Raw genomic sequence first — 102,968 nt, 5'->3', positions numbered from 1 at the left:
ATCGCGACTACACGGGCCAAAATCTCGTCGTCGGTTTTATTTGGGCTGTTGTGAGGTCGCCGGGACAGTTCGGATAAAGACCTCAAATCGCCGTCGTGCCGGGCAATCCACTTATCGACGGTAGGTCGGCTAACGTCAAAGCGGCGTGCCAACTGGCTTTTAGTGAAGTTGCCAGAAAGCCAATCAGCTACCAGCTTGATTCTTTGATTCATGGGGGACTCTTGGTTCCAGGGCATGATCAGTTACCTCCTGATCATGCGTATTAGCCTGTAAACCATGTCCCCGGTTAGAAATGTAAACGATGTCCCCGGTTTGTACCGGGGCAAGCCCCCTCCCACATTCAGTTAGCCGATGGTCATCAGGCTGGCATTACCGCCTGCCGCTGCGGTGTTAACGCTCAACGCACGCTCGATCACCAGCCGCTCCAAGGCAATTGTGGTCTCGCCTTGGGACAAACCATGCACCCCGACAATCGCCCCGCCACGCTGCGCCACTTGCTGGCACACCCCACGCAGTTGGTCGGAATCGCCGTGGTGCAGGACGGCGTCAAACACCACCTCGTCCTTGGTCCAGTCGGCCACGCGCTTGATTTTCGCCTGAATCTCCTTCGGCAGGCGTGGGAACACGGCCTTGGTCAGGTCGGTTTCCGGCCATACCGCCGAACCGCCGACGGCCAATACCGCCGCCAGTTGAGTCAACAGATCGCCTTCCACGTCCGCCAGGCACAGTACGTGCTCGCGGGGCAGGATGGCGTAGCTGTTGCGCTCGCCGGTCGGGCCGGCCAACTGACGGGTGATACCGCTTTGGGATTGCGCGGCGAACTGGCTGCACAGCGCACTCAGTTCGCTGAACTTATTGCTGTTGGCCCAGGTTTTCAGGGCGGTCAGCGGTTGGCTCATGGCGTCGCGCAGGCGTACATCCGGTGCCGCCAGCTTGTCGCCACGTACGAAGGATTGCTCGATCGCATCGGTAGGACGGGTCGACAGCAAGCGGTACAGGTACAGCGGGCCACCGGCTTTCGGGCCTGTGCCCGACAGGCCTTCGCCGCCGAACGGCTGCACGCCGACCACGGCACCGACAATGTTGCGGTTGACGTAGACGTTACCGGCATTGACGTTGTCGATCACCTTGGCGATGGTCTCGTCGATACGGGTGTGTACGCCCAGGGTCAGGCCATAGCCGGAAGCGTTGATCTGGCCGATAAGCTGGTCGATCTCCTTGCGCTTGTAGCGCACCACGTGCAGCACCGGGCCGAAGATCTCCCGTTGCAGTTCGTCGAAGCTTTCCAGCTCGATCAGGGTGGGCATCACGAAGGTGCCGCGCTTGATTTCTTCACCGTCGGCAATCGCCACCTGGTACACATTGCGGCCTTTGTCGCGCATGGCCTGGATGTGTTTCTCGATGCCGGCCTTGGCTTCGGCGTCGATTACCGGGCCGATGTCCACCGACAGGCGCTCCGGGTTGCCCAGGCGGCATTCAGCCATGGCGCCCTTGAGCATTTCGATCACGCGGTCTGCCGAATCTTCCTGCAGGCACAACACGCGCAGGGCCGAGCAACGTTGACCGGCGCTGTCGAAGGCCGAGGACACCACGTCGATGACCACCTGTTCGGTGAGTGCCGAGGAGTCGACGATCATTGCGTTCTGGCCGCCGGTTTCGGCGATCAGCGGGATCGGACGGCCCTGGGCATCCAGGCGTCCGGCGACATTGCGTTGCAGCAGGCGCGCGACTTCTGTGGAGCCGGTGAACATCACGCCCTTGACGCGATCATCACCCACCAGGCGCGCACCGACGCTTTCACCCTGGCCCGGCAGCAATTGCAGCACGCCTTGGGGAATACCGGCTTCGAGCAGGATGCGCACGGCTTGTGCAGCCACCAGCGGGGTTTGTTCGGCTGGCTTGGCCAGTACCGGGTTACCGGCGGCCAGTGCGGCAGCCACTTGCCCACTGAAAATCGCCAGCGGGAAGTTCCACGGGCTGATGCACACCACCGGGCCCAGTGGGCGGTGGGCGTCATTGGTGAAGTCGTTGCGTGCCTGCACCGCGTAGTAGCGCAGGAAGTCCACGGCCTCACGCACTTCGGCGATGGCGTTGGCGAAGGTCTTGCCGGCTTCGCGGGCCAGCAGGCCCATCAGCGGCTGGATCTCGCCTTCCATCAGGTCGGCGGCACGTTCCAGGATCGCGGCGCGTTCGGCGGGCGGGGTGGCCTGCCAGATCGGGCCGGCGCTGATGGCGCACTGGATCGCGTTGTCGACGTCTTCGACAGTGGCTTCTTGCACGTGACCGACCACGTCACGCAGGTCGGACGGGTTCAATACCGGTGCCGCCGCTTGATCGCTGGCGGCGCAACCGAGCATCGGCGCGGCCTTCCAGTTGTTGTGCGCGGTGGCGAGCAGGGCGCAGGACAGCGATGCCAGGCGGTGTTCGTTGGCCAGGTCGATACCGGCCGAGTTGGCACGGTCGCCGCCGTACAGGTCACGGGGCAGCGGGATACGCGGGTGCGGCAGGCCGAAGCCGCCTTCCAGCGTCGCCATCTGCTCGATGCTGGCCACTGGATCGGCCACCAGCTCCTGGATCGAGATGGACTGGTCGGCGATGCGGTTGACGAACGAGGTGTTGGCGCCGTTTTCCAGCAGGCGACGCACCAGGTAGGCCAGCAGTGTTTCGTGAGTGCCGACCGGTGCGTACACGCGGCACGGACGGTTCAGCTTGCCTTCGGAAACCTTGCCTACTACCTGCTCGTACAGCGGTTCACCCATGCCGTGCAGGCATTGGAACTCGTACTGGCCGGGGTAATAGTTCTGACCGGCGATATGGTAAATCGCCGACAAGGTATGGGCGTTGTGCGTAGCGAACTGCGGGTAGATGACTTCCGGTACCGACAGCAGCTTGCGTGCACAGGCAATGTAGGAAACGTCGGTGTACACCTTGCGGGTATACACCGGGTAGCCTTCCAGGCCTTCGACCTGGGCGCGCTTGATCTCGCTGTCCCAGTACGCGCCTTTTACCAGGCGGATCATCAGGCGATGGCGGCTGCGGCGTGCCAGGTCGATGACGTAGTCGATCACATACGGGCAACGCTTCTGGTAGGCCTGGATCACGAAGCCAATGCCGTTCCAGCCGGTCAACTGCGGTTCGAAGCACAGGCGCTCGAGCAGATCCAGCGACAGCTCCAGGCGGTCGGCTTCTTCGGCGTCGATGTTCAGGCCGATGTCGTATTGCTTGGCCAGCAGGGTCAGGGACAGCAGGCGCGGGTACAGCTCATCCATCACGCGCTCGTACTGTGCACGGCTGTAACGCGGGTGCAGGGCCGACAGCTTGATGGAGATGCCCGGGCCTTCATAAATCCCACGGCCGTGGGAGGCTTTGCCGATGGAGTGAATGGCTTGCTCGTACGAGGCCAGGTATTTCTGCGCGTCGTGTTCGGTGAGGGCGGCTTCACCGAGCATGTCGTAGGAGTAGCGGAAACCCTTGGCTTCGAATTTGCTCGCGTTGGCCAGGGCTTCGGCGATGGTTTCGCCGGTCACGAACTGCTCGCCCATCAGGCGCATGGCCATGTCGACGCCCTTGCGGATCATCGGCTCGCCGCTTTTGCCGATGATGCGGCTCAGGGATGAGGTGAGGCCGGCTTCGTTATGGGTAGCGACCAGTTTGCCGGTCAGCAGCAGGCCCCAGGTGGCGGCGTTGACGAACAGAGACGGGCTGTTGCCCAGGTGCGGATGCCAGTTGCCGGTGCTGATCTTGTCGCGGATCAGCGCATCGCGGGTGCCTTTGTCCGGGATCCGCAGCAGCGCTTCGGCCAGGCACATCAGGGCTACGCCTTCCTGGGACGACAGCGAGAATTCCTGCAGCAGGCCCTGAACAATCCCGGCACGGCCGCCGGCACTCTTCTGATTGCGCAGTTTTTCCGCAATCGACGCGGCGAGCTTGTTGGTGGCTTCGGCCATTTGCACCGGCAGGCGGGCCTGTTCGATCAGCATCGGCACCACTTCCGGCTCGGGGCGACGGTAAGCGGCGGTGATCGAAGCGCGCAGTACGGATTGCGGCAGGATGCTCTCGGCGAACTCAAGGAAGCACTGGTGGGCGTGGTCGCTCTGGACTTCGCCTGCGTCGTCAGCGTCCTTGCTGCTCAAGCCGTTGAGCTCGGTCAGGGTTGCACCACCCTCGAGTTTCTCCAGGTAATTGAAAATCGCCTGCTTGATCAGCCAGTGCGGCGTGCGATCAATGGAGGTCGCGGCCGCCTTGAGGCGTTCGCGGGTCGGGTCGTCGAGTTTGACCCCAAGGGTGGTCGTAGCCATTTTCTTATCCTCATGGGTGCCACTACCGAGTGGCATCAGCTGGCGGCAAGATTAGCTTTGCTCAGGGAGAGGTGCAACCGGGTGCAACCCATTTTGTCGATGAATTTTTCGTCGCTTGATCGGAAAAAAATTGGCCGGCGACGGAATCCGCTTCGGCTTGGTGCATTTGCTTCTGAGATCGGCTGTTCTTGCTCCGAAAAGGAGCAAAAAAGGGGCGTTTTGCGGGTTTTACACTTGGGTGCAACTTATTCCCAAGAAACTGGTTGCACCTTATTTGCTTTGTTGAATAGCATTCGCGCCCAAGGTGCAACCGGCTTTAGGGTTTGGTTCATCGGCTGGCGGCTTTCCTGGGGAAACGTCAGTCATAAATGCGCGGCACGCAGTTACGTTTACCTACTTCCAGTAGGTGGCCGTCTGACAGACCGCCGCTACATAAAAACAAAGCCAGGGCGTCACTCCTATGAGCGTTAGTAATCCAACCCTGATCACGTTCGTGATCTACATCGCAGCAATGGTGCTGATCGGCTTCATGGCCTATCGCTCCACCAACAACCTTTCCGATTACATCCTCGGCGGTCGCAGCCTTGGGAGCGTGGTGACTGCCTTGTCAGCCGGTGCTTCCGACATGAGCGGCTGGTTGTTGATGGGACTGCCGGGCGCGATCTACATGTCCGGCCTGTCGGAAAGCTGGATCGCCATCGGCCTGATCGTCGGCGCCTACCTCAACTGGCTGTTCGTGGCCGGTCGCCTGCGGGTACAGACCGAGCACAACGGCGACGCCCTGACCCTGCCGGACTACTTCTCCAGCCGTTTCGAAGATAAAAGCGGCCTGCTGCGGATCATCTCTGCGGTCGTGATCCTGGTGTTCTTCACTATCTACTGCGCGTCCGGCATCGTGGCCGGTGCCCGCCTGTTCGAAAGCACCTTCGGCATGTCCTACGAGACCGCGCTGTGGGCCGGCGCTGCGGCGACGATTGCCTACACCTTCGTGGGTGGTTTCCTGGCCGTCAGCTGGACCGACACCGTACAAGCCACGCTGATGATTTTCGCGCTGATCCTTACGCCGATCATCGTGCTGCTGGCCACCGGTGGCGTCGACACCACGTTCCTGGCCATCGAAGCCAAGAACCCCGACAACTTCAACATGCTGAAAAACACCACCTTCATCGGCATCATCTCGCTGATGGGTTGGGGCCTGGGTTACTTCGGCCAACCACACATCCTCGCGCGCTTCATGGCGGCGGATTCGGTGAAGTCGATCGCCAACGCGCGTCGCATCTCCATGACCTGGATGATCCTGTGCCTGGGCGGCACCGTGGCCGTGGGCTTCTTCGGCATCGCCTACTTCTCGGCGCACCCGGAAGTGGCGGGCCCGGTCAACGAGAACCACGAGCGCGTGTTCATCGAGCTGGCCAAGTTGCTGTTCAACCCATGGATCGCGGGCGTATTGCTGTCGGCCATCCTGGCTGCGGTCATGAGCACCCTGAGCTGCCAGTTGCTGGTGTGCTCCAGCGCCCTGACCGAAGACTTCTACAAGACCTTCCTGCGCAAAAGCGCTTCCCAGCTTGAACTGGTGTGGGTCGGCCGCCTGATGGTACTGCTGGTGGCCTTGATCGCTATCGCCATGGCCGCCAACCCGAACAACCGCGTCCTGGGCCTGGTGAGCTACGCCTGGGCCGGTTTCGGTGCTGCGTTCGGCCCTGTGGTGCTGATCTCGGTGATCTGGAAGAACATGACCCGCAACGGCGCACTGGCCGGGATCCTGGTCGGCGCGATCACCGTGATCGTGTGGAAGCACTTCGAACTGCTGGGTCTGTACGAAATCATCCCAGGCTTCATCTTCGCCAGCCTGGCGATCTACGTCGTGAGCAAGCTGGGCGCACCGACAGCCGGTATGGTCGAGCGCTTTGATGCGGCGGAAAAAGACTACAACCTCAACAAGTGATTTGCCGGGCGCTGAGCGCTCGATGAATTAAAAGAAGGCCCGCGTCCTACGGATGGCGGGTCTTTTTTTGCGTGCGATTCGAGCTGGACTGAGTAGGACTCCTACGTACACATGTAGGGTTTTACTGATTTATTTGGGCTGTGCCCGGCAGGGTGAGGCAGTGGTGCAGAATCTCCCGCCTACCCCTCGCAGAGAAACACCGGATGTTCGCTCCTGCCAATCAAAGTGCCTTTACCCTGACCCTCGACGGTGTGTCGAGTGAACTCAAGGTGTTTGAGTTCCGGGGTAGCGAAGCCATCAGCCAGCCGTATCGTTTTGATCTTGAACTGGTCAGCGAACAGCCCGACCTGGACCTGGAAAGCCTGCTGCATCGCCCGGCATACCTGGGCTTCGACGCTCACGGCCGTGGTGTCTACGGCCTGGTTTATCGGGTCGCGCAGGGCGATTCCGGGCGGCGGCTGACGCGTTACCAGATCAGCCTTGTGCCGCAGTTGGCCTATCTCGCGCACAGCAGTCGCCAGCGGATCTTCCAGCACAAGACGGTGCCGCAGATCATTGCGCAGGTGCTGGCGGAGCAGCAGCTCCATGCCGACCAATTCGAATTTCACCTCAGTGGCGCCTATCCCGAGCGCGAGTATTGCGTACAGTTTGGCGAGAGCGACCTGGCCTTCATTCAGCGCCTGTGTGCCGAACAGGGGATTCACTATCACTTCCAGCATTCGCCCGAAGGACACCTGCTGGTGTTTGGCGATGACCAGACCGTTTTCGCCCCGCCCGATCAGCCTACGTCCTACATGCCGGGCTCCGGGATGGTGGCGGATACGCCGGCCATCAAGCGCTTTGCGCTGCGGTTGGAAACCCGCACCACCGCGGTCAACCTGCGTGACTACGACTTTCTCAAGCCGAGCCTGGTGCTGGAGAGTGGCGTGGTCGGCGAACAGCTTCCACGGTTTGAGGCGCAGGCCTACCCCGGTCATTTTTCCGATCGCCCCCACGGCAAATACCTCGCGCAACGTGGCCTGGAGCGGCACCGTAGCGACTATCGAATAGCCCGTGCCAGCGGCGATGACCCTGCATTGAGCAGCGGCCGGTTCTTCAAGTTGACCGGGCATCCGCGGGACGAATGGAATGACGTGTGGCTGGTGACGCAAGTGACCCACGAAGGCAGGCAGCCCCAGGTTCTGGAGGAGGCTGTCACCGAGGTTGGCGGTGGAGATTTTCTTCAGGGGTATCGCAATGAATGTGTGGCGACTCCGTGGGACGTGATCTTCCGCCCGCCCTTGCCGGAGCAGGCGCGGCCGGCGTTGTCGGGTTATCAAAGCGCGGTGGTCACCGGCCCCGTCGACAGTGAAATCCACTGCGACGAATACGGCCGGGTCAAGGTGCAGTTGGCCTGGGATCGCGCTGGGGCGCATGACGATCATTCCAGCTGCTGGCTGCGGGTGGCCAGCGGTTGGGCCCATGACCGCTATGGCTCGGTACTTATCCCGCGAGTGGGCATGGAAGTACTGGTGGGGTTCGCCAATGGGGATATGGACATGCCGCTGGTGATGGCCTGCCTGCCGAACGCGGCGACCCCGGTCCCCCTCGACCTGCCGGCAGACAAGACCCGCAGTATCTTCCGTAGCCAGAGCAGCCCCGGTGGCGGTGGCTACAACGAACTGCGCATCGAAGACCGCAAGGGCGCCGAGGAGATCTACCTGCGCGCCCAGCGGGATTGGACCCAGCATGTGCTGCATGACCAGCAGGTGCAGATCGACCATCAGCGCCGCATCAGGGTGGGCGGTGAGTCGCACCATGAAGTACAAGGCGAAGAGCAGCGCATCACCCATGGCAACCGTTTGACGGAACTCAAGCAGGACGACCATCTGGTGGTCGGCGGTTCGCAGCAGATGCGGGCCGGGCGGGCCATCCGGATGGGTGCCGGGCAGAGTGTTGTCATTGATGCGGGCGCGAGCGTGACAATCCAGGCCGGTGGGCAGTCGATCACGCTGTCGGCAGAGGGGATTTTCAGCAGCACGCCCATTCAACTGGGAGGCGCGCCTGCTCCGGCGGCGTCGCCATTGATGCCTGGGGTGAAAGCGGCGTTGCTGGCGGTTATACCTGCACCGCTGAGCCGGATACAGGTCGCCAGCCTGAAACGGAGCGCGCCGTTTTGTGAAGAGTGCCAACGCTGCAGTGACGGGCAGTGCGCTCTCCCATTCCATTCAACCTTAAAAGGAATTTACCCTGATGTCCCAACCCTTGAGCCCCGATGACTGGCTGGCACAATGCCCTCTACTCCCCAATGAGCGGCTTTACGTGGTACTGAGCAGTGCCAGCGACGCGAAGCCGCTGGCTGCGTGGCAAGTCTCGGCCGGCGGGATGTTGCCTCAAGCGCTCTGGGCAGGTACGGCCTATGCCGGGTGGGATGAGGTGATGCCCTACGCAGCGGTTGTCGAGCCCGACAGTGCCTTCCTCGATTGGATCGCAACCACTGAAGCCTCGGACTGGGGTTGGCTGGCGGTATCGTCCAGTCCGCTGGAAGTCGTCGTTGCTCACCTGCAAGGCCTGACCAAGATAGTGCTTCCCGATGAGCGGAGCGTGTTCCTGCGCTTCTGGGATGGCGCCCAGTTTCTGCCGATTGTGCAGAAACTGGACGATGAAATCGGCGCAGTACTGCCCGTGTTCCAGCGCTATCTGATCAATGGCCAGCCGTTGAGCGTGGCGACGCCATCGGTCACTGCGGCCAAGGCCAGCCCTTGGTGGCGAGTGCCTGACGCGTTATTGGCGCACTTGGCCGCGCAGTCGCCGCAGACCCTGATCGACAACCTGCTGCAGTGGCTGGAAGAGCAGCGCCCCGACCTGTATGCCGCTTTTACGCCGGCGACCTTGCGGCACAAGGTCGCCTACTTCGCGCGCAGTACGGACATCAGCGCTGAAGCGCTGGCGGGCTACCTGGACTCAGAGTTGAGTTGAGGCCAGCGCCTGTTGCAGGTCGTCGATCAGGTCTTCGACCGCTTCGATACCCACCGACAGGCGAATCATTTCCGGCTTTACGCCGGCCTTGGCCTGTTCCTGCTCGTTCATCTGTCGGTGAGTGGTGGAAGCCGGGTGGCAGGCCAGGGACTTGGCGTCGCCGATGTTGACCAGGCGCTTGAAGATTTGCAGGGCGTCGTAGAAGCGCACACCGGCATCAAAGCCGCCTTTCAAACCGAAGGACAGGATCGCCGACGGTTTGCCCTGCATGTATTTCTGCGCCAATGCGTGGTGCGGGTGGTCCGGCAGGCCGGCGTAGCTGACCCACTCCACCTCGGCATGGCCTTGCAGGAATTGCGCGATTTTCAGGGCGTTTTCGGTGTGGCGCTCCATGCGCAATGCCAGTGTTTCCAGGCCTTGCAGCAACAGGAAGGCATTCATCGGCGCCAACGCTGCACCGGTGTTGCGCAGTGGCACGGTGCGGGCACGGGCGATGAAGGCGGCGGGGCCGAATTTTTCGGTATAGACCACGCCGTGATAGGCCGGCTCGGGCTGGTTGAGGCCGGGGAATTTATCCGCGTATTTCGTCCACGGGAACGTGCCACTGTCGACAATTACACCGCCCAGGGAGTTGCCATGGCCGCCGACGTACTTGGTCACCGAGTGCACCACGATGTCGGCGCCGAACTGGATCGGCTTGCACAGGATCGGCGTGGCCACGGTGTTGTCCACTACCAGCGGCACGCCGCGGGCATGGGCGACGTCGGCCAGGGCTTCGATGTCGATGATATTGCCCGCCGGGTTGCCGATGCTTTCGCAGTACACCAGCTTGGTGTCGTCGTCGATCAGTTCGGCGATGGCGGCGGCGCTGTCGTCCCGGGCGAAACGCACCTCCACGCCAAAGCTCGGCAGCAGGTGGGCGAACAGCGTGTAGGTGCCACCGTAGAGTTGCGGTGTGGTGACGATATTGTCACCCGCACGGGTCAAGGTCTGGATGGCATAGTGGATCGCCGCGCTGCCGGCCGAGACTGCCAGCGCCGCGATACCACCTTCAAGGGCGGCAATGCGCTGTTCCAGCACATCGTTGGTGGGGTTCATGATGCGCGTGTAGATATTGCCGGGTACGTCCAGGTTGAACAGGTCGGCGCCGTGTTGGGCGTTATCGAATTCGAAGGCGACGTTCTGGTAGATCGGCACGGCGACGGCCTTGGTGGTCGGGTCCGACTTGAAACCGTGGTGCAGCGCGATGGTGGCGTCTTTCATGATTGTTATTGACCTCCCTGGAGTAGTGGAAGGCCACAATAAATCCGCCTCGCCGTCGACATTTAGATTTTTTTCAACGGGCTGCCTGCGTTTGCGGCATAAGCGCCGCCCGGCATGCGGCCCTGCACCTTTGCGCCCGTAGAAGGTAAACTTCGCCCCCTGCGCAGGAGCAACCATGAATTATCGTCACGCCTTTCACGCCGGCAACCATGCCGATGTCTTCAAACACCTGACCTTGACCCGTCTCATCGCCCTGATGTCGCGCAAGGAGCAGCCGTTTGCCTATCTCGACACTCACGCTGGGATTGGCCTGTACGACCTGCAAGGTGATCAGGCCAACCGCACGGGTGAGTACCTGGAAGGTATCGCGCGCTTGTGGGGCGCCGCCGACCTGCCCGCGTTGACCGCCGACTACATGCGCGTGCTGCACGAGATGAACCCCGATGGCCAGTTGCGCTACTACCCGGGCTCACCGGAGCTGGCGCGCCGCCTTACGCGCCCCCAGGACCGCGTGCTGCTCAATGAAAAACACCCGGAAGACGGCGTGTTGCTCAAGGACAACATGAAGGGCGATCGTCGGGTCAAGGTTCATTTGGGCGAAGGCTGGCATGTGCCGCGCGCGCTGTTACCGGTGCCGGAAAAGCGTGCGTTGATGCTGATCGATCCGCCGTTTGAAAAACTCGACGAAATGCAGCGCTGTGCTGCGTCCCTCAAGGAAGCCGTCAGCCGTATGCGCCAGACGGTCGCGGCGATCTGGTACCCGGTGAAGGACCAGCGCATGCTGCGTCGCTTCTACCAGGACCTGGCCGGCACCGGTGCGCCGAAGTTGCTGCGCGTGGAATTGCTGGTGCATCCGCTGGACACGCCCAACACCCTGACCGGCTCGGGCCTGGCGATTGCCAACCCGCCGTGGGGCCTGGAAGAGGAGTTGCGCGAGCTGCTGCCGTGGCTGTCCAAGCAGCTTGGCCAGACCCAGGGTGGGTGGCAGATGGATTGGCTCATCGCTGAGTAGTTGTAAGTTGCAAGCTTCAAGCCTCAAGCTGCAAGTGAGAGCAGAAAACACCACTTGCAGCTTGTAGCTTGAAACTTGCAGCTCCGATCTTCAGATCGGGCAAGTCACGCCGGTACCGCCGATCCCACAGTAGCCCTGTGGATTCTTCGCAAGGTACTGCTGGTGATACGCCTCGGCGAAGTACACCGTTGGCGCCTCGTCGATCTCGGTGGTAATCACACCCAGGCCCGCTTTGGTCAGTTCAGCCTGATACGCCTCGGCACTGGCCTGCGCCGCCGCCAGTTGCTCAGGCGTGGTCGCATAGATCACCGAGCGGTACTGGGTGCCGATGTCATTACCCTGGCGCATGCCCTGGGTCGGGTTGTGCAGTTCCCAGAACATCTTCAGCAGGTCTTCGTAGTTCACCTTGGCCTGGTCATACACCACCAGCACCACTTCGCTGTGGCCGGTCAGGCCCGAGCAGACTTCTTCATACGTCGGGTTCGGCGTGAAACCACCGGCATAGCCGACCACGGTGCTGACCACGCCATCGCGCTGCCAGAACTTGCGCTCGGCGCCCCAGAAACAACCCAGGCCGAAGATCGCGAAGCCGACGTCGTCGACGAATGGGCCCAGCAGCGGGTTGCCGTTGACGAAGTGCGTCTGCGGCAGGTTCATCGGGGTTTCACGACCGGGCAACGCTTGTTCTTGAGTAGGCAGCACGTTTTTGTTCACCAGAATTTCCGAGCGCAAGACCATGAGCAGTCCTCTCGTCAGGTTGGGTTAGCGGTAAATTTCAGACAGCCAGTGTGCCCGAGTGTTACAGCGCTGTCAGGCGATTGGCCCGCGCGGGTAGCGTCTAAGCTTCTCGAGCAGCTCTGCACCGGGGATCGGCCGGTCGAACAGGTAGCCCTGGCCAACGTCGCAACGGTGCCGACGCAGGAACGCCAGTTGCTCGGCGGTCTCGATGCCTTCGGCCACCACCTTGAGCTTGAGGTTGTGGGCCATGGCGATCACGGCCGAGGTGATTTCCATGTCGTCCTGGTTGTCCGGGATTTCGTGGATAAAGCTGCGGTCGATCTTGATGATGTCGATGGGGAATTTTTTCAGGTAGCTCAGTGACGAGTAGCCGGTGCCGAAGTCGTCCATGGCCAGGGTCAGGCCGAAGCTCTTGAGCTGGTCCAGTTGCAGGCGCGTGTCTTCGGTCGCTTCCAGCAGCAGGCCTTCGGTCAGCTCCAGTTCCAGCAGGTTGGCCGGCAGCTGTTCTTCCTTGAGGATCGTGGCGATCGAGGCCACCAGGTCCGGGTCGGAGAATTGCTTGGGCGACAGGTTGATCGCCACCTGCAGATTGCCCAGGCCGGCGGCGCTCAGTTGCTTGCTCATGCGGCAGGCCTGGCGCGCGATCCATTTGCCGATCGGGATGATCAGGCCGGTTTCTTCGGCGACGCTGATGAACTGATCGGGGCGGATCATGCCCTTTTCCGGATGGTTCCAGCGCAGCAGCGCTTCCATGCCCAGCAAGCGGCCGCTGCGCAGGCACAGCTTGGGCTGGTAGAACACGTCCAGTTCGTTCTGGGTCAGGGCACGACGCAGGTTGTTCTCCACGAACAGCTTGTAGCTGGCCTCGGCGTTCAAGGCTTCGGTGAACACCTGTACCTGGTGTTTGCCGTTGGCCTTGGCCTTGTGCAGGGCCAGGCCGGCGTTGCGCATCAGGGTCTGCGGGTCGCGGCCGTGCAGCGGCGCGCAGGCCAGGCCCACCGAGCCGGTGACGCTGATCAGTTGGTTGTCGACGAACATCGGTTTGTCGAGGGTCGCCAGCAGTTGGCTGGCCACCTGTTGGCCGCTTTCCAGGTCAGTGTCGTCCAGCAGCACCGCGAATTCGTTACTGGCAAAACGCGCCAGGCTGCCGCCGGCACTCAGGCTGTTGCGCAGGCGGCGGGCCAGGCTGATCAGCAGCTTGTCGCCGGTCTGGTGGCCGAGGCTGTCGTTGATGCGCTTGAAGTTGTCGATGTCCACCAGCAACAGGCTGATCGGGCTGTCGCTGTCGCGGGCAAAGCGCTCATCCAGATTGCGGATAAATGCCGGACGGTTGCCCAGGTTGGTCAGGTTATCGGTGTAGGCCAGGCGTTCGATGCGCTGCTGGGCCAGTTTGTTCTGGGTGATGTCTTCGTAGATGCCGATGTAGTGGGTCAGCTCACGGTTGTCGCCATACACCTTGGAAATCGACAGCTGGCCCCAGTAGGGCTCGAGGTTTTTACGTCGGCTCTTGAACTCGCCCTGCCAGCTGTTGCTCTTGGCCAGGCTCGACGGTGCGTCGAACAGCAGCTCGCTGAGGTTTTCCAGGGCCGGCAGTTGGGCCAGGCGGTGGCCGTGGACTTCTTCGGCGCTGTATTGGGTGATCGCGGTAAAGCTTGGGTTGACGTATTCCACCACGCCGTCGCAGTTGACCAGCAAAAAGGCATTGGCACTTTGCTCCACGGCACGCTGGAACAGGTGCAGGGCGCTGGTGGCGGTACGCCGGTTGTGGTTGTTGATCACTTGCGCGAATTGGTCGGCCAGTTCGCCGGCAAAGGCAATCTCATCGGCCTGCCAGGCACGCGGGCTGCCGCCCTGTTCCAGGCACAGCACACCGACCACCTGGCCATCGACGCGGATGCTCGCATCGAGCATGGCGTGGATATCCTTGGCGCGCAGGTTCTCGGCCATTTCCCGGGTGCGCGGGTCGCGCATCGCGTTGGTCGCGTCGATTGCCCGGCTGGTGTGCAGGGCTTCCAGGTAATCCGGAAAGCAACTGGCGTCGATGGGCTCAGGCAGGTGGTGCTGCTGGTCATCGCGGTGGTAGGCCGAGATCGGTACCAGGCGCTGGCCTTCGAGGTTCCAGATGCTGGCGCAGTCGATCTGGTAGATGTCACAGGCGCTGCGGGTGATCAGCTCTGCGGCTTCCTGCAGCGAATTGTTGGCGGTGTAGCGCTGGCGGGCCAGCAACAGGATCAGCTCCTGCTGGGCGCGCACCCGCTCCAGGTGCTGCAGTTGTTCCTGCTGGGCGCGCTGGTTGAGCTCCAGGGCGATCTGCAGGCGGCTGTTCTGGCTTTCCAGGTCCTCCGTCGGGGCGGGCAGGGAGATTTCGTTGAACAGGCCGTCGACCACCATCAGGTAGCCGCGCAGCAGGTGGCGATTGTGTTGTTTGTAGGCTTCGCCCATTTCCAGCAGGCTCAGGGGGCCATCGTTGGTGTGCAGGGTGTAGCGCACCAGGTAGTGAGGGCTGTCGCTCAGTTGCTGTTGGATGGCGTCGTGCAGTTGATAGCGAGCCTGAGGCTCCATCAGGCTGGCGAAGGGGGTACCGAGCAGTGCACACAGCTCGACCGCCGACAGGCCGAATTGGCGCTCGCAGTTAGGGTCGAGGTACAGAAGGGCCCAGCTTGCCTCATTAAGCCGCTCGAAACGCAGCATACCGAGGCGCGAAGGCACCGGTAACTGCGTCACTACCTCGGCCGCCATACGGGCGACATCGGGTTGGCTTTTCATGGGGGGGAACTCACTTCAAATAACGCGCACGGCGCCGGGCTCACGCCCTCTTTACTGTTGCCTGCGGCAAGGTTGCATCATGCGGCGCGGGCTGACAAGAGAGGATGAAGGCTAAGTGCTATAAGGGGGTTATCGGCCGGGCGGGGGAATTCTTCAGTCAGGATGACAGAAGGTGTACAACCCTGTTCTGTCTGTAGAGAAAAGCAAAAAAAGCCCCGCCAAATTGACGGGGTTGAGGTACGAGCGTGGCGCTCGGAAATCGGTGCAACCAGGCCTCCCCGATGAAAGGGAGGCCGCTGTGGCTTACAGCAGGATGGTGCGGATGTCGTTCAGCAACTGGCTCAGGCGCTGGGTGAAGCGTGCAGCGGCCGCGCCGTTGATCACACGGTGATCGTAGGACAGCGACAGTGGCAGCATCAGCTTGGGCTGGAACGCTTTACCGTCCCAGACTGGCTGGATGGTGGCCTTGGAAACGCCCAGGATCGCCACTTCCGGCGCGTTGACGATTGGCGTGAAGCCCGTACCGCCAATGTGACCGAGGCTGGAGATGGTGAAGCACGCGCCTTGCATGTCGTCTGCGGTGAGCTTCTTGTCACGGGCTTTGGCCGCCAGTGCAGCAGCCTCGGCGGCAAGCTGCAGCAGGCTCTTCTGGTCGACGTTCTTGATGACCGGTACCAGCAGGCCATCCGGCGTGTCGACGGCAAAGCCTACGTGCACGTACTTCTTGCGAATGATCGCCTTGCCGCTTGGCGCCAGCGAACTGTTGAAGTCCGGCAGCTCCTTGAGCAGGTGCGCGCAGGCCTTGAGCAGCAGCGGCAGCACGGTCAGTTTCACGCCGGCCTTCTCGGCCACGGCTTTCTGCGCAACGCGGAAAGCTTCCAGGTCGGTGATGTCGGCCTGGTCGAACTGGGTCACGTGCGGAATGTTCAGCCAGCTGCGGTGCAGGCTCGACGCGCCGATTTGCATCAGGCGGGTCATCGGCACTTCTTCGGTCTCGCCGAAGCGGCTGAAGTCCACCACCGGGATCGGTGGAATCCCCGCGCCGCCAGTAGCAGTGCCGGCAGCCGGAGCTTCCTTGGCTTTCTGCATCATGGCTTTGACGTAGACCTGCACGTCTTCCTTCAGTACGCGACCGTGGGGGCCGGTGGCCGACACAGCGTTCAGCTCGACGCCGAATTCACGCGCCAGTTGGCGAACCGCCGGGCCTGCGTGAACCTTGGCACCGCTTGGCGCCGGTGCGGCAGCCGCAGGGGCCGGAGCGGCCTCGGCTTTTGCAGCAGGCGCAGGGGCGGCAGCGGCCGGAGCGGCTTCAGCCTTGGCCGCCGGAGCAGCAGCCGGTGCTGGAGCAGCGGCAGGCGCAGCGCCTTGTACTTTCAGCTTGAGGATGAAGTCGCCCGTGCCGACTTCGTCTTCCAGCTTGACCGCGATGCTTTCCACAACGCCGGCAGCCGGCGATGGGATTTCCATGGAGGCCTTGTCGGACTCCAGGGTGATCAGCGACTGGTCGGCTTCGACGGTGTCGCCGACCTTGACCAGCAGCTCGATGATCTTGGCCTTGCCCGACGAGCCGATGTCCGGAACATGAATGTCCTGGACAGTCGCTGCGGCTGGAGCAGCAGCCGGGGCTGCAGGAGCCTCGGCAGCAGCGGCAGGTTTTTCCGCGGCAGGCGCCGGTGCAGCAGCGGCAGCAGGAGCCGCCGCAGGGGCCGCATCAGCGGCACCTTCGATTTCCAGTTCCAGCAGTTCGTCGCCTTCTTTCAGGCGGTCGCCCAGCTTCACTTTCAGGCTCTTGACCACGCCGGCCTTGGGAGCAGGGATTTCCATGCTCGCCTTGTCCGATTCCAGGGTCAGGATGCTTTGGTCGGCTTCGACGGTGTCGCCGACCTTCACAAACAGCTCGATTACTTCACCTTCACCGCTGCCGATGTCAGGTACGCGAATGAGTTCGCTCACAAAAAGTCTCCTCAGCAGTCCAGTGGGTTGCGTTTTTCCGGGTTGATCCCGAACTTGACGATAGCGTCAGCTACCACCTTGGGTTCGATCTCACCGCGGTCAGCCAAGGCTTCCAGGGCTGCCAACACCACGAAGTGACGGTCGACTTCGAAGAAGTGACGCAGCTTCTTGCGGCTGTCACTGCGGCCGAAACCGTCGGTGCCCAGGACTTTGAATTCCTTGGACGGGACCCACTGGCGAATTTGTTCAGCAAACAGTTTCATGTAGTCGGTAGAGGCAATGACTGGACCTTTACGGCCGGCCAGGCACTCTTCGACATAGCTCTGCGCCGGCTTCTGGCCCGGGTGCAGGCGGTTGTTGCGCTCTACGGCCAGGCCGTCGCGACGCAGTTCGTTGAAGCTGGTAACGCTCCAGACGTCAGCGCCGACGTTGAACTCTTCACGCAGGATCTTCGCCGCTTCACGGACTTCACGCAGGATGGTGCCGGAGCCCATCAGCTGCACGTGGTGCGCCGCTTCCTTGGTGTCTTCTTCGAGCAGGTACATGCCCTTGATGATGCCTTCTTCCACGCCGGCCGGCATGGCTGGCTGCTGGTAGGACTCGTTCATCACGGTGATGTAGTAGAAAACGTCCTGCTGCTCTTCGGTCATCTTCTTCATGCCGTCCTGGATGATCACCGCCAGCTCATAGCCGTAGGTTGGATCAAAGGTGCGGCAGTTCGGGATGGTGGCAGCCAGGATGTGGCTGTGACCGTCTTCGTGTTGCAGGCCTTCGCCGTTCAGAGTGGTACGGCCGGCGGTACCGCCGATCAGGAAACCACGGGTACGGCTGTCGCCCGCTGCCCAAGCCAGGTCGCCGATACGCTGGAAACCGAACATCGAGTAGAAGATGTAGAACGGCAGCATCGGCTGGTTGTGGCTGGAGTACGAAGTACCGGCAGCGATGAAGGAACTCATGGCGCCCGCTTCGTTGATGCCTTCTTCGAGGATCTGGCCCTTCTTGTCTTCCTTGTAGAACATCACCTGGTCTTTATCGACTGGCTCGTAGAGCTGGCCGACGGAGGAGTAGATGCCCAACTGGCGGAACATGCCTTCCATACCGAAAGTACGGGCTTCGTCCGGGATGATCGGCACGATGCGCGAGCCGATTTCCTTGTCCTTGACCAGCTGCGCGAGGATCCGCACGAAGGCCATGGTGGTGGAGATTTCACGGTCGCCCGAGCCGTCCAGGATCGCCTTGAGGGTATCCAGCGGAGGTGTCGGGATGTTGAAGCTCTTGGCGCGGCGCTGTGGCACGAAACCGCCCAGTGCGGTACGACGCTCGCTCAGGTAGCGGGCTTCGGCGCTGTTCGCCTCAGGCTTGAAGAACGGCAGGTTCTCCAGCTCTTCGTCCTTGACCGGGATGTCGAAGCGGTCGCGGAACAGCTTCAGGCTGTCGACATCGACTTTCTTGGTGTTGTGCGCGGTGTTTTTCGCTTCGCCGGCACCGGTGCCATAACCCTTGATGGTCTTGGCCAGGATGACGGTCGGTTGTTCTTTGTGGTTGACCGCTTCGTGGTACGCCGCATAGACCTTGTACGGGTCGTGGCCGCCACGGTTGAGTTTCCAGATCTCGTCGTCGGACAGGTCGGCAACCATCGCCTTGAGTTCAGGCGTGTTGAAGAAATGTTCACGCACGAACGCGCCGTCTTTGGCCTTGTAGTTCTGGTACTCGCCGTCGATGACTTCGTCCATGCGACGTTGCAGGATACCGTCGACGTCCTTGGCCAGCAGTGGGTCCCAGAAACGGCCCCAGATGACCTTGGTCACGTTCCACTGGGCACCGCGGAACACGCCTTCGAGTTCCTGGATGATCTTGCCGTTGCCGCGAACCGGGCCGTCGAGGCGCTGCAGGTTGCAGTTGATGACGAAGATCAGGTTGTCCAGCTTCTCGCGGCCGGCCAGGGAGATGGCACCCAGGGATTCCGGCTCGTCGCACTCGCCGTCGCCCAGGAAGCACCAGACTTTCTGCTTGCCTTCCGGGATGAAGCCACGGGCTTCCAGGTACTTCATGAAGCGTGCCTGGTAGATCGCCTGGATCGGGCCCAGGCCCATGGATACCGTCGGGAACTGCCAGAAATCAGGCATCAGCCAAGGGTGCGGGTAGGACGACAGGCCCTGGCCGTCGACTTCCTGGCGGAAGTTGTTCATTTGCTCTTCGCTGATGCGACCTTCCATGAACGCACGGGCGTAGACGCCCGGCGAGGTGTGGCCCTGGAAGTAGATCAGGTCGCCGCCGTGTTCTTCGGTCGGGGCCTGGAAGAAGTAGTTGAAGCCGATGTCATACAGGGTTGCGCTGGAAGCGAAGCTGGAGATGTGACCGCCCAGGTCAGAATCTTTCAAGTTCGTGCGCATTACCATCGCCATGGCGTTCCAACGTACCAGCGAGCGAATGCGGCGTTCCATGAACAGGTCGCCAGGCATGCGTGCTTCGTGGGTAACGGGGATGGTGTTGCGGTATGGCGTGGTGATGGCGTAGGGCAGTTGCGAGCCGCTGCGGGTCGCGAGTTCGCCCATACGGGTCATCAGGTAGTGAGCACGGTCTTCGCCTTCTTTGTCGAGAACCGATTCCAGGGCGTCCAGCCATTCCTGGGTTTCGACGGGATCGAGGTCTTGCATGGCTTGCTCCAGGGCGGAAAGGCTACCAGAATCGGTTGCCTGAAGTTTGCGACTGGCCTTGTGGGCAGACGACATAAATTCTTGGATGGCCGAAGGTTGCTTCGGCGTCCTGTAGTTTTACTACAAATCGTCGGCCATTTCAGCCTTTCGAATGTATATACGAGTAGTAAAACTACACAAGACCGAGCGGATTGCTCGGTCTGGCTGGTGAGCATAATCGTTATTGTTGATCTTTTGCGAACAAGAAAAGGTAGAAGTTTAATGTTGCCTGCCAAAAATTACATATTTTCAGCTATTTATCACCTTTGTTCGACAGTCCTTCATCGAGCGCGGCGCCTGCCTTCACAGCAGCAGGCCATTTACACGCCGACCAAGGATAGACCATGAGCCTTCCAACGCTGGCCGAACTGCCGGCCATTCTGTTGCCAAAAGCCCAGCGGGCCGAGCAGTCATTTCGTGACGCCGTGGCCGCGCTGGACGACGATCATGGCCTTTCTGCGTGGACGCCGCAACGGTGGGCCGACTTCGCCCGCGTGTGCGCCGCCAGTGATTTCGTCATTGAACAGAGTGTTCGTGACCCTTTGATGTTGCTCGAGCTGGCCGCCTGGGGCGAGCTGGATCGCGGCTTTGCGCCGGGCGAGCTGTGCGGGCAGATTGCCGGTGCCGTGCAACAGGCCGAAACAGAAGATGAGCTGGGCCGCGTACTGCGTCGCCAGCGTACCCGCCAGCAAGTGCGCATCATCTGGCGCGACCTGACCCGCCAGGCCGACCTGGTGCAAACCTGTCGCGACCTCTCCGACATGGCCGACGCCAGCATCGACCAGGCCTACCAATGGCTGTACCAGCGCCACTGCGTGCAGTTCGGCACGCCGACCGGGCGGCGCAGCGGCGAACCGCAGCACATGGTCATCCTCGGCATGGGCAAGCTCGGTGCGGTGGAGCTTAACCTCTCGTCGGATATCGACCTGATCTTCGCCTACCCCGAGGGCGGCGAAACCGTGGGCGTGAAGCGCTCCCTGGATAACCAGGAGTTCTTTATTCGTCTTGGTCAAAAATTGATCAAGGCCCTCGACCCGATGACCGTCGACGGCTTTGTGTTCCGTGTCGACATGCGCCTGCGCCCCTACGGTTCGGCCGGTGCCCTGGTGCTCAGCTTCAATGCGCTGGAGCAGTACTACCAGGACCAGGGGCGCGACTGGGAACGCTACGCCATGATCAAGGCGCGTGTGGTTGCCGGTGACCAGGTGGCCGGTGCGCAACTGCTCGATATGCTGCGGCCGTTCGTGTACCGCCGTTACCTGGACTTTTCCGCCATCGAGGCGCTGCGCACCATGAAGCAGCTGATCCAGCAGGAAGTCCGGCGCAAAGGCATGGCCGACAATATCAAGCTGGGCTCGGGCGGCATCCGCGAAGTGGAATTTATCGCCCAGGCGTTCCAACTGATCCATGGCGGCCGCGACCTCAGCCTGCAGCAACGGCCGCTGCTCAAGGTGCTCGGCACCCTGGAAGGCCAGGGCTACCTGCCGCCGGCGGTGATCGCCGAGTTGCGCAATGGCTATGAATTCCTGCGTTACACCGAACATGCGATCCAGGCGATTGCCGACCGCCAGACCCAAATGCTGCCGGACAGCCTTGAAGACCAGGCGCGCATTGCCTTTATGCTCGGCTTTGCCGACTGGGCGGCGTTCCACGAGCGCCTGATGTACTGGCGTGGCCGCGTGGACTGGCACTTCCGCCAGGTGATTGCGGATCCTGATGAAGAAGAAGGCGCGGAAAGCGAGTTGGTCGTGGGCGGAGAATGGCTGCCGCTGTGGGAAGAGTCCCAGGATGAAGAGGCCGCTTGCCGTCAATTGGCTGAAGGTGGCTTCACCGACGCCACCAAAGCCCTTAAAGCCTTGGCCAGCCTGCGCAACAGCCCGCAACTGCGGGCCATGCAGCGCCTGGGGCGTGAACGCCTAGATGCCTTTATCCCGCGCTTGCTGGCCCAGGCTGTCGAGCACGCCAACCCGGACCTGGTGTTGGAGCGCGTACTGCCATTGGTGGAAGCTGTCGCCCGGCGTTCCGCCTATCTGGTGCTACTGACGGAAAACCCCGACGCCCTGCGCCGCCTGCTGACCCTGTGCGCCGCCAGTCCATGGATCGCCGAGCAGATCACGCGCTTCCCGCTGCTGCTGGATGAATTGCTCAACGAAGGCCGCCTGTTCAAGCCACCGCTGGCGCCGGAACTCGCCGCCGAGTTGCGCGAACGCCTTACGCGCATCCCCGAGGATGACCTTGAACAGCAGATGGAAGCCCTGCGGCACTTCAAGCTGGCCCACCGCCTGCGCGTGGCCGCGTCGGAAATCGCCGGCAGCCTGCCGTTGATGAAAGTCAGCGACTACCTGACCTGGCTCGCCGAAGCCATCCTCGAACAAGTGCTGGCCCTGGCCTGGCGCCAGACGGTCGCGCGCCACGGCTCGCCGCAGCGCTTGGACGGTACCTTGTGCGATCCTGGGTTCATCATTGTCGGTTATGGGAAAGTCGGCGGCATCGAACTGGGGCATGGTTCGGACCTGGACCTGGTGTTTATCCACGATGGCGACCCGCAGGCCGAGACCGATGGTGCCAAGCCGATCGACGGCGCGCAGTTCTTCACGCGCCTGGGCCAGCGGATCATTCACCTGCTGACCACCCAGACCAACTCCGGCCAATTGTATGAAGTCGACATGCGCCTGCGACCATCCGGCGCATCCGGGTTGCTGGTCAGTTCCCTCGGGGCGTTTGACCGCTATCAACAAAATGAAGCATGGACCTGGGAGCATCAGGCCCTGATCCGCGCGCGGGTGCTGGTGGGCAGCCAGGATGTGGGCCAGGCATTCGAGCAGGTACGGGCTAAGGTGCTGGGGCGTGAGCGCGACTTGGCGAAGTTGCGCCAGGAGGTCAGTGAGATGCGTGCCAAGATGCGTGACAACCTGGGGACCAAGGCCACGGCGGCCGGCACCGGCGCCAATGCCTTCGACGCCACGGTGCTGTTCGACCTCAAGCAGGACGCCGGAGGTATCGTCGATATTGAATTTATGGTGCAATACGCGGCTTTGGCGTGGTCTGCGCAACATCCATCGTTGCTGCGCTACACCGACAATATCCGCATTCTGGAAGGCCTCGAGCAGGTGGGCTTGATGCCCGCCGCCGATGCCCATCTGCTGCGCGAGGTGTATAAGGCCTACCGTTCCGCCGCGCATCGCCAGGCCTTGCAGAACGAGGCCGGTACGGTACCCGGTGATCAGTTCGCTGACGAACGGCGCCAGGTGATGCGAATCTGGCAGGCGCTGGGGTTGGGTTGAAACACTATTAGGGCGGGGAGGCATAAGCCTCCCCGCATCGTTTGTGGAAACTACATGAATATTCTGATCGTTGGGCCCAGTTGGGTCGGTGACATGGTGATGGCGCAGACTCTGTTCCAGAGCCTGCGTATGCGCTACCCGGACTGCCAGATCGACGTGCTCGCCCCCGAGTGGAGCCGGCCGATCCTCGAGCGCATGCCCGAAGTGCGCAAGGCCTTGAGCTTTCCGCTCGGCCACGGCGCCTTGGAACTGGCGACCCGCCGTCGCATCGGCAAATCCTTGGCGGGCCAGTACGACCAGGCGATCCTGCTGCCCAACTCGCTCAAATCGGCGCTGGTGCCGTATTTTGCCGGCATTCCCAAGCGCACCGGCTGGCGCGGCGAGTTTCGCTATGTGCTGCTTAATGATGTACGCACGCTGGACAAGGCGCGCTACCCGCTGATGATCGAACGCTTCATGGCCCTGGCCTATGCGCCGGGCGCCGAGCTGCCCAAGCCGTACCCGCGCCCCAGCCTGCAGATCGACCCGGTGACCCGCGATGCGGCACTGGCCAAGTTCGGCCTGGCCCTGGATCGTCCGGTGTTGGCCCTGTGCCCCGGGGCGGAGTTTGGCGAGTCCAAGCGCTGGCCGTCGGACCACTACGCCAAAGTCGCCGAGATGAAGATTCGCGAAGGCTGGCAGGTGTGGTTGTTCGGTTCGAAAAACGATCACTCGGTGGGTGAAGACATTCGCCAGCGCCTGATCCCGGGCCTGCGCGAAGAGGCCGTCAACCTCAGTGGCGACACGTCCCTGGCCGAGGCCATCGACTTGCTGTCCTGTGCGGACGCCGTGGTCTCCAACGACTCCGGCCTGATGCATGTGGCCGCTGCGCTGAACCGCCCGTTGGTGGCGGTGTACGGCTCCACCTCGCCGGGCTTCACCCCGCCGCTGGCCGACCAGGTCGAAGTGGTGCGCCTGGGGCTGGAGTGCAGCCCGTGCTTTGATCGCACCTGCCGCTTCGGCCATTACAACTGCCTGCGCCAATTGCTGCCGCAGCCGGTAACCGATGCCTTGCAGCGGTTGCAGGGCGACGTGGTCGAGGTTCACTGAGTTGCGGGTACTGGTAATCAAGACCTCATCCCTGGGCGACGTGATCCACGCCTTGCCGGCACTGACTGACGCGGCACGGGCGATCCCCGGCATTCGCTTCGACTGGGTGGTGGAAGAAGGCTTTGCTGAAATCCCCACCTGGCATCCGGCGGTGGACAAGGTGATCCCGGTGGCGATCCGCCGCTGGCGCAAGAACCTCTGGCAAACCTTCAAGAGCGGCGAGTGGCGGCGCTTCAAGCAGCAAGTCCAGTCGACCAAGTACGATCTGGTGATCGATGCCCAAGGCCTGTTCAAAAGCGCCTGGCTGACCCGCTACGTGCGGGCTCCGGTGGCCGGATTCGACAAACACTCGGCCCGTGAGCCGATTGCGGCGCGCTTCTACTCGCGGCGCCTGGCCGTGGCCCGTGGGCAGCATGCGGTGGAGCGTTTGCGCCAACTGTTCGCCGTGGCCCTCGGCTATGACTTGCCCAAAGGCTTGGGCGACTACGGCCTCAGCACCGAAAAACTGCTCGGCCTGCCGCCGAAAAAGCCCTTCGTCCTGCTGCTGCACGGCACCACCTGGGACACCAAGCATTGGCCCGAAGCCTACTGGCGCGAGTTGGCTGAACGTATGGGCCGCCTGGGCGTGGACGTGAAGTTGCCGTGGGGCAACGCCGCCGAAAAGGCCCGGGCTGAGCGCCTGGCCCAAGGCCTGAACAACGCCGAAGTGCTGCCCAAGCTGAACCTGGCCGGCGTGGCCCGGGTATTGGCCGGCGCCCGCGCCTGTGTGGCGGTGGACACCGGACTCGGGCATTTGGCGGCGGCATTGGATGTGCCGACCATTTCCCTGTTCGGCCCCACCAACCCCGGCCTGACCGGCGCCTACGGCAAGGGCCAGATTCACCTGGCCAGCGACTTTGCCTGTGCGCCGTGCCTGCAAAAACAATGTACCTATCAACCGACGGCCGACGACCTGCGTCGGTTCGACATCAAGCGCGAGTCGCCCCTGTGTTTCACGCGCCTGAACCCTGAGCGTGTGGCAACCCGGCTGAGCACGTTGTTACTGGCTGAGGAGCTGCACTGATGCAACTGGCTTTTGTTCTGTACAAATATTTCCCCTTCGGCGGCCTGCAGCGCGATTTCATGCGCATCGCCCTGGAGTGCCAGCAGCGCGGCCATCAGATTCGTGTCTACACGCTGATCTGGGAGGGCGACATCCCGCCCGGCTTCGAAGTGCTGGTGGCGCCGGTCAAGGCGTTCTTCAACCATCGGCGCAACGAGAAGCTCAGCGCCTGGATGGAGGCCGACCTGGCCAAGCGCCCGGTGGACCGCCTGATCGGCTTCAACAAGATGCCCGGCCTGGACGTGTACTACGCGGCCGATGGCTGCTTCGAAGACAAGGCACAAAACCTGCGCCATTCGCTGTACCGCAGTTTTGGCCGCTATCGCCACTTTGCCGAGTACGAGCGCGCGGTGTTTGCCAAGGACGCCAAGACCGAAATCTTGATGATTTCCGAAGTGCAGCAGCCGCTGTTCATCAAGCATTACGACACGCCGCTGGAGCGTTTCCACCTGCTGCCACCGGGCATTGCCCAGGACCGCCGAGCGCCGCCGAATGCGGCCGAGATTCGTGAAGGCTTCCGCAAGGAGTTCAACCTGGGCGATGACGACCTGCTGCTGGTGCAGATCGGTTCCGGCTTCAAGACCAAGGGCGTCGACCGCAGCCTGAAAGCGCTGGCCGCATTGCCGGCTGAGCTGAAAAAACGCACGCGCCTGTTTGTCATCGGCCAGGACGACCCCAAGGTATTCCAACTGCAAAGCGCCACCCTCGGGCTGGGCGATAACGTGCAGTTCCTCAAGGGGCGCAGCGATATTCCGCGTTTCCTGCTGGGCGCCGACCTGTTGATCCACCCGGCGTACAACGAAAACACCGGCACCGTGTTGCTCGAAGCCCTGGTGGCCGGGTTGCCGGTGCTGGTCTCGGCCGTATGTGGTTATGCCCATTACATCGCCGAAGCCGACAGCGGCCTGGTGCTGGACGAGCCGTTTGAACAGGCTCAGTTGAACCAGTACCTGGCGCAGATGTTGACCGATTCTGCACAGCGCGCGGCCTGGGGCCGCAATGGGTTGGCCTTCGCCGAGACGGCCGATCTCTACAGCATGCCGCAGCACGCTGCGGATGTGATTCTGGCGGAGCCAAAACGATGAAGTTGATTCTTGCCGAACCGTTCAAGACGTTATGGGCCGGGCGTGACGCCTTCGCCGAAGTCGAGAAACTGCAAGGCCAGGTATTCCGTGAACTGGCGGCGCGTCGCACGCTGCGCACCGAGGTGGATGGCCGCCCGTATTTCGTCAAAATCCACCGCGGCATCGGCTGGGCGGAAATCTTCAAGAACCTGATCACCGCCAAGCTGCCGGTGCTCGGCGCCGGCCTGGAATGGGATGCCATTCACCGCTTGCAGGCGATCGGCGTGCCGACCATGACCGGCGTGGCCTTCGGCGAAAAAGGCAGCAACCCGGCGGACCAGCACTCGTTCATCATCACCGAAGAGCTGGCGCCGACCATCAGCCTTGAAGACCTGACCATCAACTGGGTCGCCGAACCGCCCACACCTGCACTGCGCCATGCGCTCACGGCCGAACTGGCGCGCATGGTCGGCGACATGCACCGGGGCGGCGTGAATCACCGCGACTGCTACCTGTGCCACTTCCTGCTGGACACGTCCAGGCCGATCGACCCACGCAACATCAAGCTCTCGGTGATCGACCTGCACCGGGCGCAAATGCGCGCCCATCTGCCGCTGCGCTGGCGCGACAAGGACCTCTCCGCGCTGTATTACTCAGCGTTGGACATCGGCCTGACCCGGCGCGATAAATTGCGCTTCCTCAAGGGCTACTTCCGCCAGCCGCTGCGCCAGGTCCTGGCCGAGCAATCGGCGTCCCTGAGCCTGATGCAGCGCAAGGCCGACAAGCTCTACGCGCGCAAGCAACGTTATGGGGATGCGATCTGATGGCGGGTTGGAACCTGGAGCCTGCCTACGCCGCACTGGCGGATGATTTTGGAAGCCTCGAAGCGGTGTTTGCCCTGCAAGGCGAGCGGCTGACCCGCGACCCGCTGTCGGAAGTGATCCGGGTGGAGCGTGGCGGGGTCAACTACTACGTCAAACGCTACACCGGCGCCGGCAAGGGCCTGCGGCGCTACCTGGGCAAGCCGCGGGTCAAGTCCGAATGGCAGAACCTCAAGCGCTTCGCCAAGTGGGGCATTCCCACCGCCGATGTGGTCGCCTGGGGCCTTGAGCGCAGCGGCCTGGCCTATGATCGTGGCGCAATGATCACCCGCGAGTTGCCGAGGACCGAAGACCTCTCGGTCCTGGCCGAACGTAAAGATGCGCGCCTGCGCGACCCCAAGTGGGTCAACGCGGTCAGCCGCCAGCTCGCCGAATACACGCGCACCATGCACGATCATCGCTTTACCCATAACGACTTGAAGTGGCGCAACCTGCTGATCGACGACCAGGCCACCCTGTACCTGATCGATTGCCCCAACGGCGATTTCTGGCGCGGTTTCTGGCTCAAGTATCGCATTACCAAGGACCTGGCCTGCCTGGACAAGGTGGCCAAGTATCACTTGTCGGCCACTCAGCGCCTGCGCTTCTACATGCAGTACCGTGGGTGTCGGCACCTGAGTGAGTCGGACAAACGGCGGATTCGCCACGTAGTGAAGTTTTTCGAGGGACGTGAATGAGTGATTTCCTGGCGGCTGAAGATCGCGCCCTGCTGGAGCGCCACGGCCTCGCGACATTCGACGCCCTGTGGGCCAGGCAACTGGACGCGGTGGACGAGCCGAACACCAGCCGTGGCGGCTGGAGCAGCGTGTTTCGCCTGGAGCTCGACGGCCACGGCTATTACCTCAAGCGCCAAAGCAACTACCTCACGCGCAGCTTGCACCGGCCATTGGGCGAGCCCAGTTTCTCCCGCGAGTTCCGCAACATCAGCCGTTACCGCAAGCTCGGGATCCCGGCGCTGCAGGCGGCGTTCTACGGCGAGCGCAAAGTTGCCGGTGAGCACCGCGCGATGCTGCTGACCCGTGCCCTGGACGGCTGGAATGACCTGGATTCATTGCTGGAGCAATGGGCGCAACTCAGCGATGCCCAGCACCGCGCGATCCTGCTGGCCTGCGGTCAACTGGCGCGCCGGTTGCACAGCGTCGGCCAGGTGCATGGCTGTTTCTACCCCAAGCATATTTTCCTGCAGGCCACCGGGGACGGCTACGCCGCGCAGTTGATCGACCTGGAGAAAACCCGCCCGCTGCTGTTCGGCTGGCGTGACCGGGTCAAGGACCTGGAGCCGTTGTTGCGCCGGGCACCGCAGTGGTCGGACGCACAGGTGCGTCAATTGCTGGCGGCTTACCTCGATCAGCCCGAAGGCAGCGCGCTCGTCACCACCTGGCTGCAACGCCTGACGAAGCGGCGTAGCCACAAGGAGAACCGCTGATGCGCCTGTCCGAGTTGAAAAGCGCCGGCCGCACGCCGAGCCTGCCCCTCACCGTCGACCTCGCGGATGCCGCCGGCCCGGGGCAACTGCAACTGCTGAGCCTGTTGCGGGTGTTGCCGGGCGAGCGTTATGTGGGCGCGGCGATCTGGCGCGGGCGTCCGGTGCTGGCCAAGTTATTGGTGGGCGGCAAGGCCGCGCGGCATTTCCAGCGTGAACTCAGCGGCGTACGCCTGCTGGCCGAGCAAGGCCTGACCACCCCGCTGTTGCTCGCCGATGGCTTGCAGGACGGCGAGGGCGGCTGGCTGCTGTTCGAGTTTATCGAAGGTGCCGAGAGCCTGGCCGATGCCTGGCACGCCGTTGAAGCGCTACCGCCACTGGCCGACGAGCAAACCGCCGTGCTGGCCGAGGCCCTGGGTGCGATCGGCCAGATGCATGCCAAGGGCCTGTGGCAGGAAGACCTGCACCTGGACAACCTGCTGCGCCGGGACGGCAAGCTGTACTTGATCGATGGCGCCGGCGTTCGTGTTGAAGAGGCGGGCAAGCCCCTGTCGCGCGACCGCGTGCTGGAAAACCTCGGGGTGTTTTTCGCCCAGTTGCCGAAAAACCTCGAGCCGTTTACCGAAGAACTGCTGGTGTACTACCTGCTGAGCAACGGCGAGCACGCCTTGCCCCTGCAAGCCCTGGAAAAACAGGTGCGCAAGGTCAGCGCCTGGCGTTTGAAGGACTTGTTGAACAAAGTGGGGCGCGACTGCACGCTGTTCAGCGTGGTGCGTGGCGCCTTTGCCTTGCGCGCGATCCGTCGCGAGGAAGAGCCGGCGATGCTGCCGGTGCTGGAGCAGGCGGATGCGTTGCTCGACCAGGGCCACCTGTACAAGACCGGTGGTGCGGCCAGCGTGGCCAAGGTCGATGTGGCCGGCCGGCCATTGGTGATCAAGCGCTACAACATCAAGGGCTTCGCCCATTGGCTCAAGCGCTTCTGGCGCCCGAGCCGCGCCTGGCATTCCTGGCGCGAAGGCAATCGCCTGGCGTTCCTCGGCATCGCCACGCCCAAGCCATTGGCCGTCCTGGAAAAGCGCTGTTTCTGGCTGCGCAGCCGCGCTTACCTGGTTACCGAATACCTGCCGGGCCCGGACATCATCGAGCGTTTCGCGCCCTATATCGAACAGGGTGACGCGCCGGAAAACGAACTGCTGGCGCTGGACCAGTTGTTCGCCGAGCTGATTCGCGAGCGCATCAGCCATGGCGACTTCAAGGGCCATAACCTGTTCTGGGATAAGGATCGCTGGTCACTGATCGACCTCGACGCGATGTGCCAACACAGCTCTGCCGCCAGCTTCGCCCCGGCGTATGCCAGGGACCGTGCGCGGTTTATGCGGAACTGGCCTGAGAGTAGTGCGTTGTATCAGCTGATTGATCAGCGTTTGCCGAAGCAACCGACCTGATCGTTCCCTCCCAGGGTGAACGATCAAGAGCTGTTGCCTGAGCAACAGTTATCAGGCAGTTGTTGCCCCAGAACGACAGTCCGCCTTCATGCGGAAACGTTACCCCCTTGATTTAATGCAATAAAAATCCTGGCACGGGCTCTGCAATGCCTCCTGGTGAACCCTTTCACCGGTCGCAGCGGAGCCCTGTATGCCTTCCAGCCTTTCCTCGCTTTCCCGTTTGATCTGCCTTGGCGCCGCGCTGTTGCTGGGCCATGTCGTCAGTGTCCAGGCTGCCGAGGGCGATGAGGCCGTGCCGTCCCTGGCCGGCAAGCGCATTGCCGTGAGCATGACCGGCACCAGCCACTATTTCGATATCAAGGCGTTCCAGGCCCAGGTCGATGAGATCAAGCGCCTGGGCGGCACGCCGATCACCCTCGATGCCGGGCGTAACGACAAGAACCTGGTGACCCAGCTGCAAACCGTGGTCACCCAGAAACCCGACGCCGTGATCCAGACCCTCGGCACCCTCAGCGTGATCGATCCCTGGCTCAAGCGCATCAGCAAGGCCGGCATCCCGCTGTTCACCATCGATGCACCGTCCCAGTACAGCCTCAACAACACCACCTCCGACAACGTCGCCACCGGCAAGGCGTTGGCCGATCAGTTGATCAAGGACGCCGGCGGCAAAGGCAAGATCCTGGTGTTCAACGGTTTCTACGGCGTGCCGGTGTGTGCGATCCGTTATGACCAGTTGAAGCTGGCGCTCAAGGATTACCCCCAGCTGGAAATCATCCAGCCGGAACTTCGCGACGTGATCCCCAACACCGTGCAGGATGCTTATTCACAAGTCTCGGCGCTGCTCAACAAATACCCGGCGGGCAGCGTCTCGGCGATCTGGTCGGCGTGGGACATTCCGCAGTTGGGCGCGAGCAAGGCGCTGATCGATGCCGGGCGCACCGAGATCAAGACTTACGGCGTCGACGGTACGCCGGAAGTGCTGGCGCTGCTCGGCCAGGCAAATTCGCCGGTGGGGGCGGTGGTGGCGCAGCAACCGGCGTTGATCGGCAAGACCGCTGTGCAGAACGTGGCGCGCTACCTGGCCGGGCAACGAGACCTGCCCAAGGAAACCCATGTGGCCACGCTGCTGACCACCGCGGCCAACCTGGACCAGGTTCAGCAACTGCGGGGTGACTGATGCCGGCATTGCACCTGCAACACTTGCATAAACGCTTTGGCGCCACCCTGGCGCTGGATGACGCAAGCCTTAAAGTCGAACGCGGCAGCATTCACGGCCTGGTGGGGGAGAACGGTGCGGGCAAGTCGACCTTGATCAAGATCCTGGCCGGCATCCACAAGGCGGACGCGGGGCAGGTGAGTATCGATGGCCAGTCGTACGCCGCCTTGTCACCGCGCCAGGTGGATGCGCTGGGCGTGCAGTTCATCCATCAGGAGCGTCTGTTGCCCGCCAGTTTTACCGTGGGCGAGGCGCTGTTTTTCGGGCATGAATTGCGGCGCGGGCCCTTTGTGGATCGACGCCGGCAGCAACGTGAAGCCGAGCGCTTGCTGGCGGAATATTTTGATCTGCAATTGCCCGCCGGTGCGCTGGTGAGCGAGCTGAACAGCGCCGAACGCCAGGTGCTGCAAATCACCCGGGCGTTGATTCGCCAGCCCAAGATCCTGGTGTTCGACGAGCCCAGCGTGGCCTTGGTCAAGCGTGAAGTCGACCAGTTGCTGCGCATCGTCAAGCGCCTGCGCGACCAGGGTTTATCCATCCTGTACATCTCCCATTACCTACAGGAAATCGACAGCCTCTGCGATGAAGTCACGGTGCTGCGCAATGGTCGGGACGTGGCGGTGGTGCAGCCCCGGCATACGTCCAGCGCCGAGATTGCGCGGCTGATGGTAAATCGCGAGGTGCAGGAGATGTACCCCAAGGCCAAGGTTTCACTGGGAGCGCCGCTGTTGCAGGTACGCGGGTTGAGCCTGGCGCGGCGCTATCGGCAGATCGATCTGGAGGTGCGGCGCGGAGAAATCGTCGGCCTGACCGGGCTGGTCGGCTCGGGAGCCAAGGAGTTGTTCAAGACACTCTTCGGTGTCGAGCGCGCCGACAGCGGCAGTGTGCATCTGGACGGGCGTTTGCTGCGCCTGCGTTCGCCGGTCCAGGCGATTGCCGAGGGCCTTGCGCTGGTGCCGGAAGAGCGGCGCAGCCAGGGGATCTCGCCAGTGCTTTCGGTGCTGGAAAACCTGACGCTGGCGGGGCTCGGACGGTTCAGCCGCTGGGGCTTGTTGAGCCGCCGCAAGGAGCAGGCGGAAAGCCTGCGGCTGATCGACGAATTGGCAATCAAGGCGCCTGGGCCCCAAGCGGCGGTCAGCCAGCTCAGTGGCGGCAACCAGCAGAAGGTCGCCCTGGGGAAGTGGCTGAGCCGCCGCTCCGCCGTGTACCTGTTGGATGAGCCCTGCGTGGGGGTGGATGTGGGGGCCAAGGTGGAAATCTACCGCTTGATCGGACGCTTGGTGGAAGAGGGCGCGGCGGTGCTGGTGTTGTCGTCGGATTTGCCGGAGTTGCTGGGGATCAGTGACCGAATCCTGGTGCTGCATCGGGGTGAGATCGCCGGTGAATTCCGTGCCGGGGAGGCGGACAGCGATCAGTTGCTGGCCTGTGCGACGGGAGCCGTGGCTGCTGCGACTTCAAATGCTCGCGAGGTGGAACATGCTTGAAGCGGCGACGCCTGGGTTATCGCAGCGGTTGTGGGTGCTGGTGCTGCGCCGTGGGTCGGTGGGGGTGTTTGTGGCGATCCTGCTGGGGTTTGCCGTGGCTGCGCCGAATTTTCTGTCGGTGGGCAATCTGGCCAATGTGTTCAGTCAGTCGGCGATCCTCGGCGTGCTGGCCTTCGGGCTCACCTGCGTGATTATCGGCGGCGGCTCGAACGTGGTGGCTGGAGGGCTGGACCTGTCGCTGGCGGCCAACCTGGGCTTGTGCGCGGCGGTGTTCAGCCGCCTCAATAATGCCGGCCTGGATCTCGGGTTGACGTTGCTGCTGACTCTGGGCTGCGGTTTGGCGGTCGGCTTGCTGAATGGGCTGGCCGTGGTGGTGCTGCGTTTGCCGCCGTTGCTGGCGACCCTGGCGAGCATGAATGTATTGGCGGGGCTGGAGTTGGTGTTGACGGAGAACACGGTGGTCTCCACGGACTCGCCGCTGCTGGACCTGCTCAGTGGTGGCACCTGGTTGGGCATACCGGCCCTGGCCTGGGTGCTGCTGGTGACGGCGGGCGTGTTGACGCTGCTTATCCAGCACTCGGCCTATGGGCTGCGCCTGCATGCGGTGGGCGAATACCCCCAGGCGGCCGAAGCGGCGGGCATTGGAGTGCCCGTCTACGTATTGTCGAGCTATCTGCTGTCCGGTCTATGTGCCGCGGTGGCTGCGCTGTGTTCGGCGGCGTTCTTCAGCGGCAGCACCACCGGCTCCGGTGACATGCTGCTGTCGGTGGTGGCGATCGCCTTTCTCGGCGTGGTGTTTTCCCGCCGGCTGGTGGCGAGCATTCCTGGGACGTTGCTGGCGGCGCTGTTGATTGGTTTTCTGATCAATGGCTTTCAACTGCTTAACCTCTCCAGCTTCTGGGTCAATGGTGTGCAGGGCGTGTTGATCCTGCTGGTCGTCGCAGCCTCCAGTGCAGTGAACCGAGGGGCGACGGCATGAACGCACGCGCCGTATTGCCGCTGACATTGCCACTGGTATTCACCCTGATTGTCGTGGTGTTTGCGCTGCAAGCGCCGGGCTTCCTCAGTGCAGGCAACCTGCAAAGCCTGGTGCTGAACAACTTCGTGCTGCTGGCGATTGTCGCTATCGGCATGACCTACGCGGTGGCGGCCGGTGGCATCGACCTGTCGGTGGGCACGGCGCTGGACTTTGCCAGTTTCAGCTTTGTGGTGCTGCTCAATGGCGGCCATGGCTGGGCGGTGGCGGCCACGGGCGCGCTGGCGGCGGCGCTGCTGGTGGGGCTGGTCAACGCCGGCCTGATTGCCGGGCTGCGCATCAGTCCGTTCCTGGCCACCCTGGGCACCCTGTTTATCGGCACCAGCGCCCAGCAACTGCTCTCGGACGGCGGCCAGCCGATCTATATCAGCCAAGGCTTGAAGCCTGAGCTCACTGGGCTGACACCGCTGCTGGTGGTAGTGGGGCTGGCGCTGTTCTACGGCCTGGCCCTGGCGCGCGGACGCCTGGGCCGTGAGTTGCTGGCCCAGGGCACCCAGCCGCTGCTGGCGTATTACTCGGGGTTGTCGGTGCGGCGCATCGTCACCGTCGTGGCCCTGGCTACCGCCCTGGCCTGTGGGGTGGCCGGTGTGTTGCTCAGCTCGACAGTCAGCGCCTATGTGCCGCTGTCCGGGAACGCGTTTTTGCTCAACGCGATTGGCGCGGTGTTTATCGGCGCCACCTTGAGTCGACAGGGACGGGCGAATGTTCCGGGGACCCTGCTCGGAGTGCTGTTTATCAACGTGATCGCCAACGGGCTGCTGCTGATCGGCTGGAATTTCTACTGGCAGCAGGTGGCGACCGGGGTGCTGATCTTTATCGTGCTGAGCTTCAGTTTCGCCAGCCGGCGGATGCTGGAGCGCGTCTAGTGTTGCACCCCGAAAGCTGGACTCCATCCGACGCTTGGGGGCATGAGCAAACTCCCCTTATTGCATAAACAATTTCAGGCGACCGCATTCCTGTGGTGAGGGGGACAAGCCCGCTCGCCACAGGGGTTCCGGTTTGCTGCGCGACAGCGCGGGGCCTCCCACATTGAAGGTGTGGTGCGTTCAGAATTGATACTCGGCACCCGCCCCGGCGTACCAGGAGCGCCCGGGCGCCGCTTCGTAGTAGCGGCCATTGCCGTCGCCGACGATCACCGAACCGACGTACTGGCGGTCCAGCAGGTTATCCAGGCGCAGGGTCTGGTGGAAGGTCCAGTGTTCGACCTTCTGCTCGAACCGTGCGCGCCAGTTGAACACGCTGTAGCCCGGCGCGGCGTGTTGGCTGTTGGTGTCTTCGACGTAGACCTTGCTGCGGTACAGGCCTTCGACAGCGGTACTGACCCAGTCCCGGGGTTTCCAGTTCAGCTCGGCGAACAGCGTGGTTTGCGGCACGCCGGGGAGGTAGTTGCCTTTGTCCACGGCAGTTGTGCCACTGGTGAAGTCGCTGTCGTAGGTGGCTTGCAGGCGCGTGTAGGCGAGGTTGGTGCTCCAGTGTTCGGCGAGTTGGCTTTCGATGCCCAGTTCGAAGCCGCGACGCAGGGTGCGGCCGGCGTTTTGGTAAGTGGTGCGCCCTCCGCTGGATTGCTGCACTACCAGTTCGTCCTCGGTGGTGATCTGAAAGAGGGCCGCATTCACGCGGGTGTCCTGGCCAATGCGAGCTTTCAGGCCGATTTCATACTGTTTGCTGACCGATGGCTTGAGCGCAAAGTTGAAGCCGTTCGCCGTGCTGGAGTACGCGGACTCGGCCTGGGTTGGGGTTTCGAAACCTTTGCCCGCGCTTACATAACCGTGCAAGTCAGGTGTGAAGGCGTACATGACGCTGACCGACGGCGTGTTCTTCTGGTAGGTCTTGCTGCCGCTGTCGTTGCCGTCGCTGAGGAAGTGATCGTCTACGTCCATTTCCATGGTGCTGTGGCGCAGGCCGGCTTGCAGGGTCCAGTCACCCAGCAGCCAGTTGGCTTGCACGAACGGGTCGAGGCTGGTGGCGGTGTCGATTTCATCGCGGCCCAAGGCCCCTTTGACACCATGCACCCCATTGACGGTGTTGGAATAACCTTGGCGATCATCCTGGCTGCGGTCGTAGTCGAGGCCGGTGATCAGGGTCAGGTCGCCGGGTGCGCTGGTGATGGGTTGCAGCCAATGGAGGGAGCCGCCATAGAACTTGCGGTCGAAAGCTACCACACCGCCGCGAGCGTTAGCCGGGTTGGCGGCGCCACTGCCGAACCTGTCCGGGATCGACAGATACTGAATCACACTCCGCCGCCCGGTATACCCGTTCACCTGCAGCGTCGCATCACCGAAATACCGCTCATAATTCATGCCCAATTGCTGATGATCGATACTTTTGCGCGTGTTGTACGTCAGCGCATTGCTGCTCACCGAGCGCGGGTCGGCCTTGTAGGCGTCCCAGGTCTGCCCCAGTGGATCCTGGGTACCGTTCTGCTCCAGGCTGCTGTAGATCAGCGCCAGCTTGCTGTCGTCATCCGGTTGGAAGTTGAGCTTGGCGAAGGTCTGGTCGCGACGGGCGCTGCTGTGGTCGCGGTAGCCGTTGGTATCCATGCGCGAGGCGTCGAGTACAAAGCCTGCGCCGTTCGCCGCGCCTTCAGCGCTCAGGTGGTTCTTGTTCAGGCCGTCGCTGCCCACCAGGGTTTCGGCGCCGATGCGCGGCGGGCCTTCGCCATCGCGGGAAAACATCTGGATCACGCCGCCGGCATTGCTGCCATACAGGGTGGCGGCCGGGCCGCGCAGCACTTCGATACGCTCGGCGGTGTCGAGGTTGAACGTGGCGGCCTGGCCCTGGCCATCCGGGGTGCTGGCGGGGATGCCGTCGGCGATCAGCTTGATGCCGCGCACACCGAACGCCGAGCGGGCGCCGAAGCCACGGGAGGAAATCTGCAGGTCCTGGGCATAGTTCTGGCGGTTCTGCACCACCAGGCCGGGCACGCGGGACAAGGCTTCGGAGGCGTTGATGCCCAATTGGCCGTCGCTGATCTGCTCGCGGCCGATGCCGTCCACGGAGTAGGGCAGGTCGAAGGTCGGGCTGGCGCTGCGCGAGCCGGTGACGACGCTGGGGTCGAGGATCAGCGCGGGGTCGTCAGCCTGGGCGACGCCGCACAGGGCGAGCAGGCCGGGCAGCAACAGGTTGAAGCGAGCGAGAGGGGTCATGAGTCAGCCGGAATCCGTGGCGCTTAGGGTGTAAACGCGCAAAAGGGCGCGAGTTTAGTGACTGGGAAGATTTTTATCATTCAGGAATTCGGCTACGCGCCCCATCAGCGCGCTCGCACTATGCACACGGCGATGCTGCAGGCGACTCTTGCCGCTCGCCGCTAACAGCTTCCCACTGCTTTTGAGCTATAATCCCGCCCTTTAGCTGTTTCCTGCCCAGGCGGGAAGCACACTTTTTTCAGGCGCAACCCGCCTGCATGCAGACTAAAAGAGGCTAGACCCCTGTGGCATTGACGATTCTTGGCCTGTCCGGCGCCCTTAGCCATGATCCTTCCGCAGCCTTGTATATCGACGGCAAGCTGATCGCGGCCGCCGAAGAAGAGCGCTTCGTACGCGACAAACATGCAAAGAACCGCATGCCCTATGAGTCGGCGAAGTTCTGCCTGGAACAGGCCGGCATCAAGCCTTCCGACGTCGATGTGGTGGCGATCCCGTTTGCCCCGATCAGCCTGTTCGGCGAGGCGCGCTGGCACTACGCCAAGCGTTACTGGTACGCCCCGGACCGCGCGCTTGACGCGATCCTGATGGGCAACCGTCGCTACAAGCGCTATCGCAACAAGATCGTCTGGTGCCTGGAGCAACTGGGCTTCGATCCGAAGAAAATCAAGATCGAACCGGTTGAACACCACCTTGCCCACGCGTCCAGCGCCTACCACTGCTCCGGCTTCCAGGAGAAGACCGCGATCCTCGGCATCGACGGCAAGGGTGAGTACGCCACCACGTTCTTCGGCTACGGCGAGAACGGCAAGATCCACAAGATCAAGGAATTCTACGATCCGGACTCCCTCGGCGGCCTGTACGGCGCGATCACCGAGTTCCTCGGTTTCGAGATGCTCGACGGCGAGTTCAAGGTCATGGGCATGGCGCCGTACGGCGATGCCAGCAAGTACGACTTCTCGCGCCTGGCCTCGTTTGAAAACGGCGAGCTGGTGATCAACACCGACTACGCCAACGTCATCGGCCTGCGCCGTTATAAAGAGAAGGGCAAGGGCTTCTACTTCTCGCCGAAACTGATCGAGTGGCTGGGCCCCAAGCGCGAAGGCGACATCGCCGACGAGCCGTACATCCACTACGCCGCCAGCATGCAGGCGCTGTTTGAAAAGCTGGCCTTGCAGATGATCGACCATTACCTGGGCGACATCCTCAAGGACACCGGCAAGCTGGCCTTCGCCGGCGGCTGCGCGCTGAACGTCAAGCTGAACCAGAAGATCATTGCCCGTGACGACGTGAAAGAGCTGTTCGTGCAACCGGCGTCCGGCGATGCCGGCACTGCTGTCGGTGCCGCCGCGTACGTGTCCCACGCCCGTGGTGTACCGGTGGAGAAGATGGAACACGTCTACCTCGGTCCGTCCTACAGCAATGAAGACGTGATCGCCGCCTGCGCCAAGCACGAGAGCAAGCCGAACTGGCGCAGGATCGAGAACATGCCCAAGCGCATCGCCAAGATCATGGTCGACGGCAACCCGGTGGCCTGGTTCCAGGGCCGCATGGAGTTTGGCCCGCGCGCCCTGGGCGGTCGTTCGATCATCGGTTGCCCAAGTGCGACCGGCGTGGCAGACCGCATCAACCACCAGATCAAGTTCCGCGAGCGCTGGAGGCCTTTCTGCCCGTCGATGCTCGACACCGTAGCGCCCCAGATGATCAAGGTCGACCACCCGGCGCCGTTCATGACCTTCACCTTTGAAGTGTCGGAAGAGTGGAAGACCCGCGTGCCGGAAGTGGTGCATGAAGACGGCACCTCCCGCGCCCAGGTGCTCAAGCGCGAATACAACCCGCGCTACTACGACATGATGAAAGAGCTGGAAGTACTGACCGGCAACGGCGTGTCCCTGAACACCTCGCTCAACCGTCGTGGCGAAGCGATGATCTGCTCGCCGACCGACGCGCTGAACATGTTCTTCGGCTCCGACCTGCAGTACCTGATCATGGAAGACATCCTGGTCGTCAAGGACGGCGTGGACCCTTATGACGCGCTCGGCTGAACGCCACGTCCTGCAGTTCTGCCATGGCTATGACGGGCCGTTCCTGGACTGCGCGCGACAGTACGCGAGCCTGTTCGCAGGCTCCGGCTACAAGGTGACCACGGTGTTTCTCACCGGGGTCGCCGACCCGCACGTGGCCGCCGGTTGCGCGTCCGATGAAGTGTTGTTCATGGAATTCAGCTCCAAGGCCATTCGTGGCCTGAAGCTGGGTGCCATCCGTGAATTGCGCAAGATCGCCGCATCGCGCAACTTCAGTTTTTGTATCGCGCACCGTTTCAAGCCGATCTACATCGCCTTGCTCGGCACGCGGCTGCCGGTGATTGGCGTGCATCACGCCTTTGGTGACTACCAGCGTCGCAGTCGCAGGCTGTTTGCCGGGATCTTCCGCAAGCGCCTCAGCCTGCTGGGGGTTTCCGACGCGGTGCGTGACGATATGCGCCACTGCCTGCCGACCTGGCCGGCGGCGCGCATCCAGACGTTGTACAACCGCATCGACGTTGACGCCTTGCAGGCCACCCAGGTGCCTGCACATGAGGCGCGCGACGCGTTGGGGTTGTCGCCGGACGAATGGGTGGTCGGCAATGTCGGTCGCCTGCACCCGGACAAGGACCAGGCCACGCTGCTCAAGGGCTTTGCCCTGGCGCTGGCGCACTTGCCGGCCGACAGCCGCCTGGCCATCCTCGGCAGCGGTCGCCTGGAGCAGGACCTCAAGGCCCTCGCCCGGGAGCTGGGCATTGCGGACAAGGTGCTGTTCCTCGGCCAGGTGCCGGATGCGCGTCGGTACTTCCGGGCATTCGATGTGTTTGCCCTGAGCTCCGACCATGAACCCTTTGGCATGGTGCTGCTGGAAGCCATGGCGGCCGGCGTCCCGTTGCTGGCCACGGCCTGTGGCGGCGCGAAGGAAGTGGTCGAAGGCGTGGGTATCCTGTTTCCCTTCGGCGATGCCGGACACCTTGCCCAGGGGCTGCGGCACCTGGCAGCGATGGACCAACACCAGCAACGGCAGTGCGCCGAGATGATGCTGGTGCGCCTGCGCGAGCGTTTCTCGGATCAGGCGGTACGCGATACCTTCTGGCAATTGCCGCACGTTATTGAACTGACCGCGGGGGCTTGATGCTCAATCGATTCCAAGGCTGGCGCGAGCGTGGCTGGTCCGTCGTCGACGCGCCGGTCTACAGCGATGCCTGGCAACGTTTTGGCGGCAGTGTCGCGACCCACCCGCAAGTGATCGAACGTCTGGCCGGGCTGGCCGACATCCCGGTGCGTTACCTGGCCTGGGAGCAGGGTGGCGAGCTTCAGGCCTGCATCGCGACCTGGGGGCGCGACCTGGCCTTGTCCAAGGATGTGCTCAAGCAGCGCGGCAAAAAAGGCCTGTTCGACCTGGGCAACGCCGAGTTGATCCTGCCCGCCGCGCCTGCAGCCCAGGCGCCCTTGCGGCACCGTGCACGCTATTTGTCGGCCCTGAATGAAGGCCGTTTCAGCGGCCTCAAGCCCCAGGCCGAACAGTTGGCCATGGCCCGCACCCCGGAAGAACTGTCGAAGAAGTTTCGCTACAACCAGCGTCGCGAACTGCGCTTGCTGGAAGAGGCCGGTGGGGTGGTGCGACCGGTGAGCGAGTTTTCCAGTGGGGAGTTGGCCGCGATCTACTGCGATCTGTTCCTGCGCCGCTGGGGCTTTGTGGCCACCGGCGCCGAGCGCATGGCCGAGGTGATCGAGTTGCTGCGCGAATGGCTGATCGGTTCGGTGATCTTCCTCAATGATGCGCCCATCGCTGTCCAGTTGGTGTACCGGGTCGAGTCGCCGGAGTGGATCAGCGTGGAGTACGTCAACGGTGGTGTCGACCCTGAAACCCGTGCGTTCAGCCCGGGCAGTGTCCTGAGCTTCCTCAACACCCAGGGCGCCTGGGAACAGGCCCGTGAAGTGGGCAAGCCGCTGCGTTTCTCCTTTGGGCGTGCCGACCGCGAGTACAAGGACCGTTGGTGCAACCCTGTGCCGGTGCTGACCGTATGAGCCGCAAACAGCAATTGCTCAAGCGCCATCGGCGCAACAAACGGGTCGGTTTGCTGATCGGCTTGCTGCTGCTGGTGGTGATCGGTATCTGGGTGGCGTGGTGGCTGCCGTTGGTGCTCGGTGTGCTGGCCTGGGTCGCCCACGAGGCATGGTTTGCCGACCATCTGTTTTATGCGCCCAACGAAGACTACCGATACCGGTTTTCGACGGATGCCGAGGTGGCTGGGGTTCGCTTCGACGGTGACCGGCTGCGGGTGGATTCGCTGCTGCAAGCCGAGGCGACCCTGGTATTGGCTATCAAGGTCAAGAGTGGTTGGTTGGGACGTTTCCTGGATCCGGCCATTGAGATTCTGGGCGGCGAGAGCACTGACCGACAGGCCTTCGAGCGCGGGGTGAATGGCGTTCGCTACCTGAACCTCAGTGGCTGGGCGCCGGCCCTGATGTCCGGTGAGCTGCGCTTGCGCGGGCGTTTTTGTACTGTGCAGGGCGCTCCTCGGCTGTGGGCCTGGGGCACGCCGGATTATTCGGCGCAGCGGGTCATGGTTATCGCGCCTCATGCCGACGATGCCGAATTGGCTGCCTTCGGTCTTTACAGCCAGGCCGAGAAGCCGTGGATCGTGACCCTTACCGCCGGTGAAATCGAAGCCGAGCACTATCAACGCATGGGCCTGGATCCGGTCGAGGCCGCGCGGACCAAAGGGCGTTTGCGCGCCTGGGACAGCATAGCCGTGCCGCTTTGGGCCGGTGTGCCACAGGCACACTGCGTGCAGCTGGGTTACTTCTGCCTGCAACTGCCGGCGATGCGCGCTGCGCCTGATCAGCCGATCGCTTCGCGCGAGGCCGACCTGTCGGATACCCGCCTGTTCCGCCAATTCAACCCTTTCCCGTTGCCGGCGGATGCCGATGGCCTGCCGACCTGGCAAAACCTGCTCGCCGATCTGCGTCAGTTGCTGCTGACCGCGCGCCCTGAAGTGATCGTCTTGCCCCATCCGGCCCTGGATCCCCATCCGGACCACATCTGCGCGCAGCAAGCGGTGATCGAAGCCTTGCAAGGTCTGGAGTGGCAGCCGACCACCGTGCTCGGCTACGCCAACCATCTGCATGACAACGACCGCTGGCCCATGGGCGACGCGGGCGCCGGAATTGCCCTGCCGCCGCTGTTCGATGACACGCTGGAACTGTGGCCGTGCAGCCTGTCGCTGTCGCCGGCCCGGCAGCGCGACAAGGCCATGGCGCTGGGCATGATGCATGACCTGCAACCCGCCCCTCCGTTCAAGCGTCGTGTGCGGCGCTGGCTGCAACGGGTCTTGGCGGGGCGGGCGCGGTCGCCTTATGGTGAGAACGAGTTTTTCCGCAAGGCCGTACGACGGCATGAGTTGTTCTGGCGTTTGTGACGGCAGTTGTGAAAGGGAAGGTCATGAAAGTTTTGTTTCTGGTACAGAAAGAACAGCGCGCGATTCTGGATCGCCTGTACGAAGGCATTGCCGAGCACTGCGAGTGTGATACCCGCTGGCTGAGCAGTGCTGAGCAGCGCAACCTGCGCGGTTACTTCAAGCGTGAAGTCGACGTGAGCCGTTATGACCGCATCGTGTTCTTCCTGCGGTTCAAGCAGGAGATTCGCCAGGTCGGCTTTATCCGTACGATCCCGAACCTGGTGATCCTCGAACACGATGCCTACCAGAACTACATTCCCTGCAAGTACACGGGCAAGTTCAGTGCCCATTACCGTCGCTTGCCGTGGGTGCGGGTTATCAGTTCGGGGCATATGGTGACCGAGCGCCTGCGCGCCGAAGGCTTCGATGCGGTGTTCGTGCCCAAGGGCTACGATCAGGCGCTGTTGCAGGCCCAGGGATTGGAGCGCGACATTGAGCTGGCATTTGTCGGCAGCACCAACAGCGTGGCCTACAGTGGTCGCAAGGCATTGCTCGATGAGTTGGCCCGCGTTGAACCTTTGGTGGTTACGCGCACCAAATCCGGTGAGGAATATTGCGCAACCCTCAACCGGATTCGTTTTTTCGTCAGTGCCGACGTGGGCATGGGCGAGTATATGATCAAGAACTTCGAAGCCATGGCCTGTGGTTGTGTGCTGCTGGCGTTTGACCAGGGCGCCGCGGAAAACCAGGCCCTTGGCTTCAAGGACATGGTCAATGTGGTGTTCTACAAAGACATTCCCCAGTTGCAGGAAAAACTCGCTGCATTGCGATCCAATCCTCAACTGGCGGCCGAGATTGCGCGCAACGGGCAGGACCTCGCGGTCAGCCAGTTCAGCTTTGCGCGCATCGGCCAGCGCATTGTCGAGGCGCTGAAGCCGCCGCTGCGGCCCCGGGCACCGTTGAGTTTGCTGGAAACGCTGCGCTTGAAACTAGGCGTTTGATATCTGCCAGGTGGCCGCGCTTGGTGGCCTTATGATATTATCGAGGCTTGAATGCAATTCTCCGCTCAAAGCGATATAACGCTCGTCGTGACCAGTTGTGGTCGCTTCGATTTGCTGAAGCGCACGCTCGCGAGCTTCGATCTGTTCAATACAGCGGCCATCCGCGAAGTCTTCATTACCGAAGACTCTGGCGATGACGCGGTACGCCTGGCGATTCCCGAGCATTGGCTCGGCCATTGCACGTTCCTGATCAACCGCCCGAAGCTGGGGCAATTGGCATCCATCGACTTGGCCTACGGGTCGGTCAAGACCCCGTACATATTCCATTGCGAAGATGACTGGGCGTTTTATCGACCCGGGTTTGTCGAGGATTCGAAGACCGTGCTGGAGCAGCGTCCCGATATTCTCCAAGTCTGGTTGCGCAATTACGTTTACGACTTGCAGGTGCACAGCCCCTATATTCATCTGGGGCCGCGCGAGGTGATTGGCGGGGTACCTTGTTATTCCTTGCTGTCCGATAAGCCTGAGTGGCAAGGGTTCTCGCTGAACCCGGGGCTGCGACGTATCAAGGAATACCGGTTATGTGCGCCCTATGCCGGGTTCGAGGGTGAGAAAGGGCTTTCCAGGCGTTACGCGCAGCTGAACCTGGGCGCCGTCACCCTGGAGGGCGATGCGGTCTTGCACACCGGTTTCGGTTTGCATGTGGCGACGGCGGAAGAGCGCTTGACCAAGGCGCGGCGCAAGCGGCGAGAGCGGGTCAAGCTGGTGCTCATGCTGATCCTGGGGGTCGGCATCGGTTGGTTGATCCGCCAGTAAATACGACGAGCCACACCAACGCCGCATAAGGTTTTTTCGATGAGTATTCTCAACATCATGTGGGCTGGTGGCTCTGCATTCGCTTCGGTGCAGAAGGTTCATCAGCAAATACTGGCCCAGGCCGACAGCGATGTACCGGTGCACACCTGGTTGCTTCAGGGCAGCGCCGCCGGCAGCGATGGCCTGGTAGAGCAGGCCGTCGAGTGGAACCTCTCATCCGCCAGGCTCAAGGGGCGGCACCTGTGGAAGTGGCTGATGCCGTGGATGCGTGCGCGCTTCCAGAAGGCCCTGCCTGAGGATGTGCAGGTTGTACTGCTGGATGGCATCGGTGTCGCGCGGGTGCTTTTACCGGTGCTCAAGCACCTGCCGCAGGTGCGGGCCGTGGTGATTTTTCATGGTGTCACGCGCTTGCGCAAAGCTGATCGCAAACTCTTCGAGCAACTCCCGGCGTCGCAACTGACGCTGGCGGCCGTGTCGCAAACCCTCGCCGGTTCCCTTGAGCGTTACCTGCAAAGGCCCGTGGCGGTGCTGCGCAGTGCCTTCGATCCTGCGGTGTTTCGTGCCGCCGCGCTTGCCCGTGAGCCGGCGCGATCCCGCCTGGGGCTGCCGTTGGATGGCTCGCCGGCAGTGGGGGCGGTAGGTCGACTGGTCGACGGCAAGGGGTTCGGCTGTTTGCTGGAGGCCTTTGCCAGTGCGACGGCCGATCGGCCGGATGCGCGCCTGGTGATCATCGGCGAGGGGCCGGCGAGGCCCAGGCTTGAGGCGCGTATCGAGGCGCTTGGCTTGCGCGACAAGGTGTACCTGCCGGGGCATATTCCTGAGGCGGCGACCCTTTATCGGGCGTTTGACTGGGTCGCCATTCCGTCGACGGAAGAGGGCCTGGGGTTGATCCTGCAAGAGGCGGTGATGGCCGGCGTGCCTGTACTGACCAGCGAACTGGCAGTGTTCCGCGAACAACTGGGTGATGCCGGCTGGTACGCGCCCGTAGACAGCGCCACGTCCTGGGGGCAACTCCTGGCACGCGCGTTCGTGAGTTCCGGCGTGCAGGTTGTCGAGGCTCAATCGCGGGCGTTGGCGCCGGAGCAGGCCTGGAACGATTTCACTGAAACCACCCGGCGGCTGTTCTCATGCCGCTAACAGTGCTTGCTCCAGTGCTTGCATTGGAAAGTGTTCGTTCAGCTTCTCGCGCGCAATATAGCGGGCGAAGTGTTGCAGGTTGCGCCTTGCCAGTTCCGGGTTCAGGGGCGCGCGCAGGAAGCGCATGTCGGCCACGTCGATCAGGCCCATTTCATTGTCCGGTGTCACGACAATATTGCCCAGGTGCAACGAACGGAAGTAGATGCCCGCGCCATGCAGGCGGCGAATAAGGGCCACCAGCGGGTCGAGGTTGGTGTGCCAGTCAAAGCCTTCACGGTTGGAAATCTGGCGCAGCGTTTCGCCCGGCAAGGGGCGGTAGAGTACGGCGGTCATGCCGGGCGCCGTCAGTTGAAAGAACGCGAGCACGGTCAGGGTCGGGATGCCCCGTTGTTGCAACTGCGCCACGTTGTCGATGAAACGCTTGGAGTACGGGCGGAACAGCGCGGACGACAGCAGGCGCTTGCGGCGAAACAGCTTGAGGATGTTCCCGTCGGTCAGCAGGTAGACTTTGGGCCCGTAGCTGTCCTGTTCCAGGATTCTGGCACCTTCAATCATCGCGGTTAAATCGGCTTGGGAAAGCCTTGAACATTGCATCGTCGGAAAGCCTTGTGGGAGTCGCGGGCACAGTGATCGGTAATAATGCCGAAAGTTTTGGGTTTTAACCATGCCGGGTTGGCGGGTTGAACGTATTCAGGAGCGGGTGATGCAAGCAAGTCGTTGGGCGCAGGTATGGATGATTTTCGGGTTACTTTGGTTTTTGCTGGCGATTGCTTTTGCCCCGACCAATAAGATTTATCAACAGGGTTTGACGCTGTTCCTGTGGTTGCCGGCGATGGTGTTTGCCTGGTCGGCCCGTGAGCGTCTCATGGAGGTCTGGCGCGAGCAGCGCTGGCTCTGCGTGATGGTCGGGTTGCTGGCAGCTTGGGGGGCGATCAGCCTGACGTGGACCAATGCCGAGGACCCTTCGCGCGAAGCCAAGCGTCTGCTGTACATCGGCGTGTTCCTGCTGTTTTTCCCGGTACTCGCCTGTGGTCGGACCGAGCAGGTGATCCGCGTGATGCAATGGGGTGGTTTCGGCCTGGCCCTGTCGTCGCTCCTGGCGATCATCAAATTCTATGGCTTTGAGCATAACGACTGGTATGCGCGTCTCGAAGGCCTGGGTCAGTTGAGCCATCCCATCCTGGGTGCCTATGTGATCGGCCTGGCCGCCGTGTGGTTGCTGCACTGGCTGCCGCGCGGTCGCTGGATGCAGGTGGCATGGGCAGTGTCCATCGCGTTGCTTGGGTTGTTCGTGGTGCTGAGTCAAAGCCGCGGCGCCGCACTGGCGTTGTTGCTGACTGTCGTGGCAATGCCGGCCTGGTGCCGTGACCGCCGTAGCACGGTGATTGCCATTGGTGCGGTCATCGCGGCGCTGGCGGTGTTCTTCGCCATGCAGTCCCTGGTGCTGGCACGGGGTGTGTCTTACCGCCCGCAGATCTTCATGGCCGCCGTGCAGATGATCAGCGAGCGCCCGTGGACCGGCCTGGGGCTGGGCGGGGACTACAAGGTATTTGCCGACAACCTCTTTTTCGATCACTCCCACAACCTGTTCACCCACGTGAGCATCGAGTTGGGCCTGCCCGGCCTGCTGCTGTGGTGCGGCCTGTGGTTCGGTGTGCTGTGGCAGGCCTGGAAGGCCCGCGACACGCTCTATGGCAAGGGCATCATCGGCATGTGGGTGTTTTCGTTCCTGGCCATGCAATTCGATGCCGCCAGCCTGACCGGCACGCCGCGGGCCGAGTGGTTTATCTCCTGGCTGCCGATTGCCCTGGCCAGTGTTTTGGTCTGGGCTCGGGCCAAACCCGACGCGTGTGATAAAGTTCGCGTCCTACCCAATCAGTGAGCTCGACACATGAGTGACGCACCGCCCAAAGCGGACCAGGAATCCAGCCTGAAAATCTATTTCCGGCTGCTGGGCTATGTGAAACCGTACCTCGGCATGTTCCTGCTGAGTATCGTGGGCTTCGTGATCTTCGCTTCGACCCAGCCAATGCTCGCCGGGATTCTCAAGTACTTCGTCGATGGCTTGAGCAACCCCGATGTGGTGTTCCTGCCCAAGATCCCGTTGTTCAAGGACCTGAAGTTGCTGATGGCCGTGCCGCTGCTGATCATCCTGATCGCCGCGTGGCAGGGGCTGGGGTCGTTCCTGGGCAACTACTACCTGGCCAAGGTTTCCCTGGGGCTGGTGCATGACCTGCGGGTCCAGTTGTTCAACAAGCTGCTGGTGTTGCCGAACCGCTATTTCGATACCCACAACTCCGGGCACCTGATTTCCCGTATCACCTTCAACGTGACCATGGTCACCGGTGCGGCCACCGATGCAATCAAGGTGGTGATCCGCGAAGGCCTGACGGTGGTGTTCCTGTTCGGCTACCTGCTGTGGATGAACTGGAAGCTGACCCTCGTGATGCTGGCGATCCTGCCGCTGATCGCGATCATGGTCGGCAGCACCAGCAAGAAATTCCGCAAGCAGAGCAAGAAGATCCAGGTGGCAATGGGCGATGTGACGCACGTCGCTTCGGAAACCATCCAGGGTTACCGGGTGGTGCGCAGCTTCGGTGGCGAAAGCTACGAGGAGCGTCGCTTTGCCGCCGCCAGCCAGGGCAATACCGACAAGCAACTGCGCATGAACAAGACCGGTGCGGTCTATACGCCGATGCTGCAACTGGTGATCTACACGGCCATGGCCGCGTTGATGTTCCTGGTGCTGCTGTTGCGCGGTGAAGCCACGGCGGGTGACCTGGTGGCCTACATTACTGCGGCGGGCCTGCTGCCCAAGCCTATTCGCCAGCTGTCGGAAGTCAGCTCGACGATCCAGAAAGGCGTGGCCGGTGCCGAGAGCATCTTCGAACAACTGGATGAAGAGCCCGAAGTCGACAGCGGCACTGTGGAGCGTGATCGCGTCAGCGGTCGCCTGGACGTGCGCAACCTGAGCTTCACCTACCCGGGTACGGAGCGTGAGGTGCTCAAGAACATCAGCTTCAGCGCAGCCCCTGGGCAGATGATCGCCCTGGTCGGCCGCTCGGGCAGCGGCAAGTCGACCCTGGCCAGCCTGATCCCGCGTTTCTACCATCACGAAACCGGGGAAATCCTGCTGGACGAGGTCGAGATCGAAGACTACCGCTTGCGTAACCTGCGTCGTCACGTGGCCCAGGTGACCCAGCATGTGACCTTGTTCAACGACACCGTGGCCAACAACATCGCCTATGGCGACCTCGCGGATGCACCTCGTGCCGACATCGAGAAAGCCGCCGCCGACGCCTACGCCATGGACTTCATCTCCGAGCTGCCAAAAGGCCTGGACACCGAAGTCGGTGAAAATGGCGTGCTGCTTTCCGGTGGTCAACGTCAGCGCCTGGCGATCGCCCGGGCCCTGCTGAAAAATGCCCCGCTGCTGATCCTCGATGAGGCCACTTCGGCCCTGGATACCGAGTCCGAGCGGCATATCCAGGCTGCACTGGACAAGGTCATGAAAGGTCGCACCACCCTGGTGATTGCGCACCGGTTGTCCACCATCGAGAAAGCCGACCTGATTCTGGTGATGGACCACGGCGAAATTGTCGAGCGCGGGACACATCTCGAACTGCTGGCCATGGGTGGTTATTACTCGCGCCTGCACGCCATGGGGCTGGACGAGCCGGCGACGGCAAACATCACCTGACCAGCCGGGGCGCGCAATGCGCCCCGGTGTTTGTATCGGGCCCGTTACAGGGCTTGACCAAAGCCAAATAATCCAGCGCTTGTCGTTTGTTATGTTGGCCTTCTCGATTCGAATGACGAACGAGAGGGCTAACCTTCTTGCGTGGGTATTGGAATGCTGCAACGTCTACTGTGGAAGCTGCTTCCCAAGCACCAGAGGGTGTTTCTGCTGGGGCGTTTGTCGGTGGTGGATCGCCAGGCGGTGAACAAATCCCTGTCTGGGGTAGCAACGCTTAACCCGGCTTTCGAACGACACCAGTGCGTGTTTATCCATGTGCCCAAATGCGCCGGTAGCAGCCTGTGCTCGGCACTTCTCGAGGGGCGCTGGCCGGGGCATCTGCCGTATTACTGGTATGAGCAGCAATTTCCCCAGCACTGCGAGCGCAGCTTCAAATTTGCCTTCGTACGCGACCCGCTGGAGCGTGCCTACTCGGCCTACACCTATTTGCGCGGCAACGCCATGGGCCCTCGCGACCTGCAAGCCCAGGCGCTGGTTTCCAGCTACCGTGACTTCGACCATTTCGTTGCCGGCTGGCTGCACCCGGATAACCTGCGACGCCAATTGCACTTCGCTCCCCAGACCGACTTCCTGGTCGACCATATGGGCCAGATGGCCATGGACTTTCTCGGGCGCCAGGAGTCTTTGCAGGAGGACTTCCTGCACCTGTGCGAACGCCTCGGGGTGGACTCATCCCTGCCGCATCTGAATGTTTCACTGGGGCGTCGCCACGAGGCGGTCAGGGACTTTTGCTCCTTGCGTACGCGCCGATTGGTCAGGCGTGCCTATCAACGTGACTACGAGGTGTTGGGTTATGAATAGCCAGTTGCTGACCGGCGGTTGCGCTGCCATCCGTCCCTTTTCCCTATCGCTGTCCGTGGCCGCACGGGCGGCGCTCAAGCATCAGCAGCCCTGCTGCGTATGGCTGACGGGGCTGTCCGGGTCCGGCAAGTCGACCCTGGCCAATGCCCTGGAGGTGCAACTCAACGAGCAGGGACGGCACACCTTCGTGCTCGATGGCGATAACTTGCGCGCGGGGCTGTGCAATGACCTGGGCATGAGCGATGCGGCGCGCAAGGAAAATATCCGGCGTATCGGCGAAGTGGCGCGCCTGATGGTGGACGCCGGCTTGATTGTCATTGTGTCGGCGATCTCGCCGTTCAGCGTCGATCGCGCGAGCGCCAGGGCGCTGTTCGGGCCGGAGCAGTTCTTTGAGATTTATGTCAGCACGCCCTTTGACGTATGTGCCCGGCGCGATCCCAAGGGCTTGTACCGCGCCGCACTGGAGGGGCGCATCAAGGCCTTCACCGGGTTGGACAGCCCCTATGAGGCACCGCTTGCGGCCGACTGCGAAATCAATACCGATGAGGTCGAGCTGGCCGAAGCCGTGGAGCACATCCTGGCGACACTGTTTAAAAAGTGATCAGTTTCAGTGCCTGATGCATCGCGGATAAAGCTCTCGAACTAGGCGGCGCTCACCCTGTGCTAATATCGCGCCCCTGTTCATTTTGTATGTGGGTTGCTCCATGAAGTTGTCCATGCCGCGATTCGATCAAGCCCCTGTCTTGGTGGTCGGCGATGTCATGCTCGACCGTTACTGGCATGGCGGTACCTCACGGATTTCCCCTGAGGCGCCGGTACCGGTAGTCAAGGTCGAGCAAATCGAAGACCGTCCAGGTGGCGCTGCCAACGTTGCCCTCAATATTGCCGCCCTCGGCGCCCCGGCCTCCCTGGTCGGTGTGACCGGCGACGACGAAGCCGCCGACAGCCTGGCCAACAGCCTGCGCGGCGCCGGCGTGCGCGCGCTGTTCCAGCGCATTGCCCATCAGCCGACCATCGTCAAGCTGAGGGTGATGAGCCGTCACCAGCAATTGCTGCGTATCGATTTTGAAGAACCCTTCGCCACCGACGCCCTGGCCCTCAGCGGCCAGGTCGACGCGTTGCTTGAAGGTATCAAGGTGCTGGTGTTGTCCGACTACGGCAAAGGCGCCCTGAAGAACCACCAGGAACTGATCCAGGCCGCCAAGGCGCGGAACATTCCGGTACTGGCCGATCCCAAGGGCAAGGACTTCTCGATTTATCGAGGTGCCAGCCTGATCACACCGAACCTCAGCGAGTTCGAAGCCATCGTCGGCGGTTGCGCCGATGAGCACGACCTGGTGAGCAAAGGCGCGGCACTCATGGCCGACCTTGACCTCGGCGCCTTGCTGGTGACCCGTGGCGAGCACGGCATGACCCTGCTGCGTCCCGGTCACCCGGCGATGCACCTGCCGGCGCGTGCCCGTGAAGTGTTTGACGTCACCGGTGCCGGTGACACCGTGATTTCCACCCTGGCGGCCTCCATTGCGGCCGGCGAAGAGTTGCCCCACGCCGTGGCCCTGGCCAACCTGGCGGCGGGTATTGTGGTCGGCAAGCTGGGGACGGCCGCGATCAGCGCGCCTGAACTGCGCCGGGCGATCCAGCGCTCCGAAGGTTCGGAACGTGGTGTGCTGAGCATCGAGCAATTGCTGCTGGCGATTGACGATGCCCGTGCCCACAACGAAAGCATTGTATTCACCAATGGCTGTTTCGACATCCTCCACGCCGGCCATGTGACCTACCTGGAGCAGGCTCGCGCCCAAGGTGATCGGCTGATCGTCGCGGTCAACGATGACGCGTCGGTCAGCCGCCTGAAAGGCCCTGGCCGTCCGATCAACAGCGTCGACCGACGCATGGCGGTATTGGCCGGGTTGGGCGCGGTGGATTGGGTGATCAGCTTCCCTGAAGCCACCCCGGAAAACCTGCTGGCCCAGGTCAAGCCGGACGTGCTGGTCAAGGGCGGCGACTACTCCGTCGACCAGGTGGTCGGTGCCGACATCGTCAGCGCCTACGGCGGCAAGGTCAAAGTGCTGGGCCTGGTTGAGAACAGCTCGACCACCGCCATTGTCGAGAAGATCCGCAGCAATGAGTAAGGCTGATCCGTTGGTCCTGATCACCGGTGGCGCGGGCTTCATTGGCTCGCACCTGGTCGACGCGCTGCTTGCCAAGAGCTACGCAGTGCGAGTGCTGGATAACCTGTCCACGGGCAAACGCAGCAACCTGCCGCTGGACAACCCGCGCGTCGAGCTGCTCGAGGGGGATGTCGCCGATGCCGGAATGGTGGCGCGTGCCGCTGTCGGTGCGACGGCGGTGGTGCACCTGGCGGCGGTCGCTTCCGTGCAGGCTTCGGTGGATGACCCGGTCAGCACGCACCAGAGCAATTTCGTCGGTACCTTGAATGTCTGCGAAGCCATGCGCAAAGCCGGTGTGAAGCGGGTGGTATTCGCTTCCAGCGCGGCGGTGTATGGCAACAACGGCGAAGGTGCTTCCATTGACGAAGAGACCGCCAAGGCGCCGTTGACGCCCTATGCCTCGGACAAGTTGGCCGGCGAGCATTACTTCGACTTCTACCGGCGCCAGCATGGCCTGGAACCGGTGATTTTCCGCTTCTTCAATATCTTCGGCCCGCGCCAGGATCCTTCATCGCCGTACTCCGGCGTGATCAGCATCTTCAGCGAACGGGCTCAGCAAGGCCTGCCGATTGCTGTGTTCGGCGATGGCGAGCAGACCCGCGACTTCATGTACGTGGAAGACCTGGTGGACGTGCTGGTGCAGGCCATCGAAGCCCCGGACGCGCCGTTGGGGGCGATCAACGTCGGCTGGAACCGCACGACTACCCTCAAGCAGGTGCTGCAGGCGCTGGAAGAGGCCGTTGGTACGTTGCCTGCCGTGACTTACGGCCCGGCACGCTCGGGAGACATTCGGCATTCGCGGGCAAATAACCAGCGTTTGCTGGCCAGCTTCAAGCTGCCTGAGCCGACCCCGTTGACGGTTGGCCTGGCGCGGTTGCTCAGAGGCTGACTGTTCACCTGTAGGAGCGAGCTTGCTCGCGAAGCTCGTCAACGATAACGCGGGTATCCTGATTAAAAGCGGCGCCCTTGCGTTTTTCGCGAGCAAGCTCGCTCCTACAGTTATCGAAGCCAGCCCTCATCGGCTGGTTTTTTTCTTTGGCACGATCTTGCGCAGCATCTGGCGCGCCTTGCCGGTCAGGCGCTTCAATTTCGATTCTTTCTCAGGCTCCGCCAGGCCTTGCTGCCGCAGCCAATCCTTCCAGCGAATGCGTTCGTCGCGCACCAGCCAGCCTTCCTGCTGGGCGAAGCTTTCCGCCAGGTACAGACCGCGGGTGCTGGCGGGGTAGAGCTGGTCTTTCTTGACAGTGTAGAGCTCGGCGAGCGGTTGGCCGTCTTTCAATGGCATCAGGTACAGGTCCGGGCGCTGGCGGTCCAGGCGTGCCACCAGTTGGTCGCCTTCAAGCCGCTCATCCACATGGAACAGGCTCAGGGATTTGGCTTCCTTCGGCACTTCCAGGCGCAAGTCATAAATCAGTTGCAGCGACGCGGTCGGCACATGCACATAGGCCCGCGGGCGCTCGATCAGTTGGGTGGTTGCGCAACGTACCGGGCGTGCGGCCCCTGACAAAGGGCTCAGGCGAAACGGCAAGGCTTCGCGGTAATGCAGCGCGGCGGAGTAGGGGGCCGGCAACCAGGTGTCGTTGAAGCGCCCGCCGAGCCAGCCTTCCGGGGTCTCCAGCAGGCACTCCTCGGCAATCTCCTGGATGGCGGTGTGCAGCGGCAGGTTCAGTTCATGGGCGGGCACGTAGCCGGAGATCAGCTTGAGCACCACATCGCCACGGTCCTGGCGACGCTGGCGCACCAACACCCAGTAATCCTTGTTTTGCCAGTGCAGTGTCAGGCGCACCGATACGCCGAGGTTGGCCAGTTCCAGGGCGAAGCGTTCGGCATCCGGCACCTCTACCGGCTTGCGCCGTTGCAGGGTCTGGGCGAAGTTGAGCGGCATACCCACGCTCTGGTAGCTCAGGCCTTCGGGGGTGGCTTCGACGTGCAGGGGCAGTGTCTTGAAGTTGCTGGGGTTTTTTCTTATGAGCGTTCGCGGCATGTCGGCTCCTTCTTGCGACGGGGTCGGCCGCGTCGGCGGCATCAGAGTTGACGAATGACCTTGGCAGCGGTCGCCACGTTATGGGCCAGGTGCAGCGGATTGATGGTCCCGACAATAGCACTGGCGACGCCCGTTTGCGCAAACAACAGCATGAAACTGGCGTGTATTGGATCCATTCCCGGTTCCAGGCAGACGTGGCCGCTGGCCAGCGCCTTTTTGACCAGGATGCCCTTGCCATGGGCCGCCGCATGCTCAATGACGGCTTTTTCCGCCTGTTCGTTCAGATTGTAGGTGACCATCGCGCAATCACCTTGTTCCAGAGCCCTCACGCCACCTTCGACGGTTTTGCCGGAGAAGCCGAAACCGCGAATCTTGCCCTCTTGTTTCAACTGCGCGAGGGTCGGGTACACCTCACAGTCGTTGAGGATGTGCAGGTCGTTGCCATCGGAGTGCACCAGCACCAGATCGATAAAATCCGTTTCAAGTCGTTTCAAGCTGCGCTCGATCGACATCCGTGTATGGGCAGCGCTGAAATCATGGCGGGACAGGCCTGCTTCGAACTCCTCGCCGACCTTGCTGACAATCACCCAGTCCTGGCGCTGGCCGCGCAGCAGTGGCCCCAGGCGTTCTTCGCTGCGCCCGTAGGCGGGTGCGGTATCGATCAGGTTGATGCCCAGCTGGCGGGCCTGGCGCAGCAACATCCGTGCTTCGTCGTCATCGGGAATGGTGAAACCGCTGGGGTACTTCACACCCTGGTCGCGGCCCAGCTTGACGGTGCCGAGGCCGAGCGGCGACACCAGCAGGCCGGTGCTGCCCAAGGGGCGGTGCAGGTCGTGCAGGGTCGGCAGGCTCATGGCAACAGTTGCTCCCAGGCCGGTACGCCGATGGCGGGTTTTGGCAGGTCGGGCAAAGGCTCCGATGCGGTTGGGCGGATGCCGTCGCGTTCGAGGCTGTTGATCACGCGATCGGCGAAATCCGGCGCCAGCGCCAGCTTGGTCGGCCAGCCCACCAGCAGGCGGCCCTCTTCGGCGACGAAGGCGTTGTCAGGCCGGCTCAGGCCCGATTGCAGGGGTTCTGCGCGGTCGACCCGCAGCGTCGCCCAGCGGGTCTGGCTCATATCGATCCAGGGCAGCAGGTGCGCCAGCTCTTTCCGGGCGGTGGCGATCTGTTCTTCGGGTGTGCGTGCCACGCCGTCGGCCTCGGCAATGTCGCCGCCCAGGTACCACACCCAATTGCCATCGGCAGCCGGGTGCGTGGTGACAGTGATGCGCGGCTTGGTACCGCCGCCCAGGCAGTGGGCGTACAGCGGCTTCAGGCCTGGGCCCTTGGCGATGATCATATGCAACGGGCGTTTCTGCATGGCCGGCTGGCTCAGGCCCAGGGCGGCGAGCAGTTCGGCGGTACCGCCGCCGGCGCTCAGGACGATGCGCTGGGCGCGGATTTCGCGGCCATCGACTTTCAGGCCCACCAGGGTGTCGCCTTCGCGCAGTGGTTCGATGCGCTGCCCGGCGAGCAAGCCGTCACCGGCCAGTTGCGCCAGGCGTTCGATCACGCTGGGTACGTCCACCACCAGTTCGGCCAGGCGATAGACCTTGCCCTTGAAGCCACGGTCTTGCAGGGCCGGCGGCAGGTCGTCGCCCTTGACCTGATCGACACGGCCGCGCACGGCCTTGCTGGCAAAAAAGCTGGTGAGGTTGCCGGCGATCGTGCCAGGGGACCACAGGTAATGGGCTTGCGAGAGCACGCGCACGCCGGACAGGTCCAGCTCGCCGTCACCGGCCAGGGCTTCACGCCAGCGGCGCGGCATATCGGCAATGGCTTCGGAGGCGCCGGTGAGGGCGCCGTGCAGGGCATATTTGGCACCGCCGTGGATAATCCCCTGGGATTTCACGCTTTGCCCGCCACCTAATGTGGCGTTTTCCACCAGCACCGTGGAAAACCCCTGGCGGCGTAGGCGCGCATTCAGCCAGAGGCCGGCAACTCCGGCGCCGACAATCAGGACGTCGGTGGAAATAACGGATGGCATGGGCGACCTCATTTCAAAACAAGGCCGCAAGTATACATCCCGCACCATGCACACCGCAGGCGCTGTCGCGCTTTAGCGAGGCGGCGAGTCCTGGATTCAATGGAGGCTCAAGTGAACACTCAATGCCCGGCGGTTTTCGAAAACAGCTGGATGACCACCACGCCCAGCACAATCAGGCCCATCCCCAGCATCGCCGGCACATCGAGCTTCTGCCCATAGATAAACAGCGCGGCAATGCTGACCATCACGATGCCCATCCCGGCCCATACCGCATAGGCCACGCCGACGGGCACGGTACGCACCACCAGGGTCAGCATCCAGAACGCCACGCCATAGCCGACGATCACCAGCAACAGCGGGATGGGAGTACTCCAGCCCTTGATGGCTTTCATGGAAACGGTAGCGATCACTTCCGAGCAGATGGCAATAGCCAGGTAGCAGTAGGCGGCGTTCATGGGTGAGTCCTCGGTGTAAAGCAATCTGATAAGGCCGGCATTCTAGAGTTTTATCAGATGGGGTAAAGTCATTACCTATCCGAAATTAAGATGGGTTGTGGCATGAGCATGCAATGGAACCTGGAGCAGATGCGTTTGTTTGTCAGCGTCGCCGAGCAGCGTTCGTTTTCAGCGGTGGCGCGCGGGCAGCGCAAGGCGCAATCGGCAGTCAGCAACGCAATTGCGATGCTGGAGACGGACCTTGGCGTGAGCCTGTTCGACCGTAGCAGCGGCCGCCAGCCCAGCCTGACCGAAGCCGGCAGTGTGTTGCTGGAGGAGGCCCGCGAAGTGCTGCGCCAATGTGAGCGCCTCAATGGCCGGGCACTGTCACTGACCCGCGGTGAAGAAGCCTGCCTGCGCCTGGCCCAGGATGAAGCCATGTTGTTCCAGCCGGTACTCGACAGCCTTGAGGCGCTGGCGGGGCAGTACCCGCTGCTGGAAGTACAACTGTCCAGCGCCGCCCAGGGCGATGTGGCGCGCAAGTTGGTGGAGCGCCAGGCCGACCTGGGCCTGCTGTTCTATCACGACCAGATCCCCGAAGCCCTGGAGCGGCGGGTGGTGGGCAGTGTGGAGATGGTCACGGTGTGCGGGGTGAACCACCCGCTGGCCAAGGAGTCGTACGTGACCTGCCAGCACCTGGCCCAGTTTCGCCAGTTGTTGATGTCGACCCAGACCAGTGTCTACCCCGGCAGCGAAGCGGCCAGCCCGCTGGTGTGGCGTGCCGACAGTTTCTACGTATTGGCCGAATGGCTGATGAGCGGCCTGGGCTGGGCGTGGCTGCCACGGCATATCGTGCAGTACCCGACCTATCAGCAGCAGATGGTGGAATTGGACAGCGAATGGACGCCACCGGCCCTGGTGGTGGAGCTGGTCTGGCGGCGCGACGAGCACCTGGGCCCCGCCGCGCGCTTTCTCGCCAAACGTTTTGCCGAGTGCTTGCAGGCGATCGACTGAAAAAGCCGATAAACTCCGCCGCCATGAATAGAACTCTCTACAGCTGTCTGTTTTACCTGGCGCTGCCGTTGGTGGCCTTACGTCTCTGGTTGCGTGCACGCAAGGCGCCGGCCTATGCCCGGCGCGTCGGCGAGCGGTTTTCCTATGGCTTGCCGGTGATGCAACCGGGCGGGATCTGGGTGCATGCGGTGTCGGTGGGCGAGAGCATTGCCGCGGCGCCGATGATCCGCGGTTTGTTGGCGCGTTATCCACAGCTGCCGGTCACCGTCACCTGCATGACGCCCACCGGTTCCGAGCGCATCCAGGCGTTGTTCGCCAACGAGCCGCGCATCCAGCATTGCTACCTGCCTTACGATTTGCCCTGTGCAGCCAAGCGTTTTCTCGATCGTGTACAGCCCAGGCTGGCGGTGATCATGGAGACGGAGTTGTGGCCCAACCATATCCACGCCTGTGCCCGGCGCGGTATTCCGGTGGCTTTGGCCAATGCGCGGCTGTCGGCGCGCTCGGCCAAGGGCTATGCGCGTTTTGCCAGGCTGACGGCGCCGATGTTATCGGAAATGAGCCTGTTCGCGGTACAGACCGAGACCGAGGCCCAGCGCTTCCTGAGCCTGGGCGCACGCGCGGAAACCGTCGAAGTCACCGGTTCGATCAAGTTCGACCTGACCATCGACCCCGAGCTGCCGCTGCGCGCCGCCGCCCTGCGCGAGCAATGGGGCGCCGCCGAGCGCCCGGTGTGGATCGCTGCCAGCACCCACGAAGGCGAAGATGACGTGGTGCTGGCGGCCCACCGGCAACTGCTCGAGAGCTATCCCAACGCGCTGCTGATCCTGGTGCCGCGTCATCAGGAGCGCTTCGGCCCGATGTTCGAGTTGTGTGCGCAACAAGGGTTTGCCACGGTGCGTCGCTCCAGCGGCGAGCCGGTGACCGCGCAAACCTCGGTACTGCTCGGCGATACCATGGGCGAGCTGTTGTTTCTCTATGCCCTGGCCGACAGCGCCTTTGTCGGCGGCAGCCTGGTCGCGACCGGCGGGCACAACCCGCTGGAACCGGCGGCGCTGGCCAAGCCGGTGATCATGGGGCCCCATGTGTTCAACTTCCTCGAAATCAGCGCGATGATGCGCGAAGCGGGGGCGTTGCGAGAGGTGGAGGACGCAGAAGGGCTGGCCGAGGCCGTACGCCAGCTGTTCGAACTGCCGCAGGATGCACGCCGGATGGCACAGGCGGGGCTCAAGGTGATGCAGGCTAACCAGGGGGCGCTTAAGCGCTTGCTGGATGGTTTGGATCGACTGATAGCTCACTGACTTAACACCGTTACCAATATGGGAGGGAACAAGCCCGCTCCCACATTGGTTTCGCGGTGCGCTCAGTAGCCCGGGCGAGCCTTGAGCTGCTCGGCGGCCGCCTTGGCCAGGTCCGGTGGCAGGAAGTCACGATCCGGGTTGTAGTCGGCCTTGAGGTAGCGCGTCAGGTCCTGCAGGTCCCCTGGGTTCAAGGTGCCCGCCGCCTGTTTCAGGCGCAGGTTGTCGAGGATGTAGTCATAGCGGCTGTTGTTGTAGTTGCGCACCGACGCGTAGAGCTGGCGCTGTGAGTCCAGCACATCGACTATATTGCGCGTACCCACCTGGTAACCGATTTCCGTGGCTTCCACGGCGCTCTGGTTGGAGATGATCGACTGGCGGCGCGCCTGGACCTGTTCCACATCGGTGTTCACCGCACGGTGCAGGTTGCGCGTGTTTTCCACCACCTGGCGACGCAGGCCTTCGCGTTGCTGCTCGGTCTGGCCCAGGCGCGAATACGACTCCCGCACCTGCGAGCTGGTCAGGCCGCCGCTGTAGATCGGGATGTTCAGGCGCAGGCCGATGGTGCGCTGCTCCACATCGCCACGGTAGGGCGTGCCAAAGGCATTCGGGTTGCTGAAGCCAAGGGCGTCGTTGTCACCTTTTTCATACTGTGCGACGGCGTCCAGGGTCGGTGCGTGGCCGGCCTTGCGCTGCTTGAGGGTTTCTTCGGCGGCCGTGACGGCGTAGTTGCTGGCCAGCAGGTTCAGGTTCTGGCGACCGGCGGTCTCGACCCAGGCCTTGGCGTCGTTGGGCAGCGGCGGCAACACCGGTAGCGTGTGGACAATGCCCTGGATCGAGTTGTACTGGCGGTTGGTCAGGGTAATCAGCGCTTCAAAGGCATCGTCCACCTGGCGCTGGGCCAGGATCCGGTTGGCCCGTGCAGTGTCATAGCTGGCCTGGGATTGCAGCACATCGGTCTTGTCCGACAGGCCCACGTCGAAGCGCTCGTTGGATTGATCCAGCTGGCGCTTGAAGGCATTTTCCTCGGCCTTGGTCGAGGCCAGGTTGTCCTGGGCGCGCAGCACGGCGAAGTAGCTCTCGGCGCTTTGCAGGATCAGGTTCTGTTCGGTGGCCGAGAGTTGCAGCGCCGCCTGTTCGTTGGTGGCTTCGGCGGCTTGCAGTTGGAACCAGCGATCGGCGCGGAACAGCGGCTGGCTCAGGGTTGCGCGCCAGGAGTGGGCATCGCGGTTGGCGGTGGCGGCGGGTGTGTCGATCTGGGTGCGCACGTTATTGATGTCGGCACCGCCCGACAGGTTCGGCAGCAACCCCGCGCGGGCCTGGGGCACGACTTCTTTCTGCGCGCCGTATTGGGCGCGGGCGGCGGCCAGGTCGGCGTTGTTGTCCACTGCTTCCTGATAGACGCTGACCAGGTCAGTTTTGGCGGACAAGGGCGCTTCAGCTGCCCAGACCATTCCGTTGGTCGCACAAGACACGGCGAGAGCCAGTGAGAGTTTGCGCAGCATGAGGCGATCCCTAGTGTGAATATTACGGCGATAATTTAGCGCCCAAGGCTAAGACGGGCCATTCCTGGCGTCAAGCATAGTGGCGGCAATCGAGTGTAGTGGCGCTGACTCGGCGCAACAATCCCGCAATCACGCCATTCATCACGCTGAATGCACCGCTATTGGCAATTTGCCCACGGCATGGTCTAGACTGGCCAAGTTCTTGTCGGGGTGCCTTGTTGGAAGGCTGAGATCGGTAAATACCGGATCCCGTTGAACCTGATCAGGTTAACGCCTGCGTAGGGAACAAGATTTCTCGTCCCCCGGCGAGTCCTCTTGTGCTTCGTCCGGGATGTTGTTCGACCTTCGAACAACCCTCGTGCACCAAGCACAGCACTGGTTTCAGTGCATCCGTCCGTCACAGGTTCGCTCCGACAAAAAATCCACCGCCTGGATAGTTGGAGAGCCCGTGATGAGCACAGAAATAAAAAGTACAAAACTGAAAAACACCGTGCACTTGAGTGAATCGGCCAAGGTCGACTCCGGCTCTGTGCAGCCGTTTACCCGCTCGCAAAAAATCTACGTGCAGGGCACTCGCCCGGACATTCGCGTACCCATGCGTGAAATCAGCCTGGACGTGACCCCCACCGACTTCGGCGGCGAAATCAATGCGCCCGTGGTGGTCTACGACACCTCCGGCCCGTACACCGACCCGAATGTGATCATCGACGTGCGCAAAGGCCTGGGCGATGTGCGCTCGCCGTGGATCGAAGCGCGTGGCGACACCGAGCGCCTGTCGGGCTTGAGTTCGCACTTTGGCCAACAGCGCCTGAGCGATGCGGAGCTGACTGCGCTGCGTTTCGCCCACGTGAAAAACCCGCGCCGCGCCAAGGCCGGGGCCAACGTCACCCAGATGCACTACGCGCGCAAAGGCATCATCACCGCCGAGATGGAATACGTCGCCATCCGCGAAAACATGAAGCTGGAAGAAGCCCGCGCCAGTGGCCTGCTCGACCAGCAACACGCCGGCCACAGCTTCGGCGCCAGCGTGCCGAAAATCATCACCCCTGAATTCGTGCGTGAAGAAATCGCCCGTGGCCGCGCGATCATCCCGGCCAACATCAACCACACCGAACTGGAACCGATGATCATCGGCCGTAACTTCCTGGTGAAGATCAACGGCAACATCGGCAACAGCGCCTTGGGTTCGTCCATCGAAGAAGAAGTGGCGAAACTCACCTGGGGCATTCGCTGGGGCTCGGACACCGTGATGGACCTGTCCACCGGCAAGCACATCCACGAAACCCGTGAGTGGATCATCCGCAACTCGCCGGTGCCGATCGGTACCGTGCCGATCTACCAGGCCCTGGAAAAAGTCGGCGGCGCGGCCGAAGACCTGACCTGGGAGCTGTTCCGCGACACCCTGATCGAACAGGCCGAGCAGGGCGTCGATTACTTCACCATCCACGCCGGCGTGCTGCTGCGCTACGTGCCGCTGACCGCCAAGCGCGTCACCGGCATCGTGTCCCGTGGCGGTTCGATCATGGCCAAGTGGTGCCTGGCGCACCACAAAGAGAACTTCACCTACACGCATTTCGACGAAATCTGCGAAATCATGAAGGCCTATGATGTCAGCTTCTCCCTCGGCGACGGCCTGCGCCCGGGCTCGATTGCCGACGCCAACGACGCCGCGCAGTTCGGCGAACTGGAAACCCTTGGCGAGCTGACCAAGATCGCCTGGAAGCACGACGTGCAAACCATGATCGAAGGCCCTGGCCACGTGCCGATGCAGTTGATCAAGGAGAACATGGACAAGCAGCTCGAATGCTGCGACGAAGCGCCGTTCTACACCCTTGGCCCACTGACCACCGACATCGCGCCGGGCTATGACCACATTACCTCCGGCATCGGTGCGGCGATGATCGGCTGGTTCGGTTGCGCCATGCTCTGCTACGTCACGCCCAAGGAGCACCTGGGTCTGCCGAACAAGGATGACGTGAAGACCGGGATCATCACCTACAAGATCGCCGCCCATGCGGCGGACTTGGCCAAGGGGCATCCGGGCGCGCAGATCCGCGATAACGCCTTGAGCAAGGCGCGCTTCGAGTTCCGCTGGGAAGACCAGTTCAACCTCGGCCTGGACCCGGACACCGCGCGTTCGTACCACGACGAAACCCTGCCGAAGGACTCGGCCAAGGTCGCGCACTTCTGCTCCATGTGCGGGCCGAAGTTCTGCTCGATGAAAATCACCCAGGAAGTGCGCGAGTACGCGGCCAACCAGCGCATTGACGCGGTGGATGTGGACGTGGCCAAGGGCCTGGCGGAGCAGGCGGAGCGGTTCAAGCAGGAAGGCAGTCAGTTGTACAAGAAGGTCTGACCCAGAGACGGCGGTGCCTGTACCGCCGTTATCGGGGGCAAGCCCCCTCCCACATTTTGAATGGCGAACACATTCAAGTGTGGGGGGGCTTGTCGAGTCGTCGCACCGCCCCGATTGCAATCTTTCAAACAAAAAATGCCCCTCAGAGATAACACCCTTGAGCATTCAACCCAGCACCTACTCCCCCGACATCGCGGTGCCTGCTGACAAACGCGTCTTCGGCGCCCGCGACCTGTTCTCCCTGTGGTTCTCCCTCGGCATCGGCCTGATGGTCCTGCAAACCGGCGCCTTGCTCGCGCCGGGCCTGGGCTTGTCCGGTTCCTTGCTGGCGATTTTCCTCGGCACCCTGGTCGGCGTACTGTTGCTGGCCGCCGTCGGTGTAATCGGCAGCGACACCGGCCTGTCCGCCATGGCCGCGCTCAAGCTCAGCCTCGGGGGCAAAGGCGCGAGCCTGCCGGCGTTGCTGAACCTGCTGCAACTGATCGGCTGGGGCTCGTTCGAGATCATTGTGATGCGCGATGCCGCCAGCCTGTTGGGCGTACGCGCGTTCAGCGACGGAAGCCTGTTGGCCAGTCCGTTGCTGTGGACACTGTTCTTCGGTGGTTTGGCGACCTTGCTGGCGGTCAGCGGGCCATTGACCTTCGTACGGCAGATCCTGCGCAAATGGGGGATCTGGCTGCTGCTGGCGGCCTGCCTGTGGCTGACCTGGAACCTGTTCGCCAAGGCTGACCTCGGCGCACTCCGGGCCCAGGCCGGTGACGGTTCGATGCCCTTTGCGGCGGGCTTTGATATCGCCATCGCCATGCCGCTGTCGTGGTTGCCGCTGATTGCCGATTACTCCCGCTTCGGCAAGCGCGCCAAAAACGTGTTTGGCGGTACGGCGCTGGGCTTCTTTATCGGTAATTTCTGGCTGATGAGCCTGGGCGTGGCCTACACCCTGGCGTTTGCGCCCAGCGGTGAAGTGAATGCGCTGCTGCTGGCGCTGGCCGGGGCCGGCCTGGGGATTCCGCTGCTGCTGATCCTGTTGGACGAGTCGGAAAACGCCTTTGCCGATATTCACTCGGCGGCGGTGTCCAGTGGGATGCTGTTGCGTGTGAAGGTCGAGCACCTTGCCCTGGCCATTGGTGTGATCTGCACCCTGATTGCCTGTTTTGCCCCGTTGGCGCAATACCAGAACTTCCTGTTGCTGATCGGATCTGTGTTTGCGCCGTTGTTCGGCGTGGTGCTGGTGGATCATTTCATCCTGCGCCGTCGTGGTCATCATGGCACGCTCGCCGGCCTGCGTTGGCCGGCTCTGTTGGCCTGGCTGGGTGGCATCGGCACGTATCACCTGTTGGCCAACCTGTACCCGGACATCGGCGCAACCCTGCCGGCGCTGGTGCTGGCAGGGTTGTTGCAGTTCATCCTGGGACGGGCCTTCAGCGGCGCGCGGGCACCAGCTCAGGCTTGAGGATGCCTTCCAGGCGCGAGTAGGGGATCTGCAACTCGACATGGCCCAGGGCGTACGGCGCGATGGTGCTGGTGGGGTACTTGAGGATCACGCCCCCGTAGGTCAGCGCCACGTTCGGGGTTTTCTGGAACGGGTAGGTTTTCACGAACTCCGGTTCCAGGCTCAGGCGGGTGCTGATCAGCCAGCTGTTATGCGCCACCTGGGCGGCTTTCCAGAACGCGTCTTCCTTGCCTGGCAGCAGCATATCGCTCAGCCACAGGGCTTTTTGCTGCTGGCGCGAATAGTTGATGAACGCGCGGCCAGGCTCGCCGTGGGTGGCGCCCTGATCCAGGTAGCTGGACAGCTCGATGATTACCAAACCGTCATGCTGCTCCCGTACCTTGGCCTGCAAGTACATGCTGTTGCGTGGGGCGGCGGTGCCGAGGAATTGCTCGCGATAGGACTCCAGGCTCGACGGCAGCGGGTCGCCCGCGTTGGTGCGGGTCATTTCCAGCAGGCGTTGTTCGATCAGGGCATCCAGCTTGGGTTCCTTGGCAAAGTGCACGGTGTCGATATTCACCAGCGGGCAATCGCTGGCGGCGCAGCCCGGCTTGCTCTGCTCGCTGGCGTCGCGGGTGGCTTCCAGCGGTGTGCGATAGCTGGGTTGGAACAGGCTTTGGCAGGCGCCGAGGGTCAGGGCGATGCAGGCCACGGAGGCGATTTTTAAAAGCGACATGGATGTCCTTCGTCTATCGATAAGAGCGAAATTGTGCAGCTTCGACTACCAGCAAGGCAGTCAGTTCGCCACTAAGCTGATTGAGCGTGAGTTTGACCTCCTCCGTCTGGCCCGGCAACCGCAAAGGGGCTGCACCAAGGGGCACGAGCGCGTTAGGATGGCGCGAATTGCACCGGACATGATGAGGAAGGGTATGACAGACATTGCGAAATCGACGCCGAGCACGATCGAGATTGTTCAGCGCGACAATGCCTACAAGGGCTTCTACCAGCTCGATCGCGTGCAATTGCGCCACGAAAAATTCGCTGGCGGCATGAGCCGAGTGATCAATCGCGAAGTCTTCGTCCGTCACGACGCCGTGTGTGTTCTGCCCTACGATCCGCAGCGTGATGAAGTGGTGCTCAACGAGCAGTTTCGCGTGGGTGCCATGGGCCGTACCGACAATCCATGGTTGATCGAGATGGTCGCCGGCCTGATCGACAGGGATGAGCAGCCGGAGGAGGTTGCACACCGCGAGGCCGAGGAGGAAGCTGGGCTGACGTTCTCCGCACTGTGGCCGATCACCAAGTATTTCCCGTCGCCCGGTGGCAGTACCGAATTTGTCCACTTGTACCTGGGTCGCTGCGACAGCTCGGGGGCCGGTGGTGTCCATGGACTGGAAGAAGAGGCAGAAGACATCCGCGTCACGGTCTGGGCTTTTGAAGACGCCCTGCAAGCCGTGCGCGACGGCAGGATTTCCAACGCAGCCAGCATTATCGCCCTGCAATGGCTTGCGCTTAATCGCGCGGAAGTGAGGGGGTTATGGCAGTAAAGGCACGGGAACGTTATCGAGTCGACCTGATCGGGCTGCAAGCCGCCTGCGAGGCCAACTATGCGCGGCTGATGCGCCTGTTGCCCGACATGCGCCACACCCCGGAGGCGCGCCGCATCGGCGTGACCCATGGCGACCAGATGCTGGGCGTGCTGGCCCTGGAAGTCATCGTCAATTGCCCGTACACCACCACCCTGCGGGTGCGCCAGGAACACAGCCTGCCGTGGCTGCCGGTGCCGCAGCTGGAAGTGCAGGTGTACCACGATGCGCGGATGGCCGAAGTGATCAGCGCCGAACATGCGCGGCGCTTTCGCAGCATCTATCCTTACCCGAATGTGTTCATGCACCAGCCCGATGAGAAAGCACAGCTCAATGTGTTCCTTGGTGAGTGGTTGAGCCATTGCCTGGCCCTGGGCCACGAGTTCGAAGTCGTGCGGTAGATGTGAACTGCGTCTGCTTCCTGGGTTTCCTCTTTGTATCCTGCCCCAGCATAATCGCCCTACCTCCATTTTCCTGTGATTGCCCTGGGAGAGCGCCTTGCCGAGCGTATCCACCGTGAACCCCGATGCGCCGGCGTTGCTGGTGCAATTGTCCGACAGCCACCTGTTTGCCGAAGCCGACGGCACGCTGCTGGGCATGAACACCCGCGAGAGCCTGCAGCGGGTGGTTGAGTTGGTGCGCCGGCAGCAGCCGCACATCGACCTGATGCTGGCCACTGGGGATCTGTCCCAGGACGGCACGCTGGAGTCATACCAGCAGTTTCGCGCTCTGACCGCGGCCATCGGCGCTCCCATGCGCTGGATTCCCGGCAACCACGACGAGCCGCAGATCATGGCCCACGCCGCGGTACACAGCGACTTGCTCGAACCGGTGGTGGATGTCGGCAACTGGCGCGTTACCCTGCTGGACTCCGCCGTTCCCGGTTCCGTGCCCGGCTACCTGCAGGACCAGCAACTGCAACTGTTGGCCCAAGCGCTCAGCGAGGCGCCGAGCCGGCACCATCTGGTGTGCTTCCATCATCACCCTGTGCCCATCGGCTGTGCCTGGATGGAACCGATCGGCCTGCGCAACCCCGAAGCCCTGTTTGCCGTGCTCGACCGTTTTCCCCAGGTCAAGGCCGTGCTCTGGGGCCATGTGCACCAGGAGATCGACCGCGAGCGCAAAGGCGTGCGCCTGCTGGCTTCGCCGTCCACCTGCATTCAGTTCGCGCCGGGCAGCGAGGATTTCAGCGTCAGCGAGCAAGCGCCGGGTTATCGCTGGCTGCGCCTGCATGCCGACGGACGGCTGGAAACCGGGGTGGAACGCCTGGTCGGCTTCGCGTTTACGGTGGATTACGGTAGCAACGGCTACTGAGATTTACCTGTAAACTGCGCCTCTTTGGCTGAAGCACGGAGAGCCCGGCATGTCCGCTTCGATCCTGTATATCCACGGTTTCAACAGCGCGCCCGCGTCCAACAAGGCCTGCCAACTGGTGACCGTGATGGATGCCCTCGGCTTGGCCGACCAACTGCGTGTGCCGGCCCTGCATCACCATCCACGTCAGGCAATTCCTCAATTGGAGGAAGCCATTGCCCAGCTGGGGCGGCCGCTGCTGGTCGGCAGCTCGCTCGGCGGCTACTATGCAACCCATCTTGCCGAGCGCCATGGCCTCAAGGCACTGCTGGTCAACCCGGCGGTCAGCCCCCATCGGATGTTCGACGGTTACCTGGGTACCCAGAAGAACCTCTACACCGATGAAACCTGGGAACTGACCCACGACCATGTCACGGCGCTGGCCGAGCTGGAAGTACCGGCGCCCCAGGACGCCGCGCGTTACCAGGTGTGGTTGCAGACCGGCGATGAAACACTGGATTATCGCCTCGCCCAAGGGTATTACCGTGCCTGTGCCTTGCGCATCCAGGCCGGTGGCGACCATGGTTACCAGGGGTTCGCCCGGCAATTGCCGGCGCTGTTGAGTTTTGCCGGCATTGGCGCAGATCAGTATCAATCCTTCGACTTTGCAGCACTGTAAAGCCGCAGGTCACTTTTTAATCGAACGACTCACGACGAGACCCCATGGCCACTCCCAGCGCTAGCTCTTATAACGCCGACGCCATCGAAGTCCTCTCGGGCCTCGACCCGGTGCGCAAACGCCCCGGCATGTACACCGACACCAGTCGGCCGAACCACCTTGCCCAGGAAGTCATCGACAACAGCGTCGACGAAGCCTTGGCCGGGCACGCCAAGTCGGTGCACGTCATTCTTCACGCCGACCACTCCCTGGAAGTGTCCGACGATGGTCGCGGCATGCCGGTGGACATTCACCCGGAAGAGGGCGTGTCGGGCGTCGAGCTGATCCTCACCAAGCTGCACGCCGGCGGTAAGTTCTCCAACAAGAACTACCAGTTCTCCGGTGGCTTGCACGGTGTGGGTATTTCCGTGGTCAACGCCCTGTCCACGCTGGTGCGGGTCAAGGTCAAGCGCGACGGCAACGAGTACGAGATGACCTTCGCCGATGGCTACAAAGCCACCGACCTGCAGGTCATCGGTACCGTCGGCAAGCGCAATACCGGCACCAGCGTGTACTTCGCGCCGGACCCTAAGTACTTCGACTCGCCGAAATTCTCCATCAGCCGCCTCAAGCACGTGCTCAAGGCCAAGGCCGTATTGTGCCCGGGCCTGCTGGTGACCTTTGAAGACAAAGGCACTGGCGAGAAAGTCGAGTGGCACTACGAAGACGGCCTGCGTTCCTACCTGGAAGACTCCGTCAGTGATTTCGAACGCCTGCCCAACGAGCCGTTCTGCGGCAGCCTGGCCGGCAACAAGGAAGCCGTCGACTGGGCGCTGCTGTGGCTGCCCGAAGGCGGCGACAGCGTGCAGGAAAGCTATGTCAACCTGATCCCCACCGCCCAGGGCGGCACCCACGTCAACGGTTTGCGCCAGGGCCTGCTGGATGCCATGCGCGAATTCTGTGAATACCGCAGCCTGCTGCCCCGTGGTGTGAAGCTGGCGCCGGAAGACGTGTGGGAGCGCATTGCGTTCGTGCTGTCGATGAAAATGCAGGAACCGCAGTTCTCCGGCCAGACCAAGGAGCGCCTGTCGTCCCGCGAAGCGGCGGCGTTTGTCTCCGGTGTGGTCAAGGATGCTTTCAGCCTGTGGCTCAACGAGCACCCGGAACTGGGCCTGGCCCTGGCGGAACTGGCGATCAACAACGCCGGCCGTCGCCTCAAGGCCAGCAAGAAGGTCGAGCGCAAGCGCATTACCCAGGGCCCGGCATTGCCGGGCAAGCTGGCCGATTGCGCCGGGCAGGACCCGATGCGCTCCGAGCTGTTCCTGGTCGAAGGTGACTCCGCCGGTGGTTCCGCCAAGCAAGCGCGGGACAAGGAGTTCCAGGCGATCCTGCCGTTGCGCGGCAAGATCCTCAATACCTGGGAAGTCGATGGCAGCGAAGTCCTTGCCAGCCAGGAAGTGCACAACATCGCCGTGGCCATCGGCGTCGACCCGGGCGCAGCCGACATGAGCCAGCTGCGCTACGGCAAGATCTGCATCCTCGCCGACGCCGACTCCGACGGCCTGCACATCGCGACCCTGCTGTGCGCGTTGTTCGTGCAGCACTTCCGTCCGTTGGTGGATGCCGGTCACGTCTACGTCGCCATGCCGCCGCTGTACCGGATCGACCTGGGCAAGGAGATTTTCTACGCCCTGGACGAAGCCGAGCGCGATGGCATTCTCGACCGCCTGGTGGCCGAGAAGAAGCGTGGCAAGCCGCAGGTCACCCGATTCAAGGGCCTGGGTGAAATGAACCCGCCGCAACTGCGTGAGACCACCATGGACCCCAACACCCGGCGCCTGGTGCAGTTGACCCTGGAAGACTTCGCCGCCACCTCGGAAATGATGGACATGCTGCTGGCGAAGAAACGCGCGCCGGACCGCAAGTCCTGGCTGGAATCCAAAGGCAACCTCGCCGAGGTCCTGGGCTGATGCGCACAGGTTTCGCCCTGGCGATCCTGATGTTGAGCGGGCTGGTGGCCACTTCGGTAGTTGCCGCGCCCGTGGCTGAGCTCAAGCTGGTGTCCGAACACCCGGTGGACGGCATGCGCGGCGGGAACCTGTCGGGCCTGGCGCTGTGTGGCAAGGCGCTGTGGACGGTTTCCGATCGTGATGACGACCAGATCTACCGTCTCGATACCCGTGCGCCGACCTGGCAAGCCGAAGCGGTAAGCATCGATGTGCCGCCGGTGCCGGAATCCGGGTTGCCCTGGGGGCTGCGTTCGCGCACTAAGGCTGCGTCGTTCATTCGCGGTGGCGACCTGGATTTCGAAGGCATCACCTGCGATGCCGCCGGCAATCGCTACATTGTCAGCGAAGCCCATGCGGCGGTGCTGCAGGTGCCGGTGAACGGTGCGCCTGAATGGTTGAAGATCGCCCCGGGCATGGTGCGTGAAGCCCGGGCCAGTGGCATGTTGCTGCACTTCAATGCGTTGTTCGAAGGCCTGGCAATCAACCCCGAGGGCAATCAGCTCTGGCTGGCTGCGGAGCGTGAGCGGCGCGGCCTCATCTCCATCAAGCGCCCGCAAAGCCTTTGGGATTGCGACGGCCCTTGCGTGTTGCTGAGCGAGGCCGGCCAGGAGATGCAGCCGGCCAAGTTCGTCGGTGCCAAGGCGGTGTCCAAGGATTTCGCCGATCTGTCACTGTTCAACGGCAAGCTGTTTACCCTGGAGCGCAATGCGTTCCAGATCTGCCGGCGCGATACGGTCACGGCCAAGGTCGAGCTGTGCTGGTCGTTCGCCGACGAAACCCTGACGCCCGAGCGGCGTTACGCCCAGCCCTATGGCCTGGCCGAAGCCCTGGTGGTGGACGCAGACGGTGCCTGGCTGGGCATCGACAATAATTTCGGCCCCCGCGCCGATGGGGAAAAACGCCCCATGGTCTATCGTTTTGCCGCCCCCGCCGGCGGCTGGAGCGCCCAGCCATGAGCGGCTACTTTTTTGAATCGATCCGGCGCGGCGGCATTTCCGCTGCGCCTTACCAAACAATGATGAGGCCCGCATGAGTGACATCCTCGCAGACAGCTTAGATGGCGTAGAACGCCGGTCGCTGGCTGACTTCACCGAAAATGCCTACCTCAACTACTCCATGTACGTGATCATGGACCGTGCCTTGCCGCATATCGGCGACGGCCTCAAGCCCGTACAGCGGCGCATCATCTACGCCATGAGTGAGTTGGGCCTGGACGCCGACTCCAAGCACAAGAAGTCGGCGCGTACCGTCGGTGACGTGCTCGGTAAGTTCCACCCCCATGGCGATTCGGCGTGCTACGAAGCCATGGTGCTGATGGCCCAGCCGTTCAGCTACCGCTACACCCTCGTCGACGGCCAGGGTAACTGGGGTGCGCCGGATGATCCCAAGTCCTTCGCGGCCATGCGTTACACCGAGGCGCGCCTGTCGCGCTATTCGGAGGTGTTGCTCAGCGAACTGGGCCAGGGTACCGCGAACTGGGGGCCGAACTTTGACGGTACTCTCGACGAGCCCCTGGTGTTGCCCGCACGTTTGCCGAATATCCTGCTCAATGGCACCACCGGTATCGCGGTCGGCATGGCCACCGACGTACCGCCGCACAACCTGCGCGAAGTCGCCACCGCCTGCGTGCGCTTGCTGGATGAGCCAAAGGCCACGGTCGAGCAGCTGTGCGAGCATATCCAGGGCCCGGATTACCCGACCGAAGCGGAAATCATCACGCCGCGCGCCGACCTGCTGAAGATGTACGAAACCGGCAAGGGCTCGGTGCGCATGCGTGCCGTGTATCACATCGAAGACGGCGACATTATCGTCACCGCCCTGCCGCACCAGGTATCCGGGGCCAAGGTGCTGGAGCAGATTGCTGCGCTGATGCAGGCCAAACCGTCGAAACTGCCCCAGGTCGCTGACCTGCGTGACGAGTCCGACCACGAAAACCCCTGCCGCATCGTGATCATCCCGACCAACAGCCGGGTCGACCACGAAGTGCTGATGCAGCATCTGTTTGCCAGCACGGACCTGGAGTCCAGCTACCGGGTCAACGTCAACATCATCGGCCTGGACGGCAAGCCGCAGTTGAAGAACCTGCGCAACCTGCTGGTCGAGTGGCTGGAGTTCCGGATACAAACCGTACGCCGCCGCCTGCAGTTCCGCCTCGACAAGGTCGAACGCCGCCTGCACCTGTTGGACGGCTTGCTGATTGCCTACCTCAACCTGGATGAAGTGATCCACATCATCCGTACCGCCGAGCACCCGAAAGCCGAGCTGATCGCGCGTTTCGAGCTGAGCGAGATCCAGGCTGACTACATCCTCGACACCCGCTTGCGTCAGTTGGCACGCCTGGAAGAGATGAAGCTGCGCGACGAACAGGACGCGCTGCTCAAGGAGCAAGCCAAGCTGCAAGCCCTGCTGGGCAGCGAAGCCAAGCTGAAGAAGCTGGTGCGCAGCGAGTTGATCAAGGACGCCGAAACCTATGGCGACGACCGCCGTTCGCCAATCGTGCAGCGTGCCGAAGCCAAGGCGCTGACAGAGACCGAACTGCTGCCGAACGAGAAAATTACCGTCGTTCTGTCGGAAAAGGGTTGGGTTCGTTCAGCCAAAGGGCATGATATTGACGCCACTGGTCTGTCGTACAAGGCCGGTGATGGCTTCAAGACCGCTGCGGCTGGGCGTTCCAACCAGTTTGCGGTGTTTATTGACTCCACCGGGCGCAGTTATTCGGTGCCGGCCCATACCTTGCCATCGGCGCGGGGGCAGGGCGAGCCGTTGACCGGTCGCCTGACGCCGCCACCTGGGGCGAATTTTGAATGTGTGCTGCTGCCGGATGACGATTCTCTGTATGTGATCGCTTCCGACGCGGGCTACGGGTTCGTGGTCAAGGGTGAAGACCTGCAGGCCAAGAACAAGGCGGGCAAGGCATTGTTGAGCCTGCCGAACAACGCCAAGGTCATCCTGCCGCGTCCGGTGGAAGACCGCGAAGGCAACTGGCTGGCGTCGGTGACCACCGAAGGGCGCTTGCTGGTGTTCAAGATCAGCGATCTGCCGCAGTTGGGCAAAGGCAAGGGCAACAAGATTATTGGTATTCCCGGCGAGCGGGTGGCCAGTCGCGAAGAGTACGTGACCGACATCGCGGTGATCCCGGAAGGTTCCACCCTGGTGCTCCAGGCCGGCAAGCGCACGTTGTCATTGCGCCCCGACGACCTCGAACACTACAAGGGCGAGCGTGGTCGTCGCGGTAATAAACTGCCCCGCGGCTTCCAGCGTGTGGATGCTTTGCTGGTGGAGACGCCGGTTTAAGGCGTATTAGAGCCCTCGATCTACGATTTAAAGCGTAGATCGACGCTTTGGCGCTGGAGTCATGGCGCATATTCACGGATGATATGGCCTTTCCAGCGCCGGCGTGGCCGAGCGTGTTTAGGTTATTTTTAGTATTACATTGTGGTTCGCCTTGTGGCAGCCACCTGGATGGGATGATGACTGCTCCACGCGTTCCTCTATTTTTGATGCTCGCTGGCCTTTTGGGGTTGGCGGGTTGCAGCACACACCAGCCTGTGTCGCTGTACCAGCTGGACAGCGGAAGTCCAGCTCAGCCAGCCCAGACCGCTGGCATGGCCGTTTTGCTCGGGCCGGTGGTCGTCGCCGACTACCTGCAACGCGAAACCCTGCTGCAACGTCAGAACGATGGAAGCCTGCAAGGTTCCACCGATGGTCGTTGGGCAGGCAGTTTATCGTCTGACATCAACCAGTTGATGTTGCGTCAGGTGGCCGGTCAGTTGGACAGCCAGCGTGTGGTCCTGGCGCCCGCGCCAACCGGCTTCAGCCCGGATGTGCAGGTGTTGCTGACCATTACCCGGCTCGACTCCGGTAAATCACAACCGGCGATCCTCGATGCGCAATGGCGCTTGATCGACCGTCGCGGCCAGGTGCGTGATAACCGCATCGTGCACCTGCAGGAAGAGCATGCCGGCACTACCGCGTCCCAGGTTCAGGCCCAGGGCGTGCTGCTGCAGCAATTGGCGCAGCAGTTGTCGGTGGCCCTCAAGCCCCTGGCCAACCAGCCCCCCATCGCCGAGGCGCCCCGTAAGTCGGCCCCGGTACAGGCCAAGCCGGCAGAGCCGCAAAAGCCGAAGATGCCGATGGCTACGCCGATCCGTACGGATATGGAAGTGTTCAGGTTCTGATCTGAATGCCACACAAACAAAAGGCCCGCTGATCCAGCGGGCCTTTTGTTTGTGTGCGATTTACTTGAGGTTTGTGGAGATCCAAATATGGGAGGGGGCAAGCCCTAATGTCTCCTGTAGGAGCGAGCAAGCTCGCTCCTACAGGAGACATTAGTCCGGCGGTGTGCTTCAGGGCTTGGAGCGGGTCTCATGCATCCGTGCCAACTGCCGCTCCAGCATCGATGGATACGGTTCCATCAACCGTTCCACGCAGCTTGCCCCCTCGGGGCTGGCAATCGGGCGGATACGCGCGCGTTGGCGGATCAGCGTGTCTTCACTGATCTTGCGCTCCACCAGCAGCAGGTTGCGGCTGTGCTGGGACAAGGCCAGTGCGTCCTGGGCGTTTTCAGTCAGCAGCAGGTCGATCTGGCTCATGCCGAACAGGTCGTCGCCCACGGTGAGGCCCAGTTGCAGTTGCAGGGTGATGCCGCTGTCGGCGACTTCGATCTGCAATTCATGGCCCAGGGCGCGCAGCAACTCACCACAGCAAATCGCATTGGTCAGGTAGTCTTCGCCGCTGTCTTCGCTGTGGAACAGCATCAGCGTGCTGCCGTCGTTCAGGGTGTGCAGTTCGCTCTGGTACAGCGAGGCGGCCTGGTCGAGGCAGTCGCGGTAGCGCTCCAGCAGTTCGGTCAGGCGTGCGCGGGGCAGGCGACGCAATTGGTCCTGGGCACCCAGTTGCACGGCGAGCACAGCGCTGTACTGCGGCTCGCTGCTGCGTACCGGCGCTGCCTTGGGGGCGATTGCGGGGCTGTCGGCTGACGTATCGCGCAGGTCGGCGAAGGGGTCTTCATCGTCCAGCTCGTCTTCTTCGGCCCTGAAGGCATGGCGCGGTGCCGGCTTGAGGCCCGCCACCGGCGGACGCTCGTCGAAGCCCGCGTCACGCAGGTTGCGCACTTCGAACTCGGGCTCTTCGGCGTAATCGGTGTCGTCGTATTCAGGCTCTGGCTCGACCTCGGGCACCACCGGTTCCGGGGCGAAGCTGGCGTGCAGCTGGCGGGCAAGGTCGCCGATTTCATCCTGGCGGTCGGTTGCCGGGGTGTGCTCGTCGATGTCCCGCAGCCAGATGCGCAGTTGCATGAGCGGCGTGGAGATATGCCGCCCCAGGCGCAGGCTCAGGGCCAGGGCCAATGCCAGCAGGATGGCGCTGAGGATGCCCATGCTTTGCAGGCTGATGGTCATCGGCTGCTGGAACTGCTGCATGTCGAGGCTGATACGCAGTTGGCCGGCCTTCACATCCTGAAACGTGATATTGCTCTGGTACAGGCCTTCGGCTTCGCCCAACAGGCCGTTTTTCGGGCGCTGCCCGGCTTCGGCCATGATGCGGTTGTCCACGCTGTAGATGGCAGCATGGGCCACCAGCGGGTTCTTGGTCAGGTTGTTGAGCAGCACGTTGAGGCTGAGGATGTCGTTGGACACCAGCAGCTCAGTCGCCGAAGTGGCGGTCTGCGTGGTCAGGCTCTCGCCCAGGGCGTCGGCCTGCTCGTGCATGGCCTGCTTGAATTGCAAACCCATCACGCAGGCGTAGATCACCAGGGCCAATGCGACCAGGATCACGTTATGGCTGGCGATGCGTAATGCGATCGGTACACGGCGGTGGCGCAGTGCCCGGAAGATCAGCAGGAAGAAGTTGTCGGTTTTTACTGGCGTGGGCCGGTTCACTTGAGCTCGGCTCTTGGTCCGTGAAGTTGACGCGCAGTATAGCGACAGGCCCAAGACCGGCAAAGCGCTGGCTGTGCCCGATGGTCACTGAAAGTGGGTAGAATGCGGTTTTTTTCCAGCCTGGGGGTGCGCCTTGCGCGAAATTGTCCTGATTAACATCACTGGTGAAGACCGCCCAGGTCTTACCGCAGCCATTACCGGCGTTCTGGCCCAGGGTGGTGTGAACATTCTCGACATCGGCCAGGCGGTGATCCACGACACGCTGTCGTTCGGCATCCTGGTGGAAATCCCCAGCACCGAGCAGGCCTCATCGGTGCTCAAGGACATCCTGTTTACGGCGTATAAGCTCGATCAGCAGGTGCGTTTCACCCCGGTGTCCGAAGCGGATTACCAGCAGTGGGTGGCCGGCCAGGGCAAGAAGCGCCATATCGTGACGCTGCTGACCCGCAAGGTCACCGCCGAACAGCTGCAGCGCGTCAGCTCCATTACCGCGCAGTATGGTTTGAACATCGACCATATCGACCGTCTGTCGGGGCGCATGCCATTGGACACCCCGGCCGACAAGGGCAAGGGCTGCATTGAGTTCTCCGTGCGCGGTGAGCCGGCCGACCCGCAAGCCCTGCGCGCCGAATTCCTCAGCGTGGCCCAGGAGCTGAATGTCGATATCGCCTTCCAGGAAGATTCTCTGTTCCGCCGCAACCGCCGCCTGGCGGTGTTCGACATGGACTCCACGCTGATCGAAGCCGAAGTTATCGACGAGTTGGCCAAGGCGGCCGGCGTGGGTGAGCAGGTGTCCGAAATCACAGAGCGCGCCATGGCCGGGGAATTGGATTTCCGCGCCAGCTTCAAGGAGCGCCTGGCCTTGCTCAAGGGCCTGGACGTGAGCGTGCTGGACTCCATCGGCGCGTCGCTGCGCCTGACCGAAGGCGCCGAAACCCTGTTTGCCGAACTCAAGCGCCTGGGCTACAAGACAGCAATCCTGTCGGGTGGCTTCACCTACTTCGCCAAGCAATTGCAGGCCAAGCTGGGCATCGACTATGTGTTCGCCAACGAATTGGAAGTGGTGGATGGCAAGGTGACCGGCGTCGCGGTCGAGCCGATTGTCGATGCGCAGCGCAAGGCGGACCTGCTGAAGGAATTGGCCCACAAGGAAGGTTTGCGTCTGGAGCAGACCATTGCGGTCGGTGACGGCGCCAACGACCTGCCGATGCTGGCCATTGCCGGTTTGGGTGTGGCATTCCGTGCCAAGCCATTGGTCAAGCAATCGGCCAAGCAGGCGATTTCTACCCTGGGGTTGGATGGCGTGCTGTATCTGCTGGGTTTTCGCGACCGCGACGGTCAGTTGTAACTGACTAAATGTGGGAGGGGGGCAAGCCCTCTCCCACATTGGGTTCGGCGTCAGGCTTTAGGTAATGCGATGCCTTGGCCCATCTGCACCGGCGAACCTGCCACCAGTTCTTCAGCCCACTTCACCTGATCCGGCCCGAACAGCACGATCGCAGTGGAGCCCAACTTGAAGCGACCCAATTCCGCACCCTTCTCCAGGTGAATCGGCGCGCGGGCAGCTTCGTCATAGCGGAAGGTTTTCAGCTCGCGCTTCGGCGGAGTCACCAGGTCGGCCCATACGGTTTCAATCGACGCGACAATCATCGCTCCCACCAATACCACGGCCATCGGGCCGCGTTCGGTGTCGAACAGGCAGACAACGCGCTCGTTACGCGCAAACAACTCCGGCACGTTTTCGGCGGTGGTCTGGTTCACCGAGAAAATCCGCCCAGGTACGTAGACCATTTCACGCAGGGTACCGGCCAGAGGCATATGCACCCGGTGGTAGTCCTTCGGCGACAGGTAGATGGTGGCGAAATCACCGCCCATGAACGGCGCGGCGACCGCTGCATCGCCGCCCAGCAGTTCCAGTACGCTGAAGCTGTGGCCTTTGGCCTGGAACACGCGACCGTGTTCGATGGGGCCAAGCTGGCTGACCGCGCCATCGGCTGGGCTCAGCACTGCGCCAGGGGTCTGGTCGAGTGGGCGGGCGCCGTCTTTCAGGGCGCGGGTGAAGAAGGCGTTGAAGTGCTCGTAAGCGGTCACGTCTTCTACCAGGGCCTGGGACATATCCACTTGATAGCGCTTGGCGAACCACGTGGTGAAGGCATTCTTGAACCAGCGCACGCGGCACTCGGCGATGCAGCCGGCCAACCGCGACAGCAGGTGGTGCGGCAGCAGGTACTGGCTGAGGATAAACAACTGCTTTTTCATTGACTGTCCTTAAACCTTAAATCTCGACGGGGGTGTCGGGGTGGTTGCCCCATTCGCCCCAGGAACCGGCATAACCTTTGACTCGCGGATAACCGAGCGCCTTGGCCACCAGGTAGGTGAAGCCAGAGCGATGATGAGTCTGGCAGTGGGTGATGATTTCTTTGTCTTTGGTCAGCCCGAGGTCTTCGAGGATCTGCGGCATGTCGCGGCGAATGCGCAGGTTGCGCGCCTTGTCCATGCCGGCGGTCCACTCGAAATTCACCGCGCCGGGGATGTGGCCGCCTTTGGCCGCGAGGACTTTCTCGCCGGAGTATTCCAGCGGGCCACGCGCATCCCAGATGCCCAGGTCGGCAGCGCCGAGACGGCTTTGCAGGTATTCGCGGGTGGCAGTGGGGCCATCGTGCAGCGTAAGGCTGACCGGGCCGCCGGCCGGGGCGGGCACGTCGGTGGAGAGCGGGTGCTTGCCCTCCAGCCACGCCAGCAGGCCGCCATCCAGGTAGTGGTATTTCTGGTGGCCGATCACATCGAGCATCCAGATGAAACGCCCGGCCCAGCCACCGCCTTCGTCGTCATAGACCACGTAGGTGGCGTCGGGCGTGTGGCCCAGTTCGCCGAACAGTTTCTCAAGCTCGGCCTTGCCGGGCAGCAGGCCGGGCGCCGGCGCCTGGCCCAGTTGGGTGCGCTTGGGGTCAACGAAGTGCGCGCCGGGGATGTGCCCTTCGGCGTAGCGGGCGGCACTGGTGAGGTCCACCAGAATCAGGTGTTCGGCATCCAGTTGAGCGAGCAGGTCACTGGATTCGATCACTAGCGGCAAGCCAGAGAAGTCAGGCATGTGAGGTCTCCTGGGCACGAATGTTGGCGATTAAAGGACGGCGATTGTAGCGCAAGCATCAAGCGCTGCGGTTGGTAAAGCTGTGCAGGGCTTTCTCGATGCATTGGGCGGTTTTACCGAAGGCCTGCACGGTGGTTTCCGAGAACGGCCCGCCGCCCTGGTCGGCGACCATCACCATCACCACGCGACCGTTGCAGCTCATGGACCGCAACAACAGGTGCTCGCCGGTGAACAGGCGGCGCAGGATCGGCGGCAGCAGTGCCGAGAACTGGGCGTGGTTTTCCGGTGTGAGGCGCACCTGGGCGGACTTTTCCAGCAGGCGCTGCAGCAGCGTACTGTTGACCACGTCCAGGCTCAGGTTGGCGGCGTCCTTCGGCAGGCCGTCGGCCTGATGCACGCGCAAGGTGCTCAGGGCACGATCGGCCATGAACAGCAGGACGCGCTGCATGCCGCTGGCCACCAGGGCTTCCTTGGCGCACGTGGTCAAATGCATGGCGTTGGCAAAGCGGCTCGGCTCTACCAGCAGTTCGGTACAACGCTTGCGCCAGACGGCCAGGGCTTCGGCGGTGGGCGGTGGTGCAGGCAGCAGGCCGCGATGAATCTTGTGCACATGCCACGGCCAGATCAGCGACAGCGCCGGGTGCCAGAGGTCGGGCATCAAGGTGCTGCGAGCGCTGGTGACGGCTTGCTGGTGCACCTGTTGCTGCACCTCGCCCAGGGGCTGTTGCAGGTACAACGCGGTGAGGTACTGCCAGCGCTGGGTGTGCGGGCAGGTCCAGGACTCCTGGGCCGACATCGCCAGGCCGTTGGCCAGCAGCACGGTATTGGCCGGCTGATTCAACCAGCGGCGCAGGTTTGGGTCGGCGTCGAGCAGTTGCTGGTGACGAAGAGGGTCGTCTTCGCGGGCGATGTGCAGGGCCTTGACCAGTAAGCGCTGCTCGGTCCGCAACAGGGTATAACCCTGGGATACCCAGATCGGCAGGTGCCAGGTCTCGGTCAGGCCGAGGCACAGGTCCAGCAGGCGCACGCCGAACAATGCCTGTTCGACCTTGCGTGCCGACTCGCCCTTGTGGATGACCCGCAGTTCCCATTCTTCCAGGAGCTTGGGGTAGGCAACGGCCATCGGCCACAGCGGTGAAAGAAACAGCAGGCTGCCCCAGTGAATGTCCTGCCACAGCCGCGCCAGGCGACTGCCGAACAATCCATTGGCTTGTTGCGAGGCGTGCTGGCTGACCAGCAACAGCTGGCGCAGCGCTACGGGAATTTCATGGGCCGGCACCGACGGCAGGCGTGCCAGCAGTTCCTCGGCGCGTTTGAGGCCCAGGCGGTTAAGCGCCACTTCGAGGTTTTCCGCCGGCGCCGTCAGGCTGCCATGGGTGTGGCTGTTGGCCTCGCGCATGACACTGAGTACGAGGGCCGGGCTGTCTTGCATCAGCTCGGCAATATCCCGCAACGAACTGCGGCTATCGCGGATGGCTTTGCACACGCGGTCATGGCTGGCCTGTGGAACAGGCAGCAGCACTTCGTCCAGGCGCTTGATCCAAGCGGCTAGAGAAGCAGGTTTTGCAGTTGGGACTGTCGTTTCATTAGCCATGATTGGGGCGCGATCATCACTTGCGGTCAACACACCCGGAGCGGGCCGAACTGGCTTTTCGCCTTAACGGGCTATAGTCTGGCGCAGTTTTGCCGATAAGTAGAACAAGAGTTTTCCAGTTCCCCCAAATATGTCCATGAACCCGACGGCGCAAGTACTCATCTCCTATGGCTAAAATTATCGGCATTATCGTCGTCTTCGCGAGCGTGCTCGGCGGCTACGTCCTGTCCCACGGTAAAATTGCGGCACTGATCCAGCCTTTCGAGGTGATGATTATCGGTGGTGCGGCACTGGGTGCCTTCCTGCAGGCGAACCCCGGCTACATGACCATGCACGTGATCAAGAAGTCGCTGAGCATGTTCGGTTCGCGTTTCACCCACACGTTCTACCTGGAAGTGTTGGGCCTGGTTTACGAGATCCTCAACAAGAGCCGCCGCGAAGGCATGATGGCCATCGAGGCCGACATCGAAGACGCCGCGGCCAGCCCGATTTTCGCCAAGTACCCGGCCGTGCTTAAAGATGAGCGCATGACCGCCTATATCTGCGACTACCTGCGCATCATGTCCTCCGGCAACATGGCTCCCCATGAGCTTGAAGGCCTGTTCGACATGGAATTGTTCAGCCTCAAGGAAGAATTGGAGCATCCTTCCCATGCCGTGACCGGTGTAGCCGACGGCATGCCCGGCTTCGGTATCGTCGCGGCGGTACTGGGTATCGTGGTAACCATGGCTTCCCTGGGGGAAGGTGACCAGGCGGCTATCGGCATGCACGTAGGTGCGGCGTTGGTGGGGACCTTCTTCGGTATTCTCGCGGCCTACGGCTTCTTCGGCCCGCTGGCGACCTCCCTGGCCCACGACGCCAAGGAAGAAATCAACCTGTACGAATCGATCAAGGCCAGCCTGGTGGCGTCCGCTTCCGGCATGCCGCCTTCGTTGGCGGTGGAGTTCGGTCGCAAGGTGCTGTACCCGAAGCATCGCCCAAGCTTCGCCGAGCTGGAACAAGCGGTTCGCGGTCGCTAAGCCATGGAAAACAACCAGCCGATAATCATCAAGCGCGTCAAGCGCTTCGCTGCGGGGCACCACGGCGGCGCCTGGAAAATCGCTTTCGCCGACTTTGCCACGGCGATGATGGCGTTCTTCCTGGTGCTGTGGCTGATGTCCACCGCCACGCCCGAACAGAAGATCGCCATTGCCGGCTACTTCAAAGACCCGATTGGCTTCTCGGAAAGCGGCACGCCCTTCGTGATCGACCTGGGCGGTTCGCCGCAGTTGGCGCCTGAGCGCACCATCAACCCGGAAGTCAAGACCGAGGCACCGCAGGAAAAAATCCCGATCGAGCGCGATACCGTCGAAGCCATGGCCGAGCAGGTCGAGCAGGAACGTCTTGAGCTGTTGCTGCAAGAGTTGCAGAACAAGGTCGAGGAAAACCCGCAACTGCTGAAGTTCAAGGATCAGATTTCGTTCGAGATCACCCCGGATGGCTTGCGTATCCAGATCACCGACGCCGCCAACCGGCCGATGTTCGACTCTGGCAGCGCGCGTTTGAAACCGTACTTTGAAGACATCCTGCTGGCCATGGCCGACACCATCAAGGCGGTGCCGAACAAGATCAGCATCAGCGGCCACACCGATGCCAAGCCTTACGCGGGCCAGGGTGACTTCGGCAACTGGGAGCTTTCCGCCAACCGTGCCAACGCTGCGCGTCGTGCGCTGGTGGCTGGCAGCTATCCGGACCCGCAAGTGGCGCGGGTGGTGGGGTTTGCGTCCTCGCAACTGTTTGATGCGAAGGATCCGTTCAACCCGATCAACCGCCGCATCGATATCGTGGTGCTGACCAAAAAGGCCCAGCGTGCGATTGAAGGTGACCAGCATGTACCACCATCGGTCCCAACCTCAGGGGCGGGCGCGCCAGGTGAGGCCCCGGCCGACCCGAACACCATTCCGCACGGCCAGGAGCCATTGCCGGCCCATGAGCTGCGGCAGAAGCTGAACCTGTTTGATGATGGCGGGGTGAAAGATCCTACGGTGCCGGGGACGGGTTCCTAAGCCATATACAACAAGGCCGCGATGATCGCGGCCTTGTTGTTTCGCCAGTTTAGTAACTGCTTTCCGGCAAGCTCGCAATAATCGACCGATAGCTGTTCATTCGCTGCTGCTGCACGCGGCCGTCTTCCAGGGCCTTGAGCAGGGCGCAGCCCGGCTCGCGATCGTGTTTGCAATCGCGGAAGCGGCAGGTGCCGATCAGGTCGTTGAATTCGATAAAGCCCGCTTCCACATCGCTGCGGCTGACGTGGCCGAGGCCGAATTCACGGATACCCGGGGAGTCGATCAACTCACCGCCGCCCGGGAAGTGGAACAGCCGCGCCGTGGTGGTGGTGTGGGTGCCCTGGCCGGACAGCTCCGACAGCGGGCCCACGCGGGTATCGACTTCCGGCAGCAGGCTGTTGACCAGCGAGGATTTGCCCACGCCCGACTGGCCGACAAAGACGCTGATACGTCCGTCCAACTGCTGTTGCAGCTGTTCCATGCCATTGCCGTGATGGGCCGAGACTTCCAGCACCGGGTAGCCCAGGGTGCGGTAGACCCCCAGCAGCGCGTTGAGCGCGGGGGCATTCTGCTCGTCGATCAGGTCGAATTTGTTCAGCAGCAACAACGGGCGAATGCCGGCATGCTCGGCTGCCACCAGGTAGCGGTCGATCAGGTTGGCATGGGGCTCGGGCAGCGGTGCAAACACGATCACGATCATGTCGACGTTGGCCGCTACCGGCTTGAGCTGGCCACGGCTGTCGGGGCGGCGCAGCTCGGTGGTGCGCGGCAGTTGGGCGACGATCACGCCGATGCCCTGGTTGCCGGCGCGCCAGACCACCTTGTCGCCGGTGACCAGCGCAGGCAGGTTGGCACGCAAGTGGCAGCGGAACACCTGGCCCGCGAGTTCGCCTTCCAGCGCCTCGACTTCGACCTGCACACCGAAGTGCGCGATTACCAGGCCCGTCTGTTCGGGGCCCAGGTCGCCGCCCTCGAGCGCTTCCACGGCGGAGGATTCACGTTTGGCGGCGCGGGCGGCGCGTTCACCTTGAATCTTTTCGATGCGCCAGTTTTGGCGACGATTGAGCTGGCGTTTGGCCATTGGTGTTCCGTGTCGATAATGCAAAGGTTGGGTAAAACGGTCGCGAGTCTAGCACGGCCCCGCCTGCTAAACTGCGCAGCTACGCCAAGGTGCCAAGAGAATCAAGCCATGCAAAACCCACAGAACCTGATTTGGATCGATCTGGAAATGACCGGTCTGAACCCTGACACCGACGTCATCATCGAGATGGCGACCATTGTCACCGACAGCAACCTCAACACCTTGGCCGAAGGTCCGGTGATCGCCATCCACCACAGCGACGCCGTGCTCGCCACCATGGACGAGTGGAACACCCGAACCCACGGTAACTCCGGTCTGACCCAGCGTGTGCGTGACAGCCGCATCAGCATGGCCGAAGCCGAAGCCGAAACCATTGCCTTCCTGGAGAAGTGGGTGCCCAAGGGTAAATCGCCGATCTGCGGCAATAGCATCTGCCAGGATCGTCGCTTCCTTTATACCCATATGAAAGCGCTGGAAAGCTACTTCCACTACCGCAACCTGGATGTGTCCACGCTCAAGGAACTGGCCGCGCGCTGGGCGCCGGAGGTCAAGGACAGCTTCCATAAAGGCAGCACCCACCTGGCGCTGGATGACATTCGCGAGTCGATCGCCGAGCTGCAGCATTACCGCAAGCATTTCATCAAGGCTTGAAACGGTTTCTTACCGTGTCCGGGCTTTCTGTAGTGAGCGGGCTTGTCCCGCGCTGGGCTGCGTAGCGGCCCCACTGCTGTTGCCGCATTTTTCCCTATAGATATCATCGCCAAGTATTTGGGGCTGCTGCGCAGCCCAGCGCGGGGCAAGCCCGCTCACTACAAGGATCGCCTTCATGCTGCTGATGCTCTACCTCATCGCCATCACCGCCGAAGCCATGACCGGCGCGTTGTCCGCCGGCCGGCGCGGCATGGACTGGTTTGGTGTGGTGCTGATCGCCTGCGTGACGGCATTGGGCGGCGGCTCGGTACGCGACGTATTGCTCGGTCACTACCCTCTGACGTGGGTCAAGCACCCGGAATACCTGGTGCTGACCTCCATCGCGGCGCTGGTGACGATCTTTATCGCACCCTTGATGCGTCGCCTGCGCTCGCTGTTCCTCGCACTGGATGCCGTGGGCCTGGTCGCGTTCACCTTGATCGGCTGCATGACCGCCCTGGAAATGGGCCACGGCATGCTGGTGGCCTCGGTCAGCGGGGTGATCACCGGCGTCTTCGGTGGCATTCTGCGGGATATCTTCTGCAACGACATTCCGCTGATCTTCCGTCGTGAACTGTACGCCAGCGTGTCATTCCTCGCCGCCTGGTTCTACCTGCTGTGCCTCTACCTGGAACTGCCCAGCGAGCAGGCGATTCTACTGACCCTGTTCAGCGGCTTTCTATTGCGCCTGCTGGCGATCCGTTTTCACTGGGAAATGCCCAAGTTCGTCTACAACGACGACGTGCACTAGCGCGATGCGTGCTGGTTCAGCGCCCATTCCACATGTTCGCGTACCAGCTCCGACGGGTAATCCCGACGCGCCTTCAAGGCTTCCAGCACCGGAATGCTCGACGGCGCATTGCCCAGACCCACCGCCAGGTTGCGCAGCCAGCGCTCGTAACCGGCACGGCGCAATGGTGAGCCTTCGGTACTGCTGAGGAATTTATCCTCATCCCACATGAACAGCTCCGCCAGTTCCGCGTTATCCAGGTTGTGCCGTGGCTTGAAATCGCTTTCGGCAGTGGGTCGCGCGAAACGATTCCACGGACAAACGATCTGACAGTCATCGCAGCCGAATACCCGATTGCCGATCAGCGGGCGCAGGTCTTCCGGGATTGCGCTCTTGAGTTCGATGGTCAGATAGGAAATGCAGCGCCGGGCGTCCAGCACATAGGGGCCGACAAACGCGTTGGTGGGGCAGATGTCCAGGCAGGCGGTGCAGCGGCCGCAGTGCTCGGTGGCGTGGGGTGGATCCACGGGCAGCGGCAAATCGACAAACAGTTCGCTGAGGAAGAAATAACTGCCAGCCTTGCGATTGAGCACCAGGGTGTTTTTACCGATCCAGCCAAGGCCGGCTTGTTCGGCAATGGCCTTTTCCAGCACGGGCGCGCTGTCGACAAAGGCGCGAAAGCCGAAAGGGCCGATCTGCGCCTGGATGCGGTCGGCCAACTGCTGCACGCGCTTGCGGATCAGCTTGTGGTAGTCGCGGCCCAGGGCATACCGGGAGATGTAGGCTTTTTCCGGTTTTGCCAGCAGTTGCGCCATCTGCGTGTCGCCGGGCAGGTAATCCATGCGCAGCGACACCACGCGCAGGGTACCCGGCACCAGTTCGTCCGGGTGCGAGCGTTTGCTGCCATGGGCGCCCATGTAGTCCATCTCGCCGTGGTAGCCCGCGTCGAGCCAGCGTTGCAGATGGTGTTCATGCTCGGCCAGGTCCAGGCCGCTGATGCCGACTTGTTGAAAGCCCAGCTCGCGGCCCCAGTCTTTGATCGATTGGGCGAGGGCGGGCAGATCGGAGGTAATAGCGGGCATGAGACACGGGAAACCACAGGTTAGATGCGTATAATTCTGCCAGACATCGGAGCTTGAAGACGCATGCCGCAGACAAAACACGATATAACCGACGTTCAGCCTTTGTTGCACGGCCATTTGCCGCAACTGGCTGCGCGTTCCCCTGACGCCCATAAAGGCCAGTTCGGTCACCTGCTGATGATTGGCGGCGACCGGGGCTTTGGCGGTGCCGCGCTGTTGAGTGCCGAAAGCGCCCTGCGCAGTGGCGCGGGCATGGTGTCCCTGGCCACTCGCCTTGAGCACGTGCCGGCCGCGCTGGCGCGTTTGCCGGAAGTCATGAGCGTCGGCGTGAGTTCGGCCAACCAGTTGATGGGCTTGCTGGAAAAAATCTCGGTAATCGTCATTGGCCCCGGCCTGGGCGAAGCCTCCTGGGGTAAAAGCCTGTTGTCTGTTGCAGCCAATGCACGGCAGCCGCAGGTCTGGGATGCCGATGCGCTCAATCAACTGGCGACTGGCAGCGTGAGCCTGCCGGCCGATTGCGTGATCACTCCGCATCCTGGGGAAGCGGCGCGCTTGTTGGGGATTTCGACAGCCGAGGTTCAGGCCGACCGTCTTAAGGTGGCGCGCGCGTTGAGCCAGAAATTCAATGCAGTGGCTATCCTCAAGGGTGCTGGCAGTTTGATTGCCAGCCCGGACGGGCGCGTTTCACGCTGCGATCAAGGCCATCCGGCGATGGCGACGGCGGGCCTCGGTGACGTTTTGGCCGGCCTGGTAGGTGCGCTGCTGGCCCAGGGCATGCCGGCGTATGAAGCCAGCTGCCTGGCCGTCTGGTTGCACGCCACGGCGGGAGATCGCCAGGGCAGCTTTGGTCGCGGGCTGGCCGCCAGCGACCTGATACCCGCCATTCGTCAATTGCTGGAGGAACAGTCGCCGTGCCTGAAGTAATTCTTTTCCTGGCCGATGAAGACGCCATGGTGGCGTTAGGTCAGCGTATTGCCCAGGTCACGGCCGGGTCAGGCCTGATCTTTCTTGAAGGCGACCTGGGGGCGGGCAAGACCACGCTGTCCCGGGGGATCATTCGCGGTCTGGGCCACGCGGGGGCGGTCAAGAGTCCCACGTTCACCCTGGTTGAACCCTACGAGATCGGCGCAGTGCGGGCGTTCCATTTCGATCTCTACCGCCTGGTCGATCCCGAAGAACTCGAATTCATGGGCATCCGTGATTACTTCGATGAAGACGCGCTGTGCCTGATCGAGTGGCCAGATAAAGGCACAGGCTTTTTGCCAAAGCCGGACCTGACCATTACCATTACGCCGCATGATCACGGACGTCAGCTGAAGTTGTTGCCCCAGGGTGCGCGCGGTGAGTCGTGGTGCGCCGCTCTGGCTTTGGAATTCAAATAATTGGTGGGGTTAGGTATGCGCTTTCGCGCGTTGGTTGCTGTCGTAGGGGTGTTGCTTGCGGCAATGACTGTCAATGCTCTGGCTGCTTCACAGGTGAAGAGTGTTCGCCTGTGGCGAGCGCCGGATAACACGCGACTGGTGTTCGACCTGTCTGGCCCGGTCCAGCACAGTGTCTTTACCCTCACGGCGCCCGATCGCCTGGTGATCGACATCAATGGTGCGACCCTGGCCGCGCCGTTGAACGTGTCCACCGCCAACACGCCGATTACCGCCATGCGCTCGGCGCAGCGCACGCCGACCGACCTGCGGGTGGTGATCGACCTGAAAAAGGTCGTGACCCCGAAAAGCTTCTCCCTGGCGCCAAACGCCCAATACGGCAACCGGCTGGTGGTCGATCTGTTCGACAACGCCGCCGATGCCGCGCCGCCGCCGGCGCCAACCCCGGCCGTGGCGACAGTGCCGGCCGTACCGGTCAACCCGTCCCAACCCCAGGTCAAGCTGCCACCGCCGCCGCCAGCGCCGGCCGGCAAGCGCGACATTATCGTGGTGATCGATGCCGGCCACGGCGGTGAAGACCCGGGCGCATCCGGCTCGCGCGGCCAGCATGAGAAAGACGTGGTGCTGGCCATCGCCCGTGAGCTGCAGCGCCAGGTCAACGGCATGAAAGGCTACCGCGCCGAACTGACCCGTACCGGCGACTACTTCATTCCGTTGCGCGGCCGTACCGAAATCGCCCGTAAGAAGGGCGCCGACCTGTTCGTCTCGATCCATGCGGACGCCGCGCCTTCGACGGCGGCCTTCGGTGCCTCGGTGTTTGCCCTGTCGGATCGCGGCGCCACGTCCGAGACCGCGCGCTGGCTGGCCGACAGTGAAAACCGTTCCGACTTGATCGGCGGGGCCGGTAACGTGTCCCTCGATGACAAGGACAAGATGCTCGCCGGGGTACTGCTTGACCTGTCGATGACGGCCTCGCTGACCTCCAGCTTGAACGTCGGCCAGAAGGTGTTGAGCAACATCGGTCGGGTGACCTCGTTGCATAAGCAGCGTGTGGAACAGGCCGGGTTCATGGTGTTGAAGTCGCCGGACATCCCATCGATCCTGGTGGAAACCGGGTTTATCTCCAATGCCAACGAAGCCTCGAAGCTGGCCAGTGCCAGCCACCAGCAGGCCTTGGCGCGCTCCATCAGTGCTGGCGTGCGCCAGTTCTTCCAGCAAAACCCACCGCCGGGCACCTACATTGCCTGGCTGCGCGACTCGGGCAAAATCGCCCAGGGCCCGCGCGACCATCGCGTGCAGCCCGGCGACACCGTGGCCATGCTGGCCGTGCGTTTCCAGGTCTCGGCCGCGTCCCTGCGCAGCGCCAACAACCTGAAGAGCGATGAGTTGAAAATCGGCCAGGTGTTGACCATCCCCGGCACTGAATTGGCGGCGCAGTAATGAGCGAATCAGTCTTGAACAGCGGGTCGCGCATTGAATTGCTCAGCCCGCGCCTCGCCAACCAGATTGCGGCGGGCGAGGTCGTTGAACGGCCGGCCTCGGTGATCAAGGAGTTGCTGGAGAACAGCATCGACTCCGGCGCCAAGCGTATCGATGTCGATGTGGAGCAGGGCGGCGTCAAGCTGCTGCGCGTCCGCGACGATGGCAGCGGGATCTCCTCCGATGACCTGCCGCTGGCCCTGGCCCGTCACGCCACCAGCAAGATCCGCGACCTGGAAGACCTGGAGCGGGTGATGAGCCTGGGCTTTCGCGGTGAGGCATTGGCTTCCATCAGCTCCGTGGCGCGCCTGACCCTGACGTCGCGCACCCGTGATGCCGAGCAGGCCTGGCAGGTGGAAACCGAAGGCCGCGACATGGCGCCTCGGGTCCAGCCGGCTGCCCACCCGGTGGGCACCTCGGTGGAAGTGCGCGACCTGTTCTTCAACACCCCGGCGCGGCGCAAATTCCTCAAGGCCGAAAAAACCGAATTCGATCACCTGCAAGAAGTCATCAAGCGCCTGGCCCTGGCGCGTTTCGATGTGGCGTTTCACCTGCGCCACAACGGCAAGACCATCCTCAGCCTGCACGAAGCCAACGACGACGCCGCGCGTGCTCGCCGTGTCGCGGCAGTGTGCGGTGCGGGGTTCCTGGAGCAGGCGCTGCCGATTGAAATCGAACGCAACGGCCTGCGCCTGTGGGGTTGGGTGGGCTTGCCGACCTTCTCCCGCAGCCAGGCGGACTTGCAGTATTTCTTTGTGAATGGCCGGGCGGTACGCGACAAACTGGTGGCCCACGCGGTGCGCCAGGCTTATCGCGATGTGCTGTTCAACGGCCGGCATCCGACCTTTGTGCTGTTTTTCGAGGTCGACCCTTCGGTAGTGGACGTCAACGTGCACCCGACCAAGCACGAAGTACGCTTCCGTGACGGGCGCATGGTGCATGACTTCCTCTATGGCACCTTGCACCGTGCCCTGGGCGATGTGCGCCCGGATGACCAGTTGTCTGTGCCCATCGTGACGGCGGTGGTGCGGCCGAGCGGCCCCGAAGCGGGCGAGTTTGGCCCTCAGGGCGAAATGAGCCTGGCGGCAAACCTGCTGCAATCGCCGCAACCCCAGCCGAGCTATACGGCGCCGGGCTCTGGCTCGGGAGCGGGTTATCAGTACCAATACACACCGCGTCCGCAATCGGCCGTGCCGGTCGCCGAAGCGCAGGCTGCCTATCGTGAGTTCTTTGCGCCGTTGCCGGGTGCCGAGCCGGGCGCCGTGGCCTTGCCGGAAGGTGGCGGTGATATCCCACCGCTGGGCTACGCGTTGGCGCAGCTCAAGGGCATCTACATCCTCGCGGAAAATGCCCATGGCCTGGTGCTGGTGGACATGCACGCCGCCCACGAGCGGATCATGTACGAGCGTCTGAAGATCGCCATGGCCAGCGAAGGCCTGAGTGGCCAGCCGTTGCTGGTGCCGGAATCCCTGGCCGTCAGCCAGCGTGAGGCCGATTGCGCCGAAGAGCATCACGGTGTGTTCCAGAAACTGGGCTTCGAGTTGCAGCGCCTGGGCCCGGAAACCCTGGCGATCCGCCAGATTCCCGCGCTGCTCAAGCAGGCTGAGGCCAACCGGCTGGTGGCCGATGTATTGGCTGACCTGATGGAGTACGGCACCAGTGACCGTATCCAGGCACACATCAACGAACTGCTCGGCACCATGGCCTGCCACGGTGCCATCCGCGCCAATCGCCGCCTGGCCCTGCCGGAAATGAACGGCCTGCTGCGCGACATGGAAAACACCGAACGCAGCGGCCAGTGCAACCATGGCCGTCCGACCTGGACCCAGATGGGCCTGGATGATCTGGACAAACTGTTCTTGCGCGGCCGTTGATGAGTGCCTTGCCCCCCGCGATCTTCCTGATGGGCCCCACGGCCGCCGGCAAGACCGACCTGGCCATCGAGCTCACCAAGGTGCTGCCGTGCGAGCTGATCAGTGTCGACTCTGCCCTGGTTTACCGGGACATGGACATCGGCACCGCCAAGCCTTCCAAAGCGCTGCTGGCGCAGTATCCGCACCGGTTGATCGACATCATCGACCCGGCCGAGAGCTATTCCGCAGCGGATTTCCGCACCGACGCCCTGGCCGCCATGGCCGAGATCACCGCGCGGGGCAACATCCCCTTGCTGGTGGGCGGCACGATGCTCTACTACAAGGCTTTGCAGGAAGGGCTGGCCGACATGCCGCCCGCCGATGCCCATGTGCGCGCTGAACTCGAAGAAGAGGCTGCACGCCTTGGCTGGCAAGCCCTGCACGACCAGTTGGCAGCGGTTGACCCGGTATCTGCCGCGCGTATTCACCCCAATGATCCCCAGCGCCTCAGTCGCGCCCTGGAAGTCTGGCGGGTCAGCGGGCAGACCATGACTGAACTGCGGCTGAAACAAACTGCGCAAAGTGCTGATGCAGGCGCATCTGGACAGTCACAATTGCCCTATACTGTGGCGAATCTGGCCATCGCTCCGGCAAATCGCCAGGTGCTGCATGAACGAATTGCACAAAGATTCACAATTATGTTGGAACAGGGGTTTGTGGACGAGGTCGTAGCACTGCGTTCAAGAGGTGACCTGCATCCAGGGTTACCTTCGATACGTGCTGTAGGCTACCGCCAAGTCTGGGATCATCTGGATGGCAAGCTGACGTCAGCCGAAATGCAGGAGCGCGGCATCATTGCCACGCGCCAATTAGCGAAGCGCCAGTTCACCTGGCTGCGCAGCTGGAGCGATTTGCACTGGTTGGACAGCCTGGACAGCGACAATCTGTCACGCGCCTTGAAATACTTGGGAACGGTCTCCATATTGAGCTGAGTCCTTGCAATTGCCGTCTATCCTTGGGGGTGTGACGGCCATAAGCTATCTATTTTCCGATTTTTTATTATTGATCCTTAAAGGAGTGCGGCACATGTCAAAAGGGCATTCGCTACAAGACCCTTACTTGAATACTTTACGTAAAGAGAAAGTGGGGGTTTCCATCTACCTGGTCAACGGTATCAAGCTGCAAGGCACGATCGAGTCGTTCGACCAGTTCGTGATCCTGCTGAAAAACACCGTCAGCCAGATGGTCTACAAGCACGCTATCTCGACAGTGGTTCCAGTTCGTCCAATCCGTCTGCCTAGCGCCGCCGGTGATGATGCAGCTGACGCTGAGCCAGGTAACGCCTGATAGGAGTCTCCTTTGTTCTTTGAGCGCCACGGTGGTGGTGAGCGAGTCATCCTCGTTCACTTGGATGGACAGGACCCTGAGGCGCGCGAAGATCCGCAGGAGTTTCAGGAGCTGGCAAATTCGGCCGGCGCCGAGACCGTTGCGTTTTTTAACGTGCCGCGTCATCGGCCAACCGCCAAATTCCTGATTGGCAGCGGCAAGGTCGAGGAACTGCGCGACCTGGTCCATGCCGAAGAAGCCGATCTGGTGATCTTCAATCACACCCTCACGCCCAGTCAGGAACGTAACCTCGAACGTGTATTCGAGTGTCGCGTGATCGACCGCACCGGCCTGATTCTCGATATTTTCGCCCAACGCGCCCGTACCCATGAGGGCAAGCTCCAGGTCGAATTGGCCCAGCTTGACCACATGAGCACTCGGCTGGTTCGCGGTTGGACTCACCTTGAGCGTCAGGGTGGCGGTATCGGCATGCGGGGCCCGGGTGAAACCCAGTTGGAAACCGACCGGCGCCTGCTGCGGGTTCGCCTGCGTCAGATCAAGGGCCGACTGGAGAAGGTGCGCAGCCAGCGCGAGCAATCGCGACGTGGCCGTTCGCGTGCCGATATCCCTACCGTATCGCTGGTGGGCTACACCAACGCCGGCAAGTCCACGCTGTTCAACAACGTGACCAAATCGGACGTGTACGCGGCTGACCAACTGTTCGCGACCCTCGACCCGACCTTGCGCCGTCTGGATATCGACGACCTGGGGCCGATTGTCCTGGCCGATACCGTGGGTTTCATTCGGCACCTGCCCCACAAGCTGGTCGAGGCATTTCGGTCTACGCTCGAGGAGTCGAGCAATTCCGACCTGCTGTTGCACGTGATCGATGCGGCCGAACCGGATCGCATGTTGCAGATTGAACAGGTGATGGTCGTGCTGGGCGAGATTGGCGCCCAGGACTTGCCGATCCTCGAGGTCTATAACAAACTCGATTTGCTTGAAGGCGTCGAGCCACAAATCCAGCGCGACGAGAACGGCAAGCCCCAGCGGGTCTGGCTGTCGGCGCGCGATGGCAGTGGTTTGGAGCTGCTTGAACAAGCCATTGCCGAATTGCTCGGCAGCGATTTGTTCGTCGGCACCTTGCGCTTGCCTCAGCGTTTTGCTCGACTGCGTGCACAGTTTTTCGAGCTGGGCGCGGTACAGAAAGAAGAACACGACGAAGAAGGTGTCAGCTTGCTGGCCGTTCGATTGCCGCGCTCGGAGCTCAATCGGCTGGTCAGCCGTGAAGGCGTAGTACCGACAGAGTTCATCGAACAACACACTTTGCAATAAAAGCCTCCGAAAGCGGTTGTGCCGCAGTAGCAGGCATTCTGTAGCATTGGTCGGCGCGCCGTGGGTGCGTCTTTGCTTTATCAGATGGAGAGCGCTATGGCTTGGAATGAGCCGGGTGGCAACTCGAATAATCAGGATCCTTGGGGTGGTAAGCGCCGCAATAATGGCGACCGCAAGGGGCCACCAGATCTCGACGAGGCCTTCCGAAAGCTGCAGGAAAGCCTGAATGGGTTGTTCGGTGGTGGAAAAAAACGGGGTGGTGATGAAGGTGGTCGCACCGGCAAGGGCGGCGGCTACGGCCTGCTGGGCCTGGGTCTTGTCGTGCTGGCGGCCGTATGGCTGTACAGCGCCGTATACGTCGTGGACGAGCAGGAGCAAGCCGTGGTGCTGCGCTTCGGCAAGTACTACGAGACTGTCGGTCCTGGCCTGAATATCTATTTCCCGCCGATCGACAAGAAGTACATGGAGAACGTCACGCGTGAGCGTGCCTACACCAAGCAGGGCCAGATGCTGACCGAAGACGAGAACATCGTCGAAGTGCCGCTGACCGTGCAGTACAAGATCAGCAACCTGCAGGACTTCGTGCTGAACGTCGATCAGCCGGAAATCAGCCTGCAGCACGCAACTGAAAGCGCCCTGCGCCACGTGGTGGGTTCCACCGCCATGGACCAGGTGCTGACCGAAGGCCGTGAACTGATGGCCAGCGAAATAAAGGAGCGCCTGCAACGGTTCCTCGATACCTATCGCACCGGCATCACCGTCACCCAGGTGAACGTACAGAGCGCAGCGGCACCGCGTGAAGTGCAGGAAGCGTTCGACGACGTGATCCGCGCCCGTGAAGACGAACAGCGTTCGCGCAACCAGGCTGAAACCTACGCCAACGGCGTCGTGCCGGAAGCCCGTGGCCAGGCCCAGCGTATCCTCGAGGATGCCAACGGTTACCGTGACGAAGTGGTCTCCCGTGCCAAGGGTGAAGCGGATCGCTTTACCAAGCTGGTCGCCGAGTACCGCAAGGCGCCTGAGGTGACGCGTGAGCGTCTGTACCTGGACACCATGCAGGAAGTCTTCAGCAACACCAGCAAGGTCCTCGTGACCGGCAGCAAGGGTGGGCAGAACAACCTGCTGTACCTGCCGCTGGACAAGATGATCGAAGGTGGTCGCAGCAGCTCCAGTGCACCGTCCACCGGTTCCAATGCCGCTGCCAATGAAGCGAGCGCCCGTGCGGCCGCTGACTTGCTGCAACAGCAAACACGTACCAGGGAGAGTCGTTGATGAGCAATAAATCGCTGACCGCCCTGATTGTGGGCGTCGTCGTGGTCATCGCTGCCTGGAACTGCTTCTACATCGTGGCTCAGACCGAGCGTGCGGTGCTGCTGCAATTCGGTCGCGTGGTCCAGGCGGATGTCCAGCCGGGCCTGCATGTGAAAGTCCCCTACGTCAACCAGGTGCGCAAGTTCGACGCGCGCCTGATGACCCTGGATGCACCGACACAGCGCTTCCTGACCCTGGAAAAGAAAGCCGTGATGGTTGACGCCTACGCCAAGTGGCGCGTCAAGGACGCCGAGCGCTTCTACACTGCGACCTCCGGCCTCAAGCAGATTGCCGACGAGCGTTTGTCGCGCCGTCTGGAGTCGGGCCTGCGTGACCAGTTTGGTAAGCGCACCCTGCACGAGGTGGTGTCCGGTGAACGCGATGCGCTGATGGCGGATATCACCCGTTCGTTGAACACGATGGCGGAAAAAGAGCTGGGGATCGAAGTTGTCGATGTTCGGGTCAAGGCCATCGATTTGCCGAAGGAAGTGAACCGCAGCGTGTTCGAGCGCATGAGCACCGAGCGTGAGCGTGAGGCCCGTGAGCACCGTGCCAAGGGTAACGAGCTGGCTGAAGGTATCCGTGCGGATGCCGACCGTCAGCGCCGTGTACTGCTGGCAGAAGCCTATCGCGAGTCTGAAGAGGCCCGTGGTGATGGTGATGCTCAAGCCGCGGCGATCTACGCCAAGGCTTACGGCCAGGACCAGGAGTTCTACGCGTTCTACCGTAGCCTGCGTGCCTACCGTGAAAGCTTCGCGAACAAAACCGACGTCATGGTGCTGGACCCAAGCAGCGACTTCTTCCGCTACCTGGAAAAGTCCAAGTAACCAGCCCGTGATTTTGTAGGGCGCACTCCGTCGGGCGGCTAAAACGCCTGGCGGGGTGATCCTTTCAGAAAACGGGTGTATGATGCGGCAGCCGGGAAATTCCCGGCTTTTTTGCGTCTGCATGTTTGATTCGGCAGGCGTGACAGGTTTTTCGAGGAAAGTGCCCGACGAGGCCGTTAACAGGTCGTTCGTCACGTCGCTCTTGCGCGTGGTTTATGCAGGGGGCGGGTATTTTCTGCTTCACTCAAGGCTCGGCCGAGGGCTGGCCGCCCGGATCATAGGGGAATGGCGTAATGGCAACGGTAGACCGCTGGCTGCTGCCAGATGGCATCGAAGAAGTACTGCCACCAGAAGCTGCGCGCATTGAAGTAGCGCGTCGCCAGGTGTTGGATCTGTTCCAGAGCTGGGGTTACGAGTTTGTCGTGACCCCCCATATCGAGTACCTGGAATCCCTGCTGACCGGCGCGGGCCAGGACCTGGATCTGCGCACCTTCAAGGTCATCGACCCGCAATCGGGCCGGCAAATGGGGTTCCGTGCCGACATCACGCCGCAAGTGGCACGCATCGATGCGCACACCCTGCGCCGCGAAGGCCCGAGCCGCCTGTGCTACGCCGGCAGCGTGCTGCACGCTCAACCGCGTGCCTTGTCGTCCTCCCGCAGCCCGATCCAGTTGGGCGCGGAGTTGTACGGTGATGCCAGCCCGAGCAGCGACGTTGAAGTGATCAGCCTGATGCTGGCCATGCTGCAACTGGCTGATGTGCCAGATGTCCACATGGACCTCGGTCACGTGGGTATCTACCGTGGCCTGGCCCGTGCGGCCGGTTTGTCCGGTGAAGCCGAGCAACAGCTGTTCGATGCCCTGCAGCGCAAGGCGATCGATGAAGTCATCGCCTTGACCGCTGGCGTGCCTGCGGATCTGGCCGAGATGCTGCGTGCACTGGTCAACCTGTGTGGCGGCCGTGAAGTGCTGGTGGCTGCACGTGAACGCCTGGCCAAGGCGCCGGCGCCGGTATTGGCTGCACTGGATGACCTGCTGGCGATTGCTGAGCGGTTGTCGGCGCGGTTCCCGCAGTTGCCGCTGTATTTTGATTTGGGCGAGCTGCGCGGCTACCACTACCACACCGGTGTGGTGTTCGCGGTGTTTGTGCCGGGTGTTGGCCAGGCCATCGCCCAAGGTGGTCGTTACGACGACATCGGCGCCGACTTCGGTCGTGCGCGTCCGGCCACCGGCTTTTCCACCGATTTGAAAACCCTGGTGACCCTGGGGCGTGCTGAGGTCGAGCTGCCGTCTGGTGGCATCTGGATGCCCGACAGTACGGACGCAGCACTCTGGCAGCAGGTTTGCCAGTTGCGCAGTGAGGGTCAGCGTGTTGTCCAGGCATTGCCTGGGCAGCCATTGGCCGCCGCCCGTGAAGCGGACTGCGACCGGCAATTGATTCTGCAGAACGGGCTTTGGCAAGTATCGCCACTGGCTTCTTGAGTTTTCCTGCCGGCCATCGCCGGCACCAAGTTTGCGCGAATGAGGACAAGTGTTATGGGTAAGAATGTCGTAGTCCTGGGCACCCAATGGGGTGATGAGGGCAAAGGCAAGATCGTTGATCTGCTGACCGAACATGCTGCCGCCGTAGTGCGCTACCAAGGCGGTCACAACGCTGGCCACACCCTGGTCATCGACGGCGAAAAAACCGTCTTGCACCTGATCCCGTCGGGCGTCCTGCGCGAAGGCGTGCAGTGCCTGATCGGCAACGGCGTCGTGGTTGCGCCGGATGCCCTGCTGCGTGAGATCACCAAGCTGGAAGAGAAAGGCGTACCGGTGCGCGAGCGCCTGCGTATCAGCCCGTCCTGCCCGCTGATCCTGTCCTTCCACGTTGCGCTGGACCAGGCCCGTGAAAAGGCCCGTGGCGAGCTGAAGATCGGCACCACCGGTCGCGGCATCGGCCCGGCCTACGAAGACAAGGTCGCGCGTCGTGGCCTGCGTGTGGGCGACCTGCTCAACATGCCGCGCTTTGAAGACAAGCTGCGTGAACTGGTGGATTACCACAACTTCATGCTGGTGGGTTACTACAAAGAGCCAGCCATCGAATTCGACAAGACCCTGGCCGAGTGCAAGGAATACGCTGAGCTGCTCAAGCCGCTGATGCTGGATGTGACCGCCGAGCTGCACGACCTGCGTCGCGCCGGCAAGGACATCATGTTCGAAGGCGCCCAGGGTTCGTTGCTGGACATCGACCACGGTACCTACCCGTACGTGACCAGCTCCAACACCACTGCCGGCGGCGTCGCTACCGGTTCGGGCGTTGGTCCTATGTTCCTGGACTACATCCTCGGCATCACCAAGGCCTACACCACCCGTGTAGGTTCGGGCCCGTTCCCGACTGAACTGTTCGACGAAGTCGGTGCGCACCTGGCCAAGCAGGGTCACGAATTCGGCGCGACCACCGGCCGTGCTCGTCGCTGTGGCTGGTTCGACGCCGTTATCCTGCGTCGCGCGATCGATGTGAACAGCATCTCGGGCATCTGCTTCACCAAGCTGGATGTACTCGACGGCCTGGAAACCATCAACATCTGCGTCGGCTACAAAGATGCCGAAGGCAAGGACGTTGCCCCGGTTGACGCCGACAGCTACGTGGGCCTGCAGCCTGTGTACGAAGAAGTGCCGGGCTGGAGCGAGTCGACCGTGGGTGCCAAGACCCTGGAAGAGTTGCCAGCCAATGCCCGTGCCTACATCAAGCGCGTTGAAGAGCTGATCGGTGCGCCGATTGACATTATTTCGACGGGCCCGGATCGCAACGAGACCATCGTTCTGCGTCACCCGTTCGCTTAATAAGCTATTGATGTAAAAAGCAAAGGGCTCCTTCGGGAGCCCTTTGTCGTATCTGCATGCCAAGCGGCACGACCCTTGCTATGTTTCTTTCTTTCGCGGTGCTATCAAATTAATGGCACCCGTGGTGGAGGGATTCCCGATGTCTGCCGTTCTCTCATTGTTACAAAGCCGTCTGTTGCGGCCGGTGTTCGTTACCCTAGGTATCGCTCTTTTGGTGCAAGTGCTGGTGGCGGTCGCTCTCACCCGGAGCACGGTCACGGCGCTGGAGGCCGATTTAGGCAGTCGCCTGGGCATCGACAGCCAGAAGCTGTCCGGTGAATTGGCCCAGGCCGGCAAGGAAGTCACGTCGAGCCTGGACAGCTTGTCCACCAGTACCCGTCAGCGTCTGACCGCCGGGCTTTCCGAGCGCCTGCAGGCAGAGCAGAAACAGTTGCGTGCGACCCTGGAAAAAGACCTGCAAGACTCCGCCAACGATATGGCGCAACTGCTGGCCTCGGTGGCGCCCCGCGCCATGTGGGACAGCGATGTGCCAACGCTGTCCGAGTTTGCCCGACGCGCCCAGCGCAATCCCAACGTGCTGTTCGTGGTCTATGACGACGCGGCGGGTGAGCACCTGACTCGTTATCTGAATCGCGAAAATCCGATCAACAAGGCGTTGCTGGAAAAAGGCCAGGGCGATCGCGCCCTGGACAAAGTCCTGAACGCCGCGAAGAACGATCCTTCGGTGTTCTACGTCGAGGCGTCCATCAGTCCTAACGGCGTGGAGATTGGCAAGGTGCTCATGGGGGTGTCGACCGCGTCGGTCGAGGCCGATCTGCAAGCGCTGGACAAGCGTTTTTCCGCACTGATAGCCAGCGGTGATCAGTTGGTCGGCGACAGCCTCAAAGGTGCCGCGGCGGATAGCGCGGCGGCCATGGGCGCTCGCCTGCAGTCGGCGCAAGCCACTGCGACCCAGATGACCGTCAACACCACCGGCGCCGTGCAGGAGGCTGCCGGCACCTTGCGTTGGCGCATCGGCATGGGGCTGGCGGTGGTCGGTTTCGGCGTATTGCTGCTGATCGCCGTGGTTCTCGGCCGTCGTGTGGTCAATCGCCTGAAACTGCTTATCGCGGCCATGGATGACCTGGCAGCAGGCGAGGGCGACCTCACCAAGCGCGTGCAGATCAACAGCAAGGACGAAATTGGCGACATGGCCTCGGCGGTCAATCGCTTTGTGGATAAGTTGCAGCCTATCGTGCGCGAGGCGGGCGACGTGGCCCAGCGTACCGGCGTGGAAATCGGCGCCATGACCTTGCGCAATGCCGGCGCCGATGCGGCAGCGGGCTTGCAGCGTGATGAGGTGGCGGAAAGTTTGCGCGCGCTGTCGCAAATGGCCGACGAGGCCCAGGCCGAAAGCCACGCCATGCAGGCGGCGTTGCAGCAGGTGGTGGATATTCGTCAGGCGACGGACGAGAACTCGCGCACGTCGGCCGAAGTCGGCAGTTTGATCGAAGCGTTGGCGGGGCAGGTCCAGGCCGGGTCCCAGGTCATCGAGCGCCTGGCCCAGCAAAGCGAGCAGATCGAAGTGGTGCTGACGGTCATCCATGGTATCGCCGAGCAGACCAACCTGCTGGCGCTCAACGCGGCCATTGAAGCCGCGCGTGCGGGCGAGACCGGGCGGGGCTTTGCGGTGGTGGCGGACGAAGTACGCGCGTTGGCCAGTAAGACCCAAAGTTCTACCGGCGATATCCAGGCCCATATCGTCGCGTTGCAGCAGGGCGCACGCGAGGCGGTGGAAACCATCGGCAAGGCCGGGCGCCAGGCCAACGAAGGTTTGCTGGTGCTGCGCGACAGCGTGCGCTTGCAGCAGACGGTGCAGGCCTCGGTGGAGCAGGTGCATGCAGCGATTGGCCTGGCTACCCGCGCCGCCGAGCATCAGGCCCAGGGCGCCCATGCGGTACGAGGCCGGGTCGAGGTGATCCATGCCCAGGCCGAGCGTGCGGCGCAGGCGGTGGTGGAGACTACCGCCAGTGGCAAGGTGCTGGATGGGTTGGCGGCGCAGTTGAAGGCGAGTCTGGGGCAGTTCCGGGCTTAGCGTCGTCTGTTCTGGCCTCATCGGGGGCTTGCCCCCGATAGCGATCTCAGCGGCTCAAGTACATCCGAGTTGTCAGCAGATAGACCGGCAACCCCGACACCACTATCAACAACGCCGCATAAGGCGCCGCCGCCGCAAACTCCACATTCGAGGTATGTGCCCACACGGCAGTCGCCAAGGTATTCAGCCCGGTAGGGCTGAGCAGCAGCGTCGCCGTCAATTCCTTCATGGCGTCCAGGAACACCAGCGCAAATGCCGCACCCAATGCCGGAAAAATAATCGGCAGCGTCACTCGGCAAAACGCACTGAACGACGATGCCCCCAGCGTGCGTGCAGCCTCTTCCAACTGCGGCGCCGCCTTGTTCAAGGCCGTGCGGATCGGCGCCTGGGCCAATGGAAGAAACAACAAGGCATAGGCGATCAGCAGCAACGCAGAGGTCTGGTACAGCGCCGGCACGTAATGCAGGGCGAAATACACCAGTGTCAACGCAATCACCAGGCCGGGCAGGGCGTGCAGCAGGTACGGCAGGCGCTCGGCCCAGATCGCCAGTCGGCCCTTGTAGCGCACCACCAGCAGCCCCACCGGTACCGCCAGCGCCAGGCACAGTGCCGCGCCACCCAGCGACAGCATCAGGGAGGACAGCAATGCCTCGCCAATCTCGGCCATTGGAAATGCCGCCGATGAACCTACCGCCAGCCAATAGCCGAGCATGCCCAAGGGGATGCCGCTGCCGATGATCGCCAGCGCCAGGCAATACACCTGGCCCAGTGGCGCCCACTTGCCCAGTCGCACCTGCTCCCCATGCCGCGCCGCGCCCTGGCCGATGCGCACGTGCCGGCCCTTGCCGCGCACGCGCAGTTCCAGCCACAGCAGGGTCAGGCACATCACCAGCAATACCGCAGAAAGCATCGCGGCATTGGCGTTGCTGAACTCCAGTTCGAATTGCTGGTAGATCGCGGTGGTGAAGGTTTGCAGGCCGATGATCGACAGCGCGCCGAACTCCACCAGCATATGCAGGGCAATCAGCAGTGCCCCGGCCAGCAGCGACGGCCACAGCAAGGGCAGGGTGATGCGCAGGAATACGCCCCAGCGATTCAGCCCCAGGGTGCGGGCCGATTCTTCAAGGGAAGGGTCCAGGTTGCGCAAGGTTGCGGCCACTGGCAAAAACACCAGCGGGTATTTGGACAGGGTCATCACCAGGATCGCGCCGCCGAGCCCTTCGAAGTGGGCGCTCAGGGATACCCAGGTGAAGCTGCTGACAAACGCCGGCACCGCGAACGGCAGGCACAGGACTACACCCCAGAGGCGGCGCCCTGGCAGATTGCTGCGTTCCAGCAGCCAGGCCAGGGACAGGCCGATCACGCCGCACGCCACCGTCACGCCGACCATCAGCGCCAGGGTATTGCGCAGCAGCCCGAACACATAGGGGCGCCAGAGCAGATGCACCGCCTGCGCCCAGCCCGCCTGCCAGGCCTTCAGCCCGACGTACACCAGTGGCAGCAGGCTCAGGCCAACCAGTAGCAGGACGGGGAGCAGTAGCCAGATCGAAGGGCGCTTGCGGCGCGGGCTGAGCCCCCCGCGCAGGGCGGGGGTGGGTAGCGATGGGTTCATCAGTTCAAGCCAACCTCACGTTCCAGGTCCAGGGCTTCTTCTGCGTTGCCCAGGTCGGCAGGCGTGACTTTCGGCGGCTGCAGTTCGCTGAAGGGCTTAAGGCCGCGGTTGGATTCCATGCCTTTGCGCAGCGGGTACTCGGCCGAGGTAGTGGTAATCACGCGCTGGCCTTCTTCGCTGGCCATGAACGCCAGCAGTTGCTGGGCTTCTTTGGGATGCTTGCTGGACTTCAGCGCGGCCGCCGAAGACACGGTGATCAGGCCGCCGGCATCGCCATCGGTGAAGTAGTGCAGTTGGGAATCGAGGTTGGTTTTTTCTTTCTTCAGGGCAAACCAGTAGTAGTTGTTCACCAGAACGGTGGCTACTTCGCCGTTTTCCACGGCCTTCAGGGCGACCATATTGTTGCTGTACACCTTGCCGAAGGCACGCAGGCCGGTCAGCCATTCTTCGGCGGCTTCACGGCCGTGCAGCTTGATGATCGCCACGGCCTGTTCCTGGAAGGCACCGCTGGTAGGTACGAAGCCGACCTTGCCTTGCCACTCGGGGCCGGCGAAATCCAATACCGACTTGGGCAGGTCTTTCTCGGCAATCAGTTTGGGGTTGAAGGCTACGACGCGGGTGCGTGCGGTCACGCCCATCCAGTCGCCGTTACGACCCACGTAATCCTTGGGCAGGACGTCGAGCGTGCCTGCATCGATCTTGGCCAGCAGGCCTTGCTCGCCAAGTTTGTTCAATGGCGGCGATTCTTCGGTGTAGATCACGTCGGCAGGGGAGCGGTCGCCTTCCTCCACGACTTGGCTGGCCAGTTGGTTGCTGCTGCCCTTGCGTACGTTGACGTGAATACCGGTCCTGGCTTCGAAGGCCTTGGCGAGTTCATCGCCGACTTCTTTGTGTTGGCCGTTGTACAGGGTCAGGGAGACTTTGTCGGCGGAGTAGGCGGCGGGGGAGAGTAGGGTCAGGCCGAGCAGAGTGATGGTCAGGCCACGCAGAAGGGATGTCTTGAGACGGGTATCGCGGATCATCATCCGGGGTTTTCCTCACTTGAGTGCAACAAATCATTGCAAGGATAAACGATAAAACTTCTCAAGTGCGCCAAAGGGGGGAAATTGCTGGTGGAGGTTTTCAAACCCCGGAAACGAAAAAACCCGCTTTCGCGGGTTTGATCTGAATTTGGTGCCCAGGAGAAGACTCGAACTTCCACGACCTTGCGATCACCAGCACCTGAAGCTGGCGTGTCTACCAATTTCACCACCTGGGCA

General features: G+C 62.4%; 81 protein-coding genes, 1 tRNA gene and 1 riboswitch. Of the genes, 58 read left to right on the top strand and 24 right to left on the bottom strand.

The genetic code is table 11. The annotated features are described in order from the left end of the window. Both BLQ09_RS28465 and putA read right to left on the bottom strand, forming a co-directional pair. The coding region (locus BLQ09_RS28465) for a helix-turn-helix domain-containing protein (protein ID WP_139202142.1) at positions 1 to 236 on the bottom strand (236 nt) is incomplete at its 3' end. A gap of 108 nt (positions 237 to 344) precedes the next feature. Next, entirely contained in the window at positions 345 to 4,298 is a 3,954-nt protein-coding gene (putA, locus tag BLQ09_RS28460) for a trifunctional transcriptional regulator/proline dehydrogenase/L-glutamate gamma-semialdehyde dehydrogenase (protein WP_027604966.1), read from the bottom strand. Between the two features lie 460 nt (positions 4,299 to 4,758). Here putA and putP point away from each other — a divergent pair, with 460 nt between their 5' ends. From putP to BLQ09_RS28445, 3 genes are all read left to right on the top strand, one after another. Beyond that, the gene (gene putP / locus BLQ09_RS28455) at positions 4,759 to 6,243 is read left to right on the top strand and encodes a sodium/proline symporter PutP (RefSeq protein ID WP_027604965.1); all 1,485 of its coding nucleotides are present in this window, start codon (positions 4,759 to 4,761) and stop codon (positions 6,241 to 6,243) included. A gap of 203 nt (positions 6,244 to 6,446) precedes the next feature. Beyond that, positions 6,447 to 8,501 carry a type VI secretion system Vgr family protein gene (locus tag BLQ09_RS28450; RefSeq protein WP_051429331.1) on the top strand — a complete coding sequence of 685 codons (2,055 nt, stop codon included), beginning with the start codon at positions 6,447 to 6,449 and terminating at the stop codon, positions 8,499 to 8,501. After that, positions 8,476 to 9,201, top strand: coding sequence for a DUF4123 domain-containing protein (locus BLQ09_RS28445; RefSeq protein WP_027604964.1), 726 nt, complete (start codon positions 8,476 to 8,478; stop codon positions 9,199 to 9,201). The genes BLQ09_RS28450 and BLQ09_RS28445 overlap by 26 nt, the downstream gene beginning before the upstream one ends. On the opposite strand, the gene BLQ09_RS28440 is transcribed toward BLQ09_RS28445, so the two are convergent. Next, positions 9,187 to 10,464 carry an O-acetylhomoserine aminocarboxypropyltransferase/cysteine synthase family protein gene (locus tag BLQ09_RS28440; protein WP_027604963.1) on the bottom strand — a complete coding sequence of 426 codons (1,278 nt, stop codon included), beginning with the start codon at positions 10,462 to 10,464 and terminating at the stop codon, positions 9,187 to 9,189. The two genes, BLQ09_RS28445 and BLQ09_RS28440, sit on opposite strands and share 15 nt — an antisense overlap. 175 nt (positions 10,465 to 10,639) lie before the next feature. Here BLQ09_RS28440 and BLQ09_RS28435 point away from each other — a divergent pair, with 175 nt between their 5' ends. After that, positions 10,640 to 11,476, top strand: a complete 837-nt coding sequence (locus BLQ09_RS28435) for a 23S rRNA (adenine(2030)-N(6))-methyltransferase RlmJ (RefSeq protein WP_027604962.1) — start codon at positions 10,640 to 10,642, stop codon at positions 11,474 to 11,476. Positions 11,477 to 11,566: 90 nt separating this feature from the next. Here BLQ09_RS28435 and msrA read toward each other — a convergent pair whose 3' ends face one another. The 4 genes from msrA to aceE all read right to left on the bottom strand — a co-directional run bounded on the left by msrA (position 11,567) and on the right by aceE (position 19,590). Further along, positions 11,567 to 12,214 carry a peptide-methionine (S)-S-oxide reductase MsrA gene (msrA, locus tag BLQ09_RS28430; protein ID WP_027604961.1) on the bottom strand — a complete coding sequence of 216 codons (648 nt, stop codon included), beginning with the start codon at positions 12,212 to 12,214 and terminating at the stop codon, positions 11,567 to 11,569. A 72-nt stretch (positions 12,215 to 12,286) separates the two neighbouring features. Then, entirely contained in the window at positions 12,287 to 14,980 is a 2,694-nt protein-coding gene (locus BLQ09_RS28425; RefSeq protein WP_027604960.1) for a putative bifunctional diguanylate cyclase/phosphodiesterase, read from the bottom strand. 303 nt (positions 14,981 to 15,283) lie between these two features. Further along, on the bottom strand, positions 15,284 to 16,933 hold the full coding sequence (gene aceF / locus BLQ09_RS28420; protein ID WP_027604959.1) for a dihydrolipoyllysine-residue acetyltransferase: 1,650 nt from the start codon (positions 16,931 to 16,933) through the stop codon (positions 15,284 to 15,286). A gap of 11 nt (positions 16,934 to 16,944) precedes the next feature. After that, on the bottom strand, positions 16,945 to 19,590 hold the full coding sequence (gene aceE, locus BLQ09_RS28415) for a pyruvate dehydrogenase (acetyl-transferring), homodimeric type (RefSeq protein ID WP_027604958.1): 2,646 nt from the start codon (positions 19,588 to 19,590) through the stop codon (positions 16,945 to 16,947). Positions 19,591 to 19,973: 383 nt separating this feature from the next. Between aceE and glnE the strand changes: the two genes are divergently transcribed. From glnE to BLQ09_RS28355, 12 genes are all read left to right on the top strand, one after another. Beyond that, positions 19,974 to 22,913 (top strand): bifunctional [glutamate--ammonia ligase]-adenylyl-L-tyrosine phosphorylase/[glutamate--ammonia-ligase] adenylyltransferase, encoded by a 2,940-nt coding sequence (glnE, locus tag BLQ09_RS28410; protein ID WP_027604957.1) that lies wholly within the window; start codon positions 19,974 to 19,976, stop codon positions 22,911 to 22,913. 54 nt (positions 22,914 to 22,967) lie between these two features. Continuing rightward, positions 22,968 to 24,002 (top strand): lipopolysaccharide heptosyltransferase II, encoded by a 1,035-nt coding sequence (gene waaF, locus BLQ09_RS28405; protein ID WP_027604956.1) that lies wholly within the window; start codon positions 22,968 to 22,970, stop codon positions 24,000 to 24,002. Between the two features lies 1 nt (position 24,003). Next, positions 24,004 to 25,065: a lipopolysaccharide heptosyltransferase I gene (gene waaC / locus BLQ09_RS28400; protein ID WP_027604955.1), complete on the top strand. Its 1,062-nt coding sequence runs from the start codon at positions 24,004 to 24,006 to the stop codon at positions 25,063 to 25,065. After that, positions 25,065 to 26,189, top strand: a complete 1,125-nt coding sequence (locus BLQ09_RS28395) for a glycosyltransferase family 4 protein (RefSeq protein WP_092359405.1) — start codon at positions 25,065 to 25,067, stop codon at positions 26,187 to 26,189. The genes waaC and BLQ09_RS28395 overlap by 1 nt, the downstream gene beginning before the upstream one ends. Further along, the gene (gene rfaP, locus BLQ09_RS28390) at positions 26,186 to 26,992 is read left to right on the top strand and encodes a lipopolysaccharide core heptose(I) kinase RfaP (RefSeq protein ID WP_092359403.1); all 807 of its coding nucleotides are present in this window, start codon (positions 26,186 to 26,188) and stop codon (positions 26,990 to 26,992) included. The genes BLQ09_RS28395 and rfaP overlap by 4 nt, the downstream gene beginning before the upstream one ends. After that, positions 26,992 to 27,726: a lipopolysaccharide kinase InaA family protein gene (locus BLQ09_RS28385; protein ID WP_027604952.1), complete on the top strand. Its 735-nt coding sequence runs from the start codon at positions 26,992 to 26,994 to the stop codon at positions 27,724 to 27,726. Before rfaP ends, BLQ09_RS28385 begins: the two co-directional genes overlap by 1 nt. Then, a complete protein-coding gene (locus BLQ09_RS28380; protein ID WP_027604951.1) occupies positions 27,723 to 28,475 on the top strand; it encodes a lipopolysaccharide kinase InaA family protein in 753 nt (250 codons plus the stop codon). The genes BLQ09_RS28385 and BLQ09_RS28380 overlap by 4 nt, the downstream gene beginning before the upstream one ends. Then, positions 28,475 to 29,917, top strand: coding sequence for a lipopolysaccharide kinase InaA family protein (locus BLQ09_RS28375; RefSeq protein WP_027604950.1), 1,443 nt, complete (start codon positions 28,475 to 28,477; stop codon positions 29,915 to 29,917). The genes BLQ09_RS28380 and BLQ09_RS28375 overlap by 1 nt, the downstream gene beginning before the upstream one ends. A gap of 190 nt (positions 29,918 to 30,107) precedes the next feature. Continuing rightward, the gene (locus tag BLQ09_RS28370; RefSeq protein WP_092359401.1) at positions 30,108 to 31,094 is read left to right on the top strand and encodes a sugar ABC transporter substrate-binding protein; all 987 of its coding nucleotides are present in this window, start codon (positions 30,108 to 30,110) and stop codon (positions 31,092 to 31,094) included. Further along, on the top strand, positions 31,094 to 32,617 hold the full coding sequence (locus BLQ09_RS28365) for a sugar ABC transporter ATP-binding protein (protein ID WP_092359399.1): 1,524 nt from the start codon (positions 31,094 to 31,096) through the stop codon (positions 32,615 to 32,617). Before BLQ09_RS28370 ends, BLQ09_RS28365 begins: the two co-directional genes overlap by 1 nt. Then, on the top strand, positions 32,610 to 33,596 hold the full coding sequence (locus BLQ09_RS28360; protein ID WP_092359397.1) for an ABC transporter permease: 987 nt from the start codon (positions 32,610 to 32,612) through the stop codon (positions 33,594 to 33,596). Before BLQ09_RS28365 ends, BLQ09_RS28360 begins: the two co-directional genes overlap by 8 nt. Next, a complete protein-coding gene (locus BLQ09_RS28355; protein ID WP_092359394.1) occupies positions 33,593 to 34,519 on the top strand; it encodes an ABC transporter permease in 927 nt (308 codons plus the stop codon). Before BLQ09_RS28360 ends, BLQ09_RS28355 begins: the two co-directional genes overlap by 4 nt. 180 nt (positions 34,520 to 34,699) lie before the next feature. Here the strand turns inward: BLQ09_RS28355 and BLQ09_RS28350 are convergent, their stop codons facing one another. After that, positions 34,700 to 36,799, bottom strand: coding sequence for a TonB-dependent receptor family protein (locus BLQ09_RS28350; RefSeq protein ID WP_092359391.1), 2,100 nt, complete (start codon positions 36,797 to 36,799; stop codon positions 34,700 to 34,702). 284 nt (positions 36,800 to 37,083) lie between these two features. Here BLQ09_RS28350 and BLQ09_RS28345 point away from each other — a divergent pair, with 284 nt between their 5' ends. From BLQ09_RS28345 to BLQ09_RS28315, 7 genes are read left to right on the top strand one after another with little or no spacing between them, the layout of a single operon-like run. Further along, positions 37,084 to 38,841: a carbamoyltransferase family protein gene (locus BLQ09_RS28345; RefSeq protein ID WP_027604944.1), complete on the top strand. Its 1,758-nt coding sequence runs from the start codon at positions 37,084 to 37,086 to the stop codon at positions 38,839 to 38,841. Continuing rightward, a complete protein-coding gene (locus BLQ09_RS28340; protein WP_092359390.1) occupies positions 38,825 to 39,955 on the top strand; it encodes a glycosyltransferase in 1,131 nt (376 codons plus the stop codon). The genes BLQ09_RS28345 and BLQ09_RS28340 overlap by 17 nt, the downstream gene beginning before the upstream one ends. Further along, positions 39,955 to 40,851 carry a GNAT family N-acetyltransferase gene (locus BLQ09_RS28335; protein WP_027604942.1) on the top strand — a complete coding sequence of 299 codons (897 nt, stop codon included), beginning with the start codon at positions 39,955 to 39,957 and terminating at the stop codon, positions 40,849 to 40,851. Before BLQ09_RS28340 ends, BLQ09_RS28335 begins: the two co-directional genes overlap by 1 nt. Next, complete coding sequence (locus BLQ09_RS28330; protein ID WP_092359388.1) at positions 40,848 to 42,245, top strand: PIG-L deacetylase family protein; 1,398 nt, start codon at positions 40,848 to 40,850, stop codon at positions 42,243 to 42,245. The genes BLQ09_RS28335 and BLQ09_RS28330 overlap by 4 nt, the downstream gene beginning before the upstream one ends. A gap of 23 nt (positions 42,246 to 42,268) precedes the next feature. Continuing rightward, entirely contained in the window at positions 42,269 to 43,225 is a 957-nt protein-coding gene (locus BLQ09_RS28325) for a glycosyltransferase family protein (protein WP_027604940.1), read from the top strand. Positions 43,226 to 43,276: 51 nt separating this feature from the next. Next, positions 43,277 to 44,041, top strand: coding sequence for a hypothetical protein (locus tag BLQ09_RS28320; protein ID WP_027604939.1), 765 nt, complete (start codon positions 43,277 to 43,279; stop codon positions 44,039 to 44,041). A gap of 39 nt (positions 44,042 to 44,080) precedes the next feature. Further along, positions 44,081 to 45,178: a glycosyltransferase gene (locus BLQ09_RS28315; RefSeq protein WP_027604938.1), complete on the top strand. Its 1,098-nt coding sequence runs from the start codon at positions 44,081 to 44,083 to the stop codon at positions 45,176 to 45,178. Here the strand turns inward: BLQ09_RS28315 and BLQ09_RS28310 are convergent. Further along, positions 45,167 to 45,733: a BUD32 family EKC/KEOPS complex subunit gene (locus tag BLQ09_RS28310; protein WP_027604937.1), complete on the bottom strand. Its 567-nt coding sequence runs from the start codon at positions 45,731 to 45,733 to the stop codon at positions 45,167 to 45,169. The two genes, BLQ09_RS28315 and BLQ09_RS28310, sit on opposite strands and share 12 nt — an antisense overlap. Positions 45,734 to 45,881: 148 nt before the next feature. Here BLQ09_RS28310 and BLQ09_RS28305 point away from each other — a divergent pair, with 148 nt between their 5' ends. The 6 genes from BLQ09_RS28305 (at position 45,882) to BLQ09_RS28280 (ending at position 52,793) form a co-directional block, all read left to right on the top strand. Next, positions 45,882 to 47,060 carry an O-antigen ligase family protein gene (locus tag BLQ09_RS28305; protein WP_027604936.1) on the top strand — a complete coding sequence of 393 codons (1,179 nt, stop codon included), beginning with the start codon at positions 45,882 to 45,884 and terminating at the stop codon, positions 47,058 to 47,060. Positions 47,061 to 47,069: 9 nt separating this feature from the next. After that, complete coding sequence (gene msbA, locus BLQ09_RS28300) at positions 47,070 to 48,878, top strand: lipid A export permease/ATP-binding protein MsbA (protein ID WP_027604935.1); 1,809 nt, start codon at positions 47,070 to 47,072, stop codon at positions 48,876 to 48,878. 153 nt (positions 48,879 to 49,031) lie between these two features. Continuing rightward, positions 49,032 to 49,736 carry a sulfotransferase family 2 domain-containing protein gene (locus BLQ09_RS28295; RefSeq protein WP_092359387.1) on the top strand — a complete coding sequence of 235 codons (705 nt, stop codon included), beginning with the start codon at positions 49,032 to 49,034 and terminating at the stop codon, positions 49,734 to 49,736. Further along, positions 49,729 to 50,337, top strand: a complete 609-nt coding sequence (gene cysC / locus BLQ09_RS28290; RefSeq protein ID WP_027604933.1) for an adenylyl-sulfate kinase — start codon at positions 49,729 to 49,731, stop codon at positions 50,335 to 50,337. The genes BLQ09_RS28295 and cysC overlap by 8 nt, the downstream gene beginning before the upstream one ends. A gap of 103 nt (positions 50,338 to 50,440) precedes the next feature. Next, positions 50,441 to 51,865 (top strand): bifunctional D-glycero-beta-D-manno-heptose-7-phosphate kinase/D-glycero-beta-D-manno-heptose 1-phosphate adenylyltransferase HldE, encoded by a 1,425-nt coding sequence (hldE, locus tag BLQ09_RS28285; protein WP_027604932.1) that lies wholly within the window; start codon positions 50,441 to 50,443, stop codon positions 51,863 to 51,865. Then, entirely contained in the window at positions 51,858 to 52,793 is a 936-nt protein-coding gene (locus BLQ09_RS28280; protein WP_092359386.1) for an NAD-dependent epimerase/dehydratase family protein, read from the top strand. Before hldE ends, BLQ09_RS28280 begins: the two co-directional genes overlap by 8 nt. Positions 52,794 to 52,919: 126 nt before the next feature. On the opposite strand, the gene BLQ09_RS28275 is transcribed toward BLQ09_RS28280, so the two are convergent. From BLQ09_RS28275 to BLQ09_RS28260, 4 genes are all read right to left on the bottom strand, one after another. Continuing rightward, entirely contained in the window at positions 52,920 to 53,888 is a 969-nt protein-coding gene (locus tag BLQ09_RS28275; protein ID WP_027604930.1) for a hypothetical protein, read from the bottom strand. Positions 53,889 to 53,929: 41 nt separating this feature from the next. Next, positions 53,930 to 54,742, bottom strand: coding sequence for an aldo/keto reductase (locus BLQ09_RS28270; protein WP_027604929.1), 813 nt, complete (start codon positions 54,740 to 54,742; stop codon positions 53,930 to 53,932). Beyond that, positions 54,739 to 55,914: an NAD(P)/FAD-dependent oxidoreductase gene (locus BLQ09_RS28265; protein ID WP_027604928.1), complete on the bottom strand. Its 1,176-nt coding sequence runs from the start codon at positions 55,912 to 55,914 to the stop codon at positions 54,739 to 54,741. The genes BLQ09_RS28270 and BLQ09_RS28265 overlap by 4 nt, the downstream gene beginning before the upstream one ends. Positions 55,915 to 56,033: 119 nt before the next feature. Further along, complete coding sequence (locus BLQ09_RS28260; RefSeq protein ID WP_027604927.1) at positions 56,034 to 56,369, bottom strand: DMT family transporter; 336 nt, start codon at positions 56,367 to 56,369, stop codon at positions 56,034 to 56,036. 102 nt (positions 56,370 to 56,471) lie between these two features. On the opposite strand from BLQ09_RS28260, the gene BLQ09_RS28255 reads away from it, so the two are divergent. Together BLQ09_RS28255 and waaA are read left to right on the top strand one after the other, a co-directional pair. Next, positions 56,472 to 57,362, top strand: coding sequence for a LysR family transcriptional regulator (locus BLQ09_RS28255; RefSeq protein ID WP_027604926.1), 891 nt, complete (start codon positions 56,472 to 56,474; stop codon positions 57,360 to 57,362). A 23-nt stretch (positions 57,363 to 57,385) separates the two neighbouring features. Then, on the top strand, positions 57,386 to 58,663 hold the full coding sequence (waaA, locus tag BLQ09_RS28250) for a lipid IV(A) 3-deoxy-D-manno-octulosonic acid transferase (protein WP_027604925.1): 1,278 nt from the start codon (positions 57,386 to 57,388) through the stop codon (positions 58,661 to 58,663). Positions 58,664 to 58,725: 62 nt separating this feature from the next. Here waaA and BLQ09_RS28245 read toward each other — a convergent pair whose 3' ends face one another. Continuing rightward, a complete protein-coding gene (locus BLQ09_RS28245) occupies positions 58,726 to 60,165 on the bottom strand; it encodes a TolC family outer membrane protein (RefSeq protein WP_027604924.1) in 1,440 nt (479 codons plus the stop codon). A 196-nt stretch (positions 60,166 to 60,361) separates the two neighbouring features. Further along, positions 60,362 to 60,467, top strand: a riboswitch (TPP riboswitch). Positions 60,468 to 60,616: 149 nt separating this feature from the next. Here BLQ09_RS28245 and thiC point away from each other — a divergent pair. Continuing rightward, complete coding sequence (thiC, locus tag BLQ09_RS28240) at positions 60,617 to 62,521, top strand: phosphomethylpyrimidine synthase ThiC (RefSeq protein ID WP_027604923.1); 1,905 nt, start codon at positions 60,617 to 60,619, stop codon at positions 62,519 to 62,521. Positions 62,522 to 62,678: 157 nt separating this feature from the next. Then, positions 62,679 to 63,971 carry a putative hydroxymethylpyrimidine transporter CytX gene (gene cytX, locus BLQ09_RS28235; RefSeq protein ID WP_092359384.1) on the top strand — a complete coding sequence of 431 codons (1,293 nt, stop codon included), beginning with the start codon at positions 62,679 to 62,681 and terminating at the stop codon, positions 63,969 to 63,971. On the opposite strand, the gene BLQ09_RS28230 is transcribed toward cytX, so the two are convergent. After that, positions 63,940 to 64,686, bottom strand: a complete 747-nt coding sequence (locus tag BLQ09_RS28230; protein WP_027604921.1) for an RsiV family protein — start codon at positions 64,684 to 64,686, stop codon at positions 63,940 to 63,942. The two genes, cytX and BLQ09_RS28230, sit on opposite strands and share 32 nt — an antisense overlap. A gap of 193 nt (positions 64,687 to 64,879) precedes the next feature. Here BLQ09_RS28230 and BLQ09_RS28225 point away from each other — a divergent pair, with 193 nt between their 5' ends. The 8 genes from BLQ09_RS28225 (at position 64,880) to BLQ09_RS28190 (ending at position 73,674) form a co-directional block, all read left to right on the top strand. After that, complete coding sequence (locus BLQ09_RS28225) at positions 64,880 to 65,497, top strand: NUDIX domain-containing protein (protein ID WP_027604920.1); 618 nt, start codon at positions 64,880 to 64,882, stop codon at positions 65,495 to 65,497. Beyond that, complete coding sequence (locus BLQ09_RS28220; RefSeq protein ID WP_017526444.1) at positions 65,488 to 65,937, top strand: DUF1249 domain-containing protein; 450 nt, start codon at positions 65,488 to 65,490, stop codon at positions 65,935 to 65,937. The genes BLQ09_RS28225 and BLQ09_RS28220 overlap by 10 nt, the downstream gene beginning before the upstream one ends. Positions 65,938 to 66,034: 97 nt before the next feature. Continuing rightward, the gene (gene cpdA, locus BLQ09_RS28215) at positions 66,035 to 66,850 is read left to right on the top strand and encodes a 3',5'-cyclic-AMP phosphodiesterase (RefSeq protein WP_092359382.1); all 816 of its coding nucleotides are present in this window, start codon (positions 66,035 to 66,037) and stop codon (positions 66,848 to 66,850) included. 49 nt (positions 66,851 to 66,899) lie between these two features. Next, positions 66,900 to 67,508: a YqiA/YcfP family alpha/beta fold hydrolase gene (locus BLQ09_RS28210; protein WP_092359380.1), complete on the top strand. Its 609-nt coding sequence runs from the start codon at positions 66,900 to 66,902 to the stop codon at positions 67,506 to 67,508. Between the two features lie 44 nt (positions 67,509 to 67,552). Then, the gene (gene parE, locus BLQ09_RS28205) at positions 67,553 to 69,457 is read left to right on the top strand and encodes a DNA topoisomerase IV subunit B (protein WP_027604917.1); all 1,905 of its coding nucleotides are present in this window, start codon (positions 67,553 to 67,555) and stop codon (positions 69,455 to 69,457) included. After that, positions 69,457 to 70,452 (top strand): esterase-like activity of phytase family protein, encoded by a 996-nt coding sequence (locus BLQ09_RS28200; RefSeq protein ID WP_092359378.1) that lies wholly within the window; start codon positions 69,457 to 69,459, stop codon positions 70,450 to 70,452. The genes parE and BLQ09_RS28200 overlap by 1 nt, the downstream gene beginning before the upstream one ends. A gap of 73 nt (positions 70,453 to 70,525) precedes the next feature. Then, complete coding sequence (gene parC, locus BLQ09_RS28195) at positions 70,526 to 72,790, top strand: DNA topoisomerase IV subunit A (protein ID WP_027604915.1); 2,265 nt, start codon at positions 70,526 to 70,528, stop codon at positions 72,788 to 72,790. Between the two features lie 173 nt (positions 72,791 to 72,963). Continuing rightward, positions 72,964 to 73,674 carry a PqiC family protein gene (locus BLQ09_RS28190; RefSeq protein WP_027604914.1) on the top strand — a complete coding sequence of 237 codons (711 nt, stop codon included), beginning with the start codon at positions 72,964 to 72,966 and terminating at the stop codon, positions 73,672 to 73,674. 168 nt (positions 73,675 to 73,842) lie between these two features. Here BLQ09_RS28190 and BLQ09_RS28185 read toward each other — a convergent pair whose 3' ends face one another. After that, positions 73,843 to 75,375: an AhpA/YtjB family protein gene (locus BLQ09_RS28185; RefSeq protein ID WP_092359375.1), complete on the bottom strand. Its 1,533-nt coding sequence runs from the start codon at positions 75,373 to 75,375 to the stop codon at positions 73,843 to 73,845. Positions 75,376 to 75,508: 133 nt separating this feature from the next. Here BLQ09_RS28185 and serB point away from each other — a divergent pair, with 133 nt between their 5' ends. Then, the gene (gene serB, locus BLQ09_RS28180; RefSeq protein WP_027604912.1) at positions 75,509 to 76,723 is read left to right on the top strand and encodes a phosphoserine phosphatase SerB; all 1,215 of its coding nucleotides are present in this window, start codon (positions 75,509 to 75,511) and stop codon (positions 76,721 to 76,723) included. 50 nt (positions 76,724 to 76,773) lie between these two features. On the opposite strand, the gene asd is transcribed toward serB, so the two are convergent. From asd to BLQ09_RS28165, 3 genes are read right to left on the bottom strand one after another with little or no spacing between them, the layout of a single operon-like run. After that, entirely contained in the window at positions 76,774 to 77,634 is an 861-nt protein-coding gene (gene asd, locus BLQ09_RS28175) for an archaetidylserine decarboxylase (RefSeq protein ID WP_092359373.1), read from the bottom strand. Between the two features lie 16 nt (positions 77,635 to 77,650). Then, complete coding sequence (locus BLQ09_RS28170; RefSeq protein WP_027604911.1) at positions 77,651 to 78,466, bottom strand: rhodanese-like domain-containing protein; 816 nt, start codon at positions 78,464 to 78,466, stop codon at positions 77,651 to 77,653. 58 nt (positions 78,467 to 78,524) lie between these two features. Beyond that, positions 78,525 to 80,060, bottom strand: a complete 1,536-nt coding sequence (locus BLQ09_RS28165) for an HDOD domain-containing protein (protein WP_027604910.1) — start codon at positions 80,058 to 80,060, stop codon at positions 78,525 to 78,527. 167 nt (positions 80,061 to 80,227) lie between these two features. Here BLQ09_RS28165 and motA point away from each other — a divergent pair, with 167 nt between their 5' ends. After that, positions 80,228 to 81,079 carry a flagellar motor stator protein MotA gene (gene motA, locus BLQ09_RS28160; protein ID WP_003171338.1) on the top strand — a complete coding sequence of 284 codons (852 nt, stop codon included), beginning with the start codon at positions 80,228 to 80,230 and terminating at the stop codon, positions 81,077 to 81,079. Between the two features lie 3 nt (positions 81,080 to 81,082). Further along, entirely contained in the window at positions 81,083 to 82,105 is a 1,023-nt protein-coding gene (gene motB, locus BLQ09_RS28155) for a flagellar motor protein MotB (RefSeq protein ID WP_027604909.1), read from the top strand. A 49-nt stretch (positions 82,106 to 82,154) separates the two neighbouring features. Here the strand turns inward: motB and rsgA are convergent, their stop codons facing one another. Further along, complete coding sequence (gene rsgA, locus BLQ09_RS28150) at positions 82,155 to 83,186, bottom strand: small ribosomal subunit biogenesis GTPase RsgA (RefSeq protein ID WP_092359371.1); 1,032 nt, start codon at positions 83,184 to 83,186, stop codon at positions 82,155 to 82,157. Between the two features lie 108 nt (positions 83,187 to 83,294). On the opposite strand from rsgA, the gene orn reads away from it, so the two are divergent. Both orn and BLQ09_RS28140 read left to right on the top strand, forming a co-directional pair. Next, positions 83,295 to 83,837, top strand: a complete 543-nt coding sequence (gene orn / locus BLQ09_RS28145) for an oligoribonuclease (protein WP_010213620.1) — start codon at positions 83,295 to 83,297, stop codon at positions 83,835 to 83,837. 175 nt (positions 83,838 to 84,012) lie between these two features. Then, positions 84,013 to 84,627, top strand: a complete 615-nt coding sequence (locus tag BLQ09_RS28140; RefSeq protein WP_027604906.1) for a trimeric intracellular cation channel family protein — start codon at positions 84,013 to 84,015, stop codon at positions 84,625 to 84,627. Here the strand turns inward: BLQ09_RS28140 and queG are convergent. Then, entirely contained in the window at positions 84,624 to 85,688 is a 1,065-nt protein-coding gene (gene queG, locus BLQ09_RS28135) for a tRNA epoxyqueuosine(34) reductase QueG (RefSeq protein WP_027604905.1), read from the bottom strand. The two genes, BLQ09_RS28140 and queG, sit on opposite strands and share 4 nt — an antisense overlap. A 63-nt stretch (positions 85,689 to 85,751) precedes the next feature. Between queG and BLQ09_RS28130 the strand changes: the two genes are divergently transcribed. From BLQ09_RS28130 to BLQ09_RS28075, 12 genes are all read left to right on the top strand, one after another. Continuing rightward, a complete protein-coding gene (locus tag BLQ09_RS28130) occupies positions 85,752 to 86,612 on the top strand; it encodes an NAD(P)H-hydrate dehydratase (RefSeq protein ID WP_092359370.1) in 861 nt (286 codons plus the stop codon). Further along, a complete protein-coding gene (gene tsaE / locus BLQ09_RS28125; RefSeq protein ID WP_092359369.1) occupies positions 86,600 to 87,070 on the top strand; it encodes a tRNA (adenosine(37)-N6)-threonylcarbamoyltransferase complex ATPase subunit type 1 TsaE in 471 nt (156 codons plus the stop codon). The genes BLQ09_RS28130 and tsaE overlap by 13 nt, the downstream gene beginning before the upstream one ends. Positions 87,071 to 87,085: 15 nt before the next feature. After that, positions 87,086 to 88,507 carry an N-acetylmuramoyl-L-alanine amidase gene (locus BLQ09_RS28120; RefSeq protein ID WP_027604902.1) on the top strand — a complete coding sequence of 474 codons (1,422 nt, stop codon included), beginning with the start codon at positions 87,086 to 87,088 and terminating at the stop codon, positions 88,505 to 88,507. Continuing rightward, on the top strand, positions 88,507 to 90,420 hold the full coding sequence (mutL, locus tag BLQ09_RS28115) for a DNA mismatch repair endonuclease MutL (protein WP_092359367.1): 1,914 nt from the start codon (positions 88,507 to 88,509) through the stop codon (positions 90,418 to 90,420). Before BLQ09_RS28120 ends, mutL begins: the two co-directional genes overlap by 1 nt. Then, positions 90,420 to 91,391 carry a tRNA (adenosine(37)-N6)-dimethylallyltransferase MiaA gene (miaA, locus tag BLQ09_RS28110; RefSeq protein WP_092359365.1) on the top strand — a complete coding sequence of 324 codons (972 nt, stop codon included), beginning with the start codon at positions 90,420 to 90,422 and terminating at the stop codon, positions 91,389 to 91,391. The genes mutL and miaA overlap by 1 nt, the downstream gene beginning before the upstream one ends. A gap of 94 nt (positions 91,392 to 91,485) precedes the next feature. Further along, entirely contained in the window at positions 91,486 to 91,746 is a 261-nt protein-coding gene (gene hfq / locus BLQ09_RS28105; protein ID WP_003171355.1) for an RNA chaperone Hfq, read from the top strand. A gap of 12 nt (positions 91,747 to 91,758) precedes the next feature. After that, complete coding sequence (gene hflX, locus BLQ09_RS28100; RefSeq protein ID WP_027604899.1) at positions 91,759 to 93,060, top strand: ribosome rescue GTPase HflX; 1,302 nt, start codon at positions 91,759 to 91,761, stop codon at positions 93,058 to 93,060. 96 nt (positions 93,061 to 93,156) lie between these two features. Continuing rightward, complete coding sequence (gene hflK, locus BLQ09_RS28095) at positions 93,157 to 94,332, top strand: FtsH protease activity modulator HflK (RefSeq protein WP_092359364.1); 1,176 nt, start codon at positions 93,157 to 93,159, stop codon at positions 94,330 to 94,332. Then, complete coding sequence (gene hflC, locus BLQ09_RS28090) at positions 94,332 to 95,198, top strand: protease modulator HflC (protein WP_010213607.1); 867 nt, start codon at positions 94,332 to 94,334, stop codon at positions 95,196 to 95,198. Before hflK ends, hflC begins: the two co-directional genes overlap by 1 nt. A gap of 293 nt (positions 95,199 to 95,491) precedes the next feature. After that, on the top strand, positions 95,492 to 96,679 hold the full coding sequence (locus tag BLQ09_RS28085) for an ATP phosphoribosyltransferase regulatory subunit (RefSeq protein WP_092359361.1): 1,188 nt from the start codon (positions 95,492 to 95,494) through the stop codon (positions 96,677 to 96,679). Between the two features lie 54 nt (positions 96,680 to 96,733). Further along, positions 96,734 to 98,023 (top strand): adenylosuccinate synthase, encoded by a 1,290-nt coding sequence (locus tag BLQ09_RS28080; protein WP_027604896.1) that lies wholly within the window; start codon positions 96,734 to 96,736, stop codon positions 98,021 to 98,023. A gap of 139 nt (positions 98,024 to 98,162) precedes the next feature. Continuing rightward, the gene (locus BLQ09_RS28075) at positions 98,163 to 100,097 is read left to right on the top strand and encodes a methyl-accepting chemotaxis protein (RefSeq protein ID WP_092359359.1); all 1,935 of its coding nucleotides are present in this window, start codon (positions 98,163 to 98,165) and stop codon (positions 100,095 to 100,097) included. Between the two features lie 46 nt (positions 100,098 to 100,143). Here the strand turns inward: BLQ09_RS28075 and BLQ09_RS28070 are convergent, their stop codons facing one another. The 3 genes from BLQ09_RS28070 to BLQ09_RS28060 form a co-directional block, all read right to left on the bottom strand. Next, the gene (locus BLQ09_RS28070) at positions 100,144 to 101,709 is read right to left on the bottom strand and encodes an ABC transporter permease (RefSeq protein WP_092359357.1); all 1,566 of its coding nucleotides are present in this window, start codon (positions 101,707 to 101,709) and stop codon (positions 100,144 to 100,146) included. Continuing rightward, complete coding sequence (locus tag BLQ09_RS28065) at positions 101,709 to 102,734, bottom strand: iron ABC transporter substrate-binding protein (protein ID WP_065925621.1); 1,026 nt, start codon at positions 102,732 to 102,734, stop codon at positions 101,709 to 101,711. Before BLQ09_RS28065 ends, BLQ09_RS28070 begins: the two co-directional genes overlap by 1 nt. 146 nt (positions 102,735 to 102,880) lie before the next feature. Next, a tRNA-Leu gene (locus BLQ09_RS28060) sits at positions 102,881 to 102,967 on the bottom strand. Position 102,968: the final 1 nt, after the last annotated feature.

Source organism: Pseudomonas sp. NFACC25, from assembly GCF_900100935.1.
GTDB lineage: Bacteria > Pseudomonadota > Gammaproteobacteria > Pseudomonadales > Pseudomonadaceae > Aquipseudomonas > Aquipseudomonas marginalis.
The sequence above is the reverse complement of the archived record's forward strand: the minus strand, read 5'-3'. Positions and strand labels throughout refer to the sequence as shown.

Bases quoted from the DNA above. Each gene is read 5' to 3' on its own strand.
- BLQ09_RS28075 (WP_092359359.1), top strand. From the start codon at position 98,163: ATGTCTGCCGTTCTCTCATTGTTACAAAGCCGTCTGTTGCGGCCGGTG.
- BLQ09_RS28380 (WP_027604951.1), top strand. From the start codon at position 27,723: ATGAGTGATTTCCTGGCGGCTGAAGATCGCGCCCTGCTGGAGCGCCAC.
- BLQ09_RS28255 (WP_027604926.1), top strand. From the start codon at position 56,472: ATGAGCATGCAATGGAACCTGGAGCAGATGCGTTTGTTTGTCAGCGTC.
- BLQ09_RS28320 (WP_027604939.1), top strand. From the start codon at position 43,277: ATGCAATTCTCCGCTCAAAGCGATATAACGCTCGTCGTGACCAGTTGT.
- BLQ09_RS28280 (WP_092359386.1), top strand. From the start codon at position 51,858: ATGAGTAAGGCTGATCCGTTGGTCCTGATCACCGGTGGCGCGGGCTTC.
- BLQ09_RS28170 (WP_027604911.1), bottom strand. From the start codon at position 78,466: ATGCCTGACTTCTCTGGCTTGCCGCTAGTGATCGAATCCAGTGACCTG.
- aceE (WP_027604958.1), bottom strand. From the start codon at position 19,590: ATGCAAGACCTCGATCCCGTCGAAACCCAGGAATGGCTGGACGCCCTG.
- parE (WP_027604917.1), top strand. From the start codon at position 67,553: ATGGCCACTCCCAGCGCTAGCTCTTATAACGCCGACGCCATCGAAGTC.
- BLQ09_RS28335 (WP_027604942.1), top strand. From the start codon at position 39,955: ATGCTCAATCGATTCCAAGGCTGGCGCGAGCGTGGCTGGTCCGTCGTC.
- BLQ09_RS28440 (WP_027604963.1), bottom strand. From the start codon at position 10,464: ATGAAAGACGCCACCATCGCGCTGCACCACGGTTTCAAGTCGGACCCG.
- BLQ09_RS28065 (WP_065925621.1), bottom strand. From the start codon at position 102,734: ATGATGATCCGCGATACCCGTCTCAAGACATCCCTTCTGCGTGGCCTG.
- BLQ09_RS28330 (WP_092359388.1), top strand. From the start codon at position 40,848: ATGAGCCGCAAACAGCAATTGCTCAAGCGCCATCGGCGCAACAAACGG.
- BLQ09_RS28360 (WP_092359397.1), top strand. From the start codon at position 32,610: ATGCTTGAAGCGGCGACGCCTGGGTTATCGCAGCGGTTGTGGGTGCTG.
- BLQ09_RS28165 (WP_027604910.1), bottom strand. From the start codon at position 80,060: ATGGCTAATGAAACGACAGTCCCAACTGCAAAACCTGCTTCTCTAGCC.
- BLQ09_RS28295 (WP_092359387.1), top strand. From the start codon at position 49,032: ATGCTGCAACGTCTACTGTGGAAGCTGCTTCCCAAGCACCAGAGGGTG.
- BLQ09_RS28340 (WP_092359390.1), top strand. From the start codon at position 38,825: ATGACGCGCTCGGCTGAACGCCACGTCCTGCAGTTCTGCCATGGCTAT.
- BLQ09_RS28210 (WP_092359380.1), top strand. From the start codon at position 66,900: ATGTCCGCTTCGATCCTGTATATCCACGGTTTCAACAGCGCGCCCGCG.
- waaA (WP_027604925.1), top strand. From the start codon at position 57,386: ATGAATAGAACTCTCTACAGCTGTCTGTTTTACCTGGCGCTGCCGTTG.
- BLQ09_RS28375 (WP_027604950.1), top strand. From the start codon at position 28,475: ATGCGCCTGTCCGAGTTGAAAAGCGCCGGCCGCACGCCGAGCCTGCCC.
- thiC (WP_027604923.1), top strand. From the start codon at position 60,617: ATGAGCACAGAAATAAAAAGTACAAAACTGAAAAACACCGTGCACTTG.
- BLQ09_RS28225 (WP_027604920.1), top strand. From the start codon at position 64,880: ATGACAGACATTGCGAAATCGACGCCGAGCACGATCGAGATTGTTCAG.
- BLQ09_RS28140 (WP_027604906.1), top strand. From the start codon at position 84,013: ATGCTGCTGATGCTCTACCTCATCGCCATCACCGCCGAAGCCATGACC.
- msrA (WP_027604961.1), bottom strand. From the start codon at position 12,214: ATGGTCTTGCGCTCGGAAATTCTGGTGAACAAAAACGTGCTGCCTACT.
- BLQ09_RS28350 (WP_092359391.1), bottom strand. From the start codon at position 36,799: ATGACCCCTCTCGCTCGCTTCAACCTGTTGCTGCCCGGCCTGCTCGCC.
- putA (WP_027604966.1), bottom strand. From the start codon at position 4,298: ATGGCTACGACCACCCTTGGGGTCAAACTCGACGACCCGACCCGCGAA.
- asd (WP_092359373.1), bottom strand. From the start codon at position 77,634: ATGAAAAAGCAGTTGTTTATCCTCAGCCAGTACCTGCTGCCGCACCAC.
- BLQ09_RS28070 (WP_092359357.1), bottom strand. From the start codon at position 101,709: ATGAACCCATCGCTACCCACCCCCGCCCTGCGCGGGGGGCTCAGCCCG.
- BLQ09_RS28220 (WP_017526444.1), top strand. From the start codon at position 65,488: ATGGCAGTAAAGGCACGGGAACGTTATCGAGTCGACCTGATCGGGCTG.
- BLQ09_RS28445 (WP_027604964.1), top strand. From the start codon at position 8,476: ATGTCCCAACCCTTGAGCCCCGATGACTGGCTGGCACAATGCCCTCTA.
- BLQ09_RS28190 (WP_027604914.1), top strand. From the start codon at position 72,964: ATGATGACTGCTCCACGCGTTCCTCTATTTTTGATGCTCGCTGGCCTT.
- BLQ09_RS28085 (WP_092359361.1), top strand. From the start codon at position 95,492: ATGGCAACGGTAGACCGCTGGCTGCTGCCAGATGGCATCGAAGAAGTA.
- rsgA (WP_092359371.1), bottom strand. From the start codon at position 83,186: ATGGCCAAACGCCAGCTCAATCGTCGCCAAAACTGGCGCATCGAAAAG.
- BLQ09_RS28435 (WP_027604962.1), top strand. From the start codon at position 10,640: ATGAATTATCGTCACGCCTTTCACGCCGGCAACCATGCCGATGTCTTC.
- waaF (WP_027604956.1), top strand. From the start codon at position 22,968: ATGAATATTCTGATCGTTGGGCCCAGTTGGGTCGGTGACATGGTGATG.
- BLQ09_RS28245 (WP_027604924.1), bottom strand. From the start codon at position 60,165: ATGCTGCGCAAACTCTCACTGGCTCTCGCCGTGTCTTGTGCGACCAAC.
- BLQ09_RS28325 (WP_027604940.1), top strand. From the start codon at position 42,269: ATGAAAGTTTTGTTTCTGGTACAGAAAGAACAGCGCGCGATTCTGGAT.
- BLQ09_RS28265 (WP_027604928.1), bottom strand. From the start codon at position 55,914: ATGCCATCCGTTATTTCCACCGACGTCCTGATTGTCGGCGCCGGAGTT.
- cysC (WP_027604933.1), top strand. From the start codon at position 49,729: ATGAATAGCCAGTTGCTGACCGGCGGTTGCGCTGCCATCCGTCCCTTT.
- BLQ09_RS28230 (WP_027604921.1), bottom strand. From the start codon at position 64,686: ATGTCGCTTTTAAAAATCGCCTCCGTGGCCTGCATCGCCCTGACCCTC.
- BLQ09_RS28315 (WP_027604938.1), top strand. From the start codon at position 44,081: ATGAGTATTCTCAACATCATGTGGGCTGGTGGCTCTGCATTCGCTTCG.
- rfaP (WP_092359403.1), top strand. From the start codon at position 26,186: ATGAAGTTGATTCTTGCCGAACCGTTCAAGACGTTATGGGCCGGGCGT.
- motB (WP_027604909.1), top strand. From the start codon at position 81,083: ATGGAAAACAACCAGCCGATAATCATCAAGCGCGTCAAGCGCTTCGCT.
- BLQ09_RS28130 (WP_092359370.1), top strand. From the start codon at position 85,752: ATGCCGCAGACAAAACACGATATAACCGACGTTCAGCCTTTGTTGCAC.
- BLQ09_RS28425 (WP_027604960.1), bottom strand. From the start codon at position 14,980: ATGAAAAGCCAACCCGATGTCGCCCGTATGGCGGCCGAGGTAGTGACG.
- BLQ09_RS28310 (WP_027604937.1), bottom strand. From the start codon at position 45,733: ATGATTGAAGGTGCCAGAATCCTGGAACAGGACAGCTACGGGCCCAAA.
- BLQ09_RS28270 (WP_027604929.1), bottom strand. From the start codon at position 54,742: ATGAGCCTGCCGACCCTGCACGACCTGCACCGCCCCTTGGGCAGCACC.
- motA (WP_003171338.1), top strand. From the start codon at position 80,228: ATGGCTAAAATTATCGGCATTATCGTCGTCTTCGCGAGCGTGCTCGGC.
- glnE (WP_027604957.1), top strand. From the start codon at position 19,974: ATGAGCCTTCCAACGCTGGCCGAACTGCCGGCCATTCTGTTGCCAAAA.
- hfq (WP_003171355.1), top strand. From the start codon at position 91,486: ATGTCAAAAGGGCATTCGCTACAAGACCCTTACTTGAATACTTTACGT.
- BLQ09_RS28450 (WP_051429331.1), top strand. From the start codon at position 6,447: ATGTTCGCTCCTGCCAATCAAAGTGCCTTTACCCTGACCCTCGACGGT.
- queG (WP_027604905.1), bottom strand. From the start codon at position 85,688: ATGCCCGCTATTACCTCCGATCTGCCCGCCCTCGCCCAATCGATCAAA.
- BLQ09_RS28200 (WP_092359378.1), top strand. From the start codon at position 69,457: ATGCGCACAGGTTTCGCCCTGGCGATCCTGATGTTGAGCGGGCTGGTG.
- hflC (WP_010213607.1), top strand. From the start codon at position 94,332: ATGAGCAATAAATCGCTGACCGCCCTGATTGTGGGCGTCGTCGTGGTC.
- orn (WP_010213620.1), top strand. From the start codon at position 83,295: ATGCAAAACCCACAGAACCTGATTTGGATCGATCTGGAAATGACCGGT.
- BLQ09_RS28080 (WP_027604896.1), top strand. From the start codon at position 96,734: ATGGGTAAGAATGTCGTAGTCCTGGGCACCCAATGGGGTGATGAGGGC.
- hflK (WP_092359364.1), top strand. From the start codon at position 93,157: ATGGCTTGGAATGAGCCGGGTGGCAACTCGAATAATCAGGATCCTTGG.
- BLQ09_RS28395 (WP_092359405.1), top strand. From the start codon at position 25,065: ATGCAACTGGCTTTTGTTCTGTACAAATATTTCCCCTTCGGCGGCCTG.
- BLQ09_RS28275 (WP_027604930.1), bottom strand. From the start codon at position 53,888: ATGCCGCGAACGCTCATAAGAAAAAACCCCAGCAACTTCAAGACACTG.
- mutL (WP_092359367.1), top strand. From the start codon at position 88,507: ATGAGCGAATCAGTCTTGAACAGCGGGTCGCGCATTGAATTGCTCAGC.
- BLQ09_RS28260 (WP_027604927.1), bottom strand. From the start codon at position 56,369: ATGAACGCCGCCTACTGCTACCTGGCTATTGCCATCTGCTCGGAAGTG.
- BLQ09_RS28120 (WP_027604902.1), top strand. From the start codon at position 87,086: ATGCGCTTTCGCGCGTTGGTTGCTGTCGTAGGGGTGTTGCTTGCGGCA.
- parC (WP_027604915.1), top strand. From the start codon at position 70,526: ATGAGTGACATCCTCGCAGACAGCTTAGATGGCGTAGAACGCCGGTCG.
- msbA (WP_027604935.1), top strand. From the start codon at position 47,070: ATGAGTGACGCACCGCCCAAAGCGGACCAGGAATCCAGCCTGAAAATC.
- BLQ09_RS28385 (WP_027604952.1), top strand. From the start codon at position 26,992: ATGGCGGGTTGGAACCTGGAGCCTGCCTACGCCGCACTGGCGGATGAT.
- BLQ09_RS28355 (WP_092359394.1), top strand. From the start codon at position 33,593: ATGAACGCACGCGCCGTATTGCCGCTGACATTGCCACTGGTATTCACC.
- hldE (WP_027604932.1), top strand. From the start codon at position 50,441: ATGAAGTTGTCCATGCCGCGATTCGATCAAGCCCCTGTCTTGGTGGTC.
- miaA (WP_092359365.1), top strand. From the start codon at position 90,420: ATGAGTGCCTTGCCCCCCGCGATCTTCCTGATGGGCCCCACGGCCGCC.
- BLQ09_RS28370 (WP_092359401.1), top strand. From the start codon at position 30,108: ATGCCTTCCAGCCTTTCCTCGCTTTCCCGTTTGATCTGCCTTGGCGCC.
- BLQ09_RS28305 (WP_027604936.1), top strand. From the start codon at position 45,882: ATGCAAGCAAGTCGTTGGGCGCAGGTATGGATGATTTTCGGGTTACTT.
- BLQ09_RS28365 (WP_092359399.1), top strand. From the start codon at position 31,094: ATGCCGGCATTGCACCTGCAACACTTGCATAAACGCTTTGGCGCCACC.
- putP (WP_027604965.1), top strand. From the start codon at position 4,759: ATGAGCGTTAGTAATCCAACCCTGATCACGTTCGTGATCTACATCGCA.